Here is a 92,882-nt window from a genome sequence, read left to right as displayed (position 1 = left end):
GATATTCCTTGATGGGTCGTTAGCTCAGCTGGTAGAGCAGCGGACTTTTAATCCGTTGGTCCCGCGTTCGAATCGCGGACGACCCACCATCTTCCGAAAGGATCACGTAAAAGTACACCACACTCTTGCGTCATAAAAATGGTCATTATCATTTTTATTCCTCAGGGTCGTTAGCTCAGCTGGTAGAGCAGCGGACTTTTAATCCGTTGGTCCCGCGTTCGAATCGCGGACGACCCACCATTCTTCCCTTAGAATGTTTCTCTGATTTCCCTCATGATATTTTAATTAAATTGCGATGTTTTGGTCGTGTATTTCTGCGCCTAGATTTTATGCTCACGCGTCCCCACCACTCGCCTTTATTGTCTAATCTAAATCGTATTTGAATTAAGCTTTCGACCAGATCAGCCGATTTTTATCGGGCATTATTTTTGAATATGAAAGGATGTGTCTTTGACCAGTTCATAGGCTTTTGAAGGTGCCGGATAGCCGCGATCAAATAGTTCCCGGTTGGTTCTTTCCTTTTCACTATAGATTTTTTCCAGATTCATGACCAAGTGATTTGAATCTTTAATCTTATAGTAAAAGCTCGCCCCTTCTTTGAGATTCACCACCACATCGGTACGTTCCGGATTGATAAACCAGCGGTCTTTACGGTAGGTGATATTGTGAGCCGTGCTGTTTTTGGTATTATCAATAAATACTTTGCCATACTGTAAAATGCTGCGATGCACCGTACCGTCCGGTAGTAAAGTCAAAATAAATTCTGCCTTGCCTTCAGTACAAGGCGCAAAGCGGCCATCACAGTCGATTTCAGTATGATAGCGGCCTATAAACGCCTTGGCATCCTCTGGTACAGTTGCCGGGTTTAAATCAGCTTCTGCCGGAAGAGTCGCCTGCCCTGCGACCTGAGTTAAGGATTTGGCACTGACGGTCACTACATCGGCCTTTGTATTGGCAGCGGAAATTTTAACACCTTCTTCTGAGGTCGCCTGACTTTCCTGTTCAGGTTTGACTTGCTGCTGATCACAAGCCTGCAAAATCACCATACTCCCCAACACCAGGCTACATTTAAAAAAACTGCTTAATGTACAACGGGATACATCCAATTTCATTTTTAATAAACCTAAATAGGAAAAATGGCGAGCAAAAAGCACACAGCAAAGCTGCTGAACTTTACACAAGAGTTCAATAGAATTTTCACTATGTTAGTAGCTCTTAGATCTGGTTTTAATCTTTATTAACATTACTTAACGATTTTATTTTTAATCAGCACTTTAAAAAGCTTAAGCAAACTCCATTTCTTTAAGTATGGATCTAGTTTTAGGATTCACACCTATTTTTAATCAGGAGATTTTAATGGCCAATGTTGGTTTATATCGCTCTAACCGCTCAAACATGATTGCAGGTGTGATGGGTGGTATTGCTGAACGTTTTGGTTGGAACGCAAATTTATTACGTCTAATTTTTGTGGTGATTTCAATCATGAGTGCCGCCTTCCCGGGTATTTTGGTTTATCTGGTGTTGTGGTTAATCATGCCGAAAAAACAGTACAGAATTGATCATGACAGCGTTCATCAACCTCAGGGCTATCAAAATCCTGTGCGTACAGTGAATCAGGATAAACGCTATTAAGCTGTACAGTCATTTTTAACAAGCGTTCTTAACCAGTTTCATCGCAGAGCTTCCTCTTTCACCCCGGTTAAATGGGATGAAATTTTGATGCCACGGTAATTTCCCCAAGTTATCGTGGCTTTTTTTGCCTATCTTTTATGATGACTGAGCTTTAGCCTCTCTGTTTATCTTTCAGATTGATTCAAGATCAACTGCATCCTGCGATTGATATAAAAAAATCTGCTTAAATATATTTTTAGCATTCACTTAACGTATTTTTAAGCTGTCGCTGATCGTAAAAAGTGTATGCTCTAAAAATAAAAAAGTATAAATTTCATATAGTCTAAAAATCATAGAAGCGTTAAATCATTTATGGATAAGATATTTCAGTTCATATCCCGACCGATCCAGAATTCTCCCTGGAAAATGACATTTAACCTCGCGCTTGCACCTTTGATCATCGCTGTAATTTTATTCCCTTATGCGCTATTTCATGAAGTCAGTTATGGGGTTTTCTCCATTTTCAAGAGTCTGTTTGCAGCGCTTTTTATTAGCTTTTTTGTCTGCCTGACTTACTGGGTGATGGTCTTTCCTTTTCTATTAGTGACTCACCTGCTGCTATGCCATTATCAGCTGTTTAATATCATCACGATTTTAATGAGCTGCGTACTGGGAACCCTGATTCTGGCTTATATCTCGCATCCTCCAAGTGAAAATTTTAGTTCCCATTTTTTGTTTCTGCTGTGTTTTTCCCTGCCGATGGCACTATTTTACAGTTTTCTCAGCTGGCAAGCTGACCAGAGTTGATCACGCCCTGCCTGTTAACTTCTGTTTTAATCCGGTTTTAAGCTTTCATTTTAAAATGATTCAGCTCCTGATTGAGTGCGGCAATCATGTCTGCCCGGCTGATAATTCCCACCAATTTCTGCTCGCTCACCACCGGAATATAGTTGAAGGAACGCTCGACAAAATATGGCACCAGATCCTGAATGGGTTGTAAAGGCTGCACTGTGATCACCTTACGGGTCATGATATGTTTGACCTGATGTTCCCAGCTACTGCGCACATCGGCAGCGCGCTTGAACCATTCCACCACCTGATACATTGCCAGTGTACCGACCAGTTGTTCATCGGCATTAACGACGGGCAGGCTCATCAGGTTCATCTGTTTGAACTTGTCCAGTGCGTGCTGAATATCATCATTTTCATGCAGGGTTGCCACATCCTTGGTCATAATATCCTGGCAGCTAAATTCATGCACTGCACGCGCATTGGCGCGGTTTTGTGCCTCCAGAATAATTTTTTGCAGGTCATATTCACTGATGTCCAGCAGCTCGGTACGCTGATCCAGGACTTCCTGAATATCCTGCGGTTGAATGGTGACTTTCTGGGTGGGCGTAGGATCTTTGGAGCGGGTATTTAGTTGGGCTTGCTGCGGATAATCCTTTCCAATCATCCGGTTAAAGACAATCGCAATCACCATGAGCAGAATTGAATTGAGCAGCACCGGATAAAATACAAAGGCATAACCCAGTTCATGTACTGGCTGGCCACCCAGCACGGCGGTAATCGCTACGGCGCCACTCGGTGGATGCAGGGAATCTGTGGTCATCATCAGGACGATCGCCAAGGCCACGGCTACACTAAAAGCCTCAGTCGGACTGGCAATCAACAAGGCACAGCTCACGCCAATCACCGCAGCAATGGTATTTCCGACCAGAATATTCCAGGGCTGTGCCAGAGGACTGGCTGGCACTGCAAACAGTAATACCGAGGATGCGCCCATCGGGGCAATATACCAGGCTTCAAAATCCCCCAGAATCCATAAACTCAACAAAGATGAAACCACCAAACCCAATAGTGCTCCAACTCCGCAGAGCAAACGGTCTTTGAGTGGAAGAACTTTGAAATTCGGTTTTAAGGTATTGAGCCAGTCGAGATGGGAGTGAAACACAGTGCGCCTAATCTTATTGTTTATAGATTTTGGGCATTATAGAACCAAGCCCGATGAAAGGCATCTGTGTTTTACATCTTTTCATCATTCGCGAATGCAGGCTTTTTAAAACAATATTTCGCTTAGCTTAAAAATACTCAGCAAGATTTTTTATAGGGGCTGTGCTATCTCCGCCTACTTCTGAAATGGAATAAATCCTTTTAAACCATTTTGCTTAGATATTTTCTAGATCGTTTTTATTATGGCCTACTCGTTCATTCAGGTTTGAATCAGGGGCTGGATTTTTAACAGTTCGACCTCACCATAATAGGTTGAAAATGCCACATCTCCGGCATCGACTCCAGTACCGATCCGAATAAGATTTTCGACCGGAGCCAAACGGGTCGGATCAAACTGCACCCAGCCACCGTCTAAATAGGCTTCAAAAATGGCATGAAAATCGGGTAAAAACTTTTCAATTTCCACATAACCGACCACCATGCGTGCCGGAATTCCCAAGGCACGGCACAGGGCAATGCCTAAATGGGCGAAGTCACGACATACGCCTGCACGATGCACCAGTACATCTGTGGCAGTGGTAAACTGGTCAGAACTGCCAGACACATAAAAAATATTGTTATAAATCCACTGTTCAATGGCTTTGACCCGAGTATAACCTGGTGTCATCCAGCCAAATGAGCGTTTCGCCATTTCCAGCAATAAATCCGAATTGCAATAACGGCTGGCCAGCAAATAAGGCAATACTTCATCGGGCAGCTCAGGAATGGCCACTTCTTTCAGACCCTGCTGAAGTTCCAGAGAGAGGCTCGGATGATGGACTACTGTCGCCGTATAATTCAGCTCAAAAGTCTCACAGGGTTCGACCTGTAGCCGGATATGACGATTTTGATGCTGAGCATCCTGAAATTCATGCCATACCACCGGCAGATTAAAGCTGAGTTGTTCTTCGAGAATCTTCTGATCGGAATGATGTGCCGCCTGAAGCATAAAAATAAATTCTGTCGGTTGCACGACCTTGTATTTTAAATGGCACTGAATTTGGTAAGTGGTCATGAAGTTCCTTATTTTTAAGCATTATTATATTGCGTGAATATTAAACTAATTTTAGAGCAGCAATCGTATGAGATCCGTTGAACTTTATGACTCTCCGGTTAACGGCATGCCATACATCTGGTTTATTCCTGATTTTCAGCTCGGCCCGTATCGACCAGCCAAGCTAAAAATGCAGTAAGACTCTAAATACCGCGTATCCTTTAAGCCTGTTTTATTTTTTTCAGAAAAGTATCCCCACATTAACCCTTTGCCACTCCCCTGCAAAGTCCTTATAATTGAGCACAATTTTTCTCTAATTTTAAGTGGATGACCATGAGTCGCGCCATATCGCATATTGATACCTTCCAAGGCTTAATTCTTGCCTTACAAACTTACTGGGCGGAGCAAGGCTGCGTCATTTTGCAACCTTATGATATGGAAATGGGTGCAGGGACATTCCACACTGCGACTTTCCTTCGTGCGCTGGGTCCTGAAACCTGGAATGCCGCTTACGTTCAACCGTCACGCCGTCCGAAAGATGGCCGTTATGGTGAAAACCCGAACCGTTTGCAACATTATTACCAATTCCAGGTGGTGCTTAAGCCAAACCCGGACAACATCCAGCAGCTTTATCTTGATTCATTAAAAGCGATTGGTATTGACCCACTGGTACACGACATTCGTTTCGTAGAAGACAACTGGGAATCTCCAACACTGGGTGCTTGGGGCTTAGGTTGGGAAGTTTGGTTAAACGGTATGGAAGTGACTCAGTTCACCTACTTCCAGCAAGTCGGTGGTGTTGAATGCTACCCAGTGACTGGTGAAATCACTTACGGTCTTGAACGTCTTGCGATGTATCTGCAAGGTGTAGATTCGGTTTACGATCTGGTTTGGACCAAAGGTCAGTTCGGTACGGTAACGTATGGTGATGTATTCCATCAAAATGAAGTGGAACAATCGACCTATAACTTCGAATATGCCAACGTTGAAAAAATGTTTGAATTGTTCGATTTTTACGAAGCTGAGGCAACGCGCTTAATTGAAGCGAAACTTCCACTTCCTGCATATGAGCAAGTCGTGAAAGCATCACACAGCTTCAACTTATTGGATGCGCGTGGCGCGATTTCTGTGACTGAACGTCAACGTTATATTTTACGTGTACGTACCTTGGCACGTTCAATTGCACAAAGTTATGTGGCTGCACGTGCGGAACTTGGTTTCCCAATGGCTGAACCTGCATTACGTGATGAAGTGTTGGCACAATTAAAAGCGCAAGTTGAAGCAGAAGCGAAAGAAGCAAACAAGGAGAGCAAATAATGTCTAAACATACCGTTTTGTTCGAATTGGGTTGTGAAGAACTTCCACCAAAAAGCCTGAAAAAATTACGTGATGCCTTACATGCAGAAACCGTAAAAGGCTTAAAAGATGCTGGTCTTGCTTTCGATTCAATCGCAGCCTATGCAGCACCACGTCGTCTTGCACTTAAAATCGTCAACGTTGATGCTGCGCAAGCAGATACACAAAAACGTTTTGATGGCCCTGCGAAGCAAGCTGCATTTGATGCTGAAGGCAACCCGACTAAAGCCCTTGAAGGCTTTATGCGTGGTCAAGGCATCACAGTTGACCAAGTTTCGACTTTCCAAGCGGGTAAAGTTGAAAAAGTATGCTTCTTGAAAGACGTGAAAGGTCAAAGCCTTGACGTTTTACTACCACAAATTTTACAAAATGCTTTGGACAATCTTCCAATTGCAAAACGTATGCGTTCTGCGGCAAGCCGTACTGAATTCGTACGTCCCGTAAAATGGGTGGTGTTGTTAAAAGATAACGATGTGATTGATGCAACCATTCAAGATCATAAAGCGGGTAACGTGACGTATGGTCACCGTTTCCACGCGCCTGAAGCGATCACTTTAGCGCATGCTGACGAATACCTTGCGAAGTTAAAAGCAGCGCATGTTGTGGCTTCTTTTGAAGAGCGTCAAGCGATCATCGACCAACAAGTGAAAGCATTGGCGGATGAAGTGAATGCCATCGCAATTGTACCAAGTGATCTTCGTGACGAAGTGACTGCATTGGTTGAATGGCCTGTTGCGCTACGTGCAAGCTTTGAAGAACGCTTCCTTGCTGTTCCTCAAGAAGCATTAATTACGACGATGCAGGACAACCAAAAATACTTCTGTTTGGTGAATAGCGACAATAAACTTCAACCGTACTTCATTACTGTGTCAAACATTGAGTCGAAAGACCCGACACAAATTATTGAAGGTAACGAAAAAGTGGTTCGCCCACGTTTGTCTGATGCTGAATTCTTCTTCTTGCAAGATCAAAAGCAACCGCTTGCGTCTCGTAAAGAAAAACTTGCGAACATGGTGTTCCAAGCAGAGCTTGGTACGCTTTGGAACAAGTCTGAACGTATTGCAAAATTGGCTGTTGCGCTTGCGCCTATTACAGGTGCAAAAGCGGAAGATGCTGAAAAAGCGGCACTTCTTGCAAAATGCGATTTAACCTCTGAGCTTGTGGGTGAATTCCCTGAACTTCAAGGGATTGCAGGGACTTACTACGCACGTCTTGAAGGTGAAAATGCGGAAGTGGCTGAGTCTTTAGGTGAGCAATACTTACCTAAATTCGCAGGTGACGTTTTACCGAAAACCAAAACTGGTACAACCATTGCTCTTGCGGATCGTTTAGATACGCTCACAGGTATTTTCGGTATTGGTCAAGCGCCTACAGGTTCTAAAGACCCATTTGCACTACGTCGTTCTGCAATTGGTATTTTGCGTCTTGTGACTGAAAACGAGCTTGATGTTTCAATTGAAGATTTGATCAAACTTGCACTTGCTGCTTATGGCGATGTATTGAAAGATCACGACAAGACTTTGGCGGATGCTGTGGCATTCCTTGAAGGTCGTTACCGTGCGAAATACGAAGACCAAGGCGTTGCAGTAGACGTGATTCAGGCAGTTCAAGCCTTGTCGCCAAAATCTCCACTTGATTTTGACAAGCGTGTAAATGCGGTCAATCACTTCCGCGCATTGCCTGAAGCGGCTGCGCTTGCTGCTGCAAACAAGCGTGTTGCGAACATTTTGGCAAAAGAAACTGCTCCTGAAGGTGCTGTAGTTGAAGCAAACTTGGTTGAAGATGCTGAAAAAGCATTGTTCGCTGAACTTGCTAAAATTGCGCCTCAAGTTGAGCCGTTATTTGCTGCTAAAGACTATACTGCTGCGTTGTCTGCACTTGCTGCACTTCGTGCGCCAGTGGATGCGTTCTTTGACGGCGTCATGGTGATGGCTGATGATGCTGACCTGAAAGCAAACCGTTTACGTATGCTTGCGCAGCTTCGAGGCTTGTTTACGAAAGTGGCTGATATTTCGGTATTACAGCACTAAGTCAGACATTTGAAATAAAATTAAAACCCTGCTAGAAATAGTGGGGTTTTTTATTTTTCTCAATAATATGAAATTATCACAAGCACAAAAAGCATTAGAATTTTTAAAATCTAATCCTAACCAAAAATTTACAGCTAGATTTATTGCTGATAAATTAATTGCTACATATCCTCAAGACTATATTGAGAAAAGAAATAATATTAAATTTGAAAACAATGAAAGTGCTTTTAAACAATAAGTTATTCGAGAGTTATATAGTATTTTCCCAGACTTAATTCAAAATAATCCTTGAACCGTACCGGGTTTGTCGGAGAGTCAATATTCTGAGAGACTACCCCGATGACAAAATTAAAATATACCCCTGAAATCAGAGAAAAAGCGGTTCAATTACTAATTGAATCTGAAAAAGATTATCCTTCTACTTGGGCTGCAATCACAGCAATTGCGCCTAAGATTGGTTGTACTCCTGAAACACTTCGTGCCTGGCATCAAAAGCATTTAGATCAGCAAAATCCTATTAAAGTACAACAGATATCTGATCAAGAAAAAATGAAGCAAATGGAACGTGAAATTAAAGAATTAAAGCGTGCCAATGAAATTCTACGTAAAGCAGCCGCTTTTTTCGCCCAGGCGGAGCTCGACCGCCCACACAAATAATGGTGGATTTCATCCATAACAATAAAGATCGATATGGTGTTGATGCGATTTGTAGGATTTTACCGATCGCAGCTTCAACCTATTACCGAACTTTAGATCTCGCGGACAATCCAGAACATCGAGCGAAACGAGATCTACATGATGAGCATCATGCTGAACAAATTAAACGAATTTGGAAAGAAAGTTCAGGTCGATATGGTGTGCGTAAGGTCTGGCAACAATTGAAACGTGAAGGCTATATTATTGCACGTTGTACAGTTGCTCGATTGATGCAGAAGCTAGGTATACAAGGTGTTTGGCGTGGTAAGAATAAACAAACCACCCGTAGCCGAGATGATCAAAAAAGAGCAGATGATTTAGTGAAACGTAATTTTAATGCTGATCATCCTGACCAACTGTGGGTGAGTGACTTTACGTATATTCAAACTCATTCAGGCTGGGTCTATACCGCCTTTATTATTGATGTGTTCTCACGAGCAATTGTTGGATGGAAAGTATCGACACGGATGAATACAGATATGGTGCTCGATGCATTAGAGCAAGCCTTGCACGATCGAGGCATGCCAAAGAATGTGATTCATCATTCCGATAGAGGTGTTCAATATCTTTCTATTCGCTATACCAATCGTTTAGAAGCAGCAAATTTACGAGCATCAGTCGGTACAACTGGTGATTCATACGATAATGCTCTGGCTGAAACGGTGAATGGCTTATACAAAACAGAGGTGATTGAATATTTAAAAGCAGATTGGCAAGGTTTAGCAGATGTACAACTTGCGACACTAAACTGGGTAGATTGGTTCAATAAAAAGCGTGTACACAGTGCACTGGGTTATGTATCGCCTTTTGAGTTTGAAGCAATGTACTATGATAAGATTAACCCGTTAGGTCAGGTGGCCTAACTTAAATAAAAAAGTCTCCGACAAACCCGGTACGGTTCAGTAATTCTAGTTGGGCAAATGAAGGATATTTAGTTGCGACCTCAATTTCTACCAATGAAGTTGAAGAAGAACTTCGTATGCTCTCAGCCCTCCATGGTATTGGTGTAATAATTTTAATTCCTGAAAATCCTACTGAAAGCGAAATTTTGCTTCCTGCTCGCCGGAGACCAGAAGTGGATTGGCAATCAATAAATCGAATTTTAAATGAAAATTCCGACTTTAAAAATTTTATTGAATTAGTCTCAATTTATTATCAAACTGGTCGTATTCGTACGCAGGATTGGAATCGTTAATCATTGAGCTATAGTCATTTTCTAACCGATTCCCTATACTCAACCTAACAACACTCAACAAGAAAGAATCATATGAAATTTAAAACACTCATTCTGACTGGTCTTGCGAGTATCGCAGTTACAGCTTGTACATCTGCACCAAAAATCCCACAGCTTCAGGTTGGCGTCTTACAGGAAGTCCAAAACCTCGAAGTTGTTCCAGCTACCACCAACAACAAGGCAAAACTGACCAAATTCCTCGACAAATGCGTGATTGAATTCACCGGTGATATTGGCAATAACCGTGTCATTGAACAATGGTCATTTAAAGGTATGACTCTAATCGATGCCGGCTCAGCGACTTTCCAGCGCGACGGTACTAGCACTGCACAAAAATTTGACCTGCACGATGCAGGGGTACAGAAGAACTTTGTCAGCTTACGCGAACATTTCGCCAAAGATGCCCTGACACAATGTGATTAAAAAGATCGCCTTGTTTCTAGTCTAAGAACAGGGCTTTTATTTTGCTAAAAATCAATTCGACACTTGGGCTAATTTCTACTGCCCTTTCTTTAAAAATTACAATATTTCGGCACAGATCAACCTGAAAGCTCTGCACTCTTCACAGGATATTCATTGTTTTTGACCAATTATCCGTTACACTGAAAAACAAACTCAGACCGCACTTAGACGAATTCGAGGTCGATCCATAATGAATATCAAAACCCCAATTATTTTAACGACAGCTTTAATGCTTTCTGTTCCAGCATTCGCACAAACCACGACTCAGTCTGCCAAACCGGTTAAACCCTATGGTGAAAATCCGAACTTGCTGCATGTGTTTGCCTATAAAGCACAAGAAGGCGTGATTAATACCGCCGAGAAAGTCGGTGAAGCAACGGAAAAAGGCATTGCCAAAATCAAGCCGGGGGTAGACCGGGCCTGGAGCAATACCAAATCTGCAACCTCGGAAACACTGCAAAAAGTAGATCAGGGTGCAACTCAGGCAGCCCAGCAAACCGGTCAGAAAATCCAGCAGACCAAAGAAGTCTGGCGTGGCAATTCACAGCAGGCGGCTATTGTTCAGCAGCCTTTAAGTGAGCCCTCTGCTGCCCCACAGCAAACAACCACCCCAAAAATGCAGCCTCAATCTGGTTCAGGTTCAGCCACCAGTTATGCGGTAACCGATTTATAAAAAAAGCCCGTAATGGGCTTTTTTATTTTTAGAAAATAAAACTATTACCTTGTATCAACGCGGTCTATGAATTGACCTGTCGGATCGGCTGACCTTGTTTAAATGCTTCTACATTTTCCACCATCTGATCCACAATGCGTTGTCTTGCATCGACACTGCCCCAGGCATTATGTGGTGTCACAATCAGGTTCGGAATTGTAGGATCGAGTAGCACATTACCCTGTTTCGGTGGCTCTACCGTTAGAACATCCGTCGCAGCACCGGCAATCTTGCATGCACGCAGAGCCTCAGCCAAAGCAGCTTCATCGACAATACCACCACGCGCACAGTTAATTAAAAATGCACTGCTTTTCATTGCATCCAGTTCAGCATGACTGATTAAATGTCGGGTATCCTCAGTGAGTGGACAATGCAGACTGAGAAAATCGACTTGAGCAAGCAGCTCGGCAAATGGCACACGCGATGCATCCGCCGGACGGTTTGGCAGCACAGCAATGAGAACTTTCATGCCAAAGGCTTCGGCCAGTTTCGCCACCGCATGACCCAATTCGCCATAACCGACAATGCCTAGTGTTTTTCCGGCCAGCTCGACAATCGGCGCATCCAGCAAACAGAACTGGCTGGCTTTTTGCCATTCGCCTTGTTCTAATACACGTTGGTACGACAAGAATGAAGTCGCCAGATTGAGCATCAACATGATCGTATGCTGCGCGACTGCCGAAGTACCATAGGCCTGACAGTTACACACCACGATCCCACGTGCTTTGGCCGCCGTAAGGTCGACATTATTGGTACCGGTTGCAGAGATTAAAATGAGTTTAAGCTCAGGGCATTGTTGAATGGTAGCTGCATCGATCACGACTTTATTGGTTATGATGACATCGACATCAGCTACACGGGATACAATCTCGGCAGCCGAGGTCGCCGGATACAAAACAAGTGGATCAAATGCGGCATGCAGTGCCTGAAAGTCCAAATCCTGCTGGTCTAAAGAAGCATAGTCTAAATAAACGGCTTTCATGGCTGTTCCCTCAATCCTGTTTGACAATTTATGTGTGTCATTTAAAACAAGTCATTAAGGCTTTTCAACCTGTTTCCACTGGAACAATTAATCCAGCGGTTTATCCATATAGTTACGTAATGACTTGCGGATTCGATACACCACATACACGGATAGAATAATCATAAAAATGACGGATGCACTGACCATAATCACTGCAGGATGCACAGTTTCTGCATGCGCCAGATTGGGTAGAACCAAACCGAAGATAAAACATACTTGCATCATCCGAGTCGCTTGCATCATAGAGATCCCCTTCTTCGTTTCAACCATCGGGAACGATATAATTGGTTTATTATTTATACCGCTTATCTCTATATTATGCCAAGCCCATAACAAGTCAAGTAATTGTTTTTTATTAAAATTTTCAGTTAATTTGTCTCACTGTGCGTCACAAACTGCGTATTTTTGTCACTATCGTCGATAAAAGCAGCAGCACCATATTCATTGGTACTCAGATTCAGCTGCTTATAGCTAAACATATAAAAATCACTATAGCGCTTCATTAAAATCGGGTGCATGCCCAGACTGAGTTCATCCTGTTCCTTGATCAGCTTCATGATATGCCGGTCATTCATCACCACCAGATAACGTTCATCATTCAGGTTAATACTCAATAAACCATTACCTTTGGCATAAATTGGAATCAGGAATTTATGGTTCAGGGCAATTGCACCTTCTGCATAACTTTCGATTTTATGGCTGATGACATTAAATACCAGACCATGCCCATACTGGTCCAACAGCAACTGACGATTTTCCTGCGGCAAATTCACATGAATGCCCAGTTTGAGCAGGTCATGCTGATCAACCTGTTTATTGCGTAACAGTTCCCGCAAAATCACCTGTTTCTGGCTGGCATCAAAAAACTGGTTATCCAGTTGCAGATCGTTATTTTTCAGAATGTGTCCCAAAGCCATGCGGTGTCGTGGCAAGACATTTTCAATCACCTTGCGATAATAGAACTTGCTGTTTTTCTTGACCCGGCGCATTTTCTGATAGAAATAGCTTGGCTCATATTCATGCACCAAAAAGTCATAGAGCAATTCGGAACTGGCCAAAACTGCGATCGCATCATGTCCGGTAAAAGGTAAATGCAGCACATGATGATGCGGAATCAGCGCCTCTAATTTCAGATAATGGGCACGATCTTCGGCACAGTAAGGATCATAGACAATAATATATTCACACGCAGGGTCGATATCTTCGGCTGCAACCCGCATATTTGTATTCAGCTCTGGCTGATAGAACATGTTATAACGGGCATCATGTACATCTTCCGGATCGATCGAGTATTGCGGCACCATCGCCACCACCCGTTGTACGCCCAAGGCACGGGAATACTTGATCGCAGCATAGCCGCCCATCGAACCGCCATAGGCAATACGCTGCTGAAACGGCTCAATCAGATCTGCGATGGCTTGCAACATGTTCCACATGGAACCTTGCGGAAACCAGGATTTATGCTTGGGCATAATGCCAAGCACATTAAACTCGAATTTCGCCAGTGACTTTTCTGCATTGATGTTGAGGCCCTTGGCACGGGTAATCAAATCGCCAAATGAAAAAATTAGTTCTGAAGAAGATCCCGGCATAAAAATCGCGCGTATATGTTCATCTTCAAAAACAATCTGCTTGTCCATAACTTTCCCGTGCTGGTAAATCGAACCCTTCCACAACAATTCAGTCAATGAACGCTGTCAAAAAAGTGAATATGCTATTTTATATCGATCAAAAAGATTAAAAAGCGCAAAATATGACACAATCATTACATCCTGCAGCAAAACGGGGTTTTAGTGCGTCGGCTGAGCTCTATCAGCAAGTGCGTCCCGATTATCCGGCAGAAATCAGCCAATGGCTGAGTGAAACGCTGGCTTTGCCTGTAGATGCGCATCTTCTGGATTTGGGCAGCGGCACCGGCAAGTTTATCCCCTATTTACGCCCGCTCAGTAAGCACATTATCGCAATTGATCCTGTCCCGGAAATGCTGGCTCAATTAAAACAGGCGCATCCGGACATTCATGCTCTTGAAGGCGTTAGCCATCAACTTCCCTTGCCCGATCATAGCCTGAATGCGGTATTTTGTGCACAGTCATTTCACTGGTTTGCCGATTCTGCTACCTTACAAGAATTAGACCGGGTACTCAAACCGCAGGGTTATCTGGTGTTAATCTGGAATCAGCGCGATACTCGGGCAGACTGGGTTCAGGCCTTGGCCGATTGTATTGCCCCCTTGGAAGGCGATACGCCACGCTATCATAGTGGCGCCTGGCGCAAGGTCTTTGCACAGCAAACGCTATTTCAGCCTTATGCAGAAACCACAATGACCCAACAACAGCATGGCAGTGTCGAGCAGGTGGTATCGAAACGGCTGCTCTCGACCAGTTTTATTGCAGCCATGCCGGTACAGCAACAAGCACAGTTAAAACAACAATTTGAACAGATCATCCAGCAATATACAGCCAAAAGCGCAGAGGAAATGATCGATTTTCCTTATGTCACCCATATTTATGTGTTCAAGAAAAGTAATTAAAAACAGGAGGCGATCATGCATAAAATACCAGGAATGACACGAACGCTGTTGTTCGCTGCGGCCATGCTGCTGATGGCATGTGACCAGAAAACGACCGAAACTCCGACTGAAGCGATAACAGATAATACAGCTTCAGATCAAGTCATGCAGGAACTGAAAACTGAGCCGCTGAAAGACTTCCCTAAAACTGCTGATGATCCGCATGATATTGCCGCATTGACAGATTATGAACAGCGCTTTCAGGAAATGAGTAGTGACCTGGAAAAAGAATTGAACAGCATGCGCGATGATGAAAATATGACAGAAGAATTTGTCCAGCAACGTCAGCGTGATCATGTCCAGTCAGCATTGAATATGTTAAAGGCTTTAGAACTGAAAACCGAACAGGGCCGCTATATTCAGGGCTTGATGTATCAGTACTGGGAACATCAGGACAAATTACTCAATACTCCCAAGACTCAAGCTGCGCCCGTGAATGAAGCCAGTGAGAATGTCAAAGGTCTAGGGAAATATCTACACGCCCAAGAACAGCTGGAACGCTGGCGTTCGCAATATCCAGATCTCGCCAAGAAAGAACCCGCTTCCCGGCAAGTGAAGGAATAGTCTAGGAGGCTAGATTGGCACACAGCTTAGATCAAATACAAAAATAATCTAAGCTGAACTGGCAGTTTGAAAACAGCGTGGATGAGCAAGACCTGTTCTGCTGAGCCTGAATCTCAGCAGAAGCGCCAGAAATGACTTAATCTGCTGTCAGAAACTGATGCACGCCTTCACCCGCTGCACGCCCTGTGGCAAAACAGGCGGTCAGCAGATAGCCGCCTGTCGGTGCATCCCAGTCCAGCATTTCTCCGCAAAGAAATACATGCGGGTTAGATTTCAATTGTAGCTGTTCTGACAACACTTCACGCTTGACACCACCTGCACAGCTAATCGCCTCTTCAATCGGGCGGAAACCTGTGAGTGGAATAGTCAAATGTTTAATTTTTTTGGCTAATTCATGAGCGTCTTGCCATAATGCTTTGGCCACCAGCTCCCGTACTAGAGCTGCCTTGGCACCGTCCAATCCGGCTTTACGCCAGACATTACTTAAAGACTGCTTCTTACTTGGCTGTAATTTTTGTGCAAGCTGTTCGATGCTTTGATTTGGGAATAGGTCCAGATGCAGCTGCATAGGCTGCCCCTGTTTTAGTTGCTCGCGTAAGCCACGACCCTGCTTATAGATCAGACCACTTTCCAGACCATAATGACTGATCACGATATCGCCAATGGTTTTTTCACCTTGCCCAACCCATGCCTCGACACGCTTTAAAGGTTGACCAAAAACTGGCTGCATAAACCGAGACCAAGGATATTCCACTCCAGCATTACTGGCCTGAAATGGCTCAATTTCATCCGGTTTCAGCCAGGCTTGCCATGCCCCATCACTACCCAATGCTGACCAGGACACTGCACCACAAGCCAGAATAATGGCATCAAAATATTCAGTGCGATGTTCATTATTTTTCAGATCATGCAGCTCAAGCTGTTGCTGCTGCAACTGGCTGACTTTATGCCGGTAATGAAACTGAACGCCATCACTGGCTAAACGTTTGAGCCAGGCACGCAGTAAGGGCGCAGCTTTCATCTCTGTGGGAAATACCCGGCCAGACGAACCGATATAAGGTTCAATACCGAGCTGTTTCATCCAGTCTTGAATCCAGAGCGCATCCCAGCGTTTGATCCAGGGAGACAACCACTCCACCTGATCATAACGTTGTACAAACTGTGGCACAGGCTCGGCATGGGAAATATTCAGACCGGTTTTGCCTGCCATCAGGAATTTACGCGCAGCAGACGGTTTTTGCTCATAAACATGCAGCTCATAATCAAACTGACTGAGCACTTCTGCTGCCATTAAGCCTGCGGGGCCTGCGCCCACAATAGCAATGCGTTTGCTCATCTGATTATTCCGAGACGGTGGCATTCTGCCCTTGCAAAGGCTGGAAATCATCAAAACGTGTCACATAAATTTCAGGCTTGCTGATGATCAGTTGCTGGCATAGTTCACCGCGCTCCAGATATTTAATTTCAAAATGGGTACGCGCCGAATCTGCAGCAATCACTTCTTTGACAAAAGGTAGCTTCCAGAGCTCTCGCACTTGTATTTCTGCTTCTTCGATATAGGCAGGAATATTACTGGCCAGCGTAATCGTTCCACCGGTTTTCAGGCGGGAAAGCAGGAACTCAAAAAATGGCATATTGACCCAGCGCTGCGCCGGATTATGCGGCTCAGGATTTGGATATAAAATAAAGAATTGTTCTACCTGCTCCGGATACAGTGCATGCACGATCCACGGTAAAGCATCGGCATGAACGGTCTGTAAATTGGTTTGACCTTCAACAGCATGCTGTTTTTGCATCGCCAGAAATTTTTCCCGGGTACGTTCAATCGCAATCAGTTGAGTGTCGGGATTGTTCTTGCTGAATAACAAGGCATGTTTACCTTTACCCGCTCCCACTTCGACGCAGACCGGTTCAGGACTGATGCTTTGAAAATCACGGGGCGCATGCATACGCTGTGCTTGAAATTGACGAATCGGCATAATCAGATCAAACTAATAAAAACCGCATAAGTCTAACAAGTGCGGCTATATTTGCCTAATCGAACCTTTATTTTTCTTTGGAGTCGTCCCATGCCTACCACTTTAAACTGTCCACGCTGTGGCAAGCTGGCCACTTGGGAAGATAATGATTACCGTCCTTTTTGTTCAGAACGTTGCAAGATGATTGATCTGGGTGCCTGGGCCAATGAGGAATATAGTTTGCCTACCCAGGATGCACCACAAGCCGACAACAGCGAAGAATAAAATGTCTTACCTGTCGAGACTTATGTCCGAAAGTACAATCTTGTCGAAATTAAGTAAATAAATCATATGAATTTTATAAAATTACTTAGATAAAGCAACACGAATTAACATCTTTCATAAAGCCTTAGTATTATTGTTCTACTCTAAATTTTCACATTATTTTTAGAGCAATAATATGGGTTATATTATTTTAAGAGTCATATTAATTGGGGTTGGTCTACTCGCACTTCTTTCGTTGGGAGTCGGCATTTTCCAACAAGATAGTTTATTTATTGTATTGGGTGTGCTTTTTGCTTTTGCCGCTTGGCTCATACACATGCAAACGCGACAACTTCGCAATAATCCCTTTTCAGAATAAAGATAAAAGACCAAACTATGTTGGTCTTTTATTTACGCTTTTAACCCGCTTGGCTTGCAACAAAAGGATTATGCTGCTTTTCAAAACCAATGGTGCTGACCGGTCCATGTCCTGAAATAAATTGGGTTTCATCTGGCAGGCTGAAACATTCACGCTGAATTGAATCTAAGAGCTGTTGATGATTGCCACGCGGGAAATCAGTGCGGCCAATCGAGCCTTTGAACAATACATCACCTGTCCATAACAAGGCATAATTTTTGTTATAGAACATCACGTGACCTGGCGTATGGCCTGGAGCAAAACGCACTTCGAACTCTTCATTGCCGAGTTTGAGTACTTCACCACCTTCCAGCCACTGGGTCACTTCGACTTTTTCCGGAATCGGGAAGCCATAACGTGCAGACACTTCCTGAATCATGTCGAGCCAGAAGGCATCTTCTTTATGTGGTCCAATCACCGGTACATTCCAAGCCTTTTTTAATGCACCCACCGCACCCGCATGATCCAGATGGCCATGAGTGAGCCACAAGGCTTTAACCGTTAAACCCAGCGCTTCAACTTCAGCTTTCAGTTTTTCAGGTTCGCCCCCTGCATCAATCAAAATGGCTTCTTTAGTGTCCGCATCCCAAACGATGGAACAGTTTTGCTGAAATGCAGTAACTGGAACAATTTTGACTTGTAACATGGGGTGAAAAACCTCGGGCAAGTTAATGGGCAAGTATCTGTGTCAATGCATCCAGATTAGCCTGTAGTAGACTGTTGAGCAATCGCAAATGATCTTCACGGCTATTTAATGCCGGAATATAGCTATAGCTTTCTCCGCCTATTGCTTTAAAAGTCTCGGCATTTTCGATTGCCAGCTCTTCAAGCGTTTCCAGACAGTCCGCAGAAAATGCAGGACTCATCACCTGAATGGATTTCACCCCCTGCTTCGCCCAATCTTCAAGTAAAACATCGGTATAGGGCTTGATCCACTCCTGTTTACCAAACCGCGACTGGAAGCTGATCGCGTATTGATCTTCATTTAAACCTAGTACTTCCGCCACCAATTTACCCGTGATGCGACAACGGTCGGCATAAGGATCGCCTTTATCGGCATATGGCTGTGGAATGCCGTGGAAAGACATCAACAATTTCTCTGGTTGACCATGAATTGTCTGATAATCACGTACACTTTGAGCCAGCGACTGGATAAATAAAGGATGTTGATAATAATCCCGGATCACTGTCAAACCGGGTAAATTGCGCTGTTTCACCACCCATTTCGCCACTGCATCGTATAGAGGTGCGGTCGAAGTGGCAGAATATTGTGGAAACAAGGGAAATAGAATCATGTGTTCCTGTGGCTGCGCTGAGACCTGTGCCAAGACATCCTGAATATTCGGATTGCCGTAGGTCATTGCAGGTACCACATTCAGTTCAAACTGCGGATAAAGCTGGGTGAGATGCGTCTTGACTGCTGCGACCTGCTCAAACAGAATTTCACGCATCGGCGAATCCTGTCCCCATACTTGCGCATAGGCCTGTGATACCCGCTTTGGACGGAAAGGCAAAATGAATAAGCGCAGAATGATTTGCCAGATCGGTTTGGGAATTTCAATCACACGCTGATCAGATAAAAACTGCTTGAGGAAACGGCGTACCGCTGGAATCGTAGGCTCATCTGGTGTGCCCAAGTTTGCCAATATAATCGTCACTTTCGCTTTAGCAGGAGAATACATTCAGTTCGTCCGTCAGGATATCAACCCCTGTACTTTAACAGCTTTTTATTTATTCTCTCTATGGATTAATACGCTGACTTATATTGAAAAGTGCGATCTAAATCCAGCAAGCTGCTGTCCAGCAACTTTTGCGCTTTTGGCGTGATCTGCCACAGCATGCGCTGTCGGTCATCACGACCGGATGGCACAATCCAGTCATTCTGGCGCATTTGAATTTTTAAACTATGCAAGGCACGAATATTCATCTGGGCACGCGCGACAGCATGCGCACGCGGCATCTGCACCCGTGCATCCTGCAGACCGGTTTCATTCAGATATTCATTCATGCGCTTCGAGAAAAACTCTTCAGGGGTCGGATTGACAAAAGTTGAACCCAATAACGCCAACAATTGTGCCCAAGTCAGTTTTTTATGGACTTTGATTTCTTTAAAATTACCATCCTGATAAGCATGCATCCGGTATTCAAAAGAAAAAATTTCATGCATCGCCACTTTGGGCAGGCTCAGGAATGGATCGACTTCTGCAGTTCCGCCATCGCGTTCCAGTTGCGCCACTTTAGCTTTCAGCTGATCAATCTCGTCATGCAGCGCCTGGGTGTTTTGCGGACGCACCCAGCCGGTCACCGGATAGCGCTCCAGCATTTGTGGCATGTTAAAACGCACTGCCATTTCCAGATCGCGCAGGCTGCGGTAAGTAAAAACCTGATCGACTTCCTGCTGTAACAGTTGACGGAATTCCTTGAATTTTTCCTGTAATTCCGGTTTGGCATCATGCAATGCACTTTCACGTGATGCCGGATCATCATGCATAAACACAATAATCGGTTTTTGCTTGGTCACTGCATAAATATATTCGAGATGCATATAGCCGACACCCGATACCGACTGCTCCCCATACTGGCTTCCCAGCAGAATCACGACATAATCACAGTCATCAATCTGGCGGCGTGCAAATGCAGTATTCAGCGGTGTACGCTGTTCCAGTCCCCACGAGAAAAACCCCATTCCTACCAGTGTTTGAGACAGAATGATACGCTCCGGTTGCATTTCTGCCCCCGAGGTTGAGATGAACACTTGGTACCGTTTATCCAGCATGGGCTATCCTCTTCTCCTGTACATTTGCGTAAAAAATGCATCATCACATGCTTCTTTACCCAATATGGCCACCCCAGAATCAAAATATCTTTCTTTTTAAATTATAAAAATGAGTTTTAAACTGCACTCATATTACTGACCTGCCATTTTAAATCGGCCGGAATCAGGTGCTGCAAAATCGGTCGGAGCTGTTCAGCATTCTGCCCACTCACCACCAATTCAATTTTCACGCTTTCTTTAGACTCATGCTCAAATAATAACCCATTTTTAATTAAAATTCGGGCCGTTTGTCTTGCAACCGCGAATCCTGAGTCAATTAATGTCAGCTTTTGACCAAAAATATACTGAATTGACGATTTTAGGAAGGGGTAATGTGTACATCCTAATACTAAATAATCAGCGCCCTGATCTACAACTGGTTGTAAAATCTCTTTTAATGTCTGCAAACAGGCTGCACTCATCTGCTCTCCAGCCTCAACAAAAGGCACCAGATCCAGACTGGTCACAGGCAGGACTGTGACTTGAGCCGGTTCAGCAAAACGGGAAATGACATCTTTAATCAGCTGGCCGCGGAAGGTCGCGGGCGTGGCCAATACCGCCACCGTTTTCGACTGGGTATTCAGAACCGCCGGTTTAAGCGCGGGTACTAAACCGATAATCGGAAAGTTTTCACCATAATAGTCACGCAAATAATCCAGACTAAAAGCGGAAGCGGTATTACAAGCCACCACCGCAACTTTACAACCTTGACGATAAAGCCATTCAATCGCCTGAGCCGTCAAGGCACGAATTTCCTGATCATCTCTCGGGCCATAAGGCACATGCGCAGTATCCGCATAATAGACAAAGCGTTCATTAGGCAAATGGCGGGCAATTTCCAGGGCGACTGACAAGCCGCCTACGCCTGAGTCAAAAATGCCAATAGGCGCATCTGCCGTGGCATTGGGCATCGGGTCTAATAACTGGGAAATTGGTTGAATAGCGCTCATAACGTTGCAGGTAGCTTGTTTGAAATTTCTAGCGATCAAGCTTAAACCTCAGGTGCTCAAATGCAAGTCTAAATCACCACTTTTCAAACTTAAAACGGTTTCGCCTGCCGGATTTTCATCAAGCTCTCCCATCTCGACCAGATGTAAAAATGCCGCACGCTGAATCAGGGCATTAATCCCAAAACGCACATGCACATAAGGCCGCAACTCACCTTTGTATTCACGCATAAAGATTGGATGTTCAGCATCGACAATAATCAGGTCTTGCGTGGTTGTGCCCAGTTGCAGATAAGTCACTCCATTGATCTCAACCTGATCGACCTGATTGACAAATAAAGGTTCATCTTCAACTTCGATTTCAATCATTTCTACTGGTGTTTTTAGATAGAATTTATCGTTTTCTTTCCAGAGCACCGTTGCAAACAGGTCAATCATCGGCTGACGCTTGATCAATTGACCTTCGTGCCACCATTCGCCGTTGGCTAAAACCTTGAGATCCATTGTGCCACAATGCTTTGGCTGCCATTGCTCCAAAGGGGGTATTGACCTTTTGTGACTGCCCTGTGCATCTTTTAAGTATTGTGCGATATCCATTAAATTTTTATCATCGGGATAAGTTACTTTTTTCGTCGGATTTGTGCTGGGTACTGGCTTATCCATAAAAGAAGACCTTAATGACGGAAAAATAATATGTTTCAGCCAATTGGCTAAAACCGGCTTTAAAACTATACTAGCCCAGATTATCAAAGACACCAGCATTTTTGTGTCTAGGAACCAAGAACACTTATGGCAGCACCCAATCATATGATTATGGTTGCCACCGAATAGTAATATGAGGAGTCCTACATGGAACACATCGAACGTGAATCGATGGAGTTTGACGTCGTCATCGTAGGCGCAGGCCCTGCGGGTCTTTCTGCTGCGATCAAAATCCGTCAACTTGCAATTGAAAACAACTTAAACGATTTGTCCGTTTGTGTCGTAGAAAAAGGCTCCGAAGTCGGTGCGCATATTCTGTCTGGTGCTGTGCTTGAACCGCGTGCCATGAACGAGCTGTTCCCGGACTGGAAAGAACAGGGTGCCCCGCTGAATGTCCCGGTGACTGAAGATAAAACCTTCTTCCTGCTTTCAGATGAAAAATCACAGGAAGCACCGCACTGGATGGTGCCTAAAACCATGCATAACGATGGCAACTATGTCATTTCACTGGGCAATGTGGTGCGCTGGTTAGGCCAGAAAGCCGAAGAACTGGAAGTGTCGATCTTTCCGGGCTTTGCCGCGTCTGAAATTCTGTATCATGCCGATGGTACAGTCAAAGGCATCCAAACCGGTGATATGGGTATTGGTAAAGATGGCGAACCAACGCATAACTTTACCCCGGGTTATGAACTGCATGCCAAATACACAATTTTCGCTGAAGGCTGTCGTGGTCACTTAGGTAAACGTCTGATCCAGAAGTTCAACCTGGACAAGGACGCTGATCCGCAACACTACGGTATCGGCATTAAAGAGCTTTGGGAAATCGATCCTGCCAAGCATAAACCGGGTCTGGTGATGCACGGTGCCGGCTGGCCGCTTTCTGAAACCGGTTCTTCAGGTGGCTGGTGGTTATACCATGCTGAGAATAACCAGGTGACTCTGGGCATGATCGTAGATCTGTCTTACACCAACCCGCATATGTATCCCTTCATGGAAATGCAGCGCTGGAAAACCCATCCATTGATCAAGCAGTATCTGGAAGGTGGTAAGCGTATTTCTTATGGTGCGCGTGCTGTGACCAAAGGTGGTTTTAACTCATTACCAAAATTCACCTTCCCGGGTGGTTCTTTGATTGGTGATGATGCCGGCTTCCTGAACTTTGCCAAGATCAAGGGTTCACATACTGCGATGAAATCCGGCATGCTCTGCGGTGAAGCGGTGTTTGAAGCGATTGCTGCTGGTGTAGAAAAAGGCGGTGATCTGGCGGTGGCGCGTGTAGTGGAAGGCGAAGATTTCTTTGTCAAAGAACTGACTGCTTATACCGACAAGTTTAACAACAGCTGGCTGAAAGAAGAGCTGTATAACTCGCGTAACTTTGGCCCGGCAATGCACAAGTTCGGTCAATGGATCGGGGGTGCCTTTAACTTTATCGACCAGAACGTGTTTAAAGTGCCATTTACCCTGCACGATCTGGTTCAAGACCATGCTGCACTAAAAACCCAGGCAGCTGAAAGCTTCAAGCCAAACTATCCAAAACCGGATGGCAAGCTGACCTTTGACCGTCTGTCTTCAGTGTTTGTATCGAATACCGTGCATGAAGAAAACCAGCCAGCGCATCTGAAACTCACCGATGCTTCAATTCCGGTGGAAGTGAACCTGCCGAAATGGGATGAGCCTGCACAGCGTTACTGCCCGGCAGGTGTTTATGAAATCATGGAAAATAATGACGGTTCGAAACGCTTCCAGATCAATGCAGCCAACTGTGTGCACTGCAAGACCTGTGACATTAAGGACCCTTCCCAGAACATCACCTGGGTGACACCGGAAGGTGGCGGTGGTCCGAACTATCCAAATATGTAATCTCTCATATGAGATAAAAATAAACCCGCTTTAAAGCGGGTTTATTTTTTACAATGTCTTTCATACGAAGACCTAAATTTTAAAGCTACTAAGTGTCTAGTAGGTCCAACTGATACATATGTATCTTCAATATTATTAAATAAAGTCGCAAAAAGTGCTCCTTTAAAAGTCTCTTTTTGATCAAAAAAATAATACTTCGATGCTATATGATCAACTCTCTCTAAAATCATCGAACGTTTGATTGAAGATTTATCACTTACAAATTCTTTAGCATGAAAATCTAAAAAATCCATTCCATCTTTATAAAAAATCTTAGCATTGTCTCTATCATCTAAAATATCAGCCACTACAGAGCAATATAAATATTCAATTCCTTGTAGAGCTTTCCATTCATTTTCAGAGGGCAAAAAAATCATTAAATCTATATCTCTAAAAATACGATTTTCTATATTATCTAAATCTCGAATATTCTCAGATACTGCATAAACTTCTTCAGCTCGGGCAGTAACATTAACAAGTAAAAGGAAAAATATTCCTATTAAGTATTTTAATTTTTCCATTATTAATAATTTTCAACTTTTCAAAATTATAGCATTTACCATACTTTATTTTTTTAATTAAACTAAGATGCATAACTTTAAAGTTATGCATTTTTTTCATTTATTAGCCTTTCTTCACTAAATAATGAAATTCTTTATTACCATTTTCATCCAGACGTTCTTCCTGCAATAGCAACTCATGCCCCAAATGCATACAGAATTTTGGAATATCCCACGACGTTGAATTATCCGTGGCAAACACCTCAACCACATCACCTGCCTTAGATTTACGGATCGCCTGATGCAACATCATCACTGGCTCAGGACAACGTAAACCTCGGGTATTCAATTGCAGACTTGGAATAATTTCAGTTGGGGACATCGATAGACTCAGGATGGAAAGACCGCCATATTTTAGCATAAAGCTGCGATTACATTGCTGCTTTGCATACGTGGCCAGTTCCAAAATTAGGCCTGACTCGTATGATCAAGACTCTGCATCATATTTACAATAGACAAGCGTATTTTCTGCGGTATGATAAAACCACGTTTTTTTAGATATTAAGAGTCTTCAGGAAAAATCATGCACGAGGAATCAGGCCCGTCGTGGGGTATGCGCGGCTTACGCAAATGGCTGGGAACTGCACCCGAAACTCGCGACGAACTGCTAAAATTAGTACAAGATTCACGTCGATTTTTAGAACCCGATACTGTTGCCATGCTTGAGGGCGTTCTTGACCTCCCGGCAACCAAAATTCGTGAAGTCATGACGCCTCGCACGTCCATGATCAGCTTACAGGAAGATGACCAACTGCTGGATATCCTGCATGTGCTGGTCGAATCTGCGCATTCACGTTTTCCGGTATTTTCTTCCGATCAGACCGATAATGTAGTCGGCATTCTGTTGGCAAAGGATTTATTGCCTTTTCTAACTGAACCGACGGCCAAAGTCGATATTCGCGCGCTTATGCGTCAGCCTTTGTTTGTTCCAGAAAGCGCCCGCTCCGATCAGGTTTTGCGCATGTTGAAGAATACCCAGACGCATATTGCGGTGGTGATTGATGAATACGGTACGACTTCGGGTCTGGTGACGCTGGAAGATATTCTGGAAGAAATTGTCGGTGAAATTGAAGATGAACATGACAATGCTGATGAAGAAGCATACTACATTGTTCCGGACAATGATCCGACTACGGCCAATACCTGGGTGGTACAAGCGCTGACCCCAATTGAGTATTTCAATAATATGCTGGATGCGACTTTCCCTGATGATGAAGTGGAAACCATGGGTGGCTTGTTATTACAGGAAATTGGTCTGGTAAGTGATCTTGAAGGTCAGACCATTGAACTGGAAAACTGGCAATTTACCATTCTTGAGGCAGATTCACGCTCGATTCACCTAATTCGAGCCGTGCGCCAATGAGAGCGTATTTTGATAAGCTGTTGAGTTCTAATCAACAGCAAAAACCGTTGCCGCTGATCTATCCTGTTTTAATTGCCTTATTCGCAGGTGCCATCTTTAGTTTGGCACTAGCCCCCTATCATTACTGGTGGCTGGCCATTCTGTCTCCAGCACTGCTCTATGCCTGCCTGCGCGGACGTACAGCAAAACAGGCTTTTGGCATTGGCTGGGCTTATGGGATCGGCTTGTGGTTTGTCGGCGCATTCTGGCTCTATACCTCGATTCATGTCTATGGCGATACCAGTGCATTTCTCAGCGTTGTAATGATCCTGATTATGGCACTGGTGATGGGTCTGTTTAGTGCCGTTCAAACGTTTGTCTATCGCCGCTTTTTCCCGGAAACTCCTTTAACCTTTGCCCCGCTGTGGGTGCTGTTTGAATGGTCCAAGACCTGGGTCTTTACCGGATTCCCATGGCTATTCGCCGGCTATGCCTTTACCGAACGCTACCTAGATGCTTATGCGCCCTTATTCGGGGTGTTTGGCGTATCTTTCGTGGTGATCATTCTGGCCTGTGCGCTGGTTGAAATTCTAAATAGACGCCTGTTCTGGGCCATTCCTTCGGCAGTTTTATTACTCGGTGCCTGGGGTGCAGCACAACTGACGTTTGTTGAGCAAAAAAATCAGAAGCCTTTAACGGTTTCTCTGATTCAGGGTAATATTCCGCAAGACTTGAAATGGCTGACTGAATATCAGGTGAAGACCTTATTGATTTATGCCAATTTGAGTAAAACTGAATGGGGCCGCGATCTGATCGTCTGGCCGGAATCTTCGATTCCCATGTTCCAGACTGATATTGAAGCCTTTCTGGAAGCCATGAAAGTACAGGCTGAAAAATCAGGTACGGCCTGGGTGACCGGCATTCCGTATTGGGATTTAGCAGAATCACAGGCTGCGGGTTATCCAAAATATTACAATAGTATTATGGCCAGCGGAGATGAATCCGATGGGCTATACAAGAAGCAACGACTGGTTCCTTTTGGTGAATATATTCCACTTTCAGGCTGGTTAAGTTGGGTTCTGCCGGCACTGCAAAATGATCCATCCATGAGTGGTTTTACCCGGGGCGCAGATCATCAAAAACCATTGAATGTAAAAAATCATCCTTTGGGTTCTGCGATTTGCTATGAAGTGGCTTATCCGAATTTGACCCGTCGCAATGCCAGTCAAAGTGATTTTCTGGTGACCGTGTCTAATGATGCCTGGTTTACCGGCACGGCAGGACCATTACAGCATCTGCAGATGGTGCAAATGCGTGCTAAAGAAAATGGCCGCTGGTTTATTCGGGCGACCAATACCGGTGTGACCGCCTTTATTGACCACAATGGTCACATTGTGAAAAAAGCCCCGATGGATCAGGAAGCAGTATTACGTGGCGAACTTCCAGCCATGCAGGGTGAAACGCTATATATGAAACTCAGCGACTGGCCGGTCCTGATCTTCTCGGTTCTACTCTTGCTAGTGGGCTGGCGCTTCCGTCCACGTAAAGTGGATGTCAGCTTTAAATCTAGACGGTAATTTTTTCAAGTACCCCTTTTACAAAGGGGGACTTAGGGGATTCCTGAATATAGCATCTTATCAATCCCTCCTAAGCTCCCTTTACGAAAGGGAGGAACATTCAAGGCAATAAAAAACCGAGGTCATAGCCTCGGTTTTTTCATCTCTTTCAAGCTTAAAATTGTATAGCCAAATAACACAACATGCTGGCAAGAGACAGCATCGGCACATGACGATACAGGTTAACCAGTGTCTGCTCAAATGCTGAGCTTTGCTCGGCCTGAATGCGAATTACACTCGCGTTTAATGCTGACCAGAAACACAGTGCCAATAAACTGCTCATCAAGCTGATAGCAAAAAAGGCCACCATAATCTGGCTGCTGCCTTCGGTGCTTTGCCATAAATGGACGATTCCCTGACTGATCGGCAGCATGCTTAAAACCAGAAGAACAGATTTCAGCATCGACCAATGAAATTGATTGATTTCATCTCCTAAGATTAATGCTTTCATGTGCTTCTCCGTTGGCGAGTCAAGTACCATTCAGATCATTATGAGCTTTTTTAAATAAATAGAAAGTGTATGTTTATTCATATTTTACGAGAATTGTAATAGATAAATATGGGAATAATTCTTATTATAACTCGCATATCGTTTTTATTATTTCATTATTATAAATATCAATAACTTACATTATATTTAATAATTAATAGTTATTATCACTTCACTTCGTATTGAAATAGCCTATTCAGTGAAGTGATATATTCTATCTATCGAAAATTTATAACGATTCTCAATTAAGGCTGATAATAAATATCGGCATCTGTTCCTTCACCACCCGATTGACCATCTGCACCAAATGAATACAGATCGAAGCTGCGGCCATCGGTGCCCGGAATCACATATTGCAGTTCATTATCCCAGCTGTCTTTTGGAAAACCGCCCTTGACATAACCGCCTGGCACCCAGTTTTTTGCAGTCGCTGGCTGATTCACCAGTGCATCCAGACCACCTTCCTGCATACTTGGATACTTGCCATTGTCCAGCTTGTATTGATCCAGTGAACCTGCAATGCTCTGCAACTTGATCACGGTGGTATCTACTTTGGCCTTTTCACCGCGTCCCATCACGTTCGGAACGATCAGCGCAGCAAGCACACCAAGAATAACAATCACCACCATGACTTCGATTAACGTAAAGCCCGTCTGTTTATTTAATTGATTCCTTTTCATTCAATCTCTCTCATTTATTTGCATCATTCAGAATTTCCACTTGAATCTTGATCACAGCAAAATTCTAAGCGGTTTCTGTTTAAATCATATTATTCATATTCACAATTGGCAGCATGACCGCAATCACAATCACCAGAACGATACTGGCCATCAGTACCAGCATTAAAGGTTCCAACAAGGCCAGTAAAGTTGAAATCAGGGTAGTCACTTCGCGATCCTGCATCTGTGAAGCACGTTCCAGCATACGGTCCAGTTCACCGGATGCTTCACCACTTTTGATCATTTGTACCATCATCGGGGGGAAATAACCACTGCGTTCCAGTTGGGTTGCCAGGTTGCCACCTTCAGTGACTTTTTCCGCTGCCAGATTGACAGCATCACGGATCACCCAGTTGTTACTGACTGCAGCACCAATGCGCAGCGCATCGACCAGCGGCACGCCAGACTGGGTCAAAATGGATAAAGTACTGGCAAAACGTGCGGCATTAATTCCGCGTGACAATTTGCCGAATAAAGGTAATTTTAAGGTCAGACGGTCAAAGGCATAATGCCCGGCGGTAGTTCTTAAAAATCGGATTAATAAGAAAATCCCTAAAGCACCACCGATCAATAAAAATGGCCAGGCAATGCGGATAAAATCGCTGGCTTTCATCAAGGCCACGGTAATCCAGGGCAAGGCGTCTTTACTCTGATCAAAAGTCTTGACGATATCTGGCACCACATAGGTCATCAGCCCCATCACGATCGCAAAGGACATCAGCATCAGAATAATCGGATAGATCATTGCACCCTGAATTTTTTTCTGCATGGCAAACCGGTTTTCGGTATAGTCAGCCAATTGATCCAGAATCAAGTCCAGATGTCCGGAACGTTCACCGGCGGCAATCGTGGCAATATACAGCTCGGGAAACCGTCCGGATTGCTGTAAACCCTGCGCCAGACTATGACCTTCCAGTACTTTGGAGCGCACCGACATCAGCAGGTTTTGTACATGGACTTTTTCGCTTTGCTTACCGACGGCGCGAATGGCTTCTTCCAGTGGAATTGCGGCGGCGACCAGCACGGATAATTGCCGGGTCATCAGAGCCAGATCATAGGCGGTGATGCTTTTTTCAAACCATTTTCGACGATGCTGCTGGTCTTTTTTTTCAACAGGATCAACAGAGACAGGAATAAGTGCTTTATCCCGTAATTGTTGCCGGATCTGACGTGCAGAATCCCCCTCCAGCACGCCTTTTTGCTGCTTTCCTGAAGCATCAAGCGCAATAAACTGATATGCAGGCATTGTAATGCTCTAATTTTCCAAAATTTTGCTCAACGCTGTTGCGTCAGACCACCGAAATCATTCATATTCTTTGATATAAATTATCTGCTCACTCTAACATAATCGAACTTTAAGCACGACGAAATTTCTTCAGGATCTCCACCCCAAGATATGCAAAATTCTCACCCAGATTCAAGTCCACTTTATCGCGTACGCGTTGCTGTACCTGTGCATGTATTTGATTGTTTTGATTACACGATGAGTACAGCACAATTTGAACAGGCACAGATTGGCGCACGTGTACTGGTGTCGTTTGGTCGGCAGAATCTGGTCGGGGTGATTATCGAAAAACTATCCGCAGACACTCCTCTCGATCCGCGCTTTAAACTTAAGGCAGTGACCGAACTGCTCGATGAACGCGCCATTATAGATGCCAAAGTTTTAAGTTTGTTGACATGGTCAGCGCAGTATTACCAGTTTCCGATCGGTGAAGTCGTCCACAGTGCCCTGCCGACTCTGTTGCGTCAGGGTAAGCCTTATAACCTGCTGGCCCGTACCTGGAAATTCCTGGACCCTGATGCCGAGGCCAAAGTACGCCGTTCGGACAAGCAGCAGGAAGCTTACCGGATTTTAAAACTGCATCCGGTCGGGACCACTGAAAATGTGCTGAACATGGCCGGGATTGAAACCGCGACCTTAAAAGCGCTGGAGAAAAAAGAGATTTGCGCCTGTGTGCTGGAGCCACAAGATTTCAATCCGCAGCCGATGCAGCTGGCACAAATGCCGCTTACTGCCAATCCTGAACAAAAACATGCAGTCGAACAGGTATTAAAATATCGCAATCAATATCAAGCTTTTTTACTGGATGGTCTGACCGGCAGCGGTAAAACTGAAGTGTATTTGCAGATCATGGAACAGGTACTGAAACAGGGCAAACAGGTGCTGGTGCTGGTGCCGGAAATCGGCCTGACGCCGCAAACCATCAGCCGTTTTCAGTCCCGTTTTCATTGCCATATTGCGTTGCTGCATTCCGGGCTGAATGATTCCAAACGGCTACAAGCCTGGCAGTCGGCAGAAACCGGCAAAGCCTCAATCGTACTCGGTACACGTTCTGCCATTTATACCCCGATGCCGAATCTGGGCCTGATCATTCTGGATGAAGAACATGACCTGTCCTTTAAACAGCAGGAAGGCTTCCGCTATCATGCCCGCGATGTCGCCCTGTACCGCGGCCATTTACAGCAATGTCCGGTAATCTTAGGGTCAGCCACACCAAGCATTGACAGTTATGCGCTGGTGCAACATGGCAAGATGCAGGCACTGGAGCTGAACCAGCGTGCCGGCACGGCCTTGATGCCCAAAATCCATATTCTGGATTTAAAAGTTGCGCAAAAAAAGCATGGGATTAGCCTGCAATTGATTCAGGACATCAAAAAGCGCCTGGAGAAAAAAGAACAGGTGCTGATTTTTTTAAACCGCCGTGGCTATGCCCCCGTCCTGCTTTGTGGCAGCTGTGGCTGGCAGGCGCAATGTCCGCACTGTGATGCCAACTTCACTGTACACCGTCAGCCTTATCAGCATCTGCATTGCCATCACTGCGGTACTATTCACCGTATGCCGGAACACTGCCCGCAATGTCAGCATCAGGAACTGGTTACACTGGGTATGGGCACCGGCAAAGTCGAAGAACATTTAAATGAGCTATTTCCGGATTTTGAGGTGATTCGGGTCGATCGCGATTCCACCAGTCGGGTCGGCAGCTGGCAAAAAATCTATGACAAGATTCAGAAAAGCGAACCGGCGATTCTACTCGGCACCCAGATGCTGGCCAAGGGGCATCATTTTCCTTATGTGACGCTGGTGGCGATTCTGGATATTGATTCCGGTCTGCTGAGTGTGGACTTCCGTGCTACTGAACGGACTGCGCAACTGATCGTGCAAGTGGCTGGCCGTGCCGGACGTGGTGAACATAAAGGCGATGTTTATCTGCAGACCCTCAGACCTGATCATGCCCTGCTGAACACCTTAGTGAATGAAAATTATCGCGTATTTGCCCAGCAGACCTTAAAAGAACGGCAGATGGCCAGAATGCCGCCCTACCGTTATGCCATCCTGATTCGCTGTGAATCCAAGGATCAGGCACAAAATACCGAATTCTTACAGAAACATGCAGCACTCCTCAGGCAATATCCTGATCTGGCGCTGGACATCTGGGGACCAATTCCTGCGCCAATGGAACGTAAGGCCGGACGCTATCAGTCGCATATGGTGCTATTGTCAGCGGATCGTCCACGTTTGCATTACTATGTGCGTAGCTGGTGGCAAAACATGCTGCAGGACAAACCTTCTAGCATGAAGCTCACGCTGGACATCGACCCTCAGGAACTGAGCTAAAAGATATTGCGCCTGAGGATCGATCTGGAATACGAAACTGCAAGTCTGGATCAAGAATAAATTTAGGGCAGGAAAATGTCGATACTGTTACAAATAACACTGGTTCTGGTTATTGCACTGTTGATAGTGCCACTGAGTAAAAGGCTCAGATTGCCAAGTGTGCTGGGCTATCTGTTAACAGGGATCATCTTAAGTCCAAGCCTTTTGCACCTGATTCAGACACCCGAAGTCATGAGTAGTTTCATGCAAGTCAGCCTGATGGCACTGATGTTCTGGATCGGCCTGCAACTCAGACCACAACGCATTGTGCAGATTAATCCCTCCCTGTGGATGATGGCTGCTTTACAGGTACTAATCAGCACCCTGATTTTCACGCTCATGGCCTGGGTTTTCCTTCAGCAAAGCCTACTCGCCAGCATTGTAATTGGACTCGCCGGCAGTTTGTCCGCCCTGACTTTGGTGATTCAACATCTCAATCATCAGGAACAGTTCGCCACCAGCTATGGTCAGCAAGCCTATTCGATTCTGCTGATTCATGCTCTGTTGGCCATTCTGGTGATTGCAGCCATTCCATTATTTGCCGGGATTCGCTCCACTGAACATGGCGTGGCCTATTTTGCTGCGATCATCGCAACGTTGAGTGGTCTGTTTCTGTGTAATCGTTACCTGATGCAGCCGTTGTATCGCTGGATTGCTAAAAGTGGCAGTCACGAACTGCATGCGATTGTAGCGATTGCGGTGACCTTGGCATTATTGGTGCTGATGAATACCCTCGGACTGAATCTATTTCTCGGTGCCTTATTTGCCGGCATTTTATTGGCAGATTCAGATTTCAGGCCTGCGGTAGAAAGTACGATTCGGCCTTTTCAGGGCCTGTTGATGGGCTTGGCATTTATCAGTCTAGGCATGTCACTGCACTTAGCTGATCTGCTCAATTTCCCTTGGATGATTCTCGGTGGCACCCTCATTTTAATCTTGGGCAAGTTTGCAATCAACCTGGCATTGGCGCGTTATCATCAAAATAGCTGGCGCAATAGCACCTTGTTAGCAGCCAGTCTGGCACAAGGTGGCGAATTTGCTTTACTGGCACTGGTGATTGCGGTTTCCGACCAGATTATTGCGGCTGATCTGCTCTCTCCCTTGCTGTGGATGGTGAGTTTTTCCTTGCTGCTGACCCCCGCATTTTATTGGTTATTGCACAGTCAGATCTTACCGCGTCTGGATCGCCACAATCATCTGGCAGCGACTTTTGAAACTGATATTAATCCTCAAGCCCATACACCAATCCTGCTGATTGGCTTTGGTCGCTTCGGACAAATCATCGCCCGGATTCTACTGCAACAGCAACACGCCTTTAGTGTCATGGACAGCACTGTGCCAGCCACTGAGCTTCTGGCGCAGTACGACATCCCTTTCTATCAGGCAGATGCGACAGAACCGGCAGCCTTGATGCAGGCAGGGGTTGCCACGGCGCAACAGGTCATTGTCGCCATTGATGATATTGAAGACTCGATGCTGATCGTGCGGCATCTGCGGCTGAATTATCCTGAAATCTGTTTATGGATACGTGCCCGTGACCGGCATCATGTGCATTTATTGCAGGATTTGGGCGTGAAACACATCTGGCGTGAAACTTATCTTTCAGCTTTAGAACTCAGTCAGGCCTTACTAAACCAGCTCAATCCTGACCTCGAAAATAGCCAGCAACAGATTCAAAACTTCCGTGAACAGGATGAAAAACTGCTGAATAGCCAATATCATCTGGATCCGGATGAACATCCAAATTATGAAAATCAGCGGAGCAGTTTAGCCGAACTGGAGCATCTGTTTGCCCAGGATCAACGCCATAAAGTGCAAAAACAAGATACACCGCAGCAACAGGATACAAACGGCGCAGGAATTGATACGTTAAGAGATGAACTGTCCTAACTTGTGTTTTACAATAATGACACTATTAAAGCAGGGTTATGGAGAATTTTATGTCTGATTTACGCCAACGCTTTTTTATTGAAGATAGCCCTGTTCGTGGTGAAGTGGTGCATCTTGAAGAAGCTTTACAAACCATTTTAGCGCAACGTGACTATGCACCTGCAGTTAAAATCCTGCTAGGTGAAATGCTCAGTGCCACTGCACTGCTGGCCAGCACATTGAAGATTAAAGGGCGTATCAGCCTGCAAATTCAGGCATCAGGCACATTTAAATGGGCTATGGCTGAATGTAACCATTTGGGTGAAGTTCGCGCTTTGGCTGACTATGAAGAAGATCCGCACTTTCTGGTCGGTGAAGACAGCAGTACCGTGTTGAAGTCACTCACCTCTCCGGTTCTGTTCATCAATATCGAACCAGAATTTGGCGAGCGTTATCAGGGGATTGTACCCCTTGATAAAGAAAATTTGGCGGGCTGTCTGATGCAGTATTATGACCTGTCTGCACAGATTCCAACGCGCATTGTGCTGGCGAGCGACCATCAGCGTGCAGGTGGTTTATTGATTCAGCTGTTACCACGTAATAGTGAAGAAGAACAACGCCGGGTAGATGAAGATCTATGGCCACGTCTGACCATGCTCACAGAGACTCTAAAAACTGAAGAGTTAGTCGGTTTGCAAGCCACTGATATTCTGTACCGTTTATATAACGAAGAAGAAGTGCGTCTGCCAGATACGGAAGTGTTGAAGTTTGGTTGTACCTGCTCTAAAGAGCGTTGTGCAGTCGCTTTACAGCAAATCGGAATAGAGTCGATCCGTGAAACGCTGGAATTCCAGAATCCGATCGAGATGGACTGTCAGTTCTGTAATAGCCAATATACTTTTACTGCTGAAGAAGCCTTGGGCCTATTTGGTAAACACCTGAGCTAAGCAGTTCGAATCCTTAAGTTTAAAAGCATTCCCAGGAATGCTTTTTTTATGTTTTAAAATCTAGGTGACTGAGCTCAACAAAGCGTATTCCCCTACAGTAGAAAACCTGTCTACCTCCTGAATCAAACTCTCCTGTAAATCCAATCTAAGAATCCCTTTTAAATTATAAGATTATTCACACTAACAAAACCTGAATATTCATCATTTTCAAAAAATTATGAGAAAGACCGCACAGTTCATACTCTTGATTTAATTATGCTTTTAAAATAAATTAGAGCAATAATTCTAAAATGAATACATCATCAATTTAACAGGTATGTTATGAGAAAATTATTGAATACTCTACTAATGGGGATAAGTTTGGCCGCAGTCTCTAGCCTGGCCTTTGCCTATGAAGATCCGTTATTGGGTAAATGGAAAACCATCGATGATCAATCGGGTTATTCTCGTGCGGATGTGGAAATTCGCAAGAAAGCAGATGGCAGTTATGAAGGAGTAATTGTCGAAACACGCAGCTTGCCTGGCGCAGAAAAAATGGGAATTTGTCATAAATGTCCAGGTCAGCTTAAGAACAAGCCTTTTCTAGGCCTGCCGTTTATCTGGGATTTTAAGGCAGATCCGAAAAAGCCACGTGAATACCATGATGGCAAAGTGCTTGATCCGATCAGTGGCAAAGTTTACAAAGGTAAAGCACGCTTAAGTGCTAATGGTAAACGTCTGACCTTGCGTGGTTATGTGGGGGTATCGGTAATTGGTCGCAGTGTTACTTGGGTAAAATATTAATTTCAGAAAGATTTTCAAAGCCCCTATATCAGGGGCTTTTTTCTTTGTCATGATTTGAAACAATAAGGTACAAATAAAAACTGTTTTGGAGCAGGCAAAGTCATAATAATGGATCGAAGACGGTTATTTTTTATCCACTTATGATGATCAATCTTCAGCCTTGTTCAATTCTGTCCTCTGGTCTGCTTTGCAGCCCTGATATGGCGCCCTCTATTCAACATAGGAAAGTGATTGAATACGCTTTGTCGATAACACATAAAATTATAAAAACAACTTCAGCTTTAACCTTCTTTGCCTCGCATGCTGCTGATAAAGATCCGGTCAGACCGACTGATTCATCAACTACCAGTGCATCCCGACTCTTCACTCATGATCATTTGAGTCATCACTCTGAGTCTGCATGTCCAAGGATTGGAAAGCGTTCTATTTTAGTACCTTCCCTTTCTACGGATTTTGCACACTTGGCTGTTTAAGGAGTAGACCCATGACTACGATTCAGTACCAAGAAAGTTTTTCCCACGGTTATACCCCCTCAGAAATTATGGACGATCGTTCATTTGACTTGATCCACTTTGCAGAAGCGTGTGGACAAAGCCCGGAATGGGTCATGCAGTTAATTGAACATGGAATTTTACCCAATCGTTCTACACCCCCGACCAGCACTTTCCTCGGTGAAGATATCTCGCGTGCACAACGCGCCTATCGCCTGCAACGCGATTTTGATGCCTCATTTAGCGCCGTTGCCATGATGCTGGACCTCATTGATGAAGTGCAGGAGTTACGCCGCGAGGTCAAACATTTGCACTTCAAGTAAATCCTTTTCATGTTCTGTCGATCTGCATTTTCCAGTGCAGATCAGAACATATTTATATTTAATTTTATGATTAGAGTATAAGAATCCCTATGAAAACCAAAGATTGCAATAAGAAACTCAAATACATGTTTCCCGAATACCGCGACTTGATTGTGCAACTTCGCGAGGAAAATCCCTATTTTGCCAAGTTATTCGAGGAACATAATGAGCTGGACAAAGAAATCAGCCAGCTTGAACTTGATCCAGTCAATCATATCAACAATGATATTGAGGCGATCAAGCGTAAAAAACTGAAATTAAAAGATGAAATCTATAAAATACTGACTCGAACAGCTCAAGTTGAGTGATCAGCAGAACAGAGTGTTGATTTCTACAGAGCTAATCTAAAATTGAAGTCCACTGATCTACGTGTGCTTGAAAAATAGGACAACTTTTATAAATATCGATTGATAAAGGTAGCTCTATTTTAATTTGGTCAGCTTTTCAACTTCTTTCATGGTCTCTTTCACTGATTGCTTAATCGGCTCATAGTCAAGGAACCAGAACAGATTCACGTGTTGATTCTTATGCTGTTGTGCCAGTAGATCAATCACACTGCGCTCCCCTCGACCGACCAGATGTCTGCGATAGAAATAATACACCAGCAATACCGTGCTAATGAACATGATCATCAACATACTCCAGAACCCGACAGGAGATTTCGCCCCCGGAATAAATTCAAAGTTCATCCCGTAAATCCCGGTCAATAAGGTCAGCGGTGCAAAAATAGCGGTAATTATCGCCAAGATGCGCATATTTTCATTGGTCTGATTGGCAATGGCTGAAAAATGCAGGTCGATCGCCGCCTGAATCGAGGCACGCAAACGAACAGTGTGTTTTTGGATGCGCTCTACATGGCTGACCAGGTCATTCATTCGGACCAGCATAATATCCTGTCGTTCCGACTTCTTCTTGCCTTTCAAGTGCGGATAATTATCGATAATTTCATCTCGCAGTTCTTGCAAGGTATCAATTTGCTCTTCACAGAGATTTTCCACTTGTTGAAAAGACATGCTTTCTTGCAATAACTGGTTCCATTTGGTAAAGCGGCGATGCCCCTGTAATAACTCCTGTTGCCAGAATTCAACCCGTCGGGTTAAAGGCACACGTAAATCCAAATAACCATCCACCATGCTATTCAGTAAACGTAACGATAAATCCAGCGGGGTCATCGGGAGTTTTCGTGACTTATTTTGTTCCTGAGTGGAACGGATCACATGGGTTTCAATACGGGAAATATAATTTTTTATTGCTTTATTGCCTTGCTCACGTACTGTAATCAGCACTTGAGGAGTCATGATAAAACTAATCGGAGTAGTCGCCAGACCAAACACTTTTTCATGCTGTTCCAGCGCCTGCTCACCGCTCTCGATGTCATCATCCGGGGTAATCAGCTTGCGAAAAATAAGCAGCTCATAGTCATCCATGCTATCAAATACACAAGGATGTTCTAAATTAAGAATATCGTTTACATGCAATTCGTTTAGGTATAAATGGGTCTGCTGTTCTATTTCTTTTTGCCAAGTCTCAGCCCGATTAACCACATCTGCCCGGGTATAGTCGATCCAGATAAATTCAGGTTCGGCTTGAGCAATAGGCTCTTTTTGTACAAAAATATGATGTTCGGTCGGATGTTGGTAAAAATAATAAACCTGCATTAAGACAATTCTCTATTCACAATTCTGCTTTTTGTTGTTGCAGGATAGAGCTAGTAGGCCTTCCCCATCTATCCGTCTTAAAATTATGAGCCGAGCCGCAGACTTAAGCAATCCAATCAGTCTTTATTTGCGTAGCAGAATCTTATTGAAGGCATAAAAAAGCCCTGAGCCAGCCAAAGTAAACATTTTGACCAAGCTCAGGGCTTTTTTATTGTTATTCACATGAGTTTTCCCATGTGAATATTTTAACGATTAAACTTGTTCGATGTCTTTCATCGTTAATTTGATACGGCCACGGTTATCAACATCCGCAACCTGTACTTTCACTTCTTGACCTTCTTTCAATACATCTGCCACGTTCGCAATGCGTTCGTTTGAGATTTGAGAGATGTGAAGCAAGCCATCAGTACCTGGCAGGATATTCACGAACGCACCGAATTCAACGATACGGATCACTTTACCTACGTAGATTGTACCTGGCTCGATTTCAGCAGTAAGTGCCTGGATCTTGGCCACTGCAGCTTGCGCTGCCGCTTTAGTTTCACCAAATACGCGAACTGTACCGTTATCTTCGATATCGATCGCCGCTTTAGTTTCTTCAGTAATCGCACGAATGGTCGCGCCACCTTTACCGATCACATCACGGATTTTATCCGGGTTGATATTGATCACCTGGAATGTTGGTGCGTGCATCGAAATTTCAGGACGCGCACGTGAAATCACCTGGTTCATCTCATTCAAGATGTGCATACGACCCGCATAAGCCTGGTTCAATGCAGATTCCATGATCTCTTCAGTGATACCTTCGATCTTGATGTCCATTTGTAGCGCAGTAATACCGTTTGCAGAACCAGCTACTTTAAAGTCCATGTCGCCCAAGTGATCTTCATCACCCAAGATGTCAGAAAGAACTGCGAAACGCTCGCCTTCTTTCACTAGACCCATCGCAATACCTGCAACTGGTGCTTTAAGTGGAACACCAGCATCCATAAGAGAAAGTGATGCACCACATACAGACGCCATTGAAGACGAACCGTTAGATTCAGTGATGTCAGATACGATACGGATCACGTACGGGAAGCGATCAGCAGCAGGAAGTACAGCTTGAACACCACGACGTGCCAGACGACCGTGACCAATCTCACGACGCTTAGGACCAGATTCACGGCCAGTTTCACCTACAGAATATGCAGGGAAGTTGTAGTGCAACATGAAGTTGTCAGTTTTTGTACCTGCAAGAGTATCAACCATCAACGCATCACGAGTATTACCCAAAGTCGTTGTGACCAAGGCTTGAGTTTCACCACGTGTGAACAATGCAGAACCGTGAGCACGATCCAATACGCCTACTTGTACGTCGATTGCACGAACAGTTTTGGTATCACGACCATCGATACGTGGCTTACCAGACAGGATGTTGTCACGTACAGTACGATATTTAAGGTCTTCGAACAGCTCATTTACTTCTTCTGCAATGCCAGTTTCGTCATTTTCAGGAACGAACTGTGCAACTGCTTCTGCATAAAGCGCGTCAAGTGCCGCATAACGGTCTTGCTTAACTGCAATCGTGTAAGCTTCAGAAATTTTCGCTTCGAATGCTTCTTTCAATTTACCAAGAAGTTCTTCGTTTTTAACTGGAGCAACCCAAGTTGATTCAACCGCGCCTGCAGCTGCAGCAAATTCTTTGATCGCTTGGATCGCAATTTGCATTTCGTCATGACCGAACAATACAGCGCCCAGCATTTGATCTTCTGAAAGCTCTTTCGCTTCAGATTCAACCATCAATACTGCAGTTTCCGTACCCGCAACAACAAGATCAAGATCAGACTCTTTAAGTTGTTCAAGGTTCGGGTTCAGGATGTATTCACCGTTGATTAAACCAACGCGCGCACCACCGATTGGACCACGGAAAGGAGTACCAGCGATAGACAATGCAGCAGATGTACCTAACATTGCAGCAATGTCAGCATCCATTGTTTTATCAGAAGAAATAACTGTGGCTGTTACTTGAATTTCGTTGAAGTAACCTTCCGGGAACAACGGACGAATTGGACGGTCAATCAGACGTGAAATCAAAGTTTCAGCTTCAGACTGACGGCCTTCACGCTTGCCATAACCACCCGGGATACGACCAGCAGCATATTGCTTTTCTTGGTAGTTAACAGTTAATGGGAAGAAATCTTGACCTGCTTTTGCTTTAGGCTGTGCCACAACAGCGACAAGTACTTGTACGCCGCCCATGGTGATCACAACAGTGTTTGCCTGACGGGCAACACGACCTGTTTCCAAGATAACGTTGTGCTGACCGAATTGGAATTCTTTACGAATAATATTAAACATTGACATGTTTTATTTTTTCCTAGTTCTTGTGAACAATTATTCTAGTGGAGACCCCTAAGGTTTGGCATTCATGACCATATGGACGAGTAAATGACAAAGCTTAGAAGCCGACCTCACCAGATTAAATACTATTTTTAAACACAAAGAAGGAGCGAAACATTCGCCCCTTCCACTGGCTTAGCGCAAAGCTAAGCCGACTTTAGTTTTCAGTAATACAGCACAAAGCATGCAATACACCCGAAAATAAAGTTTAAATCGAATTAACGACGTAAACCTAAAGCACCGATCAATGCTACATAACGACCGTGGTCTTTACCGTTAAGGTAGTCAAGTAGTTTACGACGTTGGTTAACCATACGGATAAGACCGCGACGGCTATGATGGTCGTGTTTGTGCTCTTTGAAGTGACCTTGTAAATCATTGATTTGAGCAGTTAAAAGAGCTACTTGAACTTCTGGTGAACCAGTGTCGTTTTCAGCGCGAGCGAATTTAGCCATGATCTCTGCGCGATCTGCGTTAGTTAAAGCCATTCGATTTCTCCGAGATGCTTATATATTTTGATAAAAATCAAAGTGATGAGAATTCAAAACCTTGACTGCCGTGCATCACTACAGCAAGTTGCATATTTTAAGGGAAAACGCATCAAATTGCAAAAATAGATCCAAATTTTTGCATGGTTTTGGTCGCTCATTGATGCAGTTCAGATTCGATGACTCTTGTCCCTCAAAGATTCAGGTTTTGCATTATTTTCATGAAATAAATCCAGGATGAATTAAATATAGAAATTCATTTGAAAAGCCAACAAACCCTTTAGCTCGCTTGAATCTTCCGCTGCTCTCCATAAAAAATGGATAAAAAAAAGCCCGAGTAAACTCGGGCTTTTTGGCGCTGTAGTTCTTTCTCTTATCATTATTATTTATTGTATTATTATGGCGTTTTACGCTTATTATTATTTTCAAACATCCTGTTGAAAAATCATCTTCCTTGTGTGGTAGATTTTGCCATATTCCCACCAGACAACTAGAGGTATTTGCCTCATTTTGCTGTAAGCCATTTCGTACATCACAGAGTAAAAATTTGCATAATGTTACACAGCTCTCGTTTTATTTAACGCTATTTACTTAAGTTTACTGGCTAGCGCTGAAAATTTTTGCTAAGAAATTAGGATAAAAATCCAGCAAGCTTCCTATAAAAAAATCAGGATATAAAAAAGCCTTGTAGTCTCTCCCAAAACTACAAGGCTTAGCGGCTGTAAGTTTCCTCTTTCACTTACTTCACTGTAAGTTCGCTGTCTACCGACATTATTATTATCATTATGCGATTATGCTCAACTTTCCGTGTTGAGTTATTTTGTAGAACCAATCTTCTCAAAAACTGAGCAAAAGCTCTATGCGTCAATTTCCTGAATCCTTGTAAGCTTTTACCTACAAGATTTGATTATTTTTGCCAATTAAATTACTAGATTGTTCAATGATTTTTTGGCCCAAACCACTTTTCCGGGTAGTTCTGACACAAAGTGCCTGTGTAAAAGCATCACAATCCACCAGTAAACTGACCACTTTTTTGGCTCGAGTAATTGCAGTATAAATCAACTCTTTGCTCAATAAATTTTTTGCATATTGATCCAGCACCACGGCCGTATGGGAAAATTCTGAACCTTGAGATTTGTGAATGGTCAGCGCAAAAGCGGTTTCAATACTTTTAGGTAAACGGGTGGCTAATACCCATTTTTCCAGACTCGGGAAATACACTTCAAACTGACGTTGACCAGACTGCTCACGTAAAAAACAGATACCAATATCACCATTGGCCAGGCCCAACTGATAGTCGTTATAGCTCATCATGACGGGTCGTCCGACATACCAGTCGCCCTGTTTCAACTGACCTTGGGCTGCTAGAAAACGTTGCTCAATCTGTAGATTGATCTTGAGCAGCCCCAGATCACCAGAACGGATTGCCGTTAAAATACGGTAATCATCAAAAGTTTTGACCACCTGTTGCACATAGTGTTCAAAATCAGCTGAGTTTCGTTCTGTTTTTATGGCCTGTACATAAGCCTGATAACCATACATCAGCTGGTCATAATACTGATTCAAATTATGCGCGGTCTGTTCGGCACCAGCGAGCAGGTATTGTAACTGCAACTGGTCGATCTTCACCTGATCCAAATCGATCGCCTGTAACTCACTGGCTGCCACAATCTGCTGCTCAAATTTCTGCAAGACGTGAGAAGGCTGATGATTCTGCTGGATAAACTCCGCCATTGCGCCAATCCTGGCTCCAGGCGCAAAACGCCGCGTGGTGATTAAATTGACCCGGTTATCTTCCAGAGTCGCTACTTGCTGTAAATCTGCCAATACCGTTCCCACATCCACAGAGGCCAGCTGATCTGCATCACCGAGTAAAATCAGCCGTGCATGAGACGGTACGGAGGCCAGTAACATCTGTGACAGGTTTAAATCCAGCATCGAGGCTTCGTCGACCACGATCACATCATAAGGCAGAGGCTGCTTGGCATGAAAGCGTGGCTGTCCGCGAGTGCCCAGACCCAATAAGCGATGCAGGGTGACCGGTTGTAACTGTTTTAATTGTTCTAGCTCAAACTGTTGTAACGCTTCACTGTGCAAGGCTTTTTGCAGTGCTTCTTTCATGCGCTGTGCGGCCTTTCCGGTAGGTGCTGCCATGGCAATCCGGATATTTGGCAAGGCTTCATGCAGGACCGCAATCATATGCGCCAAGGTATAGGTTTTACCGGTACCCGGACCGCCGCTAATAATATTCAGCGCCTGCCGCGCAACCATTTCCAGTGCCAATTTTTGCTGTGGATCTGACAATAAATTGCGATCACGTTCGGATAAATCAATAGCGGCAACCGGTTGGGCTTTAATCCGAGCAATATGTGAGGCTACTGCCTGTTCCAGTTGCCAATAGCGGTACAGATATAAATGCTGATCTACAAAAATAAATGGTGCAATTCCTGCACCCTGCTGACGGCGGTCTAGAACCAGATTATGCAATAAGGCAACCTGCTGAGGATCAACTTCGATACAGCTATCCCCTGCCTGTATCGCCTCAAGCAGTTGCTGAATCAAGAATTTTGCTGCCGGATCAAATGTAGCCGTACTAAACGGCGGCTGACACAAATAGTCAATCCAGGCCATTAAATTGGAGTCTTGCTGCGACACGTGATTCTGCTCATTTTCCACACAGTTATCCTCAAAGTTATCCACAGGATAATTTCATGTTTAATCTCTATATATCTTATAAAATCGCAAAATCATGCTGATTTTTTCTGCTCAAAATAGCCCAGTATTTGATCCAGTTTTTCTATAAATTCGGAGTCCGGTTGCCAATGATAGGCTCCTTGCTGGACCTGTCCCTTCATCCCACGTAAATACAGATAGGTCGCGCCGCCCAAGTGCTGCTGAATCGAATAAGTCTGCATATTGGCACTCAGGTACCGATGCAGCGCCACCAGATACAAAGCGGCCTGCAACCAGTAACTGGACTGGCTCATATTCTGCTGAATGGCTTCAGCACTATAGTGCTGCTGATCAGGTCCGAGGAAGTTACTTTTATAATCGGCAATATGGTAGCGCTGGCCATCGAAATACACCAGATCGATGGAACCGGTCAGATAACGTGCCGACTTGGCCTCATTAAAATCGCTCATGATCATGTCATGTTCGAGAAAAAGCTGATGGATTTGCCGAATCTGCAAAGGGGCATCGGTCAAGGACAGATAAAAAGGGAATTCTGAAAGATACTGTTTAGCCTCCAGCTGTGCCAAGGCAAAATCTGCCTGAATCGGAGTGGCCAGAATGTCATGTACCCAGTCATGCATCAGGTTCAGCAAAATATCTTCTGTGATCTCGTCCAGCAAGCCATCAAATGCAGTCTGGAAAATATTGTCCACATTCAGTGATTCAGTACTTGCAGGGCGTGTGAGCTGAGCCACTTCCTGTTCAAAAAACTGGATAAAGGAGTCATCCTCCAGCCCATCGAAATACACTCGAAACTGACCTAAAAATTCCAGCAGAGCTGAACGCTCGAGCTGTTGTGCCGAGTGAAACAGCTGCTGCCATTGCTGGCGATAAACTTCACTTTGGTCATGCAGGCGAATTCCGGTCAATAACTTATAGTTCAGGCTGGACAATACGCGCTGCATACTATGACGCAATTCCTCGGCTTTGAAATCTGCCTGAGCTGTGGCCTGAAACAAGGTTCGCAGATTCACCACAGCGGCCTGATAATGCAGGGAAAAAGCCTGTTCCAGTACACTACGTATATGAAAAGCCTGTTCAAATTTTTCTTTCATTTCCTGCCAGATTTGCGGTGCGGTATTTTTAAAACGGCGCCGGATTTCCAGATTCCAGTAACTGCTGTCCTGAAAATCAATATGTTCAAAAATGCTGTGCAAGAATGTTCCGGCTACGGTGCCTTTAGGAAAATTCAGCCTAATCCAGTCTAAAGGCACAGCTGCTGGCTGTTCTTCCAGACCGGTAAAATGAATTTCATCGGCAGCACTGTCGGGCTGTTCATAAGCCGTGACCAGATCGTCCTGCAAGATATGTCCATGTAGCTGATGCTGTGACAAAGCCGTAAAACTGGTTTTGGTTCGCGGATAAAACTGCCGCTCTGGCAAAGGTTGCGCCCGCATGTCGACCTGATGATGGTTCGACTGCTCGACCAGGCGCGGTGGCTCCTGAGACAGAGGCGGCTCGACCAGACTTAAAGCATGTTGAAACAGTTGATCTCCCTGACCACGCCAGAAGGCCAGCCCGGAATCAGACTGTGCGTTCTGGTCCTGCAGCATGGCATATACCCGGTGACTGGCACGGGTCAGCGCCACATACCAGAGTCGGTGGTTTTCGGCAGCATTACGCGCTGCATTCTGCAGAATCGCCTGCTCATGTAAATTCTTGTGATTCACTGCAATCACCCGGGATTGTTCCAGGATGTTGTCCTGTTCAGGCGCAGACAGGGAAAAATTCAGATTGCCTTTATTCACATCAAAAGCAGCATCTGCTCCCAATAAAAACACCACTTTAAATTCCAGCCCTTTGGAGGCATGAATGGTCATCAGCTGCACCCCATGATCCCCAGACAGCTTGCGTTCTTTTTCGCTGTCCTTGCCTGAAGGTGACTGAAGCTGGCGCAAATACCAGTGATAGAGTTTTTGCGCCCCCTGATAATATTCACTCTGCTGGCTCAGCATCTCGGTCAGATGGCGCAGATTGACCACCACCCGCTCATTGTCCAGACTTTGACTGGCCACCAGATTGGTCCAGACCTGAAACAGGTTCAGTGCATAATTCCAGGCGGTCAAAAAGCCTTTCTCAAACCACATTTCCCGAATTATATCCAGATCCGCAATATAGCGACTGAGGCCTTCACTCTGGCTTTGCAAATCAATCAGTTTTTTCAGATTGAAGCCCAGCAGACGGGTTAGTAAAGCCCGCTTGACCTTGGCCTCATTGAAAGGATCCATAATCGCCGTCAATACGGCCGCGACATCCTGAGCGATGGTACTGGCAAACACGCTCTGTTTGGATTCTTTATAGGAGGGAATGCCCATACGCTGCAGACGCTGCTTCACCTGTTCCAGAGCAAAATGCCCAAATCCCAACACGGCAATATCATCTGCGCTCAGGCTTTGCTGATGCTCTTGCTGCTGAAAGTACAGTTGCTGCTGGGCAGACTGATTCAGCAATGCACGGATTTTCCAGGCCACCTGGTCTGCCTCCAGGTCCGATTCACCTAGCTGAATCCATCGTAAAGGCTGCGGGTTGATCCTGCCCATATCGACCAGATCTGGATGCGGGCGACTACCGGCCTGAATCAAGGTGTACTGCACCTGTTCGCCAAAATCCATTTGCCGCTGGAACAGCGCATCAACCACTTCTACGAGTGGTTTGACTGACCGATGGTTCTGCATCAGGGTATATTCGCGGCCCTGTTTATGCAACACATCGGCATGTGCCTTGTTATAGGTGAGCATATCGCCGCCACGGAAACCGTAAATTGCCTGTTTCGGATCACCGACCATAATCATGCAGCCGGACTGCACCCGGTTGGCATCACGCCAGATCTTGGCCAGCAAATCATCCTGATCCTGATTGGTGTCCTGAAATTCATCGACCAGAATCAGCGGATAACGTGCCTGTACAAACTGGGCAAAACGCTGTCCCTGCTGGCCTTGCAATGCTTCCGCCAATGTACGAATTTGCTGGGAAAAAGTGGTTTCACCCTGCTGCTGCAAGGTTTGTGGCAAACGGGTCTGCACACTTTGAATAATATGAAATTCCAGATAGGTCGTAAGCTGTTGCAGCTGCTCATCCAGATACTGTTTGACCTCACACAGCGCATCAATTGCCACGATCAGACTATGTTGCAAAATCAGCTGCTGCTCTGCATCCGGACAGCTTTTGTTAAAGACCTGAGTGGTCGGCTGGAAATCGGTTTTCTTGCGGCGCAAATGGCACAGATTCAGTAAAATCGGCTGCAATTCAGCATCAAAGAAACTCATGCCACCCTGATTTTTCAGGGCTGCGCTCCAGGTCATAAAGTTTTCACAAATTTCGGTTAACTTGGTCAAAAAACTCTTGTGAAAATACTTCGGACTTTCCTGACAATAACGCCGCATGACGGCAAGATCATGCTCCTGAATACTCACTAATTGACTGATGCAGGCTTCCAATTTGTTCAGGTCACATTCAGCCAGTTCGATCTTGCGGAAATGCTGCTTGCTGAAATTCAGGGCATCACGCACCAGCCCGGTATAATGCTCCACCGGTTTCAGCAGATTTTGAACATACAGATGATTGACCATATATTGCGGCTGCTGCTGAATCCAGTCACGCAGCACATCATGAATCAGCTGCTGAATATACAGATCCTGATCTTCGGTCAGTTCTGCACGTTCAATCTTGCCACTTTCAAAGGCAAATTCACGTAACAGTTTCTGGCTAAAGCTGTCCAGGGTGCCGACAAACAGTTCATCCAGCTGGTTCAGCACCAGACGTAAACGGCGACGGGCATAATCCAGCCGTGAACCATAATCTTTCAGCACCTGCTGAAATAAAGGATCGGTTTCATTCTGGATTTTTGCTGTGATTTCAACTGAATTGAGCTGCTGATGACGCTGGATATAAGCCAGCGTTTCCTCGACGCGAAGCCGTACCCGGTTTTTCAGTTCAGCCGTGGCTTTACGGGTAAATGTCGTCGCAATCACCTGATGCGGATAATACTGGTCCAGAAAAATCCGCACCATCAGGCTGGAGAGTGTATAGGTCTTGCCGGTTCCTGCCGAGGCTTCAATCCAGTGCAGGCCACGGAATTTCATGTCTTGAATCGGATTGGTGGAAATGGCTGTTTGCATCTGCTGCTTTAATAAAGTCATACGGCTATTTCACCCACTCCAGATGTTGATGAATCGGCGCATACAGGCCATGAGCAAAATCATGGCAGCAATTTTGCAAGGCCAGATCCGGATCCTGATCCTGCAAAATAAATTGCCAGTCTTGATGCAGCAGACTGGATTCATCCGAAGCCAAAGGTTTGGCACTCTCATAGCTGTTGTTCCAGGCCTTTAGCAATTCCGGCATTTCCACAATGGTCATTTTACCCTGTTCATTCTCGGCCCACTGCCATTCTTTTTTCATCAGTAATTCTGCCGGCAAGACCAGCGGCTGCTGTTGACCAATTTCCCAGGCCTTTAACCAGAGCTGCAAATACTCATGTGCCTTGCTCGAACTTAATCCGGAAAACTTCAGGGTTTTATTACTGAAAATGACAATGCGCTCCAGTTCTGGTGAGCGTGCATCGTCATTCAAGTAAGCCAGCCACAGCAGATACTCCAGCCAGATCTGGGCGCGGCGTTTTTCCGAGGCTGAAGAGGATTGCATACTCAGCCAGTAGCTGCTGTGTGGAACCTGAGGCACGTTAATATGAATGATCAGTTCAGGACTGAACTGCAAGGATTGCTGGGTAACTGGCGTCAGTTCTTTACCCAACTGCACCAAACGCTCTTGTAACAGCTGCTGTTCCTGCTGGCTGCCCAGCCAAGTGGCTTGCTGGGTTTTGCCCACCGGCAAAAGGTCCAGCATCAGGTTCGGCTCAATCTCCTGCTCTTGTTGCAACAGGAAATCCCGTACCTGATACTGTTCCAGCTTGTTCAGTAATAGGGGTTCCCGGGAACTCGGCAAATCGGCATAGCGAATCGTGGAAACCCCGACACTTTTCAGGAATAGACGTGCCGGGAAAATCATATCGCGGATCCATTCATCGCCTTTGAGTACCCGGATTTCTTTTTGTTCTAGTGCCGGATAATGTGCATTGATCCAGCTGCTGCGTTTGCCTTCGGCACTGCGGATATACTCTGCTACCGCAAACCACTGATCCTGAAACCGTGGTGTCTGCATATCTGCAAATCCGGCCGGATCAAAAGGCTGCAAGGGATGCACATGATAAAGCTGCCGAATATGTTGAGCGACTGACAGACCATGAATATCCACCATCGGATCGATTTCGGCATCCGGCTGTTCAGACTGGCAGATCAGCGCGATATGCTGAACCAGTTCCTGCAAGGCAGTGGATGGATCGCGAGCCTCACCATCCTCCAGATCAAAGCCATTATAGAACAGCCATAGATTTTCCTGTGCCAGCAGCAAGGCATCCAGAAAAGCGCCCTGCTCGTCATCCAGACGGGAACGGTCACCAAGTTGCGGCTTCAGGCTGCGCATCAGGTCAAACGGAACCTGTTGATTGCGGCTCGGAAATTTACCGCTATCCAGATTCAGCATCACCACCAGTTTATAAGGCAATGGCCGGATCTGCCCAATCTGGCTAAAAGTAATCTGTCCAGTCGGTTCGGCCTGATCCAGCTGCATCTCCAGGGTATTCTGAATTTCTTCCAGCACATAAGGCAGAGGCAGACTGAGTGCCACCAGCTCCTGACTGGCATGTGGATCATCCTGATCATGATAATCGGCCAAGGTCAGCATCCGCATTTGCTTGTCGATAATCTCGGCAACAGTTTTGAGTGATTCTACCCCGGCATCACGAAATTCATTCAGATCAGCACGCAGATATTCCAGCCAGGTTTTTACCGGCGTGCGTTGTCCAGTTTCATGCAAAGTCAGCCAGTCACGGCGCTGCACCAGATCCTGATAAATTCGGATCAGGGTGGATATCAGCGGAAAATCACTGGTCAGAACCTTGGCATAACTCAAGGTGTCCTGAAACAGGGTATGTTCAGGAATCGCCAGACCCAACGCCAGACGGTCCAGCGCGAATTTAAAGCTAAACCGGTAATCCTCATCGCCTGCGCTCAGGCTTTGCTGTAAATGCTGCTGGTCCAGTCCACGCTTGAAGCCAGCATCTGTCAGCAACTGCAACATCCGTTCTACCTGACTATAGTCCAGACCATAATACTGCTGGGTGGCATTCAGGCTGAGCCAGTCGGCGAAGTCCTCAATACTGAAACGGCGCCGTACCCACTGAATCCGGCCCAGTACCGCGCGCCAGGCATTACTGACATCCAGACGCGACACCCCGGCAATCTGGATCGGTAAATACAGGTTATCTTTCTGCAGGCGTTTGCTGCCGGTTTCGCGCTCACGCGGTGGTGGCGCAAAGACACTACGAATTGCCGGTTCGAGTTCTTTCAAACTTGGCGTCAACACCAGAATATCACTCGGCTGACGCGGCACGTCATTCGTATCTTGAGCCAGCCAGTGAATCAGCTGTTCTTTGAGGACTTCCAGCTGACGTAATGAAGAATGACAGACATGAATCTGTACCGAATCATCATCAGGGCTTAAAGCATATTGATGCTGTTCAGGTTCCAATAAATACAGGATATCCGACTGGATTTTGGCCAGCAGCCTGTCCTGATATTCATCGACAAAGACATCGGCCCAGAGACCCTCTTCCCCCGAAGACAGTTTAGAGAGTAGAGAAAAATGATCCCGTGCCTGCTTGCCGAATCGGGTCAGGAGCGGATGCCGCGATTCCCGGTCTTCGGCATTAAAGTTCAGCTGCTTGATCCTGAAGTCTTTTATTTCCGCATCATTCGGTTTACGTTGACGGGTCTTTTCAAAACGCTGAATAAAGCGCTCTTCCCGCTGCAAATCAAACCTGGCTTTCCAGTCCGGATCGACACTGTCGGCCCAGTATTCCTGCGAGGGGTTGAAGTGAAAAATATAGATATCAATGTATTGCCCCAAACGGCGTAAAAAATCCAGCTGGCTGGGTGGCAGTTCCAGCAGGCTAAATACCACAATCTGGGCCGGTAGTCGTTTTAGAGCCTGGGCGCGGGTTTCTGCATTCTCCAGCCGCTCCCAATACAGGCGTTCAATCTCCAGGATTTTGGCATAATCATCCTGAAATACATGCTGCCACAACCAGCGTTGCCAAGCTTCCAGTTCACGCGCCTGAATCTTGACAAAATCCGCCACCTGCATCTCATGACCATTTTCATCTTTGGGGCTATAGATCATTTGCTCGATATCGAGCGCAATATCCTGCCCCCAGGACTCTAACCAGTTACTCGGACAACCACAGTTGTTTGGAGGACAGTTACGCGCGCAATAACCGCGATAATCCATATAATGGCTAAACAAACGCGACACCTGCTCGGCTACCCAGTACAGCATGCTCTGTTTTTTCAGCTGCTTCTCTGTACCCTGCTCCAGCCGGTCAGCACTGTCATAAATCCGCTTCACAATAGAATACAGCGGATGATCGACGTCTAAAGGAATCTGTTCAGGCAGAATGCATTTTCGTAGCGCCTGAAACACGCGCCATTTGATGATAATGCGCGGAATATTGGCTTCACGGACCTGCTCCACTTCTTTAGGCGCATTCAATACCCACTGATAGGAAGTCCATTGAAAGGCGCGAATCCGGTGATGAAACTGGGTATTGGCGCTAATGCCTTTTTTCTCGGCAATTTTCTGGGTCAGCCAAGTTTCTACTGCCGGAGATGGCACAATAAAGTGCCGGGTTTGTAACACCTCAAATGGATTCCGGGCAGTCTGGTTGACAATACGCAGCATACTATCCAAAAGCACATCAATACGTTGACTCTGAATAACATGAATGGCCATTGGTTCCCCTGAACTGCTGAATGTGGTTTTTACTACAAAACGATAAAGATTATTTACTATACATCCCGAGCGCTCTATGACACTTTAAAACCACACTTCAGTCGAAAAATTTCTTTGAAAAAAGCATCTTAAAGATGCTTGAATAGAAAAAAACAACATAGAGCTTAGGTAGTGCCCATGAAATTAGATAAAATTCCTGAACGTCTCGATCCGAGCCTAGATTTAGAACAAATCCGCGCCGAGTGCCTGGAACTCACCAAAAAACGCGCCTATTATTCTGCCGGTGCTGCGGTTATTCCAGTGCCGTTTATGGACGTGGTCATTGATATCGGTATCTTGTCGCAATTGATTCCCGAGATCAATGCCCGCTTCGGCCTGGCGCCTGACCAGATCAGTGTCTATGATCCAAAAACCCGTCAGGTGCACTGGAATGAGTTGCGTAAACGCGGCGTAGAATTTTCTGGTCTGGTGGTCGCACGTACGGCAGTTAAAAAATCTTTGAACAATGTTGCAGCGAAAGTGATCACAAAGCAAGTCACAAAATTCATTCCGCTGGGCGGCCAACTGGTGGCGGCAAGTCTGGGCTATTTTGTCATGAAAAAGATTGCTGAAGCACATGTAGAGGAATGCTACCGTGCAGCTAAAAATATCCAGCAAAAACAGGTGGCGCAAGGTTAAAATCCGGGTGAGCTGAATTTTTGCAGCCCTCTAGACACTCTTACTTCAGGCAGATTATTCTGCCTGAAGCTGTTTTAAAATAGCCTTTAACACCTCGACCCGCGCGGTATTCTTATCATCGGTCGCAATAATATGCCAGGGCGCTTCCTCGGTCGAAGTATGTTCAAACATATCGGCTGCCGCTTTCAGATAGTCGTCCCAGCGCTCCCGGTTACGCCAGTCTTCTTCGGTAATTTTAAAACGCTTATGCGGTGTATCTTCACGCGCCTTGAAACGTGCTGCCTGTTCGTCCTTGGAGATTGCCAGCCAGATTTTCACAATCACTGTTTGATGCTTGACCAGACTCTGTTCAAAACGGTTAATTTCATCATAAGCACGCTGCCATTCCACCGCACTGACCAATCCTTCTACCCGTTCTACCAATACCCGCCCATACCAGGAACGGTCAAAAATACAGATATCATCATCAGTTTGCAGCTTGGTCCAGAAGCGCCATAAATAGGGACGGCTCAGCTCAAATCTTTCTGGTGCAGCAATGGTATGAATTTCATATTCACGTGGATCGAGTTTTTTGACAATTCGCTTGATTGCGCCGCCCTTGCCGGCAGCATCCATACCTTCAAACAGAATCACCACATTACGCGAATCGGAACGCATGGCTTTGGCGACCTTCGCGGTTAATTTTTTTAGTTCCGGTTTGTAATCTTCTGGCTGGGCTTGAGTCTTGGAAGGATGTTTTAACTGCTCGGGAATCTTGGCCTGTTTCCATCTTCCCTTGGCTCTGGCAGGATGATCCGGACAATGTTTCAAGGCACTCAGGATATACTGGGCAAATTGCTGGTCGCGCTGCTGCTCATCTTCGCCATCAATAATGAACCAGTCCTCGGTAAAGCGCTGACGCAGGCGCTGCAAGGTGTCATATTCTTTGCGATTGCGCCAGTCCAGACCATGCAGTTGATGCCAGTGAGTTTCACTCGGATCCATGGCATCCAGGCGTTTTTGCAAGACTTTCCAGGACAGGTCAAACCAGACCTTGATCACATCCACATGGTTATTTTTCAGGTCCTGTTCAAAGGCCTGCATCTCTTGCAGATATTCATCAAACTGTGCATCACTCAGCGGGCTTTCAGCTTGCATGGCACTGCCGAGCAGATCGCTATACCAGTTACCAAACAGCACCATGATCTGGCCCTCAGCTGGAATAAAACGCGCATAAGGTTGCCACAAGGTTTGCTTTGGGCCGGCTAGCTGAGGCTTATCGGCTTTCACGCGCAAATAGCGCGGATCGACCCATTCACGTAGCTGTTTAACCGCTTCACCTTTGCCGGCTAGCTCAATGCCATTCACCAGAATCACCAGACTTTTGGCATTTTTCTGGCCTCGGGTCTTTTTTAAATTATATTGGGCATCAATCAGCTCGACAGACAGCTGATCTTCATCCATTAACTGAAATTGTGGTTGTTCCATACGTATCTTCAACCCTGATCTTTTATTCTATTTGCAGTATAGCGAGGAGTTTCAGCGCAAAAATAGCTCTGGCAACGTTTTTCACACGATTAAATTGGCTATTTAAACAACAGATTGACATACAAATGCCCGATCTCTGTTCAATTTGTCATAGCAGGATTGTCCGGCAGCCTCTAAGATTCTTGCATCCTCCAATCATAATTGAAGCCTCATGTCCAAACTTGCCGTACTCGATGATCTGTTAGCGCATTATTATCAACTGGCTTATCACACCCGGCCTGACATTTTAAGCCGTTTACAGGATGTGCAGGCCTGGCAGAAAGTCCGCATGCAGCGCACTCATCGCGCCCATTTTGCTGAAAAACAAAACCTGTTGATGTCCGAATATTTCCTGAACCGTCTCTACGGCGGTGCTGAATTTGATGCGCTGGCAGAACAGATTGCCCGGCTGATGAAATATGCGCATAAAGCAGAAAAAGTTATTCCGGAAAATGCCATTAAAACCGGCACCTCAGGTGTAGAGCTGGCTATTCTGGCGGTACAGCTGGATGAACAGGTCGCGATTCAGTTATTACAGGATTATCATCCGCATGAACCGCTGACTGACGAGATGATGCGCCTGACCTATTTGAAGCTGGATCAGGGTGAAGCACGCTTGAAACAGTTGGCTCTGCTGGATCAGCTCGGCATGAGTCTGGATAAATACATGCGTTCATTTGTGGTCTATACGGCCTTTAAAATGTGTAAAGGCGCGGCGAATAAATATAACTTTCAGGTGATGTATGAATTTATGCAGGATGGTTTTCTGGCCATGAAGCCACTCAAATCGGCAGAAAAATTTGTACGCACGTTCACGGCAACCGAACGCCAGATTATCGATAAAGTACATTCTGGCGATCCGCTACCGTTTCAGTAAATACCCGATGAGTATTTCTGCCAAGCGTGAATTTTTCTGTATATTATTCATAACAATTGCATCATGATTGCTGAATAAGCCTTTAGAATCTGTCATGATGCAGACAATGCAAGATTAACCCGATTGATATGTTAGGAGTGACTCCAATGTCGAATGAAAATACAACGCCTACCCCTACCCCCGAGTCGGCACAACAGACAGACAAAGTGAGCCCATTCTTAACTGAACCCCTTCCACAAGGCACCCCGCAAGGTCAGCAACAATCCTTAGAACAACGTCTGACTGACACGCCTGTGACGGGTACTGTGCCTAAATATAATCTGCCGCGTGGTGCCAATACCGGTAACGTCGGCTCAACCACACACTTCGGCTATCAAACTGTTAACAGCGAAGAAAAAGCCCAGAAAGTCGCAGAAGTGTTCCACTCGGTGGCGAGCAAATACGACATTATGAATGACCTGATGTCTTTTGGTATTCATCGCCTGTGGAAGCGTTTTGCAATCAATATGTCAGGTGTACGCCGTGGCCAGCATGTGCTGGATATCGCGGGTGGTACTGGCGACTTGGCTAAAGTCTTTAGCCGTGAAGTTGGTCCGACAGGTCATGTGGTACTGTCTGATATTAACGAATCCATGCTGAATGTCGGTCGTGACCGTCTGATTGATGCGGGCTGTACCAATGTCGATTTCGTTTTGGCCAATGCCGAAACCTTAGAACCATTTGCAGACAACAGCTTTGATCTTTTGACCATTTCTTTCGGTCTACGTAACGTGACCGATAAAGATGCGGCACTGGCTGCGATGTACCGCGTCCTTAAGCCAGGTGGCCGTTTACTGGTGCTAGAATTTTCTAAACCAGTGTTTGAGCCATTCTCTAAGCTGTATGACCTTTATTCGTTCACGGCATTGCCAATCATGGGTAAAATCATTGCCAATGATGCAGAAAGCTATAAATACCTGGCTGAATCGATCCGTATGCATCCGGACCAGCGCACCCTGAAAGGTATGATGGAAAATGCCGGCTTCCAGAATTGTGACTATCACAACCTGACTGGTGGGATTGTTGCGGTTCACCGCGGTTTCAAACTTTAAGGTTCCTTGCCTATGTGGTCAATTCTGGCACTCGGTGCTGTTGAACGCGTGATTCATCATGTGATTGATCTGGATGCCATTACCCGCATCCAGCTGAATGCCCTGTACGGCAAAATGCTGCGGGTGGTGATCGCCTCGCCGCAGCTTTCGGTTGATGTGTTTTTTGATGAAGGCAAAGTTCGTCTGGAACCAACGGCAACCGGTCATACCGAAACACCTTCGGTCTTTGAACAACGTCCATTTGACGCAAGTTCCGCGACAGTCACCGAAGCGACAGCAACCTTGCAGGTCAGCAATGTGGTGGAATTACTCAAGCTGCTGCTTTCCGATGAAGTCGGCAATATTCCATTGCAAGGCGACTACAAGTTATTGCAGGAAATCCAGCGCATCATGCAACAGGCGGAACTGGATCTGGCAGCGCACTTAAGTCCCTGGATTGGCCCGACGCTGGCGCATGAAATTGGCAAATTGCAACTGCTGCCCAAGCAGCTAAAACGCACCCTGCAAAGTCAATTATTCTTTGCTGAAGATGCCTTAAAAGAAGACAGTGGTCTGTTTGCCCCACGCTGGCAAGTGGATGACCTGAATCAGGACACCCGTATCCTGAATCAAAATTTAGATCGGGTTGAAGCAAAAATCCATCAGCTTCAGGCTCAAATTGATGCCTCAAACAATTCTACTCAAGACTAGGTACACAGCTTTATGATTCCGCATGTTTCACGTTTACTCGAACTTTGGCGCATCGCCGCGCACTATCGACTCGACACGTTGTTTCCTGCGGAAGAATTACCAGAAAAATCCCGGCATGTGCTGTCCCTCATCCGGATGCATCCGGCTGCCTGGTCCAGTCGTGAACGTAAAAATCCGCTCAAGCTGAAACTGGCTTTAGAAGAAATGGGGCCGTTGGCGATCAAGCTCGGTCAACTGCTCTCGACCCGCCGTGACCTGATTCCACCTGAAGTTTTACAGCAACTGGTCTTGCTACAAGACCGGGTCAAGCCGTTTGATAATGACGTGGCCAAGATGCGCATTCAGGAATCCCTGAAAGCTGATGTAAATACCCTATTCGCGCGTTTCGATACCCAGCCACTGGCTGCAGCTTCGATTGCTCAGGTGCATACGGCTGCCCTGCATGATGGCCGTGAAGTGGTGGTTAAAGTCACCCGCCCGAATATTCGCCAGCAGATTTTGCAGGATTTTGAAATTCTGGAATGGCTCGGTCAATTTCTGGAAAAACGTCTGGAAGCTGCCCGCGCATTGCACCTGTCGGAAATCATTCAGGACTATCGCCAGATCATTCTGAATGAGCTGGATCTGACGCTGGAAGCAGACAATACCCGCCGTATGCGCCATCACTTTACCGGCTCGAGCATGATGTATGTGCCGGAAATTTATATGGACAGCAAAGACGTGCTGGTAGCCGAGCGCATTACCGGGGTGCCGATTTCAGATATCGCGACCTTTGACCGGTTGGGTATGGATCGTGCCGATCTGGCGCGTAAAGGCCTGACCATCTTCTTTACTCAGGTGTTCCGCGATAACTTCTTCCATGCCGACATGCATCCAGGCAACGTCTTTGTAGAGACCATCAATCCGGCCAATCCACGTTTTATTGCGCTGGACTGCGCGATTATGGGCGAGCTGTCCAAGCATGACCAGATGACCGTAGCACGCATGCTACTGGCGGTCATGAACAGTGACTTTATGCAGCTGATTCAGGTGGTGCATCAGGCCGGCTGGATTCCACCGGGAACTGATCAGGATGCTTTGGCTCGTGAAATGCGCCGTAGTGTGGGGCCAATGGTCTCTAAACCGATGCATGAACTGGACTTTGCCGGCATTCTGATTGAAGTCATGGACATCGCGCGTCGTTTCCATCTGGAAATTCCACCTCAATTGATGTTGCTACTAAAAACTTTGGTGCATGTCGAGGGTTTAGGAACCGACCTGTATCCTGAACTGGATATCTGGAGTCTGGCCAAACCGATCCTGACGGACTGGATCAAGGCCCAGATGAATCCGCAAAAGAACCTTAAAGAACTGGGACAGAAAATCCCGGATCTGCTGTTAGGGGCGCAGGATTTACCGACCCTGATGATCGACAGCTTAAACGGTTTAAAAAACCAGTCGGCCTGGCATGCCAAACAGCTCAATGAATTACAAAGTATGCGCCTGCAAATGGAACATCAGCAAAAACGTAGCTGGATGTTTGGCAGTATCATGGCGATTCTGCTGGCGATTGCCATTATTTCACCGTGGTTTGTGTCGGTGCTTCTGATTGTGCTGGTGAGCGTTCTGGCAGTCTGGCGAATTGCGAAATAATTTTTTAAATAGCCTGATTCGTCAGGCTTTTTTATGCTTAAATTATTGAAAAAATAAAGCAAGAATATCCAAATGAAATATAGTTTTTTATGGGCACTGTATCGCCAGAATAGACAAAAAACCTTTCTCACTGCACTACTTTACAGCTTCCCAACATGGATAGATATTTTTTTCTATATCAACCAAACAGCCCATTGGCTTGCATGGTCCCCTGCTGCCAATACCACATTCTACCGCCTGATTCATAGTGACTATTTCTGGCTCATTGTCAGCTTTAACCTGCTTCCGTTGTTATTTCTATTCTGTCTACGACAAACACAGCTAATACTAGCTTTAAAAATATGGATAGGTCTTGCAGGTAGTTTCTTTCTAATTCATGCTTTTTACTGGCCAAGCTATCCTATAACCACGCTTTTGATTATTTCATTTAATCTACCTTTTTTAAATTTACGCAATAAAGAACTCATGCACACTTACATCAACCCGATGCCATGACTCTCAAGTCACCTTAGGACATATCTTGCCATTGGGTCTTTAAACCTATCGCTTAAAATAAGCACACATTTGACTGGTATAGGTTCAACCATGGTACAGATTTTACAAAAACGTGCGCCTGCGCTCACGATTCGTGCTGGCCATCTGGCACGTGAGCTGATTCTGGAACAAGGTTTGCAACCCGAACAGGTCGATATCGTGCCCGGTGCGGCAGGCGGCCCCAAAGGCATCGGGATCCAAGGACTGGATCAGGCGATTTTTGGTGAGTTTTTTCCACGTGCACCTCAGCGTAGAACTTTGGTGGGTTCTTCGATTGGCAGCTGGCGTTTTGCCAGTATGGCTGCACATGGAGTTCAACAGGGAACCGAACGTTTGGGTGAGCTGTATACCAACCTCTATTTTCATAAAAAAATGACCCGTCAGGATGTCAGCGAAGTTTGCCGTGGCATGCTGCTGGATCTGGTACAAGGCAAAGAAAACGATCTGGTCAATCATCCAGATTATCATCTCGCAGTCATTTCAATTAAAGCCCAACACATTTTCCAGAGTGACAAGGCATTGCCGTTGTTGGCTTCTGTGGCTGGAATTCTTGGAACGACCGCAGTCGCGCGCCGGCACAGCCGTCATTTCATGCAACGTGTAATCAGCCAGCCGAATACGGGTGAGCAGTTTAAAATCGCTGAAGATGGATTTACCACGCATTATCATGCACTAACCGAACAGAGTGTGTTGTCCTGGTTGATGGCTTCAGCGTCTATTCCCGGGGTGATGGCAGCGGTGAACAATATTCCAGATGCACCACAGGGTTATTATCGTGATGGTGGTCTGATTGACTATCATATTGACCTGCCCTTCCAGAGCAAAGGCATTGTGCTGTATCCACATTTTACCGATAGCATTACCCCCGGCTGGTTCGACAAGTTATTTAAACGTACCTCAAATCCAGAAAATCAGGCACGAACTTTGCTGCTTTCTCCATCGCAGCAATATCTGCAAAGTTTGCCTTTGGGTCGTTTGCCTGATCGTAAAGACTTTAACTTAAAAGGTTTGGATCAAACCCAACGGATCCAGCTGTGGAAGCAATGTATTGCGGAAAGTCAGCGTCTGGGTGATGAATTTCTTGAACTGGTCGAGAAGCAGAATTTTGCTGAGGTGATGCAAGCCTTGTAATTGGCCGCAGCTGCCCGATTATTTGTATAATTGCTTTAATTTTGTGAACTGTTGAGATTTATGCAGAAGTTTTTAGTTGTCCTGCAATACCTGTGTCTGGCCTTTGCCATTTATCTGATTTATAGCGTCAGCATGTCGCTGTATCGCCAGGATTTTGTCCTGATGGAACTGGTCGCTGATATCGGTACGATTCTGATCTGTATCGACCTGGCGGTGTTTTTATTTACCAGTAAAGGCAAGCCCGGCATTAGCATGGAAGAATATGCAAAAAGACTGGAACAGCCACCATCTAAACTGGTCTATGTGACACGAAAATTGGGGCATCTCGGTATTTTACTGATTATCACCAGCTGGATTGTGCCGATGATTAACTCATAATGATCCAATAAAAAACCTCCCAATTGGGAGGTTTTTTATTCGCTAATTAAAGATTATTTCGAACCTTTAATCCCTGCTTGCAATAGCAATGCACCCAAACCACCAATTTTTTGCTCTTGTGGTTTAGCCGCTTGAGGTTTCTTGCCCTGAGGACGCTCACCTTGCGGACGTGCTTGCTGTGGACGTTTACCTTGAGACTTACGTTCACCACGTGGCTCATTATTCTCGCGACGTGGCTGACGTGGTGCTTTCGCCGGAGCTTCAGAAGCTTCTGGACGCATCGATAAATTCACACGGTTACGTTCAGCATCCACATTCAAAACACGGACTTGTACGATTTGACCCGGTTTCACCACTTTATGTGGGTCAGCGACAAATTCATTGGCAAGTTCAGAAATATGTACCAAACCGTCTTGATGCACACCCACATCGACAAATGCACCGAAGTTAGTCACGTTGGTGACTACACCTTCTAGCTGCATGCCTTCCGACAATTGCGCAACTTCCGTAATGTCATCACGGAATTTAGCAGTGCGGAACTCTGGACGCGGGTCACGGCCCGGTTTTTCCAGTTCAGCCAATACGTCTTGAATTGTCGGCAGACCGAATTTCTCGTCTGTAAATTCTTCAGCATTCACTTGGCGAATGATTTCAGTATTGCCAATGATGTCTTTTACAGTCGTTGCTTTCGCTTCAACAATTTTGCTCACCAAAGCATATGACTCAGGGTGAACCGCAGAAGCATCTAGTGGTTCTGTACCATCTTGAATACGCAAGAAGCCCGCAGCCTGCTCAAAAGTACGCTCGCCTAAACGTGGCACTTTCTTCAAAGACTGACGATTGTCAAAACGACCATTTTCCTTACGGAATTCCACAATTTGCTGTGCAATTGATTTATTTAGACCCGCGATATAACCCAAAATCGCTGCTGATGCAGTATTTACATCCACACCCACTGAGTTCACACAGTCTTCAACGACCGCTTCCAAGGTTTTCGCCAGACCGGTCTGGTTCACGTCATGTTGATACTGGCCTACACCGATTGATTTCGGATCGATTTTCACCAGTTCTGCTAGTGGATCTTGTAAACGGCGTGCAATCGATACCGCACCACGAATAGATACATCTAGTTCAGGCAGTTCCTGTGAAGCTAGTTCAGATGCTGAATACACCGATGCACCTGCTTCAGATACAGAAACACGCGTCATTTTCAGATCACTGTTCGCAGCCATCATTTCAGCAACTAAAGCTTCAGTTTCACGGCTTGCAGTACCATTACCAATCGCGATCAGGTCAACATTGAACTCGCGGCATAAACGCGCCAGCTCGGCCAGTGAACCTTCTTTATCGTCTTTTGGTGCAAATGGATAAATCGTGCTGTGTGCAAGAACATCACCAGACTCGTTCACTACCGCCAGTTTCACACCGGTACGGATACCCGGGTCCACGCCCAAAGTGGTACGTGCGCCTGCAGGTGCAGAAAGCAGTAAATGACGCAGGTTTTCAGCAAAGACGTTCATCGCTTCTGTTTCAGCAGCCAGACGTTTTTCAGTCAGCAATGAATGTTCGATCGTTGGACGAACTTTACCGAGCCAAAATAGTTTTGCAGTTTGCTTCAAGAAATCCTGACGCGCTTGTGGCTGAACAGTTTCAAGATTGTATTCAGTTTCAATACGCGCCAACGGGGCATCATCTTCGCCATCCACTTTCAGGCCTAAAACGTTTTCTTGACGGCCACGCAGCATCGCCAATAAACGGTGTGAAGGCACTTTATTCAAGTTTTCAGAGAAATCGAAATAATCACGGAATTTTTTACCGACTTCTTTTTTCTCATCACTGGCAACCAAACTTTTCAGCACGGCAGTTTTTGCAAATGTCGCTTTAAGTTCAGTGGTCAGCGCGATATTTTGCGCCCAGTCATCAATCAGGATGTGCTGGATCGCATCAAGCTGGCTTTCAGTATCTGGGTAATCTTCATGGCTAAAACCCACCAAAGCTTCAGCTGGATCAACGGCTTCATTAAAGATTTTTTCGGAAATCGGGCCTAGACCGGCTTCTTTGGCCTTGAATGATTTACTGGTACGTTTTGGACGGTACGGCGCGTAAATTTCTTCTAATGCATTTTTGGTTTCAGCGGCATTCACACGCGCCAATAAATCATCAGATAATTTATCTTGTTCTTTGAGTGATTCAATCACCTTTTCACGGCGCTCATACAAATCACGCAAGTATGATAAACGCGTATCGAGTTGACGTAGTTGCGTATCGTCTAAGCCTTGCGTTACTTCTTTACGGTAACGTGCAATAAAAGGAACACTGGCACCTTCATCAATAAGCTTGATGGCAGCCTCAACTTGATTTGGACGTACGGCAAGTTCTTTTGCCAACTGCTGAACTAAGTCAGTCATCGTGTTTGATCCCACAAGGATAAGTACTAAATGGCATGATTATAAAGACCGGGTCTATAAAATCCACCATTGTTTTTATTAATTTACCTCATCTTTATATTATGAAGTGCCACAGTTTTCAGCTTTTCCCGATAAAGTTTGTATGAACTTTGCTTTTTATCCAGCTTAAAATCGTATTTTTTGCTCATTTAGATGTATATATTTGGTATCTATGTCTTGATTTTAACTGCAATATTTGGTGCTTTAGAGCATAGTCAATTAATATCAATGAATCGTATACTCAAAGCCTATTTGATTTTTGTTTATGACGACAATAAAGAATAAAGGAGCATCTCATGAGTTTAGTTGTACCTGCTGAAAAAGCCGATGCCGTACATACCGAAACGGACCGGGTCGAACGGATCCTGGTGGTTGATGATGATGTTCGTCTGCGTACCTTATTACAGCGTTTTCTCGAAGATAAAGGCTTTGTGGTTAAAACTGCACATGATGCCACGCAGATGGATCGACTTTTACAGCGGGAACTGTTTTCTCTGATCGTGCTCGACTTTATGCTTCCGGTCGAAGATGGCTTGAGTATCTGTCGTCGTTTACGCCAATCCAATATCGATACGCCTATCATTATGCTCACCGCTCGTGGTAGCGACTCGGATCGTATTGCCGGTTTAGAAGCAGGTGCCGATGATTACTTGCCTAAACCGTTTAACCCGAATGAGCTGCTGGCACGTATTCGTGCGGTATTGCGCCGTCAGGTACGTGAAGTGCCGGGTGCACCAAGCCAACAGATGGAAGTGGTTTCTTTTGGCCCATGGTCGCTAGATCTCTCTACCCGCACTCTGACCCGTGAAGGCCAAGTGGTAACGCTCACTACTGGTGAGTTTGCGGTACTGAAAGCACTGGTTCAACATCCACGCGAACCATTAACCCGCGACAAGCTGATGAATCTGGCGCGTGGCCGTGAATGGGGTGCCATGGAACGTTCAATTGATGTTCAGGTGTCACGTTTACGCCGTTTAGTGGAAGAAAACCCAGCGCGTGCACGTTATATCCAGACTGTATGGGGTGTGGGTTATGTCTTTGTTCCAGATGGTGCTGAATAAAGAAAAACTTATTACGATAAAAGATTACCCCAATTTATTGTCCCTAAAAGCCATTCGCTGCTGTTTGAGCCTCCCCTTCTTTAAAGGCTCGTATACAAATGCGCGAGTTCAGCGAATGGCAAAGTTTTTACTTGCGTAACAGTGTTACTCATTTTTTCAAAAAAAGTAACACAACAAGCTCCTTCCATCGAAGGTTCAAGCAGTAAGATTCCATTACAAATTATTATTACTGCTCAATTTGGAAAATGCCAACAGGGAGCTGGTGTGAAACTCGACCCCATCGATCCACAAAAATTTACCGATTTTGTCAGCTACTCGGAAAAAAAGCGTACCCGCGGGGAACGCTTTCTCGACAAGATCAAGCCGCGTTCTGCTGCCATGCGTACCACGGTACTGGTGGTTTTTGTGGTCTGTTTTAGCCTGTTCATGTCCTTGTGGTTCTTTTGGCGTACCCTGTTTTTACCTGAAATCCAGCAACATGCGCGTTATCTGGCCATGGAACTGGAAATTCTTAATAATCCCGATCTGCGCCTGTATCATAAACAGCAGGAAGTCGATATCGATGACTGGCTGAAAAACCGGGTCGGCATTGAATACGTTACTAATCCGGCAGAATATCCCACTGTCCGTGAAAAGCTGATTGCCGAATTTTTTACCCGACAGATCGAAACCAAACTCGCCAAAGAGTTACGCATCGAACAAGCCACAGTCTATTTCCAGTTTAAGCCGAGTCCACGTATCTGGATCCAGACTCCTGAAATGAATGGTCACTGGGTACAGGAACCTTTAAAGACTTATGCCAATTATAGCAATGAACTGATTTTGGGCTGGTTGCTTGGCACGCCGATTATTGTCGGCATCATTATTTTGACCTTGGTGCGTCAGCTCAACCGTCCTTTACGCCGTTTGCAGAATGCCGCCAACAGTTATAGCCGAATCGGCTCAGCACCCTATCTAGATACCAATCATGGTCCACTGGAAATCCGTCAGGTCAATCATGCCTTTAATCAGATGATTTATACGCTGGACCAGACCGAGCGGGAACGCCGAATCATGCTGGCCGGCATTTCACATGACTTGCGCACGCCCTTAACCCGAATCCGCCTCAGTGCCGAAATGATGCCAGATGAAGACTTTCTCAAAGAAGGCCTGATTTATGATGTCGAAGATATGGACGCGATTCTGGATCAGTTCATTTCCTATATGCGCGATGGTTCCGATGAAGAACCGCAGGACACCAATGTCAATGTACTGCTACAGGAACTGGTCAAGCAGTTTAAACCGCTAGATATCCGATTTACACCACAAGATATACCGACCATTCAGGCGCGCAGCATGTCACTAAAAAGACTGATCGGCAATCTGATCAACAACTCAAAACGTTATGGTTCAGAACCAATTGAGCTTTCTGCGCATGTTGAAGAAGATCAACTGTTGATTTGTGTCGCAGACCATGGCGAAGGCATCCCGGAAGATCAGATTGAAGCCTTGATGCAGCCTTTTGTTCGGGGCAATTCGGCACGAACAGTACAAGGCAGTGGCTTGGGGTTGGCCATTGTGAAACGGATTGTCGATATTCACCATGGCCAATTGCGTATTCATAATCGTCCTGAAGGTGGGCTGGAAGCTATCATTTCACTACCCGTGAATCAGGCGAATCCTGAGACACTTCCCCCAGCCACTACACTCGATAAAATTCGCCAAACTTTGACTGAGCACTTTTAATAAGTGATCAGTAATTCAACAAATGACTTTTTAGTTTTTCTATACAATTCATTTTATAGTTCACGAATTCAATCATTTAAAAATCATCATTTTTTATTATACCTACATTTAGCTAAAAAATTAGACCTTAGCCTAACACCTATGCACAATACATTTTTTGAGCGGTACAATCCGTATCATAGTTTAAGAATTAATGAGAGTTAAAATGTCTTTAGATCGTATCCGTTTAGCCTCCCTACACAACAAAGTCATCAGCCCTGAACAAGCGGCTGAATTCATCCAAGATGGCATGACTGTGGGCATGAGTGGCTTTACTCGCGCTGGTGAAGCGAAGGCGGTTCCTTTAGCTTTAGTTCAACAGGCAAAAGCAAACCCATTAAAGATCACGTTAATTACTGGTGCATCACTAGGGAACGATCTAGACAAACAACTGACTGAAGCTGGTGTATTGGCACGTCGTTTACCGTTCCAGGTAGACAATACTTTACGTAAAGCGATCAACAACGGCGAAGTGATGTTCATTGACCAGCACTTGTCTGAAACTGTTGAGCAAATGCGTAACCTGCAGTTGAAAAAACCAGACGTTGCGATCATCGAAGCCGTAGCAATTACTGAAGATGGCGGCATCATTCCAACAACATCTGTTGGTAACTCTGCAAGCTTTGCGATTTTTGCTGAAAAAGTGATTGTAGAAATCAATACGAATTTAAGCCCGGCATTTGAAGGCTTGCACGATATCTACATCCCGACGTATCGTCCAACGCGTCAAGCGATTCCATTGACTCAAGTTGATGAGCGTATTGGTACGCATGCGATCAATATCGATCCATCTAAAATTGTTGGTATCGTATTTAACAGCGAATTGCACGACTCTCCATCTACTGTAACTGCACCAGATGATGAGACTCAAAGCATTGCCAACCATTTGATCGCTTTCTTTGAAAAAGAAGTAGCTGAAGACCGTCTACCGAAAAACCTCGGACCTCTTCAAGCAGGGATCGGTTCAATTGCAAACGCCGTATTGACGGGTCTGAAAGATTCAAACTTCGAAGACTTGATCATGTACTCAGAAGTACTACAAGACTGTACGTTTGAATTGATCGATGCCGGTAAAATGAAGTTTGCTTCAGGTTCTTCTATTACGCTTTCTGCTAAGTACGGCGAGAAAGTATTTAACAACCTAGAACAATACAAAGACAAACTGGTATTACGTCCACAGGAAATTTCAAACCATCCTGAACTGGTACGTCGTTTAGGTATTATCGGCATCAACACTGCACTTGAGTTTGATATTTACGGTAACGTGAACTCAACTCACGTATGTGGTACCAAAATGATGAACGGTATTGGTGGTTCAGGTGACTTCGCACGTAATGCCCACTTGGCGATCTTCGTAACCAAATCAATCGCGAAAGGTGGCGACATCTCTTCTGTAGTGCCGTTTGCTTCACATATCGACCACGCAGAACATGATGTTGATATCCTAGTGACTGAACAAGGTCTTGCGGATCTTCGTGGTTTGGCTCCGCGTGAGCGTGCACGTGCAGTAATTGATAACTGTGCGCACCCAATGTACCGCGATGCGTTGAATGATTACTTTGACCGTGCATGTGCAAAAGGCGGCCATACCCCTCATCTTCTTCGTGAAGCGCTTTCTTGGCACTCAAACTTCGAAGAAAATGGTCACATGCTTGCTGTTGAAGCTGCAGTAAAAACTGCATAATTGACTGCATTCACAAAACGCCCTACGGGGCGTTTTTTTATGGCATTTTTATATTTTTTTTGAATAGTCAGAACCTGATTATATTAAGGAAGCCATCTGGCTATCACCTACTCTTTCTTCTTTTATTTATCCTGCCGATCTGCTGTAGAAATACACTTCTGATGCTCAAGGGCTTTAAATTCTGATTCTTCACCCTCATACTTGAACACAAGAGCAAAATTAGAGACATGACATGCGCGTAGATATCTGGTCAGATGTGGTTTGCCCCTTCTGCTATATTGGTAAAAAACGTTTAGAAGCTGCTGCACAAGAAGCAGGTATTGAGCTAGAAGTACATTGGCACAGTTTTCAGCTCGATCCTGAAGCACCGGTACGTCAGGAAGTCTCCAACTCTGAGCGTCTGGCGCAAAAATATGGCCGCACCGTGGCAGAAGTCGAAGAGATGCAGCGCAATATTGCTGAAATGGCCAAAGCCGAAGGTATTGAATTTAACTGGGAAGGTGCCAATTCAGGCAATACCTTTAATGCGCATCGCCTGATTCACCTGGCGCAAAGCAAAGGTTTGGGCAATGAAGCACAGGAAGCGTTCTTCTATAGCTATATGACCCAAGGTCTGGCGATTGGAGAACGTGAAACACTGGAAGATGTCGCAGCGCGTATTGGCCTGAATCCGGTCGAAGTCGATGACCTGTTGGATTCGGAAGAATATGCCGACTTTGTCAAATTCGATCAGGAAGTCGCACACGAACAACTCAAAGTGACTGGTGTGCCTTTCTTTGTTTTTGATCAACGTGTGGCATTGGCAGGCGCGCAACCTAAAGAAGTTTTCTTGCAAGTATTTGAAAAAGCGCTCGATACATCAACCAATAGTCAGGCAGCACAGTGCTCAACAGAAACGTGTGACACCCCAGACCAAGCTAAATAAAGCAACGTTCAATAAAAAACCCCATTTCAAATGGGGTTTTTTATTTGTTATTGAATTGCATTCACTTAATCAACCAGAAAACTAATTTTTAAATTGACACGATATTCCGTGATTTTATTTTCTTTAATGACAACCTTCTGTTCATTGATCCAAGCACCTTGTACATTTTTGACCGTTTCTGTGACTTTTTGAATGCCCGTTTGAATCGCATCTTCAAAGCTTTTATTGCTGCTTGAATTGACTTCTACCACTTTTGCAATTGCCATAATAAAACTCTCAAAATGAAAATGAATGAAATTCTATCTTAGTCCATTCCTAGAAGATTGCAGCAGCCCGTAAACAAGCGATAGCAAAAACTTACATGGATTGAACAAAGCTCGAAATTTAGTTTTAAATTGGCAGATCAAAAACACATGACCTTTTATTTTAACACTCGATTAAGTCCAGATTTTCATCGCTAAAATAAAGTATAAAGCCCTGTAAAACCATAAAAATCAAACTAGAGTAAATATACTAATTTATTGTTTTGTAGAGTAATTTATCTAAAATTTACTGCCTGAATTTGCCGAATCTATCATTTTCTATTAAGTCTTATTTGCTATTATTTCACCCGAATTAGGTTTAAATATTCTCCTCTGTTCAAGTCATTGAACACTCTGATATTAAAGGTCATCCTATGAATGCTCTTAAATTTGCTTTCGCAGCAACCGTTATGGCTTTTTCTGTTCAAGCGTCTGCACAAATGGCGCAAGTGGTTCATCTGCCAGACTTTCCAGCGACTAAAGCACCTGCGGAAACAGTAAATACAGATGCTGCGACTGTGGTAACTGAAAAAACGGCTTAATGCAAAGCTGTTTTTCATTAAAACAGGCTGATTGATTCAGCCTGTTTTTTTTGATCATATTGAACACATTCAGTGTGAAAGATGCACGACTCTAAAAAAATATCGACTATTTCCTACTCTCATTTTTTCTATTGATTTTTATCACTTTTAATTAAAAAATTTGTTTATAAAATACTCAAAATAGATCACTATTTTATGTGATCTCTGCTTATAATTGCAGCAATATAAATAGATCAATGATAAGAAAATTTTTTATGCATGAACTTCAGGCATTGGTACAGGGCAAAATTCCGCCTCATTCCGTTTCTATTGATTATTTAATTGAGATGGCAGAAAGCTATACCGACTCAAATTCTGCTGAATACAGACTAGTGGAGCTGGCGGTTAACCTCGTACTGGCACAAACCCTGGATAAAGTACTGAAACATCTCTAGAGATCAAAAAATGAATGCTTTAGAAAAAGCACACTTAATTAAAGAACTACATGGACTGGCGCAGCAACTGGAGCATAAAGTCCTGCCTTTATATGAAATTGCCCGTTCTAAAAAAAGAATACGCGATATTTTTAATCTGTGTGATGAACCTATTTTCAAAACCCAGATTTCAGCATTTAAAGTTCGCACTCAGCCTGAACTTGTCACCTACCAATTTTCTGCTAACACGTCTTATCATTTAAGCTTTCGTGGCTATTTCACCGAAATCTTGGCGCTGGAACAAGCATTGTATGCCCATCCGGATTCAGGCTGGGCAGTTTTACATCATCCTGAACGTGGCTGGCAAATCTGGCTGATTCCGGCTCCCCAAGCTCCTGCCCTGCACAGCCAATGGGCTGAACTGCAACACTGTTATATCTGGCTGTTACAACAACAGCAGCGGTTTTCTTGCCTGAAACAGGATCCACCCTTGATCGTTCCTGCCTTATCCTTACACGAAGCTGAAACCAGCTGCAATTCTATGGAAACAACCAAATATCATCGGGGACGGCCGCGCGCAAGAATTCATGCACTAGAATTAAATCGCTTAGATGAGTCAACCAATCAAATACTAACTGAACCCAAGGAACTAAATCCTCAACTAAAAGCTGAAACGACAATTCAGCAAGAACAGATCACAGTCTCCGAATTGATTCAATTCCCTGTACAGATCCAACTGGGCAAACTAAACGCTCATGTACACCCTTTAGGTTTAGAAGAAACTAATATCCAGCGGCTCTGTGCTTTAGAACTAGAATCCGATGTCGAACAACACCCTGTTTATCTGGATATTGTCTTATATTATGCGGCAGAAGATAACTGGCAGGCACGTCAGGTTTATTTGGTTGAGCAATTGAATCTGCAAGGTCAGTTTGTTAAATATCTGATGCTCTTAGGGGTACCGAGTCAGTTGCAGGCTCACTATTGTATTCAACATTGGCTGAGCCATCATCAACATCAGGCTGCTGCGATTAAATCACTGGCGTGGTCTGTTATAAGCACCAGGTTCATGCAACTCGAGTTTTTTTCAACGGCTTACTTGCAGCAGGCTGAAACAGTCTGGACACAGCCAGATTACCATCCATTTATACCCGCACAGTCCATTCAAAAGCAGAAATTTATCTCGTTTAAAGAAGCTGCTGCGGATTTTTCTACCCCAGTGCTTTTGCTACAGGAACATCAAAAAATCCGAGTGATTCATGGTGAAAAACGCATCTCTCTCGCAGAGGATGAGCTGGCCTATCCATACATCTTGCTGCAACGCGACAAACAGCTAAATTGGCAGAATATTCACAATATTATTTTAACAATGCCACAACCCATTCGGGTATTAGAGCTTTATCGGGAAATTCAGGCTCAAATGATTGAATAATTGCTGTTATTTTGTAGCTTTAACTTGCTTTTTAAGGCCGTTTTTTAGAAAACTACAGCTGAATATAAGAATACAAGAGCAACAAATATCTCATGCAAATAAACAGGGTTACTCAAATTTTACTGCTCTCTCTGGGCTTAGGAATGAGTGGTAGCATGTCTTGGGCCAATTCAGTCACAACTGCTCCTGCCAGTCCAACGAATATAGAGCCAAGCCGATCAGGCTTGCTGGATCAGATTCCACGTTTGATCGATGCAACACCCACGGTTCTGCCGGAGCAATCAAATGTCGCCATTGTTCCATCCACGCTAGAGACAGAAAATTATTCATGGGCGGATCAAAAGCAGAAAGGCATCCGCGAATGGGCCGATCGTACTGCGCATAAAATTGATAACTGGTTTGGTGAAAGCGATCCGGATCAGCCAGCTGCAGCTACATTACGGATCATTCTAGATAATCGCTGGGATGAATATGAAGGCTATGAGATTAAGCCCCGAATCCGCGGCAAGATCAAGCTTCCGACCTTGGAACAAAAGCTGAGTGTGGTGTTTGGTGATGACAGTCTGGACAATGAATTAGACAGCAATGTCGCGATTACCAATGAAAATCCTGCCACTTCCGGAAATAAGCGTCTGGATACTAAACGTGCCCGTGAAGATAACAGCTCTTTTGCCTTACGTTGGTCTGAATGGTCAGATCGTATTCCTTTTGAAACCGATCTGGATCTGGGCTTACGTTCTGGAGATGATATTTACCTACGCGTCAAAGCCAGTAAAGATTGGACACTAGAAAATGACTACTCTTTTCATGCCGAACAGATTTATCGCTATGGTATTCAAAGCGAAAACTATTTACGGACCAACCTGGAACTGATTCATGCCCGTCCCAATCAGGCCTTTTTCTCTAATCAGCTCAGTCTGACTTATGCCGATGATCAAGACGATGATCTCACTTGGGACAACTACACCTTTAGGCAACATCAGTTTTTTCAAGACAACCGTTTTAGTTACGGCATTTATACCGGTGGTTATCTGAATGACAAGGATCTGCGTCTTAATCGCTGGGGCCCTTATGTGTCCTGGAGACAACCTTTTTTACGTGAATGGTTTTTTGTCCAGACTGACCTGAACTATTTGAATGATCATCGCGAGGATCGTGATCACTATGTTGGGGCTTTGGTACGTTTAGAAGCGTTATTTTAAACTGAATGATGGTAGAAAATATAAAAGCCCATCATTCATGGGCTTTTTTCAATATTACTGAGGCAATCAGCGCGGTAAGTATTAGCTGGTTTTATTCAAGATAATACGATCACTGCGTAGCACTCGTTTTTGCTGTAATGAAGGTTGCTCCATCACTGGCATATTGAAGCGAATACGATCGCTATGTTGCACACGTTGTAGTTTTGCTGCCTCTACTTTCGCAACTTTATAAAAACTGATTCGATCTGTGCGTACCATTTTTTCTGCAGCAGGTGCCGCTAGACTAACTTGGCTCATCGACATCAGGATTACAGCGCCCATACTGATCATCAGCTTAGATTTCATAACATTCTCTCTCCTTACTTAATGATCGTAATTATAAATCAAAAAACCAGTATTAATTTAAAATTCAGATTTAAAATCCGCAGGGATTTTTTTATCTTCACTATCGTTTTTCCAGATCATTTCTAGAAATGAAAAATGAAGCAGGCATAAAAAATCCCTCCGAAGAGGGATTTTCTCATTCAATATATCAGCACTTAAGCAAGCAGCAAACTATTAATGCGCTTGACATATTCAGCAGGATTTTCTGGTAATCCACCTTCTGCAATCACCGCTTGGTCGAAGATCACATTGGCCAGATCATCAAACTGCGCTGAGCCATCCAGTTTTTTCACCAACGGATGTCCCGGGTTAATTTCCAGAATCGGCTTGATATCTGGCACAGGTTGACCCGCATCTTTCAGCATACGAATCAGCTGTGGAGACAATTCACCTTCGCCAGTCACCAGACAAGCCGGAGAATCGACCAGACGCGTCGTCACCCGCACTTCTTTGGTCTTGTCTTTTAATGAATCCGTCAACTTATCCACCACCGGTTTAAACTGGGCTGCGGCTTCTTCAAGGGCTTTCTTCTCTTCTGCATCCTGAAGGTCACCTAAGTCAACCGCACCCTTAGACACGTTTTGCAAAGGCGTACCATCGAACTCATTCACGAAGTTCATCGCCCATTCATCCACGCGTTCGGTCATCAACAGAACTTCAATGCCTTTTTTCTTGAACAGTTCCAGTTGTGGTGAATTTTTCGCAGCATTCAGACTATCTGCAGTCACATAATAAATGGCTTTCTGCCCATCTTTCATACGTGCTTTATAGTCTGCCAATGATGTGCTGACTTCATCATTGGTCGACGTCGCATAACGCAGCAGTTTTAAGATACGTTCACGGTTACTGAAATCTTCGCCCAGACCTTCTTTCAATACTGAAGCAAATTCCTGATAGAAGGTCTTGAAATTTGCCTGATCTTTTTCATCTTCAGATTTAGCCAGATTATCCAAAATGGTCAGGATACGGCGGGTATTGCCTTCACGGATGGTTTTTACATCACGGCTTTCTTGCAGTAATTCACGGCTCACGTTCAATGGCAGATCGGCACTGTCCACCACACCTTGCACAAAGCGCAGGTAGTTTGGAATCAGGTTATCCGCATCATCCATAATGAACACACGTTTCACATACAGTTTGATACCCGCTTTGGATTCACGGGTGAAAATATCATGTGGCGCTTTACTTGGAATATATAATAACTGGGTATATTCAGTGCTGCCTTCAACCCGGTTATGCGCCCAAGCCAATGGCGCTGCGAAATCATGGCTCAAGTTCTTGTAGAACTCGACATACTGCTCTTCAGTGATTTCAGACTTGTTACGAGTCCATAATGCGCTGGCCGAGTTAATGACTTCCCACTCATCAGTTTTGACATACTGGCCGCCTTTAGAGGTTTCGCCTTCAGCCGCTTCTTCTTCCTGCCAGACTTCTTTTTGCATCTGGATTGGCAGGCTGATGTGGTCTGAATATTTATTGATAATCTGCTTCACTTTATAGCTTTGCAGATAATCCAGCGCATCGTCACGCAGATGCAGAATAATATCAGTACCACGTCCTTGTTTCGTGATCTGTTCAACTTCGAACTCACCGGTTCCTCCACTAATCCAGCGTACGCCTTCAGAGACATCTGTGCCGGCACGACGCGATTCTACCGTAATCTTGTCAGCCACAATAAAGCCGGAATAGAAACCGACACCAAACTGGCCAATCAATTGAGCATCGGCTTTTTGATCGCCGGTCAGTTTGGACATAAAGTCTTTGGTGCCTGATTTGGCAATAGTCCCTAAATTATCAATAGCTTCCTGCTCGCTTAAGCCAATCCCGTTGTCTGAAATGGTAATGGTTTTATTGTCTGCATCCAGACTGACACGAACGCGCAGATCAGGATCATTTTCATAAAATTCAGGATGGTTAATCCCTTCAAAACGTAATTTGTCACATGCATCTGAGGCATTCGAGATCAATTCGCGCAGGAAAATTTCAGGGTTTGAATAAAGCGAATGGGTCACGAGATGTAGTAACTGAGCCACTTCAGCCTGGAAACTATGTTTTTGTGCGCTAGACTCGCTCATTAATCACTCCTTTTATTTTAAATACAGGTCAATACTGTTGCCTATATGAATGGAGTGAGTTACTAAATTTTCAATAGCCAGTTGTATATTTTTTCTCAAGATATTTTATAAAGGATCGCTTGATCTGATCTGGCTTGCATTTGTAAAGGCTTAAGTTTAAGCCTTAATAAGGCCCAAGCTTATAAATACGTTGAAATTGCAGGTCTATTTGCTGCTGGCGCATATTATAGACTTGACTCAGACAGGACACAGATTCCTGACAGCGGTCACGAAACTGTAGCCATTTCACCTGATCGCGCTGGATCACCGAGCGGGTTCCCATAGGCACCATACGACGTAAAATATGATAGCTGGTACTCATCTTGACATCGGCATCATTGAGCAGGCGATGTTCACAAATCGCTTTCTCTGTCACGGTTTCAGCTTTCTGACAATCAAAACTTGCCGCATAGGTAGACCCTACCAGCAGGCTGAAGAAGATCACAATACCTTGGCTTAAAAACTTCATGCTGATCTTCCTTATTATTCAATTATTAAGTCGTATTCAATTAATATTTACTTTATTCATTTTAATATAGTTGAACATTGCCGATCTGCTCAATTTCAATAAGTTATAAATCGTTGTTATTTTGAAAAAAAAAGCCTCATTCAAGATGAGGCTTTTTTATTAAGCAAGACTAGAATTTAGAACTTGTAGCTATAACCGATCGTGTAAACCCAAGGATCAATATTCAAGTCGAATTTAGTATTATCAGCATCATCTAAAGTCACTTCAGGACTCAAATCTGCATAGCGCACGTCAGCAAATACTCCCCAGTTTTTGGCATCGGCTGGCTGATAATTAAAGCCAACCTGACCTGCCAAACCAAATTCCTCTTTCACATCTTTAGCCAGACCTTCTTCATCCCAAGCAATAAAAGCTGTGCCACCTACACCAATATATGGCGTAAAACGTGTTGCATTTTTAAAGTTATATTTAGCGGTAATTGTGGGTGGAAGATGCTTAATCTTGGCAATTTTCCCTAGACCCTGAGCAGAAATGTCGTGATTAAATGGCGTAGCTAATAAAAGTTCTGCAGAGATATTGTCATTAAAAAAGTATTCAACCGATGGCGTAAAACCATATTCTTGATCCGCTTCTACGACTAAACCTGGTGCAATTTCAGTGTCACTTGATGGTGCTAAAGAACTGGCACCAACTTTCACCTGCCATTGACCTGCCATCGCAGATGCAGAAAGACCCATTAATGCAATTAGAGCAGCTTGCTTTAACATTTTAAAATACCCCACAGGAAGAATAATTATTAAGAAAATAAATCTTAATTAATAATAAACACGAGGGAAAATAATATGCAATAAGGATTATAAAACTAATTTTAAATTATTATTTAAAATATTGATTTAAAAAGTTATTTATTTTAAATTTACTGAATTGGTTGGTTTTAAATACCAAGTATATTAATCAGATAAATATGGCTTTATTCAGAGTAAAATAATCAGGTTTATATTAATTTTTATTTAAACATATATTTTAAATACATCTTATTATTTATTTTAAATCCAGATGAATCTGCTCCAATAGATATCAGAGCAGATTGAAATTGACTTACAGAACCATGGCTGCAATCCAGCCAAAAATCATTAACGGAATATTAAAGTGAATGAAGGTTGGAATCACACTATCCTTCATATGATCATGCTGACCATCCATATTCAGACCAGAAGTTGGGCCTAAAGTTGAATCCGAAGCTGGAGAACCGGCATCACCCAAAGCTGCTGCAGTTCCGATAATCGCAATGGTCGCCGCAGGGCTAAAACCGAACTGGATACACAGCGGTACATAAATAATCGCTAGAATGGGAATGGTTGAGAAAGACGAACCAATGCCTAGGGTAATTAGCAAACCAATCAACAGCATCAGAAATGCGGCCAGTGCCTGACTATCACCAATCCAGTTCACTGATGCTTCAACCAAGGTTGGTACCTGATTAGTCGCTTCAATCACCGCGGCAAAGCCTTGTGCTGCAATCATGATAAAGCCAACCAGCGCCATCATGCGCATACCAGTAATGATCACATCATCGGCTTCTTTCCATTTGAAAATGCCGGCACAACTCAGGATCGCGACACCGACCAGACCGGCCAGAATCATCGAATCTGAATAAAGCTGTACCGCCAATGTGGCAATAACTGCAAGACCTGCCATCCAGATGGTAAATTTGGCAATCTGCGGTTTAACCTGCTCAGCCACACCCAATTCAGCAGAAATACTTTGCTGTTCCTGGACATGAATATCTTGATATTGACGTGGTTTGCGATAGCTAATAAAGATCGCCACCAATAAGCCTACAAACATCCCGAATACTGGAATTGCCATCGCAGATGGAATCTGGTCATAGCTAATTTCAAATCCGTATGGTTTACCAAAGGTATTGATGTTATGACCCAGAATGTCATTCAGGAAGATGGCACCAAAACCGACCGGAATCAGCATATAGGTGCCTACCAGACCAAAGGTCAGCAAACAGGCAATCAAACGACGGTCGAGCTTTAAGTGGTTAAATACAGCCAATAGTGGCGGAATCAGTACCGGAATAAAGGCAATATGCACGGGAATAACGTTCTGCGAGAACACGGCAGCAATGGCGACTGTGAAAAAGATCAGATATTTCACCCGGTTTTGCGCTTTAAAATCGGCCTCACCTTTTAAGGTACTGATCATTTTATAGGCTAGCAAATCCGGTAAACCCGAACGTGCCAGAGCCAAAGCAAATGCACCTAAAATACCATAAGCCAAGGCAATTTTAGCACCACCACCCAAGCCATTGTTAAACGCGTCCAAGGTTCCCTGCAGGCCTAGACCTGCCAATAAACCACCTGTAACAGCACCAATGACCAGGGCAAAAACCACAGGTACACGTGCCAACGAGAGTCCGAACATGACTCCAATAGCAGCAAGAATTGCGAACATAATGAATCGGAATAGAGAGAAAGCGGCTATTTTATCAGAAAATACGGATAAAAATTCCGCCACTTTTTTCTGGTCGGGTCATGTTTCGCGGAGTGGCCTGTCAATGAATGTCAGCAGATTTACGCTGAATAAACTCATCAATCAATTGAGCCACTTGCTCCGGTTGACTCAGGATCGCCCAGTGATTGGCAGCCAGTTCTACTTTCGAGAAATCATCCACCCATTTTGACATTTCATCAACCAGATCTGGCCCGACAAACTGGTCATATTTCAGCACAATCGCCTGTACCGGACAGATGGCGAAACGCTGCCGTGGTTGAGTCAAACGTGGCAAAAAATTGGCCCGATACAGGTTCACACCATATTTTCCATCTTTGACAATATGCGGGTTGAGTGGCAGATCATCCCGTCTTTCTATTTGCTGCACGATCTTGGCCCAACGCTGCGGATTAAAAAAATTCCAGGCCAATGGCGCCACTAAAGGCAACTGAAACATCGCGATATACCAAGACTTACTCATTTGCTTTAAGAATTTTGCTTTGTTTTGCTGGAACTGTTCACGCATCCAGAAAGCGGCATGATCCAGACATGGCCCAGACAAGGTGCTATAAGACAGAATTCGTCCTTTAAAGCGTGGACCGGTGACGGATTCCCAGGACTGAATTGAACCCCAGTCATGCGCGGCCAGATGAAAAGCACGATTCGGCAATATTTCGTTCACCACCTCTTCCAGATCCTGACTTAAACGGGCCAAGCGGTAATCGGAGATTTTTTTGGGAATACTGGACTCACCTGCACCACGGACATCATAAGTCACAACAAAGTAATCCTGACTCAAATGAGCAATGGCTGGCTCCCAAACTGCCTGATGATCGGGATAGCCGTGAACCAGCACCAATGCCGGTTGTTCGGATTGTCCATAAGTTTTGACACAAAGACGCTGCTGATCCGTGGTATCGACCCATTGCATGTGCATTTCCATCTTTTGATCCTGTTTTTGTTATTGACCACTTAGTTTATAAATCGGCATGATTGATCAATGCCAGCGCATTTTTGTTGCTCTAGTATGCATAATCACAGCCGCAAAAAGAATGTCAGTATGAGCCTATTCCAGAAAATTCAAAAACTGCCTCTGGTTTCAAAATTTATTCTGAACCGCTATGCCCCTTATCGTGGTGCAGGCATTGAAATTGATAAGATTGATTTTAATAATTATCACGTTCGGGTCAAAATGCCGCTGACCCGTAAGAACCAGAATATTGTCGGTGTGCATTTTGGTGGCAGCCTGTATTCAATGGTCGATCCCTTTTATATGTTATTGCTGATGCATCATTTGGGACCGAAATACCTGGTCTGGGATAAAGGCGCCAGCATTCAGTTTTTGGCACCGGGTCGCGGCACAGTGGTGGCGGACATTCGGATTTCTGCTGAAGAAATTGCCACGATTATCAATCTGGCAGCCGATAATGCGCCAGTGTATCGACATTATCAGCTGAATATTTATGATGAAGCCGGGGTCAGAATTGCCGAAGTAGAAAAAACAGTATATATCCGGCGTAAACAGAGCAAAGGGAAAATTAACTCTCCTAAATAAGATAAAAGCGCCACATTGGCGCTTTTAAATCTAGATGAATCTGAAGTGACTTTCGACTTAACGACGACGGTTATCCTGTTCAATCGCAGCACCGGCACCACCACCGATTGCGCCACCGATTGCAGCACCCGCATTACCACCGAAGATGCTTTTACCCACTGCGGAACCAACAGCACCACCTACACCACTATAGGTCGCATTACGGTTTGAACCGCCTTGGGATTTACTACCCACTGCAGCACCGGCACCACCACCTACAGCTGCACCAACGCCACCGCCGACTTTATTACCAACACCACCACCGACTGCACCACCAAGGGCCGCAGCACCGATCCGTTGCTCATTGGCAGACATACTTTCACAACCCGCCAACATAAAGGTGGAAAGAGTGGCAACTGCCATAACACCCATTAATTTTTTCATGACCTTGGCCTTCCTGTCTTGCTTTAATTAAGCTTATCTTCATTTTATGAAACTAAAATCTGTAGCGTGTTACTTCTCTCGGTATTCCTGCTGAGTTTTGTAAATATCAATGGATTATTCTTCTGTTCAAGATGTCCTATTTATAAATTTCAGACAAAAAAAAAGACGCCCGAAGGCGTCTCTTTTCTCAACTTTAACTCGAATTAGAATTCTTCGTTAAATGCTTGGCTTAGAGCTTGGTCTACATCAGAGAAGTCATTGTGCAGTTCAAATTCTGCAGCTTCTGCTTCTTGACGACGACGCTCCAGGTGGTAAGCCAAACCTGTACCCGCTGGGATCAGACGACCTACAACCACATTCTCTTTCAAACCGCGTAAATCATCTTCTTTACCTGTTACAGCCGCTTCAGTTAACACACGCGTGGTTTCCTGGAACGATGCAGCAGAGATGAACGAGTCAGTAGAAAGCGATGCTTTGGTAATACCCATCAATTGACGTTCAAACTTCGCAGGGAACTTGTTTTGTGCAAGAACTGCTTGGTTTTCTTGAACAACGCGGATGTAATCCACTTGTTCGCCTTTGATGAAGCTGGTATCGCCACCATCAGTGATATCAACTTTACGCAGCATTTGACGTACGATGACTTCAATATGCTTGTCGTTGATTTTTACACCTTGCAGACGGTATACGTCCTGAACTTCGTTCACGATGTAGTTTGTAAGCGCAACTTCGCCTTTCAAACGTAAGATATCGTGCGGGTTCTGTGGACCATCAGAAATAGTTTCACCACGGTTCACATGTTCGCCTTCGAACACGTTAATGGTACGCCATTTCGGAATCAGCTCTTCATAAATCTCAGAGCCATCATCCGGCGTAATCACCAGACGGTTCTTACCTTTGGTCTCTTTACCAAAGCTTACAACACCCGACACTTCTGCAAGGATTGCATGCTCTTTCGGCTTACGTGCTTCGAACAAGTCAGCTACACGCGGCAGACCACCGGTAATATCACGGGTACGTGAAGTTTCTTGTGGTACACGACCGATGACATCACCGACACCAATCGTTTCGCCATCGCGAACAGAAAGAATCGTATTCTGTGGCAGGAAGTAGAACTGTTCACCACCATCTACTGTGTCTAACACAACAGCAGGACGCAAATCTTTACCTGACGCAGGACGTGAAGTCACTGGCAAGATTTCGATGGTTGACATACCTGTTGCATCATCAGTTTTAGAAGTAACCGTCACGCCATCAGCAATCTGGCTGAAACGTACTTTACCAGCAACTTCTGTTACCAATGGATGTGTATGCGGATCCCAAGTCGCCACAATACCGCCTGCTTCTACAGCTTCGCCATCTTTCAGCAAGATAGACGCACCGTAAGGCAGTTTATAGCGCTCGCGCTCACGACCTAAATCATCCGCAATACCGATTTCACCTGAACGTGAAGTCGACACCAAATGACCTTTGGCATGTTGTACTGTTTTCACGTTGTGGAAACGTACTGTACCTTGGTTACGAACTTGTACACTGTTTGCAGCAGAAGTTCGGCTCGCAGCACCACCGACGTGGAAGGTACGCATTGTTAACTGTGTACCTGGCTCACCAATCGATTGAGCTGCCATTACACCAACAGACTCACCCGGGTTCACCTGGTGACCGCGTGCTAGGTCACGACCGTAACATTTCGCACATACACCGAAGGTAGACGCACAGTTCACGACTGAACGTACTTTAATTTCGTCGACACCTTGGCTTTCGATAAACGTTGCCAGTTTCTCGTCAATTAACGTATTACGTGGAAGCAGAACTTCGTCTGTACCTACACGTTTCACATCTTCAGCAACCACACGACCCAATACTCGTGCACCCAGGTTTTCGATGACATCGCCACCTTGAATGAACGGAGTCATTACCAGACCGTCATAAGTACCACAATCTGGCTCGGTAATAACCAAGTCCTGCGCAACGTCTACCAAACGACGAGTCAAGTAACCCGAGTTCGCAGTTTTCAGTGCTGTATCGGCCAAACCTTTACGCGCACCGTGTGTCGAGATGAAGTACTGAAGTACGGTCAAACCTTCACGGAAGTTCGCTTTAATTGGGGTTTCAATGATCGAGCCATCCGGCTTCGCCATCAAACCACGCATACCCGCCAACTGACGAATCTGAGCTGCCGAACCACGGGCACCCGAGTCAGACATCATGTAGATCGAGTTGAATGATTTTTGCTTCTCGTCTTCACCCTGTTTGTTCTTCACAGTAGTGAAAGACAAGTTGTCCATCATCGCTTTAGCAACCTGGTCATTGGTACGTGCCCAAATATCGACCACTTTGTTATAACGTTCGCCGGCAGTTACGAAACCTTGTTCGAACTGTTGTTCGATTTCACGAACTTCAGCTTCCGCTTTACCAATAATTGCTTGTTTTTGCGGTGGAATAACCATGTCTTCCATACCGACAGATACACCTGAACGCGTCGCCTGACGGAAGCCCAAGTACATCAATTGGTCAGCGAAGATAACAGTATCTTTCAGACCCAATTTACGGTAGCAAGAGTTAATTAACTTCGAGATGTTTTTCTTGGTCATCTCAACGTTAATTTGCTGGAAATCCATCCCTTCAGGTACAACTTCCCAAAGCAGGCAGCGACCAGGCGTCGTATCTACAATAATGGTTTGCTGTTCACGGTTACCGTCTTCGTCGATGACAGTCTGGTGTACACGTGCTTTAACGCGAGCGTGTAGATCAACCTGACCTGTTGCCAGTGCACGGTTTACTTCGTGAGTATCCGCGAACACCATGCCTTCACCTTTGGCATTGATTGCATCACGCGTGATGTAATACAAGCCCAAGACAACGTCCTGAGACGGTACGATGATTGGCTCACCATTCGCTGGAGACAAGATGTTATTCGTCGACATCATTAACGCACGAGCTTCAAGCTGAGCTTCAAGTGTTAATGGTACGTGTACCGCCATTTGGTCACCATCGAAGTCGGCGTTAAACGCAGCACATACGAGTGGGTGTAGACGGATCGCTTTACCTTCGATCAGGATCGGTTCAAATGCTTGAAGACCCAGACGGTGAAGTGTTGGCGCACGGTTCAACATTACTGGATGTTGACGAATCACGTGAGCAAGAACGTCCCAAACTTCTGGGGTTTCACGCTCAACCATTTTCTTCGCAGCTTTAATGGTAGTTGCTTGACCAGAAGCTTGTAGTTTCGCGAAAATGAATGGCTTGAACAGTTCAAGTGCCATTTTCTTCGGAAGACCACATTGATGCAAACGCAGGTTTGGACCAACAGTAATTACCGAACGACCAGAGTAGTCAACACGCTTACCAAGTAAGTTTTGACGGAAACGACCTTGCTTACCTTTGATCATGTCTGCCAAAGATTTAAGCGGACGCTTGTTCGAACCGGTAATTGCACGACCACGACGACCGTTATCCAGCAATGCATCTACAGACTCTTGTAACATACGTTTTTCGTTACGTACGATGATGTCTGGCGCTGCAAGGTCAAGAAGACGCTTCAAACGGTTGTTACGGTTGATCACACGACGATAAAGATCGTTCAGGTCAGAAGTCGCGAAACGACCACCTTCAAGTGGTACAAGCGGACGTAGATCTGGTGGAAGAACTGGAAGTACAGTTAACACCATCCATTCTGGCTTGTTGTTCGAATCGTTGAATGCTTCCATCAACTTCAAACGCTTAGACGCTTTTTTCAGCTTGGTTTCTGAAGTTGTAACAGGAATTTCTTCACGAAGACGCGCAATTTCAGCTTCAAGATCGATGTCTTTCAACAAGTCTTGAACCGCTTCAGCACCCATTTTCGCTGTGAATTCATCACCGTGTTCTTCTAATGCATTGAAGTATTCTTCATCGTTTAGAAGCTGGTATTTCTCAAATGGAGTCATACCCGGATCGGTCACTACATAAGATTCGAAATACAATACACGTTCAATATCACGTAGCGTCATGTCTAATAATAGACCGATACGGCTAGGCAATGATTTCAAGAACCAGATGTGTGCAACTGGAGATGCTAGCTCGATGTGACCCATACGTTCACGACGAACTTTCGCAGTTGTTACTTCAACGCCACATTTTTCACAAATGACGCCTTTGTATTTCATACGCTTGTATTTACCACACAAGCATTCGTAATCTTTCACTGGACCAAAGATTTTGGCACAGAACAAACCATCACGTTCAGGCTTGAACGTACGATAGTTAATGGTTTCTGGCTTTTTAACTTCACCGTGAGACCATGACTTAATCATTTCTGGTGACGCAAGACCAATACGGATGCGGTCAAACTCTACTGGAGCATGACCGTCTGAATCCGTCTTTTTGCGCATGATATCGAGCAAGTCTTTCAATTTTTTTCTCCGTGTGTTGTGGAGATTTTCACTCAACAACTGGGTCACAAATATTGTTTTTTAACTGAATTGGGAATCCCAAGAATCCCCCTCAATCCCCCTTTGTTAAGGGGGGAAGCCCCTCTTTATCAAAGAGGGGTTTGGGGAGATTTAATGGAGATTCTTAGTCACCATTTTTCAGTTCAATGTTGATACCTAAAGAACGGATCTCTTTGGTCAATACGTTGAACGATTCAGGCATGCCCGGGTCCATATAATGGTTGCCATCTACAATGTTCTTGTAGATACGGGTACGGCCTTCAACGTCATCCGATTTCACAGTCAGCATTTCTTGTAGCGTATATGCTGCACCGTAAGCTTCTAGTGCCCAGACTTCCATCTCACCGAAACGCTGACCACCGAATTGTGCTTTACCACCAAGCGGCTGTTGCGTAACTAGAGAGTAAGAACCAGTTGAACGCGCATGCATCTTGTCATCCACCAAGTGGTTCAGTTTCAGCATGTACATGTAACCAACAGTTACCGGACGGTCGAAACGCTCACCAGTACGACCATCATATAATACGGTCTGACCAGTACTAGACAGGCCTGCAAGTTGTAACAACTCTTTGATCTGACCTTCTTCAGCACCATCGAATACAGGAGTAGCCAAAGGTACACCAGCACGCAAGTTGCCAGAAAGTTTCAAGATTTCTTCATCAGTCAAGCTATCAAGATCTTCTTGCTCGCCACCAACTTTGTTGTAAATCTTGTCTAGGAAATCACGAAGCTCAAGTACAGTACGTTGCTCTTTCATCATCTTGTCGATTTGATCGCCAAGACCTTTCGCCGCCATACCCAAGTGAGTTTCAAGAATCTGACCCACGTTCATACGCGATGGTACGCCCAGCGGGTTCAATACGATATCAACAGGTACACCGTTGGCATCATGTGGCATGTCTTCTACTGGCAAGATGTTTGATACAACACCTTTGTTACCGTGACGACCCGCCATCTTATCACCAGGCTGGATGCGACGTTTCACAGCAAGATAAACTTTAACTACTTTCAATACGCCAGTCGTCAGTTCATCGCCTGTAGAAAGTTTGCGTTTTTTCTCAGCAAATTTCTCATCAATTTCGAAGCTCTTCTCTTTCAAGAACACTTGAATTTGAGTTAAACGTTCAGCAATTGCTTCGTCAACTGGTTGAATTTCAAGAAGATCAACAAGCTCTAAACCAGACAACACGTCTTCAGACAGTTTGTCGCCACGTTTAGTTGTACCGCCACCATTCGACTCTTGGCCATTCAGTAGGCGGATTACACGTTCACGTGCAGCTTCTTCGAAGATTTTGAATTCTTCTTTCAAGTCTTTACGGTATGCATCCAATTGCGCTTTTTCAATTGCTTGAGCACGTTCGTCTTTTTCAAGACCGTCACGTGTAAACACTTGAACGTCAATCACAGTACCTTTAGTACCTGATGGAACACGTAAAGATGAGTCTTTTACGTCAGCCGCTTTTTCACCGAAGATTGCACGTAGCAATTTTTCTTCCGGAGTAAGCTGTGTTTCACCTTTAGGGGTTACTTTACCAACAAGGATATCGCCAGCAGTTACTTCAGCACCGATGTAAACGATACCTGACTCGTCCAGTTTAGACAGAGCAGCTTCACCTACGTTCGGAATATCAGCAGTGATTTCTTCCGCACCCAGTTTGGTATCACGTGCAACACATGACAATTCCTGGATATGAATAGACGTTAAACGGTCTTCTTGAAGTACACGTTCAGAAAGTAAGATCGAGTCTTCGTAGTTGTAACCATTCCAGGTCATAAACGCAACGCGCATGTTTTGACCCAATGCCAGCTCACCGCCATCTGTTGATGGACCATCAGCCAGTACATCACCACGACCTACTTTATCGCCCAGGTTCACAAGAACTTTCTGGTTGATACAAGTGTTCTGGTTCGAACGGGTGTATTTGATCAGGTTGTAGATATCTACACCTGCTTCACCTGCGATCATTTCGTCTTCATTCACACGAATAACCACACGAGACGCATCAACAAACTCGATACGACCACCACGCTGAGCGATCACACATACACCTGAGTCATGTGCTACGTTCGCTTCCATACCGGTACCAACAAGCGGCTTGTCAGCGATCAACGTCGGAACTGCCTGACGTTGCATGTTCGAACCCATTAATGCACGGTTGGCATCATCGTGTTCTAGGAATGGAATCAGTGACGCTGCTACAGATACGACCTGCTGAGCAGATACATCCATATGCGTTACTTTTTCAGGAGGAATACGTACGAAGTCACCTTGATGACGAACAGATACAAACTCTTCTGTTAAGTTACCGTCTTTATCCATTGCAGAATCGGCCTGTGCAATGACAGTGCCTACTTCTTCAATCGCAGACAGGTATTCAACTTCATCTGTTACACGACCATCAACAACCTTACGGTATGGGGTTTCCAGGAAACCGAAGTTATTACATTTCGCATAAACAGAAAGCGAGTTGATCAAACCAATGTTTGGACCTTCCGGTGTTTCAATTGGACATACACGACCGTAGTGAGTTTGATGTACGTCACGTACTTCAAAGCCTGCACGTTCACGCGTCAAACCGCCGGGACCAAGCGCAGAAACACGACGTTTGTGCGTAATCTCAGATAACGGGTTGTTTTGGTCCATAAACTGAGACAACTGGCTTGAACCAAAGAATTCTTTGATTGCAGCAGCAACAGGCTTCGCATTGATCAAATCTTGTGGAGACAGGTTGTCAGTTTCAGCTTGTGATAAACGCTCTTTAACAGCACGTTCTACACGAACCAGACCTACACGGAATTGGTTTTCTGTCATTTCACCAACAGAACGAACACGACGGTTACCCAAGTGATCGATATCGTCGACTTCACCTTTACCGTTACGGATTTCAACTAATGTTTTTAATACATCAGTGATATCTTCGTTCGAGAGAATGCCTTCAACTTCACGTGATTTCTGGTCTGTACCCACTTCGTAAGGACGACCCAAACGACGGTTGAACTTCATACGACCCACTGGAGACAAGTCATAACGTTCAGAAGAGAAGAACAAGTTGTTGAATAAGTTTTCAGCAGCTTCTTTTGTTGGTGGTTCGCCCGGACGCATCACTTTGTAGATTTCTACCAATGCTTCTTCACGATTGCTCGTTGTATCTGCACGTAGAGAATCTGCAACGAATGAACCGCGGTCGATATCATTAGTGAACAGAATATTGAACTGTTTCACGCCGCCTTCTGCAATTTTCACCATGATTTCATGGCTTAATACAGTATTGGCTGCAATCACATCACCATCTTTTAATGGGATGTCTTCAGCAGTGATACGCTCATATAGGTACTCATCTGGCACTGCAAGTTTTTCAAGACCTGAAGCTTCCATTTGACGTACATGACGCGCATTGATACGTTTACCTTGCTCAACAATTGCCTTGCCATCCTTGTCCAGGATGTCAAACTGTGCCATTTCGCCACGCAGACGTTCAGGCACCAGGTCGATCTGGTAGCTACCCATGTCAAGATACACAGGTACTTTCTCGTAGAACATGTCGAGAATGTTTTCGTTGCTATAACCCAAGGCACGAAGCACCACAGTCGCAAGCAATTTACGACGACGGTCAATACGTACATAGACGAGGTCTTTGGCATCGAATTCAAAGTCTAACCATGAACCACGGTAAGGAATGATACGCGCTGAATAAAGGACTTTACCACTTGAGTGAGTCTTGCCTTTATCGTGGTCAAAGAATACGCCTGGTGAACGGTGTAATTGTGACACGATCACACGCTCGGTACCGTTAATTACAAAGGTACCGTTATCCGTCATTAATGGCATTTCGCCCATATAGACTTCTTGTTCACGTACGTCTTTAATTGACTTCGTTTCACGATCTTTCAAGATCAAACGAATTTTTACACGCATTGGTGCTGCATAAGTTGAGCCACGAAGGATACATTCGCGTACATCAAACTCAGGCTTACCAAGACTATACTCAACAAATTCTAAAGCAGCATTGCCAGAATAACTTTCAATAGGAAAAACTGAACGAAATGCGGCTTGGAGACCGATATCTTCGCGGTTTTTTGGTGATTTGCCATCTTGTAAGAATGTTCTGTACGAGTCGACTTGAATCGCGAGCAAGTACGGAGCATCCATGACGCTAGGCAATTTACCAAAATTCTTACGGATCCGTTTCTTTTCGGTATATGAGTATGCCATCTGGAGTCCTCGGAAAGTGTAAACCAAGCCCGCCTGCAGAACGGGCTCAGAAGGAATTACGCTGGCCGATATGGCCACCACTCTTTACAAATGCTGCAATTTTTAGTGGTATTAAAACGCTTATCAATATTTTTTAATGAAAAATATTGGTAAACGTTTGTTCATTATGTTTATTTTCAATTTGTATGATTTTTATATCATGCAAACAAAAATCGAGCCGATTATTGTAACGCAAAAAGGCTGATGACCCAAGAGCCATCAGCCAATTTTTGGAGCCGATTATAAAAAAACCGGCTCCCTTAAGAAATTACTTAAGAGTAACTGTAGCACCAGCTTCTTCAAGTTTCTTCTTAAGCTCTTCGCCTTCTTCTTTAGAAACGCCTTCTTTAAGAACTGCAGGAGCGCCTTCAACCATGTCTTTAGCTTCTTTCAAGCCAAGGCCAGTCGCTTCACGAACTGCTTTAATTACAGCAACTTTGTTCGCGCCGAAAGAAGTCAATTCAACATTGAATTCAGTTTGTTCTTCAGCAGCAGCAGTAGCAGGGCCAGCAGCAACAGCTACAGCAGCAGCAGATACATTGAATTTCTCTTCGAAAGCAGAGATAAGTTCAACAAGTTCAAGAACAGTTTTTTCAGCAACTGCGTTTAGGATTTCTTCGTTTGTTAAAGCCATGAGATTAACTCCAAATGGGTATTGAATGATGTGTGTTTAAGTTTGAGCTTAAGCAGCTTCTGACTCGTTTTTCTCTTGAAGCGCTGTAAGTAAGCGGCCCAATTTCGAAATAGGAGCTTGAAGAACGTTTGCAAGCATAGTAAGCGCTTTCTCTTGGTTCGGAAGATTCGCGATTACGCTAACTTCTGCACCTTGATAAAGTTTGCCATCAAATGCAGCAGCTTTAAGTTCAAATGCTTTATTAGTTTTAGCGAATTCTTCGAACAAACGTGCAGCAGCACCCATGTCGTCTTCAGAATTCGAGAAAGCTAAGATTGTTGGGCCAACAAGGTTGTCGTTCAAGATATTGAATTGAGTATCTTGAAGAGCACGTTTAGCCAAAGTGTTACGAACGATACGTGTAGTAACACCAAGTTTACGCGCTTCAACACGTAGAGTAGTTAACTGCTCTACAGTCAAACCTTGATAGTCAGCAACAACAGCAGCAAATGCAGTAGAAGCAACTTCAGCAACTTCAGCTACGATCTGTTTTTTGCCTTCGATAAGAAGAGCCATTGTAAAACCTCCTAACGGTGATTTATGTACTTACGCGAAGTACACTCCCAATTCGCAAGACCATCACTGGACTCACACGCGGAGGATGAACAAATCACACCACCGCGTCTACGCAGGCTGGGCTATTAAGAGAGAAGCACAAAACTCCCCTCGCCCGCGGTCTTTGACGCTGATAAATTTTCATTTATCAATTCAAAGTTTGCCTAAATTATCCCCTCTCCTTTTAGGAGATGGCTAGGGAGAGGTTTAACCCTCTTCCCGACCTTCTCCCAGAGGGAGAAGGAGACATCTTCAGGGCTTTAAAATTCTGTAATAAGTCGAGACTTATTTAGAAACGTTTGCTACATCAACGATCAAACCAGGGCCCATAGTTGAGCTCAAAGTGATCTTTTGAATGTATACGCCTTTAGACGTAGCAGGTTTCAAACGCTTCAAGTCAGCAACAAGTGCTTCAACGTTTTGACGAACAGCAGCAGCTTCAAAACCTACTTGACCGATCGCAGCATGGATAATACCAGCTTTATCTACGCGGTAACGTGCTTGACCAGCTTTTGCATTTTTAACTGCAGTAGCAACGTCAGGAGTTACAGTACCCACTTTAGGGTTTGGCATTAAGCCACGTGGACCAAGGATCGTACCAAGTTTACCTACAACGCGCATTGCATCTGGAGCAGCAATTACTACGTCAAAGTCAAGGTTACCCGCTTGGATGCTTTCAGCAAGATCGTCGAAACCAACAACGTCTGCACCTTCAGCTTTAGCAGCTTCAGCAGCAGCGCCTTGAGCGAATACAGCTACACGTACAGTTTTACCAGTACCTGCAGGAAGTGTAGTCGCGCCACGAACAACCTGGTCAGATTTACGAGGATCAACACCTAGGTTTACCGCGATATCTAGAGATTCTTTGAATTTAGGAGCTGGAAGGCTCTCTAAAACTGCAACAGCTTCTTCTAGCGTGTAAACTTTGTGTGCTTCTACAGCAGCTACAATCGCTTTTTGACGTTTAGTTAATTTAGCCATGTCTTAAAGCTCCACTTCCAAGCCCATAGAACGCGCAGAACCAGCAATGGTACGTACACGTGCGTCTAAATCAGCACCAGTCAAATCTGGTTCTTTAGTAGTCGCGATTTCTTCGATTTGAGCACGAGTCAACTTACCAACTTTAGTTTTGTTAGGTACAGCTGAACCCTTCTGGATACCAGCAGCTTTCTTAAGAAGAACAGCAGCAGGTGGAGTTTTCATGATGAATGTGAACGACTTGTCGTTGTACACAGTGATCACGACTGGAATTGGCAGACCAGCTTCAACTTTTTGTGTAGCAGCATTGAATTCTTTACAGAATGCCATGATGTTCACACCACGTTGACCTAGTGCAGGACCAATCGGTGGAGATGGATTCGCTTTACCAGCTGGAACTTGCAGCTTGATATAGCCGTCAATCTTCTTAGCCATTTCAAATTACCTCTGGGTGCAAACGCCGGTGAAGGCTCCCCAATGATTTCAAGTAACGATACCGTTACAACAACAATGCCTGACTTATAAATAAGTCAGGCGTTTTCAACCCATACAAATTAGACTGATTTTTCGACTTGACGAAATTCCAATTCAACTTGAGTTGGTCGGTTAAATACATTAATGGTCAGCGTTAAACGCGACTTTTCGTACTGAACTTCTTCCACCACACCTTTAAAGTCGGTGAATGGCCCGTCAACCACGAGTAATTCTTCGCCTGGTTCAAACATCGTCTTAGGACGAGGTGCTTCGCCAGTATTGCGTACACGCGCAAGAATCGCATCTGCTTCTTTTTGCGTAATCGGTGCCGGTTTTTCAGCCGTACCACCAATAAAACCTAAAACTTTTGGACATTCTTTAACAATGTGCCAAGTATCATCGTTCATTTCCATTTCGACTAGGACATAGCCAGGAAAGAACTTACGCTCTGATTTACGCTTCTTGCCATCCTTCATTTCTACCACTTCTTCGGTAGGAACAAGGACTTCACCAAAGCTATCGGCAACAGCGCTACGCTGGATTCGATCATTAAGCGAACGCATCACTTGTTTTTCATAACCTGAATAGGCATGAATAATGTACCAACGTTTCATAGCTCTCTTACCCGATAATAAACTTCATTAACCAGCCTAAAATATAGTCAAAACACCACAATAAGATGGATGCAATTACGACTACAACAAGAACTTGCCAAGATGTGGACATCGTCTCTTGCTTGGTAGGCCAGGTCACTCGACGCAACTCAATTCGTGCATCTTTCAGCAGACGAATAAAGCCTTTGCCTTGATGGGTGGCGTATAATAAACCGAATGCTGCAACGATACAAGCCAAAATCACCCCAACGCGCACCCAAATATCATTCGCAGGTGCCCAGTACGCTGGTAAATATTGGTTTACCATCATTGCACCAACCAATAAAATCAAGGCGATAACCCATAGAACCATGTCTAATGGAGAACCAGAACTTACATCTACTGCAGGATTATTTCTTTGAGGAATTGCCGCTTCGCCTAATGCGTCGCGTGATTTTTCATTCGACATTTTTGTACTCGTCGTAGGTTTCGCGACTTATTATATGACCAATTTTGCCGACATCAAGCGTCTTTTTAGAAACTTGGCAGGTCAGGAGGGACTCGAACCCCCAACATTCGGTTTTGGAGACCGACGCTCTACCAATTGAACTACTGACCTGCAAAACAACAAGTTGGAGCCTAAGCTCCAACCTGCTTGTCTTATTCTATGATTATGCAGTTACTTTAGCAACTACACCAGCACCCACTGTACGACCGCCTTCACGGATCGCAAAACGTAGACCTGGGTCCATTGCGATTGGGTGGATTAGCTCTACTGACATCTCAACGTTGTCACCAGGCATAACCATTTCCACGCCTTCTTTAAGCGCGATCGCACCAGTTACGTCCGTAGTACGGAAGTAGAACTGTGGACGGTAACCGTTAAGGAATGGAGTGTGACGACCACCCTCTTCTTTAGAAAGTACGTATACTTCTGCATCGAATTTAGTGTGTGGCTTGATCGCACCTGGTTTAGTCAATACTTGACCACGTTG

At 44.8% G+C, this 92,882-nt stretch carries 82 protein-coding genes, 3 tRNA genes and 1 other annotated feature; of the genes, 41 read left to right on the top strand and 44 right to left on the bottom strand.

All coding sequences use genetic code 11. From position 1 onward, the window contains the following. Positions 1-13 precede the first annotated feature (13 nt). A tRNA-Lys gene (locus ACNPNW_RS19170) sits at positions 14-89 on the top strand. 75 nt (positions 90-164) lie between these two features. Next, positions 165-240, top strand: a tRNA-Lys gene (locus ACNPNW_RS19165). A gap of 182 nt (positions 241-422) precedes the next feature. Here ACNPNW_RS19165 and ACNPNW_RS19160 read toward each other — a convergent pair. After that, entirely contained in the window at positions 423-1,112 is a 690-nt protein-coding gene (locus tag ACNPNW_RS19160; RefSeq protein WP_005102972.1) for a hypothetical protein, read from the bottom strand. A gap of 244 nt (positions 1,113-1,356) precedes the next feature. Between ACNPNW_RS19160 and ACNPNW_RS19155 the strand changes: the two genes are divergently transcribed. Together ACNPNW_RS19155 and ACNPNW_RS19150 are read left to right on the top strand one after the other, a co-directional pair. After that, positions 1,357-1,632 (top strand): PspC domain-containing protein, encoded by a 276-nt coding sequence (locus ACNPNW_RS19155; protein ID WP_004278536.1) that lies wholly within the window; start codon positions 1,357-1,359, stop codon positions 1,630-1,632. 405 nt (positions 1,633-2,037) lie between these two features. After that, complete coding sequence (locus ACNPNW_RS19150; protein ID WP_004278537.1) at positions 2,038-2,418, top strand: hypothetical protein; 381 nt, start codon at positions 2,038-2,040, stop codon at positions 2,416-2,418. Positions 2,419-2,455: 37 nt separating this feature from the next. Here ACNPNW_RS19150 and ACNPNW_RS19145 read toward each other — a convergent pair whose 3' ends face one another. Together ACNPNW_RS19145 and ACNPNW_RS19140 are read right to left on the bottom strand one after the other, a co-directional pair. Beyond that, positions 2,456-3,565 carry an HPP family protein gene (locus ACNPNW_RS19145; RefSeq protein ID WP_005102970.1) on the bottom strand — a complete coding sequence of 370 codons (1,110 nt, stop codon included), beginning with the start codon at positions 3,563-3,565 and terminating at the stop codon, positions 2,456-2,458. Positions 3,566-3,823: 258 nt separating this feature from the next. Further along, positions 3,824-4,618: a transglutaminase-like domain-containing protein gene (locus ACNPNW_RS19140; protein ID WP_005102968.1), complete on the bottom strand. Its 795-nt coding sequence runs from the start codon at positions 4,616-4,618 to the stop codon at positions 3,824-3,826. Between the two features lie 312 nt (positions 4,619-4,930). On the opposite strand from ACNPNW_RS19140, the gene glyQ reads away from it, so the two are divergent. The 7 genes from glyQ (at position 4,931) to ACNPNW_RS19105 (ending at position 11,048) form a co-directional block, all read left to right on the top strand. After that, on the top strand, positions 4,931-5,914 hold the full coding sequence (gene glyQ, locus ACNPNW_RS19135; RefSeq protein ID WP_005102966.1) for a glycine--tRNA ligase subunit alpha: 984 nt from the start codon (positions 4,931-4,933) through the stop codon (positions 5,912-5,914). Then, entirely contained in the window at positions 5,914-7,983 is a 2,070-nt protein-coding gene (gene glyS / locus ACNPNW_RS19130) for a glycine--tRNA ligase subunit beta (protein ID WP_005267524.1), read from the top strand. Before glyQ ends, glyS begins: the two co-directional genes overlap by 1 nt. Positions 7,984-8,050: 67 nt before the next feature. Next, on the top strand, positions 8,051-8,221 hold the full coding sequence (locus ACNPNW_RS19125) for a hypothetical protein (RefSeq protein WP_017398057.1): 171 nt from the start codon (positions 8,051-8,053) through the stop codon (positions 8,219-8,221). Between the two features lie 101 nt (positions 8,222-8,322). Next, positions 8,323-9,542, top strand: a protein-coding gene (locus ACNPNW_RS19120; protein ID WP_168526798.1) for an IS3 family transposase whose coding sequence is annotated in 2 segments (ribosomal slippage) — positions 8,323-8,599 and positions 8,599-9,542 — 1,221 coding nt in all. Because the reading frame shifts where the segments join, the coding sequence is not laid out codon by codon here. Continuing rightward, positions 8,598-8,714, top strand: a sequence feature (AL1L pseudoknot). Its footprint overlaps the gene before it by 117 nt. A gap of 116 nt (positions 9,543-9,658) precedes the next feature. Further along, positions 9,659-9,874, top strand: coding sequence for a hypothetical protein (locus ACNPNW_RS19115; RefSeq protein WP_374952273.1), 216 nt, complete (start codon positions 9,659-9,661; stop codon positions 9,872-9,874). A gap of 72 nt (positions 9,875-9,946) precedes the next feature. After that, positions 9,947-10,336: a hypothetical protein gene (locus ACNPNW_RS19110; protein WP_004278545.1), complete on the top strand. Its 390-nt coding sequence runs from the start codon at positions 9,947-9,949 to the stop codon at positions 10,334-10,336. Between the two features lie 229 nt (positions 10,337-10,565). Continuing rightward, complete coding sequence (locus ACNPNW_RS19105; protein WP_005102957.1) at positions 10,566-11,048, top strand: hypothetical protein; 483 nt, start codon at positions 10,566-10,568, stop codon at positions 11,046-11,048. A gap of 64 nt (positions 11,049-11,112) precedes the next feature. On the opposite strand, the gene ACNPNW_RS19100 is transcribed toward ACNPNW_RS19105, so the two are convergent. The 3 genes from ACNPNW_RS19100 to ACNPNW_RS19090 form a co-directional block, all read right to left on the bottom strand. Then, the gene (locus ACNPNW_RS19100) at positions 11,113-12,069 is read right to left on the bottom strand and encodes a 2-hydroxyacid dehydrogenase (RefSeq protein ID WP_005102955.1); all 957 of its coding nucleotides are present in this window, start codon (positions 12,067-12,069) and stop codon (positions 11,113-11,115) included. An 87-nt stretch (positions 12,070-12,156) separates the two neighbouring features. Beyond that, positions 12,157-12,354: a hypothetical protein gene (locus ACNPNW_RS19095; protein ID WP_005102954.1), complete on the bottom strand. Its 198-nt coding sequence runs from the start codon at positions 12,352-12,354 to the stop codon at positions 12,157-12,159. Between the two features lie 125 nt (positions 12,355-12,479). Further along, positions 12,480-13,751 carry a hypothetical protein gene (locus tag ACNPNW_RS19090; protein WP_005102952.1) on the bottom strand — a complete coding sequence of 424 codons (1,272 nt, stop codon included), beginning with the start codon at positions 13,749-13,751 and terminating at the stop codon, positions 12,480-12,482. Positions 13,752-13,864: 113 nt separating this feature from the next. Between ACNPNW_RS19090 and ACNPNW_RS19085 the strand changes: the two genes are divergently transcribed. Together ACNPNW_RS19085 and ACNPNW_RS19080 are read left to right on the top strand one after the other, a co-directional pair. Next, on the top strand, positions 13,865-14,641 hold the full coding sequence (locus ACNPNW_RS19085) for a class I SAM-dependent methyltransferase (RefSeq protein WP_005267531.1): 777 nt from the start codon (positions 13,865-13,867) through the stop codon (positions 14,639-14,641). A gap of 15 nt (positions 14,642-14,656) precedes the next feature. Next, a complete protein-coding gene (locus ACNPNW_RS19080; RefSeq protein ID WP_005267534.1) occupies positions 14,657-15,244 on the top strand; it encodes a hypothetical protein in 588 nt (195 codons plus the stop codon). Positions 15,245-15,380: 136 nt separating this feature from the next. Here the strand turns inward: ACNPNW_RS19080 and ACNPNW_RS19075 are convergent, their stop codons facing one another. Both ACNPNW_RS19075 and ACNPNW_RS19070 read right to left on the bottom strand, forming a co-directional pair. Continuing rightward, the gene (locus tag ACNPNW_RS19075) at positions 15,381-16,580 is read right to left on the bottom strand and encodes a TIGR03862 family flavoprotein (protein WP_005267536.1); all 1,200 of its coding nucleotides are present in this window, start codon (positions 16,578-16,580) and stop codon (positions 15,381-15,383) included. 4 nt (positions 16,581-16,584) lie between these two features. Continuing rightward, a complete protein-coding gene (locus ACNPNW_RS19070; RefSeq protein ID WP_171058375.1) occupies positions 16,585-17,229 on the bottom strand; it encodes a class I SAM-dependent methyltransferase in 645 nt (214 codons plus the stop codon). 84 nt (positions 17,230-17,313) lie between these two features. Between ACNPNW_RS19070 and ACNPNW_RS19065 the strand changes: the two genes are divergently transcribed. Further along, on the top strand, positions 17,314-17,487 hold the full coding sequence (locus tag ACNPNW_RS19065; RefSeq protein WP_005267541.1) for a DNA gyrase inhibitor YacG: 174 nt from the start codon (positions 17,314-17,316) through the stop codon (positions 17,485-17,487). Between the two features lie 175 nt (positions 17,488-17,662). Beyond that, entirely contained in the window at positions 17,663-17,845 is a 183-nt protein-coding gene (locus ACNPNW_RS19060; protein WP_004278555.1) for a hypothetical protein, read from the top strand. A 40-nt stretch (positions 17,846-17,885) separates the two neighbouring features. Here the strand turns inward: ACNPNW_RS19060 and ACNPNW_RS19055 are convergent, their stop codons facing one another. From ACNPNW_RS19055 to ACNPNW_RS19035, 5 genes are all read right to left on the bottom strand, one after another. Then, positions 17,886-18,530, bottom strand: a complete 645-nt coding sequence (locus ACNPNW_RS19055) for an MBL fold metallo-hydrolase (protein ID WP_005267545.1) — start codon at positions 18,528-18,530, stop codon at positions 17,886-17,888. A 22-nt stretch (positions 18,531-18,552) separates the two neighbouring features. Continuing rightward, on the bottom strand, positions 18,553-19,566 hold the full coding sequence (gene hemH, locus ACNPNW_RS19050) for a ferrochelatase (protein WP_005267547.1): 1,014 nt from the start codon (positions 19,564-19,566) through the stop codon (positions 18,553-18,555). Positions 19,567-19,631: 65 nt separating this feature from the next. Beyond that, positions 19,632-20,660, bottom strand: a complete 1,029-nt coding sequence (locus ACNPNW_RS19045) for a DUF4062 domain-containing protein (RefSeq protein ID WP_005267549.1) — start codon at positions 20,658-20,660, stop codon at positions 19,632-19,634. 116 nt (positions 20,661-20,776) lie between these two features. After that, entirely contained in the window at positions 20,777-21,649 is an 873-nt protein-coding gene (gene murI, locus ACNPNW_RS19040; RefSeq protein ID WP_396469761.1) for a glutamate racemase, read from the bottom strand. A 48-nt stretch (positions 21,650-21,697) separates the two neighbouring features. Next, on the bottom strand, positions 21,698-22,309 hold the full coding sequence (locus ACNPNW_RS19035) for a DUF1285 domain-containing protein (RefSeq protein ID WP_004278560.1): 612 nt from the start codon (positions 22,307-22,309) through the stop codon (positions 21,698-21,700). 186 nt (positions 22,310-22,495) lie between these two features. Between ACNPNW_RS19035 and ACNPNW_RS19030 the strand changes: the two genes are divergently transcribed. Then, positions 22,496-24,208, top strand: a complete 1,713-nt coding sequence (locus tag ACNPNW_RS19030; protein WP_396469762.1) for an electron transfer flavoprotein-ubiquinone oxidoreductase — start codon at positions 22,496-22,498, stop codon at positions 24,206-24,208. 41 nt (positions 24,209-24,249) lie between these two features. Here ACNPNW_RS19030 and ACNPNW_RS19025 read toward each other — a convergent pair whose 3' ends face one another. Further along, positions 24,250-24,768 (bottom strand): hypothetical protein, encoded by a 519-nt coding sequence (locus ACNPNW_RS19025; RefSeq protein ID WP_004278562.1) that lies wholly within the window; start codon positions 24,766-24,768, stop codon positions 24,250-24,252. Positions 24,769-24,871: 103 nt separating this feature from the next. Continuing rightward, positions 24,872-25,129, bottom strand: a complete 258-nt coding sequence (tusA, locus tag ACNPNW_RS19020; RefSeq protein WP_004278563.1) for a sulfurtransferase TusA — start codon at positions 25,127-25,129, stop codon at positions 24,872-24,874. A gap of 201 nt (positions 25,130-25,330) precedes the next feature. Between tusA and ACNPNW_RS19015 the strand changes: the two genes are divergently transcribed. Both ACNPNW_RS19015 and lnt read left to right on the top strand, forming a co-directional pair. Continuing rightward, complete coding sequence (locus ACNPNW_RS19015; RefSeq protein ID WP_004278564.1) at positions 25,331-26,170, top strand: CorC family transporter; 840 nt, start codon at positions 25,331-25,333, stop codon at positions 26,168-26,170. After that, positions 26,167-27,726, top strand: a complete 1,560-nt coding sequence (gene lnt, locus ACNPNW_RS19010) for an apolipoprotein N-acyltransferase (protein ID WP_071850476.1) — start codon at positions 26,167-26,169, stop codon at positions 27,724-27,726. Before ACNPNW_RS19015 ends, lnt begins: the two co-directional genes overlap by 4 nt. A 154-nt stretch (positions 27,727-27,880) precedes the next feature. Here the strand turns inward: lnt and ACNPNW_RS19005 are convergent, their stop codons facing one another. The 3 genes from ACNPNW_RS19005 to gspF all read right to left on the bottom strand — a co-directional run bounded on the left by ACNPNW_RS19005 (position 27,881) and on the right by gspF (position 30,220). Further along, entirely contained in the window at positions 27,881-28,216 is a 336-nt protein-coding gene (locus ACNPNW_RS19005; RefSeq protein ID WP_005267556.1) for a hypothetical protein, read from the bottom strand. Between the two features lie 284 nt (positions 28,217-28,500). After that, a complete protein-coding gene (gene gspG / locus ACNPNW_RS19000) occupies positions 28,501-28,935 on the bottom strand; it encodes a type II secretion system major pseudopilin GspG (protein WP_004278567.1) in 435 nt (144 codons plus the stop codon). A gap of 79 nt (positions 28,936-29,014) precedes the next feature. Beyond that, the gene (gene gspF / locus ACNPNW_RS18995) at positions 29,015-30,220 is read right to left on the bottom strand and encodes a type II secretion system inner membrane protein GspF (RefSeq protein WP_420937489.1); all 1,206 of its coding nucleotides are present in this window, start codon (positions 30,218-30,220) and stop codon (positions 29,015-29,017) included. 150 nt (positions 30,221-30,370) lie between these two features. Between gspF and ACNPNW_RS18990 the strand changes: the two genes are divergently transcribed. The 6 genes from ACNPNW_RS18990 to ACNPNW_RS18965 all read left to right on the top strand — a co-directional run bounded on the left by ACNPNW_RS18990 (position 30,371) and on the right by ACNPNW_RS18965 (position 37,392). Then, positions 30,371-32,593, top strand: a complete 2,223-nt coding sequence (locus ACNPNW_RS18990; RefSeq protein WP_396469764.1) for a primosomal protein N' — start codon at positions 30,371-30,373, stop codon at positions 32,591-32,593. A 75-nt stretch (positions 32,594-32,668) separates the two neighbouring features. Beyond that, positions 32,669-34,522, top strand: a complete 1,854-nt coding sequence (locus tag ACNPNW_RS18985) for a cation:proton antiporter domain-containing protein (RefSeq protein WP_396469765.1) — start codon at positions 32,669-32,671, stop codon at positions 34,520-34,522. A 50-nt stretch (positions 34,523-34,572) separates the two neighbouring features. Next, positions 34,573-35,448 (top strand): Hsp33 family molecular chaperone HslO, encoded by an 876-nt coding sequence (gene hslO, locus ACNPNW_RS18980; protein ID WP_004278571.1) that lies wholly within the window; start codon positions 34,573-34,575, stop codon positions 35,446-35,448. Between the two features lie 321 nt (positions 35,449-35,769). Then, complete coding sequence (locus tag ACNPNW_RS18975; RefSeq protein ID WP_005102907.1) at positions 35,770-36,231, top strand: DUF2147 domain-containing protein; 462 nt, start codon at positions 35,770-35,772, stop codon at positions 36,229-36,231. A gap of 484 nt (positions 36,232-36,715) precedes the next feature. After that, positions 36,716-37,045 carry a chaperone modulator CbpM gene (locus tag ACNPNW_RS18970; RefSeq protein WP_005102905.1) on the top strand — a complete coding sequence of 110 codons (330 nt, stop codon included), beginning with the start codon at positions 36,716-36,718 and terminating at the stop codon, positions 37,043-37,045. A gap of 89 nt (positions 37,046-37,134) precedes the next feature. Then, entirely contained in the window at positions 37,135-37,392 is a 258-nt protein-coding gene (locus ACNPNW_RS18965) for an HP1242/YdcH family protein (RefSeq protein WP_005102903.1), read from the top strand. A 114-nt stretch (positions 37,393-37,506) separates the two neighbouring features. Here ACNPNW_RS18965 and ACNPNW_RS18960 read toward each other — a convergent pair whose 3' ends face one another. The 6 genes from ACNPNW_RS18960 to ACNPNW_RS18935 form a co-directional block, all read right to left on the bottom strand. Continuing rightward, positions 37,507-38,742: a magnesium transporter CorA family protein gene (locus tag ACNPNW_RS18960; RefSeq protein WP_005267559.1), complete on the bottom strand. Its 1,236-nt coding sequence runs from the start codon at positions 38,740-38,742 to the stop codon at positions 37,507-37,509. A 252-nt stretch (positions 38,743-38,994) separates the two neighbouring features. Then, positions 38,995-41,082: a polyribonucleotide nucleotidyltransferase gene (gene pnp / locus ACNPNW_RS18955; protein ID WP_171058372.1), complete on the bottom strand. Its 2,088-nt coding sequence runs from the start codon at positions 41,080-41,082 to the stop codon at positions 38,995-38,997. Positions 41,083-41,342: 260 nt separating this feature from the next. Further along, positions 41,343-41,612 (bottom strand): 30S ribosomal protein S15, encoded by a 270-nt coding sequence (gene rpsO / locus ACNPNW_RS18950; protein ID WP_004278577.1) that lies wholly within the window; start codon positions 41,610-41,612, stop codon positions 41,343-41,345. Positions 41,613-42,506: 894 nt separating this feature from the next. Further along, on the bottom strand, positions 42,507-44,288 hold the full coding sequence (gene recD, locus ACNPNW_RS18945; protein ID WP_005102875.1) for an exodeoxyribonuclease V subunit alpha: 1,782 nt from the start codon (positions 44,286-44,288) through the stop codon (positions 42,507-42,509). Between the two features lie 71 nt (positions 44,289-44,359). Then, complete coding sequence (locus ACNPNW_RS18940) at positions 44,360-48,484, bottom strand: UvrD-helicase domain-containing protein (RefSeq protein WP_420937488.1); 4,125 nt, start codon at positions 48,482-48,484, stop codon at positions 44,360-44,362. A 4-nt stretch (positions 48,485-48,488) separates the two neighbouring features. Then, the gene (locus tag ACNPNW_RS18935) at positions 48,489-52,193 is read right to left on the bottom strand and encodes an exodeoxyribonuclease V subunit gamma (RefSeq protein ID WP_396469767.1); all 3,705 of its coding nucleotides are present in this window, start codon (positions 52,191-52,193) and stop codon (positions 48,489-48,491) included. Positions 52,194-52,370: 177 nt separating this feature from the next. Here ACNPNW_RS18935 and ACNPNW_RS18930 point away from each other — a divergent pair, with 177 nt between their 5' ends. After that, a complete protein-coding gene (locus ACNPNW_RS18930; RefSeq protein ID WP_004278581.1) occupies positions 52,371-52,871 on the top strand; it encodes a hypothetical protein in 501 nt (166 codons plus the stop codon). Between the two features lie 54 nt (positions 52,872-52,925). On the opposite strand, the gene pap is transcribed toward ACNPNW_RS18930, so the two are convergent. Next, positions 52,926-54,344 (bottom strand): polyphosphate:AMP phosphotransferase, encoded by a 1,419-nt coding sequence (pap, locus tag ACNPNW_RS18925; protein ID WP_004278582.1) that lies wholly within the window; start codon positions 54,342-54,344, stop codon positions 52,926-52,928. A gap of 205 nt (positions 54,345-54,549) precedes the next feature. Here pap and ACNPNW_RS18920 point away from each other — a divergent pair, with 205 nt between their 5' ends. The 7 genes from ACNPNW_RS18920 (at position 54,550) to ACNPNW_RS18890 (ending at position 60,710) form a co-directional block, all read left to right on the top strand. Then, complete coding sequence (locus ACNPNW_RS18920; RefSeq protein WP_044111768.1) at positions 54,550-55,254, top strand: DUF8198 family protein; 705 nt, start codon at positions 54,550-54,552, stop codon at positions 55,252-55,254. A 146-nt stretch (positions 55,255-55,400) separates the two neighbouring features. Further along, on the top strand, positions 55,401-56,345 hold the full coding sequence (ubiE, locus tag ACNPNW_RS18915; RefSeq protein ID WP_004647333.1) for a bifunctional demethylmenaquinone methyltransferase/2-methoxy-6-polyprenyl-1,4-benzoquinol methylase UbiE: 945 nt from the start codon (positions 55,401-55,403) through the stop codon (positions 56,343-56,345). 12 nt (positions 56,346-56,357) lie between these two features. Then, positions 56,358-57,035, top strand: coding sequence for a ubiquinone biosynthesis accessory factor UbiJ (locus tag ACNPNW_RS18910; protein WP_448767350.1), 678 nt, complete (start codon positions 56,358-56,360; stop codon positions 57,033-57,035). A 12-nt stretch (positions 57,036-57,047) separates the two neighbouring features. Then, positions 57,048-58,667, top strand: coding sequence for an ABC1 kinase family protein (locus tag ACNPNW_RS18905; RefSeq protein WP_420937486.1), 1,620 nt, complete (start codon positions 57,048-57,050; stop codon positions 58,665-58,667). A 72-nt stretch (positions 58,668-58,739) separates the two neighbouring features. Next, complete coding sequence (locus tag ACNPNW_RS18900) at positions 58,740-59,162, top strand: hypothetical protein (RefSeq protein WP_071850487.1); 423 nt, start codon at positions 58,740-58,742, stop codon at positions 59,160-59,162. Positions 59,163-59,252: 90 nt separating this feature from the next. Next, on the top strand, positions 59,253-60,332 hold the full coding sequence (locus tag ACNPNW_RS18895) for a patatin-like phospholipase family protein (protein WP_071850488.1): 1,080 nt from the start codon (positions 59,253-59,255) through the stop codon (positions 60,330-60,332). A gap of 60 nt (positions 60,333-60,392) precedes the next feature. Then, positions 60,393-60,710: a hypothetical protein gene (locus ACNPNW_RS18890; protein WP_004729331.1), complete on the top strand. Its 318-nt coding sequence runs from the start codon at positions 60,393-60,395 to the stop codon at positions 60,708-60,710. A 53-nt stretch (positions 60,711-60,763) separates the two neighbouring features. Here the strand turns inward: ACNPNW_RS18890 and ACNPNW_RS18885 are convergent, their stop codons facing one another. Next, positions 60,764-63,118, bottom strand: a complete 2,355-nt coding sequence (locus ACNPNW_RS18885) for a Tex family protein (RefSeq protein ID WP_121979796.1) — start codon at positions 63,116-63,118, stop codon at positions 60,764-60,766. A gap of 335 nt (positions 63,119-63,453) precedes the next feature. On the opposite strand from ACNPNW_RS18885, the gene ompR reads away from it, so the two are divergent. From ompR to ACNPNW_RS18865, 4 genes are all read left to right on the top strand, one after another. Further along, positions 63,454-64,218 carry an osmolarity response regulator transcription factor OmpR gene (ompR, locus tag ACNPNW_RS18880; protein WP_004278590.1) on the top strand — a complete coding sequence of 255 codons (765 nt, stop codon included), beginning with the start codon at positions 63,454-63,456 and terminating at the stop codon, positions 64,216-64,218. Between the two features lie 264 nt (positions 64,219-64,482). Further along, the gene (locus ACNPNW_RS18875; protein ID WP_034435905.1) at positions 64,483-65,943 is read left to right on the top strand and encodes an ATP-binding protein; all 1,461 of its coding nucleotides are present in this window, start codon (positions 64,483-64,485) and stop codon (positions 65,941-65,943) included. A 205-nt stretch (positions 65,944-66,148) separates the two neighbouring features. Next, the gene (gene scpC / locus ACNPNW_RS18870; protein ID WP_004647324.1) at positions 66,149-67,666 is read left to right on the top strand and encodes a succinyl-CoA:acetate CoA-transferase ScpC; all 1,518 of its coding nucleotides are present in this window, start codon (positions 66,149-66,151) and stop codon (positions 67,664-67,666) included. Between the two features lie 232 nt (positions 67,667-67,898). Then, positions 67,899-68,591 (top strand): DsbA family oxidoreductase, encoded by a 693-nt coding sequence (locus ACNPNW_RS18865; RefSeq protein ID WP_005102861.1) that lies wholly within the window; start codon positions 67,899-67,901, stop codon positions 68,589-68,591. 65 nt (positions 68,592-68,656) lie between these two features. On the opposite strand, the gene ACNPNW_RS18860 is transcribed toward ACNPNW_RS18865, so the two are convergent. Then, positions 68,657-68,857: a dodecin family protein gene (locus tag ACNPNW_RS18860; RefSeq protein WP_004278594.1), complete on the bottom strand. Its 201-nt coding sequence runs from the start codon at positions 68,855-68,857 to the stop codon at positions 68,657-68,659. Between the two features lie 410 nt (positions 68,858-69,267). On the opposite strand from ACNPNW_RS18860, the gene ACNPNW_RS18855 reads away from it, so the two are divergent. The 4 genes from ACNPNW_RS18855 to ACNPNW_RS18840 all read left to right on the top strand — a co-directional run bounded on the left by ACNPNW_RS18855 (position 69,268) and on the right by ACNPNW_RS18840 (position 72,482). Continuing rightward, positions 69,268-69,435, top strand: a complete 168-nt coding sequence (locus ACNPNW_RS18855) for a hypothetical protein (RefSeq protein ID WP_005102860.1) — start codon at positions 69,268-69,270, stop codon at positions 69,433-69,435. A gap of 254 nt (positions 69,436-69,689) precedes the next feature. Then, the gene (locus tag ACNPNW_RS18850) at positions 69,690-69,869 is read left to right on the top strand and encodes a hypothetical protein (RefSeq protein ID WP_005102858.1); all 180 of its coding nucleotides are present in this window, start codon (positions 69,690-69,692) and stop codon (positions 69,867-69,869) included. Positions 69,870-69,879: 10 nt separating this feature from the next. Continuing rightward, positions 69,880-71,280: a hypothetical protein gene (locus ACNPNW_RS18845; protein WP_005102856.1), complete on the top strand. Its 1,401-nt coding sequence runs from the start codon at positions 69,880-69,882 to the stop codon at positions 71,278-71,280. A 92-nt stretch (positions 71,281-71,372) separates the two neighbouring features. After that, positions 71,373-72,482 carry a hypothetical protein gene (locus tag ACNPNW_RS18840; RefSeq protein WP_005102854.1) on the top strand — a complete coding sequence of 370 codons (1,110 nt, stop codon included), beginning with the start codon at positions 71,373-71,375 and terminating at the stop codon, positions 72,480-72,482. An 81-nt stretch (positions 72,483-72,563) separates the two neighbouring features. Here the strand turns inward: ACNPNW_RS18840 and ACNPNW_RS18835 are convergent, their stop codons facing one another. The 6 genes from ACNPNW_RS18835 to ACNPNW_RS18810 form a co-directional block, all read right to left on the bottom strand. Beyond that, positions 72,564-72,827, bottom strand: a complete 264-nt coding sequence (locus ACNPNW_RS18835) for a hypothetical protein (RefSeq protein ID WP_005102851.1) — start codon at positions 72,825-72,827, stop codon at positions 72,564-72,566. 194 nt (positions 72,828-73,021) lie between these two features. Continuing rightward, positions 73,022-74,941, bottom strand: a complete 1,920-nt coding sequence (gene htpG, locus ACNPNW_RS18830; protein ID WP_005102849.1) for a molecular chaperone HtpG — start codon at positions 74,939-74,941, stop codon at positions 73,022-73,024. A 163-nt stretch (positions 74,942-75,104) separates the two neighbouring features. After that, entirely contained in the window at positions 75,105-75,449 is a 345-nt protein-coding gene (locus tag ACNPNW_RS18825) for a lysozyme inhibitor LprI family protein (protein WP_004278601.1), read from the bottom strand. Between the two features lie 176 nt (positions 75,450-75,625). After that, positions 75,626-76,216, bottom strand: coding sequence for an OmpW/AlkL family protein (locus tag ACNPNW_RS18820; protein WP_005108067.1), 591 nt, complete (start codon positions 76,214-76,216; stop codon positions 75,626-75,628). A 331-nt stretch (positions 76,217-76,547) separates the two neighbouring features. Further along, the gene (locus ACNPNW_RS18815) at positions 76,548-77,912 is read right to left on the bottom strand and encodes a Na+/H+ antiporter family protein (protein ID WP_004278603.1); all 1,365 of its coding nucleotides are present in this window, start codon (positions 77,910-77,912) and stop codon (positions 76,548-76,550) included. Positions 77,913-78,012: 100 nt separating this feature from the next. After that, positions 78,013-78,894, bottom strand: a complete 882-nt coding sequence (locus tag ACNPNW_RS18810) for an alpha/beta fold hydrolase (RefSeq protein WP_005250467.1) — start codon at positions 78,892-78,894, stop codon at positions 78,013-78,015. 117 nt (positions 78,895-79,011) lie between these two features. Between ACNPNW_RS18810 and ACNPNW_RS18805 the strand changes: the two genes are divergently transcribed. After that, positions 79,012-79,506 carry a DUF4442 domain-containing protein gene (locus ACNPNW_RS18805; RefSeq protein WP_201771462.1) on the top strand — a complete coding sequence of 165 codons (495 nt, stop codon included), beginning with the start codon at positions 79,012-79,014 and terminating at the stop codon, positions 79,504-79,506. Positions 79,507-79,563: 57 nt separating this feature from the next. Here the strand turns inward: ACNPNW_RS18805 and ACNPNW_RS18800 are convergent, their stop codons facing one another. From ACNPNW_RS18800 to ACNPNW_RS18750, 11 genes are all read right to left on the bottom strand, one after another. After that, positions 79,564-79,929 (bottom strand): glycine zipper domain-containing protein, encoded by a 366-nt coding sequence (locus ACNPNW_RS18800; RefSeq protein ID WP_005108070.1) that lies wholly within the window; start codon positions 79,927-79,929, stop codon positions 79,564-79,566. Between the two features lie 203 nt (positions 79,930-80,132). Then, a complete protein-coding gene (gene rpoC / locus ACNPNW_RS18795) occupies positions 80,133-84,323 on the bottom strand; it encodes a DNA-directed RNA polymerase subunit beta' (RefSeq protein ID WP_004278609.1) in 4,191 nt (1,396 codons plus the stop codon). 163 nt (positions 84,324-84,486) lie between these two features. Then, positions 84,487-88,575 carry a DNA-directed RNA polymerase subunit beta gene (rpoB, locus tag ACNPNW_RS18790; RefSeq protein WP_005102827.1) on the bottom strand — a complete coding sequence of 1,363 codons (4,089 nt, stop codon included), beginning with the start codon at positions 88,573-88,575 and terminating at the stop codon, positions 84,487-84,489. 307 nt (positions 88,576-88,882) lie between these two features. Then, positions 88,883-89,248 carry a 50S ribosomal protein L7/L12 gene (gene rplL, locus ACNPNW_RS18785; protein ID WP_180038628.1) on the bottom strand — a complete coding sequence of 122 codons (366 nt, stop codon included), beginning with the start codon at positions 89,246-89,248 and terminating at the stop codon, positions 88,883-88,885. Positions 89,249-89,296: 48 nt separating this feature from the next. Further along, entirely contained in the window at positions 89,297-89,803 is a 507-nt protein-coding gene (gene rplJ / locus ACNPNW_RS18780; RefSeq protein WP_004278612.1) for a 50S ribosomal protein L10, read from the bottom strand. 324 nt (positions 89,804-90,127) lie between these two features. Then, positions 90,128-90,823 (bottom strand): 50S ribosomal protein L1, encoded by a 696-nt coding sequence (gene rplA / locus ACNPNW_RS18775; protein ID WP_004278613.1) that lies wholly within the window; start codon positions 90,821-90,823, stop codon positions 90,128-90,130. Positions 90,824-90,826: 3 nt separating this feature from the next. After that, complete coding sequence (rplK, locus tag ACNPNW_RS18770) at positions 90,827-91,255, bottom strand: 50S ribosomal protein L11 (RefSeq protein WP_004278614.1); 429 nt, start codon at positions 91,253-91,255, stop codon at positions 90,827-90,829. Positions 91,256-91,374: 119 nt separating this feature from the next. Beyond that, positions 91,375-91,908 (bottom strand): transcription termination/antitermination protein NusG, encoded by a 534-nt coding sequence (gene nusG, locus ACNPNW_RS18765; RefSeq protein WP_004278615.1) that lies wholly within the window; start codon positions 91,906-91,908, stop codon positions 91,375-91,377. A 7-nt stretch (positions 91,909-91,915) separates the two neighbouring features. Then, positions 91,916-92,356: a preprotein translocase subunit SecE gene (secE, locus tag ACNPNW_RS18760; protein WP_004278617.1), complete on the bottom strand. Its 441-nt coding sequence runs from the start codon at positions 92,354-92,356 to the stop codon at positions 91,916-91,918. 74 nt (positions 92,357-92,430) lie between these two features. Continuing rightward, positions 92,431-92,506: transfer RNA gene (locus ACNPNW_RS18755), tRNA-Trp, on the bottom strand. A gap of 52 nt (positions 92,507-92,558) precedes the next feature. Continuing rightward, the coding region (locus ACNPNW_RS18750) for an EF-Tu C-terminal domain-related protein (protein WP_448767349.1) at positions 92,559-92,882 on the bottom strand (324 nt) is incomplete at its 5' end.

Source organism: Acinetobacter endophylla, from assembly GCF_053543775.1.
The sequence above is the reverse complement of the archived record's forward strand: the minus strand, read 5'-3'. Positions and strand labels throughout refer to the sequence as shown.

What these genes read in the sequence shown, in the direction of transcription:
- ACNPNW_RS19160 (WP_005102972.1), bottom strand. Translation starts at nt 1,112, where the DNA reads ATGAAATTGGATGTATCCCGTTGTACATTAAGCAGTTTTTTTAAATGT.
- ACNPNW_RS19155 (WP_004278536.1), top strand. Translation starts at nt 1,357, where the DNA reads ATGGCCAATGTTGGTTTATATCGCTCTAACCGCTCAAACATGATTGCA.
- ACNPNW_RS19150 (WP_004278537.1), top strand. Translation starts at nt 2,038, where the DNA reads ATGACATTTAACCTCGCGCTTGCACCTTTGATCATCGCTGTAATTTTA.
- ACNPNW_RS19140 (WP_005102968.1), bottom strand. Translation starts at nt 4,618, where the DNA reads ATGACCACTTACCAAATTCAGTGCCATTTAAAATACAAGGTCGTGCAA.
- glyQ (WP_005102966.1), top strand. Translation starts at nt 4,931, where the DNA reads ATGAGTCGCGCCATATCGCATATTGATACCTTCCAAGGCTTAATTCTT.
- glyS (WP_005267524.1), top strand. Translation starts at nt 5,914, where the DNA reads ATGTCTAAACATACCGTTTTGTTCGAATTGGGTTGTGAAGAACTTCCA.
- ACNPNW_RS19125 (WP_017398057.1), top strand. Translation starts at nt 8,051, where the DNA reads ATGAAATTATCACAAGCACAAAAAGCATTAGAATTTTTAAAATCTAAT.
- ACNPNW_RS19115 (WP_374952273.1), top strand. Translation starts at nt 9,659, where the DNA reads ATGCTCTCAGCCCTCCATGGTATTGGTGTAATAATTTTAATTCCTGAA.
- ACNPNW_RS19110 (WP_004278545.1), top strand. Translation starts at nt 9,947, where the DNA reads ATGAAATTTAAAACACTCATTCTGACTGGTCTTGCGAGTATCGCAGTT.
- ACNPNW_RS19105 (WP_005102957.1), top strand. Translation starts at nt 10,566, where the DNA reads ATGAATATCAAAACCCCAATTATTTTAACGACAGCTTTAATGCTTTCT.
- ACNPNW_RS19100 (WP_005102955.1), bottom strand. Translation starts at nt 12,069, where the DNA reads ATGAAAGCCGTTTATTTAGACTATGCTTCTTTAGACCAGCAGGATTTG.
- ACNPNW_RS19095 (WP_005102954.1), bottom strand. Translation starts at nt 12,354, where the DNA reads ATGATGCAAGCGACTCGGATGATGCAAGTATGTTTTATCTTCGGTTTG.
- ACNPNW_RS19090 (WP_005102952.1), bottom strand. Translation starts at nt 13,751, where the DNA reads ATGGACAAGCAGATTGTTTTTGAAGATGAACATATACGCGCGATTTTT.
- ACNPNW_RS19085 (WP_005267531.1), top strand. Translation starts at nt 13,865, where the DNA reads ATGACACAATCATTACATCCTGCAGCAAAACGGGGTTTTAGTGCGTCG.
- ACNPNW_RS19080 (WP_005267534.1), top strand. Translation starts at nt 14,657, where the DNA reads ATGCATAAAATACCAGGAATGACACGAACGCTGTTGTTCGCTGCGGCC.
- ACNPNW_RS19075 (WP_005267536.1), bottom strand. Translation starts at nt 16,580, where the DNA reads ATGAGCAAACGCATTGCTATTGTGGGCGCAGGCCCCGCAGGCTTAATG.
- ACNPNW_RS19065 (WP_005267541.1), top strand. Translation starts at nt 17,314, where the DNA reads ATGCCTACCACTTTAAACTGTCCACGCTGTGGCAAGCTGGCCACTTGG.
- ACNPNW_RS19060 (WP_004278555.1), top strand. Translation starts at nt 17,663, where the DNA reads ATGGGTTATATTATTTTAAGAGTCATATTAATTGGGGTTGGTCTACTC.
- ACNPNW_RS19055 (WP_005267545.1), bottom strand. Translation starts at nt 18,530, where the DNA reads ATGTTACAAGTCAAAATTGTTCCAGTTACTGCATTTCAGCAAAACTGT.
- hemH (WP_005267547.1), bottom strand. Translation starts at nt 19,566, where the DNA reads ATGTATTCTCCTGCTAAAGCGAAAGTGACGATTATATTGGCAAACTTG.
- ACNPNW_RS19045 (WP_005267549.1), bottom strand. Translation starts at nt 20,660, where the DNA reads ATGCTGGATAAACGGTACCAAGTGTTCATCTCAACCTCGGGGGCAGAA.
- murI (WP_396469761.1), bottom strand. Translation starts at nt 21,649, where the DNA reads ATGAGCGCTATTCAACCAATTTCCCAGTTATTAGACCCGATGCCCAAT.
- ACNPNW_RS19035 (WP_004278560.1), bottom strand. Translation starts at nt 22,309, where the DNA reads ATGGATAAGCCAGTACCCAGCACAAATCCGACGAAAAAAGTAACTTAT.
- ACNPNW_RS19030 (WP_396469762.1), top strand. Translation starts at nt 22,496, where the DNA reads ATGGAACACATCGAACGTGAATCGATGGAGTTTGACGTCGTCATCGTA.
- ACNPNW_RS19025 (WP_004278562.1), bottom strand. Translation starts at nt 24,768, where the DNA reads ATGGAAAAATTAAAATACTTAATAGGAATATTTTTCCTTTTACTTGTT.
- tusA (WP_004278563.1), bottom strand. Translation starts at nt 25,129, where the DNA reads ATGTCCCCAACTGAAATTATTCCAAGTCTGCAATTGAATACCCGAGGT.
- ACNPNW_RS19015 (WP_004278564.1), top strand. Translation starts at nt 25,331, where the DNA reads ATGCACGAGGAATCAGGCCCGTCGTGGGGTATGCGCGGCTTACGCAAA.
- lnt (WP_071850476.1), top strand. Translation starts at nt 26,167, where the DNA reads ATGAGAGCGTATTTTGATAAGCTGTTGAGTTCTAATCAACAGCAAAAA.
- ACNPNW_RS19005 (WP_005267556.1), bottom strand. Translation starts at nt 28,216, where the DNA reads ATGAAAGCATTAATCTTAGGAGATGAAATCAATCAATTTCATTGGTCG.
- gspG (WP_004278567.1), bottom strand. Translation starts at nt 28,935, where the DNA reads ATGAAAAGGAATCAATTAAATAAACAGACGGGCTTTACGTTAATCGAA.
- gspF (WP_420937489.1), bottom strand. Translation starts at nt 30,220, where the DNA reads ATGCCTGCATATCAGTTTATTGCGCTTGATGCTTCAGGAAAGCAGCAA.
- ACNPNW_RS18990 (WP_396469764.1), top strand. Translation starts at nt 30,371, where the DNA reads ATGCAAAATTCTCACCCAGATTCAAGTCCACTTTATCGCGTACGCGTT.
- ACNPNW_RS18985 (WP_396469765.1), top strand. Translation starts at nt 32,669, where the DNA reads ATGTCGATACTGTTACAAATAACACTGGTTCTGGTTATTGCACTGTTG.
- hslO (WP_004278571.1), top strand. Translation starts at nt 34,573, where the DNA reads ATGTCTGATTTACGCCAACGCTTTTTTATTGAAGATAGCCCTGTTCGT.
- ACNPNW_RS18975 (WP_005102907.1), top strand. Translation starts at nt 35,770, where the DNA reads ATGAGAAAATTATTGAATACTCTACTAATGGGGATAAGTTTGGCCGCA.
- ACNPNW_RS18970 (WP_005102905.1), top strand. Translation starts at nt 36,716, where the DNA reads ATGACTACGATTCAGTACCAAGAAAGTTTTTCCCACGGTTATACCCCC.
- ACNPNW_RS18965 (WP_005102903.1), top strand. Translation starts at nt 37,135, where the DNA reads ATGAAAACCAAAGATTGCAATAAGAAACTCAAATACATGTTTCCCGAA.
- ACNPNW_RS18960 (WP_005267559.1), bottom strand. Translation starts at nt 38,742, where the DNA reads ATGCAGGTTTATTATTTTTACCAACATCCGACCGAACATCATATTTTT.
- pnp (WP_171058372.1), bottom strand. Translation starts at nt 41,082, where the DNA reads ATGTTTAATATTATTCGTAAAGAATTCCAATTCGGTCAGCACAACGTT.
- rpsO (WP_004278577.1), bottom strand. Translation starts at nt 41,612, where the DNA reads ATGGCTTTAACTAACGCAGATCGCGCAGAGATCATGGCTAAATTCGCT.
- ACNPNW_RS18940 (WP_420937488.1), bottom strand. Translation starts at nt 48,484, where the DNA reads ATGACTTTATTAAAGCAGCAGATGCAAACAGCCATTTCCACCAATCCG.
- ACNPNW_RS18935 (WP_396469767.1), bottom strand. Translation starts at nt 52,193, where the DNA reads ATGGCCATTCATGTTATTCAGAGTCAACGTATTGATGTGCTTTTGGAT.
- ACNPNW_RS18930 (WP_004278581.1), top strand. Translation starts at nt 52,371, where the DNA reads ATGAAATTAGATAAAATTCCTGAACGTCTCGATCCGAGCCTAGATTTA.
- ACNPNW_RS18920 (WP_044111768.1), top strand. Translation starts at nt 54,550, where the DNA reads ATGTCCAAACTTGCCGTACTCGATGATCTGTTAGCGCATTATTATCAA.
- ubiE (WP_004647333.1), top strand. Translation starts at nt 55,401, where the DNA reads ATGTCGAATGAAAATACAACGCCTACCCCTACCCCCGAGTCGGCACAA.
- ACNPNW_RS18910 (WP_448767350.1), top strand. Translation starts at nt 56,358, where the DNA reads ATGTGGTCAATTCTGGCACTCGGTGCTGTTGAACGCGTGATTCATCAT.
- ACNPNW_RS18905 (WP_420937486.1), top strand. Translation starts at nt 57,048, where the DNA reads ATGATTCCGCATGTTTCACGTTTACTCGAACTTTGGCGCATCGCCGCG.
- ACNPNW_RS18900 (WP_071850487.1), top strand. Translation starts at nt 58,740, where the DNA reads ATGAAATATAGTTTTTTATGGGCACTGTATCGCCAGAATAGACAAAAA.
- ACNPNW_RS18895 (WP_071850488.1), top strand. Translation starts at nt 59,253, where the DNA reads ATGGTACAGATTTTACAAAAACGTGCGCCTGCGCTCACGATTCGTGCT.
- ACNPNW_RS18890 (WP_004729331.1), top strand. Translation starts at nt 60,393, where the DNA reads ATGCAGAAGTTTTTAGTTGTCCTGCAATACCTGTGTCTGGCCTTTGCC.
- ACNPNW_RS18885 (WP_121979796.1), bottom strand. Translation starts at nt 63,118, where the DNA reads ATGACTGACTTAGTTCAGCAGTTGGCAAAAGAACTTGCCGTACGTCCA.
- ompR (WP_004278590.1), top strand. Translation starts at nt 63,454, where the DNA reads ATGAGTTTAGTTGTACCTGCTGAAAAAGCCGATGCCGTACATACCGAA.
- scpC (WP_004647324.1), top strand. Translation starts at nt 66,149, where the DNA reads ATGTCTTTAGATCGTATCCGTTTAGCCTCCCTACACAACAAAGTCATC.
- ACNPNW_RS18865 (WP_005102861.1), top strand. Translation starts at nt 67,899, where the DNA reads ATGCGCGTAGATATCTGGTCAGATGTGGTTTGCCCCTTCTGCTATATT.
- ACNPNW_RS18860 (WP_004278594.1), bottom strand. Translation starts at nt 68,857, where the DNA reads ATGGCAATTGCAAAAGTGGTAGAAGTCAATTCAAGCAGCAATAAAAGC.
- ACNPNW_RS18855 (WP_005102860.1), top strand. Translation starts at nt 69,268, where the DNA reads ATGAATGCTCTTAAATTTGCTTTCGCAGCAACCGTTATGGCTTTTTCT.
- ACNPNW_RS18850 (WP_005102858.1), top strand. Translation starts at nt 69,690, where the DNA reads ATGCATGAACTTCAGGCATTGGTACAGGGCAAAATTCCGCCTCATTCC.
- ACNPNW_RS18845 (WP_005102856.1), top strand. Translation starts at nt 69,880, where the DNA reads ATGAATGCTTTAGAAAAAGCACACTTAATTAAAGAACTACATGGACTG.
- ACNPNW_RS18840 (WP_005102854.1), top strand. Translation starts at nt 71,373, where the DNA reads ATGCAAATAAACAGGGTTACTCAAATTTTACTGCTCTCTCTGGGCTTA.
- ACNPNW_RS18835 (WP_005102851.1), bottom strand. Translation starts at nt 72,827, where the DNA reads ATGAAATCTAAGCTGATGATCAGTATGGGCGCTGTAATCCTGATGTCG.
- htpG (WP_005102849.1), bottom strand. Translation starts at nt 74,941, where the DNA reads ATGAGCGAGTCTAGCGCACAAAAACATAGTTTCCAGGCTGAAGTGGCT.
- ACNPNW_RS18825 (WP_004278601.1), bottom strand. Translation starts at nt 75,449, where the DNA reads ATGAAGTTTTTAAGCCAAGGTATTGTGATCTTCTTCAGCCTGCTGGTA.
- ACNPNW_RS18820 (WP_005108067.1), bottom strand. Translation starts at nt 76,216, where the DNA reads ATGTTAAAGCAAGCTGCTCTAATTGCATTAATGGGTCTTTCTGCATCT.
- ACNPNW_RS18815 (WP_004278603.1), bottom strand. Translation starts at nt 77,912, where the DNA reads ATGTTCGCAATTCTTGCTGCTATTGGAGTCATGTTCGGACTCTCGTTG.
- ACNPNW_RS18810 (WP_005250467.1), bottom strand. Translation starts at nt 78,894, where the DNA reads ATGGAAATGCACATGCAATGGGTCGATACCACGGATCAGCAGCGTCTT.
- ACNPNW_RS18805 (WP_201771462.1), top strand. Translation starts at nt 79,012, where the DNA reads ATGAGCCTATTCCAGAAAATTCAAAAACTGCCTCTGGTTTCAAAATTT.
- ACNPNW_RS18800 (WP_005108070.1), bottom strand. Translation starts at nt 79,929, where the DNA reads ATGAAAAAATTAATGGGTGTTATGGCAGTTGCCACTCTTTCCACCTTT.
- rpoB (WP_005102827.1), bottom strand. Translation starts at nt 88,575, where the DNA reads ATGGCATACTCATATACCGAAAAGAAACGGATCCGTAAGAATTTTGGT.
- rplL (WP_180038628.1), bottom strand. Translation starts at nt 89,248, where the DNA reads ATGGCTTTAACAAACGAAGAAATCCTAAACGCAGTTGCTGAAAAAACT.
- rplJ (WP_004278612.1), bottom strand. Translation starts at nt 89,803, where the DNA reads ATGGCTCTTCTTATCGAAGGCAAAAAACAGATCGTAGCTGAAGTTGCT.
- rplA (WP_004278613.1), bottom strand. Translation starts at nt 90,823, where the DNA reads ATGGCTAAATTAACTAAACGTCAAAAAGCGATTGTAGCTGCTGTAGAA.
- rplK (WP_004278614.1), bottom strand. Translation starts at nt 91,255, where the DNA reads ATGGCTAAGAAGATTGACGGCTATATCAAGCTGCAAGTTCCAGCTGGT.
- nusG (WP_004278615.1), bottom strand. Translation starts at nt 91,908, where the DNA reads ATGAAACGTTGGTACATTATTCATGCCTATTCAGGTTATGAAAAACAA.
- secE (WP_004278617.1), bottom strand. Translation starts at nt 92,356, where the DNA reads ATGTCGAATGAAAAATCACGCGACGCATTAGGCGAAGCGGCAATTCCT.